Below are 111,858 nucleotides of genomic sequence, written 5' to 3'. Positions count from 1 at the left end.
GCGGGCTCCCTGATGGTGGTGTTGATGCGGTTGAACATGTTCGTGAGGGAGATCGTGAGGATCAGCGCGGACAGTTCCTTCTCGTCGAAGTGGTCGGCGATCTCGTCCCACAGGGCGTCCGGCACGGAGTCCTGCGAACGGTCGGCGAGCCGCGTCATCACCTCGGTCAACTGCAGTGCGGCGCGCTCCGCGTCCGTGAACCAGGGCGCCTCGCGCCAGACGGCCACAGCCGCGATCCGGTCCTCGCTCGTGCCGGCCTTCCGCAGGTTGTGCACATGCCCGTGGACACACGCGCTGCACCCGTTGATCTGGCTGGCGCGCAGCGCGACGACCTCCCCGAGCTCCTGCGACAGCCCGCCCTCGCCGATCGCCTGAACGAGACTGCCGATTCCCTTCATCGCGGTCGGAAGGACGTACGCCGGGTTCGTCATCCGTGCCTTCATGGTGCTGCCTCCTGGGTCAGTGGTCTGGTTGCTTGCTCACTCCACTGACGAAGCGGGGGCCGTCGTTGTGACAGACCGTCGGGACGTTTTCCGGGACGCTTTCCGCGAGCGTGCCCCTACCCGTGTGCCGCCACCAGGTGCTTGGCCAGCCGCGGTGACGCGAACTCCGTGCCGCACACGAAGCGCATCACCGGGCCGTACGAGGACGCCGACGGCAGCCCGGTGAAGTACAGCCCGGGTACGGACGACATGTACCCGGCGCCGAGCTTCGGGGTGCCGCGGCTCACCGCGAGCCGGGTGCGCAGCTCGTGCCCGAGGAAATCCATGGCGACGATGTCGACGCGGTAGCCCGTCGCCGCTATGACGTGGTCGGCGGACAATTCCTGTGTGCCGCCGGCGCGGTCGGTGACCGTCAGCGTCGGGCGGCGGCCGTCCGGCGCGTCCGCCCGTATGATCCGGGCGACCTCACTGACCTGCACCTTTCCCTCGAAGCGGTCGCGCAGCCACCACGCGCCCAGCGGACCGAGGACCTGGCGGACCAGGTAGTGGCGGGCCTCGGCCGGGAGGTAGCGGTAGGGATGCGGGTAGTAGCTCAGCGCCCACAGCGACCAGGCCCGCCCGAACGGTGACTCCGGGCGCAGTTTCGGCTGCTGCCACGGGGGTGAGCCGAAGGCGACCCTGCCGCGGCCCCGGGACACCACCCGTACCCGCGCGCCCGCCTCCGCGGCCAGCACCGCCGTCTCCAGCGCGGACTGGCCCGCGCCGACGACGATCAGCTCCTGGCCGGCGAACCGGTTCAGGTCGTGGTGCTGGGAACTGTGGGAGACAGGGCCCGTGGGGGTGGGTCCGTCCGCCGCCGCTCCGGCGAGCTCCGGGGGCAGGTGCGCGAGGCCGGACAGGCCCGTCGCCACCACGACCGCCCGGGCCGTGAACAACTCCCCCGAATCCAGCTTCAGTTCGAAGCCGGCGCCCCCGCTCCTGCGGTCCACGGACACGACCCGCACCTGCTCCAGCTCGGGCACCAGCCGCTGCTGGAACCACTCTCCGTAGGCGATGAAGGTCTCGACCGGGATGATGTCCTCGTCCGTGACCAGCCTGGGTATGCCCGCCGCGTCGCAGTAGTCGACGAGGGCGTGGCCGCGCTGCGGGGCGTCGATGTTGGAGGCCACCGGAGTCGACTTCAGGAGCATCCCGGCGGGCATGTGGTCGCGCCAGCTCACCATGGGTTCGCCGAAGACGCGGACGGGTAGGCCGCGCGCCCGCAGATGCGCGGCGGTGGACAGGCCGAACGGTCCGGCGCCGATGACTGCTACCGGTTGGATCACGAAGTCCCTCCCCAGGACGTCAATTCGTCACTTCGTGCTGGAGCTACTGCTGGTACCGCTGCTGGTGCCGCCGCCGCGGCGGTTGGTCCGCCACAGCTGATACAGGTGCTTCGCGCCCGGCCGCACGAAGCGCGCGAGCATCGTGAAGAACGGCCGCAGGTCGTCACCCGCGAGCCAGGCCAGCTCCGTCCCGCTCGCCCGCGTCGGCGCGTGCGGCGTCGTATAGCCGCTGCGGCGGTAGGCGAGAAGGGCGGGCAGGTCGATGTTCTCCACGATGTACCGGTGGCCGGCGCGCTGTTCCCCCTCCGGGACGGAGCGGCCGGTCAGGTCGAGGTGCATGGCGCGGACGACGTCCACCCCCGACTCGTTCTCGAAGAGCCGGAACTGGGCGCCCATGCGGGGGTTGAAGTCGAGGAGCTTGTACTGTCCGTCGCGCCGGTCGAAGCGCAGGTCGAGGTCGATGATTCCGGTGAAGCCGATCTGTTTGATGAAACGTGCGGCGAGGTCCGCGAGTTCCGGATTGTCGACGACGTATGCATTCGCGGTCATTCCGGCATGCGGCGGCCAGGAGCGGACCTTCACGCCCGTGAACATCGCGAGCGGGGTCGAATCCGCGTCGAAGTAGGCGTGCACGATCCAGTCCTCGGCCGACTCCCTGGGCAGGTACTCCTGGAGGATCACACCGGGGTGCTCGCCCCAGTCGCGGGCGAGGGTCAGGAGGCCCTCGCGGGTGGCGATCCTCGTCGTCCCGTTCACGGCGGGCCGGGAACGTCGTACGAACGCCTCGCGGTTCTTCGCCACCACCGGGAAGCGGGCCTTCTCGGCGAAGGCGACGATGTCGTCGTAGGACTCGGGGAACGCGGCGGACGGGCTGGGGATGCCGTGTTCCACGCAGAGTTCGTGCAGGTCCTGCTTGCTGGCGAGGCGGCGCGGGAGTTCGGCGTCGACGCGCGGGAAGAGGAAGAGGTCCCCGAGCTCGTCCTGGTGCTCGGCGATCAGGACCGCGGCCTCCTCGTCGGTGGGGATGAGGACGGTGGGGCGCCCTATCCGGTGGCCGATGCGCAGCAGACCGTCGACAAGGCGCTCCGGTTCCTCCGTCCCGGTCGTCGGCCAGACGAACGCGCGGCGCAGATAACGCGAGACGGCCGCCGGCGTGTAACGGTCCTCCGTGATCGCATACATGGGGACGCCGAGGCGGCCCAGACTGCGGATGGCGCCCACGCCGCCGTGGTGCAGCGGGTAGTCGCCGAACTTGACGATCAGGCCCGGTACATCCCGGTTCGTCGCGAATGGCAGCCCACTGGTGCTCCTGGCCACGGGTCCCCCCACGTGTCCCCCCTATGGACCGGACCCACCCCGCCCGCGTCCCCAAAGGACGCTAAGCCGGAATTGCCGCCTCCGACAAGGCTTATTCGGACATTGCGAACTCTTTAGACACTGCCCACCCTGCCCAGGACAGGCAACTCGGCCGTAACGTGTGGCGCGACCACATGACATCCCGGTCACCTGACAGACGGCCTGACAGACGGAACGACGCACGAGAGTGAGGCAGCACCCCATGCCCCCCTTCGATGTCCCCGAAGGCGACCCCTTCGGTCCGCACAACCTTCCCTACGGCATCTTCTCCACCGGCTCGCAGGAGCGAACCGTCGGCGTCCGCCTCGGCGACCACGTCCTCGACGCGGGCGCGGCGGCACACGCGCTCGGCTCGCCGTACGCCTCCCTGCTCGCGCGGCCGACCCTCAACCCGCTCCTTGCGGCGGGCAGCACGGCCTGGTCGGACGTCCGGCGCGCGCTGACGGCGTGGGTGACGGTCCCGTCCCACCGCGAGGTCATCGAGCCCCTGTTCCACCCGCTCTCATCCGTATCCCTGCACCTCCCCTTCGAGGTCGCGGACTACGTCGATTTCTACGCCTCCGAGAACCACGCCCGGAACGTCGGCCGCATCTTCCGCCCGGACGCCGCCGACTCCCTGACCCCCAACTGGAAGCACCTGCCGATCGGTTACCACGGCCGCTCCGGCACGGTGGTGGTGTCGGGCACGGATGTCGTACGCCCGTCGGGCCAGCGGAAGGCCCCCACGGACGCGGCTCCCGTCTTCGGCCCTTCCGTCCGCCTGGACATCGAGGCCGAGGTCGGCTTCGTGGTCGGGGCACCCTCGGAGCGGGGCCGGCCGGTGGGTCTTGGCGGCTTCCGGGACCACGTCTTCGGGCTGTGCCTGCTCAACGACTGGTCCGCGCGCGACATCCAGGCCTGGGAGTACGTCCCTCTCGGGCCGTTCCTCGGCAAGTCCTTCGCCACGTCGGTGTCGGCGTGGATCACACCACTGGACGCACTGGAGGCAGCGCGAGTGGCACCGCCGGAGCGGACACACGCGCTGCTGCCGTATCTCGACGACGCGGAGGAGGAACCCGGCGGCTACGACCTGCGGATCTCCGTCGCCATCAACGGACATGTGGTGTCCGAGCCTCCTTTCTCCACCATGTACTGGACGGCCGCTCAGCAGTTGGCCCACATGACCGTGAACGGCGCCTCCCTGCGCACCGGCGACCTGTACGGCTCCGGCACGGTGAGCGGTCCGGCCGAGACTCAGCGCGGCTCCCTGCTGGAGCTGACCTGGAACGGGCGGGATGCCCTCGAACTCCCGGACGGCAAGCGGACGTTCCTGGAGGACGGGGATGTCGTGACGCTGTCGGCATGGGCGCCGGGGGCGGGCGGGACACGGGTGGGACTGGGTGAGGTGACGGGGCGGATCGCCGGGGCTTTGTAGCGAGGCGTTGCAGCGAGGCGTTGCAGCAACGAGTTGTATCAAGGGGTTGACACAAGTGCCGCCGGGACACATCTTGTACTCACCACTTGATACAAGCAGGCGCACACAGCTGTGCAGGTCGTGGCTGTACTCACCCGCACGGCTCGTCTCCACGGGGGTCTCTCATGCTCGAACTCGGGTCACCGGCAGCCAAGTCACCGCCAGCCTCCCGCGCACCCGTCGACCGCTACGCCCGCTGGACCGGCCTGGTCGTCGGGGCGCTCGCCTCCAGCTGGCTGGCGCCCCTGGTCCACGGTGAGGGCATCCTGTACGCCATCCCCGTGTTCGGACTGTGCGCGGTGGCCGGAGTACTGGTCGGCGACGCACTGACGGCTCCACGGCAGGGCACCGTCCGCACGGCCGGCCTCGCCCCGCGACGGGTCCGTGACTACGTACCGCCGCGGATGACCCGCCTGTTGCTCGGGCTCGCGGCCACGCTGATCGTCCTGCTGGCGGCGGCCGCGGTGGTGGCGTCGCCGGACGACCTGGGGCGGGCGGGCCGCGCGTTCGCGGTCACCTGCCGGGGCGTGACCGAGTCACACGGCCCCTGGCCCGGCCTGTACTACGGCACCCCGATGCTGGCCTCCCTCGCCGTCTCAACCGCCGCCTGTGGCTGGGCACTTCGGCGGATCGCGACCCGCCCCGGCGACGAGGACTCCCGCCGCGACCGGACGCTGGCGATCGTCGCGGCGTGGGGCCTGGTGGTCTCCTCCTCTCTCGCGGGAGCAGCCTCTTCAGCATCAGGCGCGCTGATGGGCACGACCTGCGACGGGACGGCGGGGACCGTGGCCAACTGGCTGCTGTGGCCGCTGGCCCTGCTCGCGCTGATCACGGTGCCGTGGTCGCTGGTCACGATCATCTCGCCCCGGGCGGGGAAGGCCCGCCGATGAGCGACGCCGCCGTACGCGTCGACACCGCCAGCCCGGTCCCGCCGTACGAACAGATCCGAGCCCAACTCGCCGCTCTGATCACCTCGGGCCGCCTCCCCGAGGGCGAACGCCTGCCGACGGTACGGCAACTGGCCGCCGACCTCGGCCTCGCGGCGGGGACGGTGGCACGGGCATACCGCGAGCTGGAGGCGGCATCCCTAATCCGGACCCGGCGGGGAGCGGGGACCCGGGTGGCTCCCCTCCCGGAGGATCTCCAACGCCCGGATCCCGCCGAACTGGCCGCACTGGCACGGAGGTTCGTGACGGAGGCGCGGGCGCTGGGGGTCGATGACGGTGCGGTGGTGGCGGCTGTGTGGGAGGCGATCGGCGAGTACGTGGGGTGAGCCGGGGCGAGGAGGCAGGGGGGCGTCCGCGCGGCTTCTACTTCTCTTTGCCCCCTGACTCCGGCGCCCGGCACCGTCATACTGACGGCGGGCGGCACGCACCGCGCTCCCCACGCACCACACATCGCATGTACCGCGCACCGCACTCGCCGCCCCGGAGAGCAGCCCGAACACCCCAAGCACTCCGAGTAGGCCAAGTACGCCCAGCACTCCCCCTGACACCCGCACCCCTCCTCGACCATGATCCGGAGCCCGTGGCATGACCGTCTGCCTGCTCCTGCTGAGCGTCGTCGCCCTGGCGGCCGCTGTGCCGGCACCCCGCACCCTGACCCGAGCCGTGTGGCCGGAGCGGGAACCCGTGGTCGCGCTGTGGGTGTGGCAGTGCCTGGTCGCCACCGTCCTGCTGTGCTGTCTCGCGGCCCTCGTCCTGGGCACCACCTCCGTCTTCCACACCGTCCGCTCCCATGTCTTCGCCCCCGCGCCGCCCGCAGTGACCGCCGCGTACGACCTCTCCGCGGCCCCGGCCTGGGCCGCCGCCCTCACCCTGCTGCTGGCCTGCGGCGCCGCCTGGACGACCGCGATGCTCGCCCGCGAACTCGCCGAGGCCCGCAGGCGCCGCATGCAACGAAGGGCCCACCTGCGCGAACGTGCCCCCGACCTGCCCGCGGGCCTTCCTGCAGCGCGCGGACCGCTGCTGGTGCTGGAGGACGAATACCCCGACGCCTGGTGGATGCCCGGTCACCCGCCCCAGCTCATCGTCACCACCGGCGCCCTGCACCGCCTCACCGGTCACCAGATCGACGCGGTCCTGGCCCACGAACGCGGTCACGCCCGCGCCCACCACGACTGGCTGCTGCACCTGTCGACCGCGCTGGCCACGGGCTTCCCGCGCGTCCCGCTGTTCGCCCACTTCTGCGACCAGACCCACCGCCTCGTCGAGTTGGCCGCCGACGACACTGCCTCCCGCCGCTGCGGCCACCTCACCACCGCGCTGGCCCTGATCGAACTCAACCAGCACCGCGGGGTCCTGTCCTGCGAGTCCAGCCGCCACCTGCTCGGCGAACGCGTCGACCGCCTCCTGGAACCCCCGCCGAGGCTGAACCGCAGGCGCAGAGCCATCACGACGACGGCAGCGGCACTGGTCCCGCTGCTGCCCCTGCTGATCGCTTTCGGACCGGGGCTTACGGCACTGACGTAGCCGAGGGCGCGGGGAGGTGCGGGGGCCGGGGAGGCCACCGCCCCCGCCTGGCCGCGACCCTCTATATCCAGTCCTCTATATCCAGTCCTCCGGCTCCGGCTCCATGTCCATCTCCGGCCAGTCAGGGTCCTCGGACACCGCGTCGCCGCCCGCCTGGGCCGCGGCGCCTCCGGGCACCCCGCCCAGCGACGCCAGCACCCCGAGGACCCCCTCGCCGTAGGTCACCAGCTTCTTCTCGCCGACGCCGCTGATGCCGCCGAGCTCCGCCACCGACTTCGGCCAGACCGTGGCGATCTCTCTCAGCGTGGCGTCGTGGAAGATGACGTACGCCGGGACGCCCTGCTCACGGGCCTGCTCCGCACGCCAGGCACGCAGGGCCTCGAAGGCGGGGAGCAGCGCCTCGGGCAGCTCGGCCGCGGCGGCCTTGGGCTTGCGGTCGCCCCTGCCGGAAGAGGACCCGGCCGACTTCGCCGAGGCCGGCTTCTTCGGTTCCTTGCGCAGCGGCACCTCGCGCTCACGCCGCAGCACCGATCCGCTGGCCTCCGTCAGCACCAGCGTGCCGTACTCCCCCTCGACCGACAGCAGCCCCTGCGCCAGCAACTGCCGTACGACACCGCGCCATTCACCCTCGGCGAGGTCCTCACCGATACCGAACACGGACAGCTGGTCATGGTCGAACTGGATCACCTTGCCGGTGCGCTTGCCCATCAGGATGTCGACGATCTGCACCGCGCCGAACTTCTGCCCGCGCTCCCGCTGGAGGCGCACCACCGTCGACAGCACCTTCTGCGCCGCGACGGTGCCGTCCCAGGTCTCCGGCGGGGTGAGGCAGGTGTCGCAGTTGCCGCAGCCCGCGGGATCCGGGTCCTGGCCGAAGTAGGCGAGCAGTTGGCCCCGTCGGCACTGGGCCGTCTCGCACAGCGCCAGCATCGAGTCCAGGTGCGCGGCGGCCCGGCGCCGGAACGCCTCGTCGCCCTCGCCCGACTGGATCATCTTGCGCTGCTGTATGACGTCGTTGAGGCCGTACGCCATCCAGGCCGTGGAGGGCAGTCCGTCGCGGCCGGCGCGGCCCGTCTCCTGGTAGTAGCCCTCGACCGACTTGGGCAGGTCGAGGTGGGCGACGAATCGGACGTCCGGCTTGTCGATGCCCATCCCGAAGGCGATGGTCGCCACCACGATCAGACCCTCTTCCCGCAGGAAGCGGGACTGGTGCGCCGCGCGGGTGCCCGAGTCCAGGCCCGCGTGGTACGGGACCGCCTCGATGCCGTTTCGGGAGAGGAACTCGGCCGTCGCCTCAACCGACTTGCGCGAGAGGCAGTAGACGATGCCCGCGTCGCCCGCGTGCTCCTCCCGCAGGAAGCTCAGCAGCTGCTTCTTGGGGTCCGCCTTGGGCACGATCCGGTACTGGATGTTGGGCCGGTCGAAGCTCGCCACGAAGTGCCGGGCCGTCGGCATGCCCAGCCGCTGGGTGATCTCCTTGTGGGTCGCGTCCGTGGCCGTGGCCGTGAGCGCGACCCGTGGGACGTCCGGCCAGCGCTCGCCGAGCAGCGACAGGGCCAGATAGTCGGGGCGGAAGTCGTGGCCCCACTGGGACACGCAGTGCGCCTCGTCGATCGCGAAGACCGCGATCTTGCCGCGCGAGAGCAGCTCCAGGGTGGAGTCGAGGCGCAGCCGCTCCGGTGCCAGATAGAGCAGGTCCAGCTCGCCGGCCAGGAACTCGGCCTCCACCACCCGCCGCTGGTCGAAGTCCTGCGTGGAGTTCATGAACCCGGCGTTCACGCCCAGCGCCCGCAGCGCGTCCACCTGGTCCTGCATCAGGGCGATGAGCGGGGAGACGACGATCCCCGTACCGGGTCTGACCAGGGACGGAATCTGGTAGCACAGCGACTTGCCGCCGCCGGTCGGCATGAGGACGACCGCGTCCCCGCCGGCCACCACATGCTCGATGACCGCTTCCTGCTCGCCTCGGAACGCGTCGTATCCGAAGACCCTGTGCAGCGTGGCCAACGCCTCGCTGCTCTCGGCTACCGCTGTCATCGCACCGATCCCACCCGTCCCACCCATCGTTCCGTCCCCCGTACGTCGCGCCTCGACCACTGCCTCCACGATAGGGGTCCGCACCGACAGCGCCCGAGTTATCCACAGGTCGGCCCCGGTGACGTTCCGTGCTCAGTCCAATGGCCCCTGTCACCTGGCAGGGCTTACGCGGGCGGGGACATGCTGCTCGGGCGGGCTGGGGAGGCCCGCCCTCTCGACTGACAGCGCGCCGTACGAGCGCGTCTCTCCCGCTCAAGGAGTCACACCATGCCCTCTCGGTCCCTCAAGGCCGCCCTCACCGTCGCGCTAGCCGCGCCCTTCGCGCTGACCGCCGTACCGGCGCATGCCGCGCAGAGCCCCGACCCTGACCCGTTCGTATGGACGGAGCTGACGGAGACGTACACGGCGACGGGGTCGTACGGGTACGAACCGCTCGCCATCAATGACGGGTACGAGCACACGGACGAGTGCGTCCCGAAGATGGGCTACCACTACGTCAACCCGGAGTACATCAACTCCCTGGACCCGGCCACCCCGGCCGCCGTGCTGTACGAGGACGGGCCGTACGGCCGCAAGTTGATCGCCGTGGAGTGGGTCGTCGAGGACACGGGCCAGGCCACGCCCGAGCTGTTCGGCAGGAAGTTCGACGAGGACCAGCTGCCCGGTCACTTCACCCTGCACGCGTGGATCTACAAGTCCAACCCCGACGGGCTGTTCAAGGGCTTCAATCCCGCGGTGACGTGCCCGACAACCTGACCGGGCACAGACGCGGGCCCCGGCTCCCACCAGGGAAACCGGGGCCCACCGCACAAGCACCGCAGGTCAGCGCACGAACACCCCTGCCTGGTTGGCCAGATCCAGGAAGTACTGCGGCGCCACACCGAGCACCAGCGTGACCGCGACGCCCACCCCGATCGCCGTCATCGTCAGCGGCGACGGCACGGCGACCGTCGGGCCGTCGGGCCGTGGCTCGCTGAAGAACATGAGCACGATCACGCGGATGTAGAAGAACGCGGCGATCGCGGACGAGATCACACCGACCACGACCAGCGGGGCCGCCCCGCCTTCCGCCGCCGCCTTGAACACGGCGAACTTCCCGGCGAAGCCGGAGGTCAGCGGAATGCCGGCGAAGGCCAGCAGGAACACCGCGAACACGGCCGCGACCAGCGGCGAACGGCGCCCGAGCCCCGCCCACTTGGACAGGTGCGTCGCCTCGCCGCCCGCGTCCCGGACGAGCGTGACGACCGCGAACGCGCCGATCGTCACGAACGAGTACGCGGCCAGATAGAAGAGGACGGACGAGACACCGTCCGGCGTGGTCGCGATGACGCCCGCGAGGATGAAGCCCGCGTGCGCGATCGACGAGTACGCCAGCAGCCGCTTGATGTCGGTCTGCGTGATCGCGACGATCGCACCGCCCAGCATGGTGACGATCGCGACGGCCCACATGACCGGCCGCCAGTCCCAGCGCAGGCCCGGCAGCACGACGTAGAGGAGCCTGAGCAGGGCGCCGAACGCCGCCACCTTCGTCGCCGCCGCCATGAATCCGGTGACCGGAGTCGGTGCGCCCTGGTAGACGTCGGGCGTCCACATGTGGAACGGGACGGCGCCCACCTTGAACAGCAGGCCCATGACGATCATCGCGCCGCCGATGAGCAGCAGCGCGTCGTTGCCCATGGTGTCCACGAGCGCCGGGTCGACGGTGGTGACGGTCCCGTCGACGACCTGCGCGATCGTCGCGTACGACACCGAGCCGGCGTACCCGTAGAGCAGCGCGATGCCGAACAGGGTGAACGCGGAGGCGAACGAGCCGAGCAGGAAGTACTTGACCGCGGCCTCCTGCGACATGAGCCGCTTGCGGCGGGCCAGGGCGCACATCAGGTACAGCGGGAGCGAGAAGACTTCCAGAGCGATGAAGAGGGTCAGCAGGTCGTTGGCCGAGGGGAAGACCAACATGCCGGCGATCGCGAACAGCAGCAGCGGGAACACCTCGGTGGTGGTGAACCCGGCCTTGACCGCGGCCTTTTCGCTGTCGCTGCCCGGCACGGACGCGGCCTGCGCGGCGAACGAGTCGACCCGGTTGCCGTGCGCCTCCGGGTCCAGCCGCCGCTCGGCGAAGGTGAACAGGCCGACCAGGCCTGCCAGCAGGATCGTGCCCTGCAGGAAGAGGGCCGGCCCGTCGACGGCGATCGCGCCCATGGCCGCGATGCCCGCCTTGGTCGTGCCGTACCCGTCCGCCGCGAGCGCGACGACCGCCGCGAAGGCGGCGACGAGCGCGACGACGGACAGGAACACCTGGGCGTAGTAACGCTGCTTGCGCGGGACGAACGCCTCGACCAGCACCCCGAGGACCGCCGCACCGACGACGATCAGCGTGGGTGACAATTGCGCGTATTCGATCTTCGGCGTGTCGATCTTCGAGATCGGATCGGCCGCGGTTGTCCACAGGCTGTGGACGACTGTTGCGCTCACTTGGCGGCCTCCACCTCGGGCTGGGGGTCCTTCTTGTGTACGTCGGACATGGTCTGTTCGACCGCCGGGTTGACGATGTCCGTGACGGGCTTCGGGTAGACGCCCAGGAAGATCAGCAGCGCGATCAGCGGTGCCACGACCAGGAGCTCCCGCACCCGCAGGTCCGGCATCTCGGCGACCTCCGCCTTCACCGGGCCCGTCATCGTCCTCTGGTAGAGGACGAGGGTGTAAAGCGCGGCGAGGACGATGCCGAAGGTGGCGATGATGCCGATCGCCGGGTAGCGCGCGAACGTGCCGACCAGGACCAGGAATTCACTCACGAAGGGCGCGAGCCCAGGCAGCGAGAGCGTCGCGAGGCTGCCCACCAGGAATGTGCCGGCGAGCACCGGGGCGACCTTCTGCACGCCCCCGTAGTCCGCGATGAGCCGCGAACCGCGCCGGGAGATCAGGAAGCCGGCGACCAGCATCAACGCGGCCGTGGAAATGCCGTGGTTGACCATGTAGAGCGTCGCGCCCGACTGGCCCTGGCTGGTCATCGCGAAGATGCCCATGATGATGAACCCGAAGTGCGAGATCGACGCGTACGCCACCAGCCGCTTGATGTCCCGCTGGCCGACCGCGAGCAGCGCCCCGTAGACGATGCTGATCAGCGCCAGTACGAGGATGACGGGCGTCGCCCACTTCGAGGCCTCCGGGAACAGCTGGAGGCAGAAGCGAAGCATCGCGAAGGTGCCCACCTTGTCGACGACCGCCGTGATCAGCACGGCCACCGGGGCGGTGGCCTCCCCCATGGCGTTGGGCAGCCAGGTGTGCAGCGGCCACAGCGGGGCCTTCACCGCGAAGGCGAAGAAGAAGCCGAGGAACAGCCAGCGCTCGGTGTTGGTCGCCATGTCGAGCGTGCCGTTGGCCCGCGCCTCGGCGATCTCCTGGAGCGAGAAGTTCCCGGCCACCACATAGAGGCCGATCACCGCGGCCAGCATGATGAGGCCGCCGACCAGGTTGTAGAGAAGGAACTTCACGGCCGCGTACGACCGTTGCGTCGACGCCGTCTCCTCGCCGTGCTCGTGGGCACGGTCCCCGAAGCCGCCGATGAGGAAGTACATCGGGATCAGCATGGCTTCGAAGAAGATGTAGAAGAGGAAGACGTCGGTGGCCTCGAAGGAGATGATCACCATCGCCTCGACGCCCAGGATCAGGGCGAAGAAGCCCTGAGTGGGCCGCCAGCGCTTGCTCCCGGTCTCCAGCGGGTCGGCGTCGTGCCAGCCCGCCAGGATGATGAACGGGATCAGCAGGGCGGTCAGCGCGACGAGCGCCACCGCGATGCCGTCCACGCCCAGCTCGTACTTGACCCCGAAGTCCGCGATCCAGGCGTGGGACTCGGTGAGCTGGTAGCGGTCGCCGTCCGGGTCGAAACGCACCAGGACGGTGATGGCGAGGGCGAGGGTGGCGAGCGAGACGAGTAGCGCCAGCCACTTGGCTGCGGTGCGCCGCGTGGCCGGCACGGCGGCCGTGGCGATCGCCCCGATCGCCGGGAGCACCGCCGTCGCTGTCAGGAGGGGAAAGGACATCGGTATCAGACCGCCCTCATCAGCAGGGTCGCGGCGACGAGGATGGCCGCACCGCCGAACATCGAGACCGCGTAACTGCGCGCATAGCCGTTCTGCAGCTTGCGCAGCCGTCCGGAGAGGCCACCCATCGAGGCCGCTGTGCCGTTGACGACGCCGTCGACCAGGGTGTGATCGACGTACACCAGGGAGCGCGTGAGGTGCTCTCCGCCGCGGACGAGGACGACGTGGTTGAAGTCGTCCTGGAGCAGGTCGCGGCGGGCGGCCCGGGTGAGCAGCGACCCGCGCGGGGCGACGACCGGGACCGGGCGGCGGCCGTACTGGCCGTAGGCGGCGGCCACTCCGAGGACGAGCACGACCATCGTGGCCAGCGTGACCGTCGTCGCGCTGATCGGCGCGTCGCCGTGGTCGTGCCCGGTGACGGGCTCCAGCCAGTTCAGGAAGCGGTCGCCGGCGCTGAACAAGGCGCCGGCGAAGACCGATCCGAAGGCCAGCACGATCATCGGGATCGTCATGGACTTCGGCGACTCGTGCGGGTGCGGCTCGTGGCCGTCCCCGTCGGGCTGCCAGCGCTTCTCGCCGAAGAACGTCATCAGCATCACGCGCGTCATGTAGTACGCGGTGATGGCCGCGCCGAGCAGGGCCGCGCCGCCGAGGATCCAGCCCTCGGTGCCGCCCTTGGCGAAGGCCGCTTCGATGATCTTGTCCTTGGAGAAGAAGCCGGACAGACCGGGGAAGCCGATGATGGCGAGGTAGCCGAGGCCGAAGGTGATGAAGGTGACCGGCATGTACTTGCGGAGGCCGCCGTACTTCCTCATGTCGACCTCGTCGTTCATGCCGTGCATGACCGAACCGGCGCCGAGGAACAGCCCGGCCTTGAAGAAGCCGTGCGTCACCAGGTGCATGATCGCGAAGACGTAGCCGATGGGGCCGAGGCCCGCGGCGAGGACCATGTAGCCGATCTGCGACATGGTCGAGCCGGCCAGTGCCTTCTTGATGTCGTCCTTCGCGCAACCGACGATCGCACCGAAGAGGAGCGTGACGGCACCGACGACGGTGACCGCCAGCTGCGCGTCGGGCGCGCCGTTGAAGACGGCTCCCGAGCGGACAATCAGGTACACGCCCGCGGTCACCATGGTCGCGGCGTGGATGAGGGCCGAGACCGGGGTCGGGCCCTCCATCGCGTCCCCGAGCCAGGACTGCAGCGGCACCTGGGCGGACTTGCCGCAGGCGGCGAGCAGCAGCATCAGGGCGATGGCGGTGAGCTTGCCCTCGCTCGTGTCGCCGACGAGCCCCGCCTCTTCGTGGGTGCCGAGCACCGGGCCGAAGGCGAAGGTCCCGAACGTCGTGAACATCAGCATGATCGCGATCGACAGGCCCATGTCGCCGACCCGGTTGACCAGGAAGGCCTTCTTGGCCGCGGTCGCCGCGCTGGGCTTGTGCTGCCAGAAGCCGATCAGGAGGTAGGACGCCAGGCCGACGCCCTCCCAGCCGACGTACAGCAGGAGGTAGTTGTCGGCGAGGACCAGCAGCAGCATCGCCGCGAGAAACAGGTTCAGGTAGCCGAAGAAGCGGCGGCGCCGCTCGTCGTGCTCCATGTACCCGACCGAGTACAGGTGGATCAGCGAGCCGACGCCGCTGATCAACAGCACGAACGTCATCGACAGCTGGTCGAGTTGGAAGGCGACGTCCGCCTGGAAGCCCTCGACCGGGATCCAGCTGAACAGGTGCTGGGTCAGCGTCCGGTTCTCGGCGTCCTTGCCGAGCAGGTCGGCGAAGAGGACGAGGCCGATCACGAAGGAGGCGGCCGCCAGGGCCGTGCCGATCCAGTGACCGACGGCGTCCAGGCGCCGACCGCCGCACAGCAGTACGGCCGCTCCGAGCAGTGGCGCCGCCACCAGCAGCGCAATCAGGTTCTCCACGATTCAGCGACCCCTCAGAGCTTCATCAGGCTGGCGTCGTCGACCGAGGCCGAGTGGCGGGAACGGAACAGGGACACGATGATCGCCAACCCCACCACGACCTCCGCGGCGGCGACGACCATCGTGAAGAAGGCGATGATCTGGCCGTCGAGATTGCCGTGCATACGGGAGAAGGCGACGAACGCGAGGTTGCAGGCGTTGAGCATGAGCTCGATGCACATGAAGACGACGATCGCGTTGCGCCTGATCAGCACGCCGGTGGCACCGATCGTGAACAACAGGGCGGCGAGATAGAGGTAGTTGACCGGGTTCACTTCGACGCCTCCCCGCTGTTCGTGCGCTCCAGGCGCTCCTCGGAGCGCTGCTCCAGGGCCCGCAGGTCGTTGATCGCGTCGGTGGACACGTCACGGATCTGCCCGCGCTCGCGCAGCGTCTTGCTGACGGTGAGCTCGGACGTCGTGCCGTCGGGCAACAGGCCCGCGATGTCCACCGCGTTGTGCCGGGCGTACACACCCGGCGCCGGCAGCGGCGGTACGTGCTTGCCCTCGCGGACCCGCTGCTCGGACAGTTCGCGCTGGGTCTTGGGGCGCTCGGTGCGCTCGCGGTGCGTGAGCACCATGGCGCCGACGGCGGCCGTGATCAGCAGGGCGCCGGTGATTTCGAAGGCGAAGACGTACTTGGTGAAGATGAGGGTCGCCAGGCCCTCCACGTTGCCGTTCGCGTTCGCCTGCGCCAGGCCGTTGAACTCCGTGAGGGACGCGTTGCCGATGCCCGCGACCAGGAGGATGCCGAAGCCGAGCCCACAGACAAGGGCCAGCCAGCGCTGGCCCTTGATGGTCTCCTTCAGCGAGTCCGCGGCCGTCACGCCGACCAGCATCACCACGAAGAGGAACAGCATCATGATCGCGCCGGTGTAGACGATGATCTGCACGACGCCCAGGAAGTAGGCGCCGTTCGCGAGGTAGAACACCGCCAGGATGATCATGGTCCCGGCGAGGCTGAGCGCGCTGTGCACGGTCTTCTTCATGAAGACGGTGCACAGGGCGCCGATCACCGCGACCGTGCCCAGGACCCAGAACTGGAAGGCCTCACCCGTGGAGGTGGAGTAGGCGGCGAGCTGCGCGCTCATGCTCCCACCCCCTCTTCTTCGGGCTTCTCGCCCTTGGAGACGGCGACTTGCGGCTCCGTGCCGGGCGCGGCCTCCGTCACCAGGCCCCGGTAGTAGTCCTGCTCGTCCATCCCCGGGTAGATGGCGTGCGGCGAGTCGACCATGCCCTCTTCAAGGCCGGCCAGCAGCTGTTCCTTGGTGTAGATGAGGTTGGCGCGGCTGCTGTCGGCGAGCTCGAACTCGTTCGTCATCGTCAACGCGCGCGTGGGGCACGCCTCGATGCACAGGCCGCACAGGATGCAGCGGGCGTAGTTGATCTGGTAGACCCGCCCGTACCGCTCGCCCGGGGAGTAGCGCTCCTCCTCCGTGTTGTCGGCGCCCTCCACATAGATGGCGTCGGCGGGGCAGGCCCAGGCGCACAGCTCGCAGCCGACGCACTTCTCCAGGCCGTCCGGATGGCGGTTGAGCTGGTGCCGTCCGTGGAATCGCGGAGCGGTGGTCTTCTGCTGCTCGGGGTACTGCTCGGTCAGCCGCTTCTTGAACATGGCCTTGAAGGTCACGCCGAAGCCGGCCACGGGGTTCTGGAAGCCAGGCTTCGTCTGCCCGGTCTCCTTTGGCTCCTCAGCCATCGGACGCCTCCTTTCCATCACGAGATCCGCCAATCGATCCGTCACTCGCAGTATCCGACCCACCACTGACAATCAGCTCCCGCTCCCGGCGCGCACCGCGCCGCGGCACCGCCGGCAACTCCTGTCCCGGCAGCGGCGGTACGGGGAACCCGCCCGCCATCGGGTCGAAGGCCGCCGCCTCGGCGGGCGGCTCCTGAGCCTTGCCGCGGTCGCGGAACATGTCGGCGATGAAGGAGATCAGCAGCAGGGCGAGGACGCCGCCGCCGATGTAGAGGGCGATGTCGGCGAAGTCGTAGTTCTCGTTCCTGAGGGTCCGCACGGTCGCGACGAGCATCAGCCAGACCACGGAGACCGGGATGAGGACCTTCCAGCCGAGCTTCATCAGCTGGTCGTAGCGGACGCGTGGGAGCGTGCCGCGCAGCCAGATGAAGAAGAACAGCAGCAACTGGACCTTGATCGTGAACCAGAGCATCGGCCACCAGCCGTGGTTCGCGCCCTCCCAGAAGGTGCTGACCGGCCAGGGGGCCCGCCAGCCGCCCAGGAAGAGCGTGATCGACACGGCCGAGACCGTCACCATGTTCACGTACTCGGCGAGCATGAACAGCGCGAACTTGATCGACGAGTACTCGGTGTTGAAGCCGCCGACCAGGTCGCCCTCGGACTCCGGCATGTCGAAGGGGGCGCGGTTGGTCTCGCCGACCATCGTCACGATGTAGATCACGAAGGAGACCGGCAGCAGGACGATGTACCAGCGGTCCTGCTGCTGCTCGACGATCGTCGACGTCGACATCGAACCCGAGTAGAGGAAAACCGAGGCGAACGCGGCGCCCATCGCGATCTCGTACGAGATCATCTGCGCGCAGGAGCGCAGGCCGCCGAGGAGCGGATAGGTGGATCCAGAACTCCAACCCGCGAGGACGATGCCGTAGATGCCCACCGAGGCGACCGCGAGGATGTACAGCATCGCGATCGGCAGATCGGTGAGCTGCATCGTGGTGCGGTGGCCGAAGATCGAGACCTCGTTGCCGGCCGGCCCGAAGGGGATCACCGCGATCGCCATGAAGGCCGGGATGGCCGCGACGATCGGCGCGAGGACGTAGACCACCTTGTCCGCGCGTTTGACGATGAGGTCTTCCTTGAGCATCAGTTTCACGCCGTCGGCGAGCGACTGGAGCATGCCCCAGGGGCCGTGCCGGTTTGGGCCGATGCGCAGCTGCATCCAGGCGACGACCTTGCGCTCCCACACGATGGAGAACAGCACGGTCACCATCAGGAAGGCGAAGCAGAAGACCGCCTTGACGACGACCAGCCACCAGGGGTCGGTGCCGAACATCGAGAGGTCTTCAGCTGCGAGGTACGGGCTCATGCCTCCACCTCCTTGGGAGCGTCGGCGGCGAGCGTCGCCGGGCCGATGCGGACGAGGGAGCCGGGTCGCGCCCCGGTGTCGGAGGCGACGCCGCCGCCGACGGAGTTCAGCGGGAGCCAGACCACCCGGTCGGGCATCTCGGTGATCGCGAGGGGCAGTTCGACGGTTCCCGCGGATCCGGTCACCGCGAGGACGTCACCGTCCTTGACGCCCGCCTCCGCGGCCGTCGCCGCCGACACGCGCGCGTGTGCCGCGTGCCGGGTCCCGGCGAGCGCCTCGTCGCCCTCCTGGAGGCGCCCCCGGTCGAGCAGCAGCCGGTGCCCGGCGAGCACGGCTTCACCGGCGGCCGGCCGCGGCAACTGGGCGGCGGTTTCGAGGGGGTCGGTGGCCCGGGGCCCGTCCCAGGCGCCGAGCCGGTCCAACTCCGCGCGCGCGGTGCGCAGATCCGGCAGACCCAGGTGTACGTCCATGGCGTCGGCCAGCATCTGCAGCGCACGCGCGTCGGTCGGCGCGAGGCGGCGGGTCATCTGCTCGGGCTTGAGCGCGGCCTCGAAGAGGCGGACCCGGCCCTCCCAGTTGAGGAAGGTACCGGCCTTCTCGGCGACCGCGGCGACAGGCAGGACGACATCGGCGAGTTCGGTGACCTCGCTGGGCCGCAGCTCTAGCGACACCAGGAAGCCCACCTCGTGAAGTGCTTCACGCGCGCGTGCCGGATCGGGCAGGTCGTCGATGTCCACGCCCGCGACGAGCAACGCCTGAAGCTCACCGCCGGCGGCGTCCTCGACGATCTGGCCGGTGTCACGCCCGTAGCGGTGCGGGAGTTCGGCGAGGCCCCACACGGCGGCGACCTCGTCCCGCGCGCGCGGGTCGGTAGCCGGACGCCCGCCCGGCAGCAGCGAGGGCAGCGCGCCCGCCTCCACGGCACCGCGCTCCCCCGCCCGGCGCGGGATCCACACCAGCTGGGCGCCGGTCGCCGCAGAGGCTCGTACGGCGGCGGTCAGCCCGCCTGCCACGGCCGCCAGCCGCTCGCCCACGAGGATCACCGCGCCCTCGGCGCGCAGCGCCTCGGCGGCCTTCGCGCCGTCGCCCTCCAGGCCGAACCCGCTCGCGAGCGCGTCCAGCCACTCGGTCTCGGTGCCGGGAGCGGCCGGCAGCAGCGTGCCGCCGGCCTTCTCCAGGCCGCGCGTCGCGTGCGTGGCCAGCGAGTAGACCTTCTGTCCGTGCCCCCGCCAGGCCTTGCGCAGCCGCAGGAAGACGCCGGGCGCCTCCTCCTCGGACTCGAACCCGGCCAACAGAACGGCCGGTGCCTTCTCCAGGGAGGTGTACGTGACGCCCGTACCGTCGAGGTCACGGCCGCGGCCGGCGATCCGGGCGGCCAGGAAGTCGGCCTCCTCGCTGCTGTGCACGCGCGCGCGGAAGTCGATGTCGTTCGTGTCGAGCGCCACGCGCGCGAACTTGCTGTAGGCGTAGGCGTCCTCGACGGTGAGCCGCCCGCCGGTCAGGACGCCGGTACGCCCGCGCGACGCGAGGAGCCCCTGAGCGGCGATCTGCAGGGCCTCCGGCCAGGAGGCAGGCTCCAGTTCCCCCTCGGCGTTACGCACCAGAGGCGTCTGGAGCCGGTCCCGCTGCTGCGCGTACCGGAACCCGAACCGCCCCTTGTCGCAGATCCACTCCTCGTTGACCTCGGGGTCGGTGGACGCGAGGCGGCGCATGACCTTGCCGCGCCGGTGGTCGGTGCGTGTGGCGCAGCCGCCGGAGCAGTGCTCGCACACGGAGTGCGAGGAGACGAGGTCGAAGGGGCGGGAGCGGAAGCGGTATGCCGCAGACGTGAGCGCGCCGACCGGGCAGATCTGGATGGTGTTCCCGGAGAAGTACGACTCGAAGGGGTCGCCCTCACCGGTGCCCACCTGCTGGAGCGCGCCCCGCTCCAGCAGCTCGATCATCGGGTCGCCCGCGATCTGGTTGGAGAAGCGGGTGCAGCGGGCGCACAGCACGCACCGCTCGCGATCGAGCAGCACCTGGGTGGAGATCGGGACGGGCTTCTCGTACGTCCGCTTCTTGCCCTCGAAGCGGGACTCCGACTGGCCGTGCGACATGGCCTGGTTCTGCAGGGGGCACTCGCCGCCCTTGTCGCAGACCGGGCAGTCCAGCGGGTGGTTGATGAGGAGCAGCTCCATCACACCGTGCTGGGCCTTTTCGGCGACGGGCGAGGTGAGGTGAGTCTTGACGACCATCCCGTCCGTACAGGTGATCGTGCAGGACGCCATGGGCTTGCGCTGGCCCTCGACCTCGACGATGCACTGGCGGCAGGCGCCGGCCGGGTCGAGGAGGGGGTGGTCGCAGAAGCGGGGGATCTCGATGCCGAGCTGCTCGGCGGCCCGGATGACCAGGGTGCCCTTGGGCACGCTGATCTCGACACCGTCGATCGTCAGCGAGACGAGATCTTCCGGCGGAACCGCCGCCTCTCCCCCACCGGAGGGAGCGCTGGTGGTCACAGTCATGCGTTCACCTCCGTGCGGTCGGCCCACACCGTCGACTTGGCCGGGTCGAAGGGGCAGCCCCGGCCGGTGATGTGCTGCTCGTACTCCTCGCGGAAGTACTTGAGCGAGGAGAAGATCGGCGAGGCGGCGCCGTCGCCGAGGGCGCAGAAGGACTTGCCGTTGATGTTGTCGGCGATGTCGTTCAGCTTGTCGAGGTCGGACATGACGCCCTTGCCGGCCTCGATGTCGCGCAGCAACTGCACGAGCCAGTACGTCCCTTCACGGCACGGCGTGCACTTGCCGCAGGACTCGTGGGCGTAGAACTCGGTCCAGCGGGTGACGGCACGGACGACGCACGTGGTCTCGTCGAAGCACTGGAGAGCTTTTGTGCCGAGCATGGAACCCGCAGCGCCCACTCCTTCGTAATCAAGAGGGACGTCGAGGTGCTCCTCGGTGAACATCGGCGTCGAGGAACCACCCGGTGTCCAGAACTTGAGCCGGTGGCCGGCCCGCATGCCGCCGCTCATCTCCAGGAGCTGGCGGAGCGTGATGCCGAGCGGGGCCTCGTACTGACCGGGGTTGGTGACGTGGCCGCTGAGCGAGTAGAGCGTGAAGCCCGGGGACTTCTCGCTGCCCATCGACCTGAACCACTCTTTTCCTTTGTGCAGGATCGCGGGAACTGACGCGATCGACTCGACGTTATTTACAACAGTTGGGCACGCATAGAGCCCTGCGACGGCAGGAAAGGGGGGACGGAGCCGCGGTTGACCCCGGCGGCCTTCGAGCGAGTCGAGTAGTGCGGTCTCCTCACCGCAGATGTACGCGCCCGCGCCCGCGTGCACGGTGAGCTCAAGGTTGAGCCCGCTGCCCAGGATGTTCTCGCCGAGGTAGCCGGCCGCGTAGGCCTCGCGCACGGCCTCGTGCAACCGCCGCAGCACTGGGACGACTTCACCACGCAGATAGATGAAGGCATGCGACGACCTGATGGCATAACACGCGATGACAATGCCCTCGACGAGGCTATGCGGGTTCGCGAAGAGGAGCGGAATGTCCTTACACGTTCCGGGCTCCGATTCGTCGGCGTTGACAACTAGATAGTGAGGCTTGCCATCCCCTTGGGGAATGAATTGCCATTTCATTCCCGTGGGGAATCCCGCGCCGCCCCGGCCGCGCAGACCGGACTCCTTGACGTACGCGATGAGGTCGTCCGGCGACATGGCGAGCGCCTTGCGGAGCCCCTCGTATCCGTCGTGCCTTCGGTAGACGTCCAGCGTCCAGGACCTGTCCTCGTCCCAGAAGGCCGACAGCACGGGTGCGAGCAGCTTCTCCGGACTCGTGTCCTTGATCTCGGGTGCCAAGGTCATCACTCCCCCTCCTCAGTGGCCCGGTCGGCCGACCGCTCACCCTGGGGGCCCTCACCACGCGGATGTACTACGCGCGCAGCATGCGTCTCGCCCTTGGCCAGACGCAGCCCGATGAGTGATGCCGGCCCCGCGCTGCCGCTCGCCTCCACGGCCCCGTCGCGTTCGTCGGGGAAGCCCGCCAGGATCCGGGCGGTCTCCTTGAAGGTGCACAGCGGCGCCCCGCGCGTGGGCTCGACCGGCCGTCCCGCGCGGAGGTCGTCGACGAGACGCTTGGCGCTCGCCGGGGTCTGGTTGTCGAAGAACTCCCAGTTGACCATCACGACCGGCGCGAAGTCGCAGGCCGCGTTGCACTCGATGTGCTCCAGGGTGACCTTGCCGTCGTCGGTGGTCTCACCGTTGCCGACACCCAGGTGCTCCTGGAGCTGCTCGAAGATCGCGTCGCCGCCCATCACCGCACACAGGGTGTTGGTGCAGACGCCGACCTGGTAGTCACCGCTCGGCCCGCGCCGGTACATGGTGTAGAAGGTCGCGACCGCGGTGACCTCGGCGGTGGTCAGGTCCAGCATGTCCGCGCAGAACTGCATCCCGGTGCGCGTGACATGGCCCTCCTCCGCCTGCACGAGATGCAGCAACGGCAGCAGGGCGGACCGGGAGTCCGGGTAGCGGGCGATGACCTCGCGCGCGTCCGTTTCGAGCCGGGCTCGAACGTCGTCCGGGTAGGCGGGCGCGGGCAGTTGGGGCATGCCCAGGCTGACGCCCTCGGGGGTGGTGGTCACCGGTCGACGCCTCCCATCACGGGGTCGATGGACGCGACGGCGACGATGACGTCGGCGACCTGGCCGCCCTCGCACATCGCCGCCATGGCCTGCAGGTTGGTGAAGGACGGGTCCCGGAAGTGGACCCGGTAGGGGCGGGTGCCTCCGTCGGACACGGCGTGCACCCCGAGTTCGCCCTTGGGTGACTCGACCGCCGCGTACGCCTGTCCCGGCGGGACGCGGAAGCCCTCGGTCACCAGCTTGAAGTGGTGGATCAGGGCCTCCATGGAGGTGCCCATGATCTTCTTGATGTGGTCCAGGGAGTTGCCCAGGCCGTCCGGTCCCAGGGCCAGCTGGGCCGGCCAGGCGATCTTCTTGTCGGCGACCATGACCGGCCCGGGCTGCAGCCGGTCCAGACACTGCTCGACGATCCTGAGCGACTGCCGCATCTCCTCCAGGCGGATCAGGAAGCGGCCGTAGGAGTCACAGGAGTCGGCGGTGGGGACGTCGAAGTCGAAGTTCTCGTAGCCGCAGTAGGGCTGCGCCTTGCGCAGGTCGTGCGGGAGGCCGGTGGAGCGCAGGATCGGGCCGGTGGCGCCGAGGGCCATGCAGCCGGCCAGGTCGAGGTAACCGACGTCCTGCATACGGGCCTTGAAGATGGGGTTCCCGGTGGCGAGCTTGTCGTACTCGGGAAGGTTCTTCCGCATCTTCTTCACGAACTCGCGGATCTGGTCCACCGCGCCGGGCGGCAGGTCCTGGGCGAGTCCGCCGGGGCGGATGTACGCGTGGTTCATCCGCAGGCCCGTGATGAGCTCGTAGATATCGAGAATCATTTCACGATCACGGAATCCGTAGATCATGATCGTGGTGGCGCCGAGCTCCATGCCGCCGGTGGCGATGCACACCAGGTGGGAGGAGAGCCGGTTGAGCTCCATCAGGAGCACACGGATGAGGGTGGCCCGGTCGGGGATCTGGTCCTCGATGCCGAGGAGCTTCTCGACGGCGAGACAGTAGGCGGTCTCGTTGAAGAAGGACGTCAGGTAGTCCATGCGTGTGACGAAGGTGGTGCCCTGCGTCCACGTGCGGAACTCGAGGTTCTTCTCGATGCCGGTGTGGAGATAGCCGATGCCGCAGCGGGCCTCGGTGACCGTCTCGCCCTCGATCTCCAGGATCAGGCGGAGCACGCCGTGGGTGGACGGGTGCTGGGGGCCCATGTTGACGACGATGCGCTCGTCGTCGGCACGGGCCGCGGACTGGACGACCTCGTCCCAGTCGCCGCCGGTGACCGTATATACAGTGCCCTCGGTCGTTTCACGGGCGGATGCTGACTGCGTGCTCATGAGTACGACCTCCGCTGGTCCGGAGCCGGGATCTGGGCGCCCTTGTACTCGACGGGGATGCCGCCGAGCGGATAGTCCTTGCGCTGCGGGTGGCCCGGCCAGTCGTCCGGCATCATGATCCGCGTCAGGGCCGGGTGGCCGTCGAAGACGATGCCGAAGAAGTCGTACGTCTCGCGCTCGTGCCAGTCGTTCGTCGGATAGACGGAGACCAGGGACGGGATGTGCGGGTCGGCGTCCGGGGCGCTGACTTCGAGGCGGATCAGCCGGTTGTGGGTGATCGAGCGCAGGTGGTAGACGGCGTGCAGCTCGCGGCCCTTGTCCTGCAGGTAGTGGACGCCGCTGACCCCGGTGCAGAGTTCGAAGCGCAGGGCCGGGTCGTCGCGCAGGGTGCGGGCGACGCGGAGCAGGTGCTCGCGTTCGATGTGGAAGGTGAGCTCGTCGCGGTCGACGATCGTCTTCTCGATCGCGTTCTCGGGCAGCAGGCCCTGTTCCTCCAGGGCGCCTTCCAGCTCGTCGGCGACCTCGTCGTACCAGCCGCCGTAGGGCCTGCTCGCCGGTCCCGGGAGGCGGACCGAGCGGACCAGGCCGCCGTAGCCGGAGGTGTCGCCGCCGTTGTTGGCACCGAACATGCCGCGCTGGACGCGGATCTCCTCACCGCCCTCGCCGCGCTGTCCGGGGAGGTTGGAGGTACCCAGGTCCTTCTCCGGGTTGACTCCGTTGGTGCCGTTCGCGTCACTCACTGCAGCAGCCCCTTCATCTCGATCGTGGGGAGTGCCTTGAGAGCCGCTTCCTCCGCCTCGCGGGCCGCCTCCTCGGCGTTCACGCCGAGCTTGGAGGTCTGGATCTTCTGATGGAGCTTGAGAATCGCGTCCAACAGCATCTCGGGCCGCGGCGGGCAGCCGGGCAGATAGATGTCGACCGGGACGATGTGGTCGACGCCCTGCACGATCGCGTAGTTGTTGAACATGCCGCCCGACGAGGCGCAGACCCCCATGGAGATCACCCACTTGGGATTCGGCATCTGGTCGTAGACCTGCCGCAGCACGGGCGCCATCTTCTGGCTCACCCGGCCGGCGACGATCATCAGGTCCGCCTGGCGGGGAGATCCGCGGAAGACCTCCATGCCGAAGCGCGCCAGGTCGTAGCGGCCCGCGCCGGTGGTCATCATCTCGATGGCGCAGCAGGCGAGGCCGAACGTGGCGGGGAAGACGGACGCCTTGCGCACCCAGCCCGCGGCCTGCTCGACGGTGGTCAGCAGGAAGCCGCTCGGCAGCTTTTCTTCGAGTCCCATGAGTTAAAGGCCTCTCAGTCCCATTCCAGGCCGCCGCGCCGCCATACGTACGCGTAGGCGACGAAGACGGTGAGCACGAAGAGCAACATCTCCACGAGCCCGAAAACACCCAGGGCGTCGAAGGTGACGGCCCAGGGGTAGAGGAAGACGATCTCGATGTCGAAGACGATGAAGAGCATCGCCGTCAGGTAGTACTTGATGGGGAAGCGCCCGCCGCCGGCCGGCGTAGGGGTCGGCTCGATCCCGCACTCGTAGGCCTCGAGCTTGGCCCGGTTGTATCGCTTCGGACCGATCAGCGTGGCCATGACCACGGAGAAGATCGCAAAGCCTGCCCCGAGGGCTCCCAGTACGAGGATGGGCGCATACGCGTTCACCGCTCCTCGCTCCTCTCAGTCGGCACTGACTGCTGGCGATGGCATCGGACTTCACACCCGTCTCATCCGCCCCACGAACTCCATTCGTCCCGACGAAGATCGCGAACATGTGAAGCAGGTCACAAGCCCAACTGCCTCGCATCTTATGCCCGCCGCTCTGTGATCTGCGACACGGGGTATTACACAAGCTTTGTGATCTCCACCACCTGACGATGGATCATGAAGTCGGACGAGCGGTGATCTTCACACGAGAAGCGTCCGAGTGATCACCAGAGGTGACATTTCCGCTCGTTGCTGCGGGTTTCGGGAGGAGTCTCAATATCAAGAGAGTTCCTCTGCATGCAAATTGGTGCTGGACTCGGCGCCTTGATAGTGAGCCGCATTCACACATGAGGGGGACCCGCGCGGCGGGATGTGGACGCGTGCGCGCGTTCACGAGCGAGTCAGGTCGGATCTACGCGCGTGACGCCACCCTCGCGGTGACCGTTCCGTGACCTGCACCACACCGTGAGAGCCGGATGAGAACGGGGCTTGGCCACCCAGCTCAACAGGTGGTAGGCGTCAGACAATTCGGACGTAACGACGAAAGGTCATGATCACAGGCTTGATCCGCCAGGTCCGCTATGTCCGTTACGGCGTCAATAAAGAGTGACGGGTGAGGAATTCGGGGTGCCGGTTGAACAATTGTGGCGCAGCACACGTTTCTTGAAGGTATGGAGGAGCCCCTGATACCGGTTGTTCTCATGCCCCACACCGCTCACATACGCAGCCACCGGAAGCCCCGCCGCAGCGCGTCGAAAATCGCGATGCGGGCAGGAGTTGCCGGTGGCGTTCTCAGCACCATGGCAGTGGCTGCCGCGTCGGGTTCGGCGAGCGCTGCCGAGACGACGCAGACGCTCGAACTGCCCGCCCTCACGGCCGACCTGGCCGCCCAGGTAGCACAGTCCGCGGACGCCACCCAGCTGGCCGCGGCGCAGTACGAGCTCCAGGCCGAGCGCGACGCGGCCGCCGCCGACGCCGCCCAGCAGGCCAAGAAGAACCTCGCCGAGGCCAAGGCGAAGGCCGAGGCCACGAGGAAGGCCGAAGCGGCCCGCAAGGCAGCCGCCGCTGCCGCCTCCCGGTCCGCCGAGCGGACCACTCTCACGTCCACCAGCACGACCGCGTCCGCGCCGGCCAGCGGCAGCGTCGCGACGGTCATCGCCTTCCTCAAGGCGCAGGTGGGCGACGCCTACATCAGCGGAGGCACCGGCCCCAACGCGTGGGACTGCTCCGGTCTCGTCCAGGCCGCGTTCAAGCAGGTCGGCGTCGACCTGCCGCGCGTCTCGCAGGACCAGTCGACGGCCGGTACGCCGGTCTCCCTCTCCAACGTCCAGGTCGGCGACATCCTGTACTGGGGCTCCGCGGGCTCGGCGTACCACGTGGGCGTGTACATCGGGGACGGCCAGTACCTCGACGCGGCGAACCCCTCCAAGGGCGTCGTCATCCAGGACCTCTCCGGGTACCCGGCGACGGGCGCGGTGCGCGTGCTCTGACGAGCGACGCGCGCTGTAGCGCCGTAAGGAGTGAAGGGCCGCAGCCGCTCGGGGGCAGCGGCCCTTCCCCCTACCCGGTCATGACGCACCCAGTCATGCTGTACCCAGTCATCCCAGGTCGAAGGTGTTGGGCAGGCCCAGGCGGTAGCGGAGTTCGTCGACGCGTTTCAGCGGTTCCATCTCCGAGGGCCGGTACAGCTCCTGGATCCCACAGCGCTCGGCGCCCGAATTGTCCGCGTCCAGCAGGGCGTTGACGGCGCGGCGGGCGGACTCGTTGGCGCCCTCCATGGTCGCCAGGTCCACGTCGGTGCGGACGTAGTCGCCGGCGAGGAAGAAGTTCGGCACCTTCGTGGCGGCCGAGGGGCGGTTGTAGAGCGTGCCCGTCGGGTGGATCAGGAGTTGCTCGCGGTTCTGCGGGTCGGGGCCGCCGAGGCCCGTCACCGCCGGGTCCATGAACCAGCCGAGGCGGTCGTCGTCCGTGAGCGTCGTCTTGGCGGAGTCGTTGAGGCCGTCCTTCAGCTGGGCCCACAACTCGGCCACGATCTCGTCCTTGGTGCACTCACGGGCCGTCTTGCCGTACAGGATCCCGGGCTTGTCCCACTCCGAGATGATCGTCGACAGACAGTCGTGGGCGGCGCCGTCGCCGTAGTCCGCCGAAAAGTCCCGTACGTCCCAGAACTGCGCCTGTCCGATGCCGGTCACGGACCACGGTGAGTCGAGGCAGTTGATGTGGCCGTGCACGACGGGTGTGGGCGTGCGCAGATAGAACATCACGCCGACCATCCAGTCCGTCTGGAGCGCGTCGCACCTGGCGAGCTGCGGGTCGGCCGCGCGCAGGGCGGATCCCCAGGTGCGGCGGGCGTGTTCGACGGGCAGGGCGGAGACGTAGTGGTCGGCGGTGACGGTGCGCTCCTGGCCGCCCTCGCGGGCCGAGACCCGTACGCCGGTCACCCGGCCGCCCTCGTAGAGGACCTCCTGGACCCGGGTGCCGAGGACGAACTCGACGCCGAGGGAGCGCAGGTGCGTCTCCCAGGGGTCGATCCACGCCTCGCTCGTGGGGGCGTTGAGGACGCGGTCGACGTCGGCGTCGCCGTCCATGCCGCGGCCGAGCAGGCCCCACAGCAGCAGGGCCTCGATGATGACGCGGCCGACGGTCCGGGTCGAGGCGACCTCCGCGCGCGTGGCGACGAGGTTGCGGGTCTGTCCGATGCCGAGGAGCGTCTGGTACTCCTCACTCATCTCCTCGGCACGGATGAAGTCCCACCAGGAGACCTTCTCCCACTGGTCCTCGCGGCGGGCGTCGCAGCTGGTGAGGTGGACCAGGAGCCGGTCGGCGAAGTAGGCGGCCTCGTGGGCGGGGAGGCGGGTGCCCAGGTCCAGGACGGACAGCAGCTGGTCGCGGATCCAGGACGGGGTGAGGTCTCCGGGGGCGGGCGGGGTGGTCAGGCGGCGGAGCGGGAAGTGGAGGTCGGGGCGGCCGCCGGAGCGGGCGAAGAGGGCCTCCGTGCCGCCGCGGAGGTTGCCGCGGACACCGTCGGCGTTTCCGGCGAAGGGGATGCGGCGCATGGTGTCGGGCAGGTTCCGGTAGAAGCCGGGGAAGAAGCGGAAGCCGTGTTCGGCGGGCAGGGGGTTGCGGCCGTCCGCGCCCGTGCCGGGAAAGTCCATCGAGCGGGCCTTGCCGCCCAGGACGTCGTAGTACTCGTAGACGGTCACCGCGTAGCCGCGCTCGGCGAGTTCGTGGGCGGCGCTGAGGCCGGAGACTCCGCCGCCGAGGACGGCGACGCGGGGGCCCGAGGGGGCCGCGGACGCGCTCCCGGCCGGCCATAAGGCGGTGGCGCCCACCGCTCCCCCGGCGGCGGCCAGGAAGCGTCTACGGGTGTGGCCGGACTGCTCGGTCCGCTCCTGTGGGTCCTGGGGGTGCTGCGGGTGTTCTGTTGTCATGACTACGGGAGGGTAGGGAGGGGCGGCGGAGGCCGGAACCCCGCTTCCCGGCCACCACAGCATCCTCACAACACACGCCCATGAGCACGGGCACGGTCACGGCCACGGGCCGCTTACGCCTTCGGGGCCACCTTGCTCAGGCCGTTGATGATGCGGTCCATCGCGTCGCCGCCCGTCGGGTCGGTCAGGTTCGCGAGCATCTTCAGCGTGAACTTCATCAGCAGCGGGTGGGTCAGGCCGCGTTGGGTCGCGATCTTCATGACCTGGGGATTGCCGATGAGCTTCACGAAGGCGCGGCCCAGTGTGTAGTAGCCGCCGTAGGTGTCCTTGAGGACGCGCGGGTAGCGCTGGAGGGCGATCTCTCGCTGGGCCGGCGTCGCGCGCGCGTGGGCCTGGACGATGACGTCGGCGGCGATCTGGCCGGACTCCATGGCGTAGGCGATGCCCTCGCCGTTGAAGGGGTTCACCAGGCCGCCCGCGTCGCCGACCAGCAGCAGGCCCTTCGTGTAGTGGGGCTGGCGGTTGAAGGCCATCGGGAGGGCCGCGCCGCGAATGGGGCCGGTCATGTTCTCCGGCGTGTAGCCCCAGTCCTCCGGCATCGACGCGCACCAGGCCTTCAGGACCTCGCGCCAGTCCAGTTCCTTGAAGGAGTCCGAGGTGTTCAGGACACCCAGGCCGACGTTGGACGTGCCGTCGCCCATGCCGAAGATCCAGCCGTAGCCGGGCAGGAGGCGGTCCTCGGGGCCGCGGCGGTCCCACAGTTCCAGCCAGGACTCCAAGTAGTCGTCCTCGTGGCGCGGGGAGGTGAAGTACGTGCGGACCGCGACGCCCATCGGGCGGTCCTCGCGGCGGTGCAGGCCCATCGCCAGGGACAGGCGCGTGGAGTTGCCGTCGGCGGCCACGACGAGCGGCGCGTGGAAGGTGACCTCCCGCTTGTCCTCGCCGAGTTTCGCGTGCACGCCCGTGATGCGGCCGGTGCGGTCGTCGATGATCGGGGCGCCGACGTTGCAGCGCTCGTGGAGGCGGGCGCCCGCCTTCTGGGCCTGGCGGGCGAGTTGCTCGTCGAAGTCGTCGCGCTTGCGGACGAGACCGTAGTCGGGGAAGGAGGCGAGTTCCGGCCAGTCCAGCTGGAGGCGGGAGCCGCCGCCGATGATCCGCAGGCCCTTGTTGCGGAGCCAGCCGGCCTCCTCGGAGATGTCGATGCCCATCGAGACGAGCTGCTTGGTGGCTCGCGGGGTCAGGCCGTCACCGCACACCTTCTCGCGCGGGAAGCTGGTCTTCTCCAGCAGCAGTACGTCGAGCCCGGCCTTCGCGAGGTAGTACGCGGTGGTGGAGCCTGCTGGCCCCGCGCCGACGACGATGACATCGGCGGTGTTTTCGGAGAGGGGCTCGGTCACGACGGGATCTCCCCAAGGTTCGGAAACTACGTGCCGACGGGCACTGGACATGGGCAGTCTATTCAGCGGTACTGATCACCCGGCTGAAGGGCTGCCCCAGTGAACCGAGCTCTCCCCATAGTCCGGCTGCGTGTTCCCACCGACGAGGACGCCGTCGCGTGGCACAGGGTCTTCGACGACCCGGACGTCATGGAGTTCCACGGCGGCCGGTCGGCCGAGCTGTCCGTCTACGAGGAGCTCACCGCCCGCCAGCGGCGGCACGACGCCGAGCACGGCTTCTGTCTGTGGACCATGCTCGACGAGTCCGGCCGGGTCATCGGCTTCACCGGTGCCCAGCCGTGGCCGGGCGAGTGGGGACCCAAGGGCGAGATCGAGATCGGCTGGCGGCTGGGGCGGGACTTCTGGGGCAGGGGATACGCCACGGCGGCCGCGCAGATGACGCTGGAGCGAGTGCGCTCGGCGGGCGTGCGGAGTGTGGTGGCGATGGTCCAGGCCGACAACACCCGCTCGATCGAGGTCACCAGGCGGCTGGGCATGCGTCTCACCGAGGTCTTCACGACGTCGGAGCCGAAGAGGCAAGGGAACTGCTACCGACTTGATCTGTAACGCACAGTAACTACCTGCTACAGAAAGACACTTGGCGCTTCCGGCAGGCGCGTGGCGGGGGTTACCCTGCCAGTACCGCTGGGGGTGACATCTGTGCGCATACCACCCAAAACACCCGAAGTGCGCGTACCACGGCTTGTCGGCCTGATGGCCATGGACGCGCGCCAGACGGCCGAGGCGCAAGGCGTGCTGCTCGCCGCGCCCGACCGGCCCGACTTCCATCTCGCCGTCGTGGACTACGTCGTACGGCAGTACCCGCCACCCGGGGCCGAGGTACCGCGCGGCGCCGTGATCACCGTGTGGTTCGACCTCGGCGAGGGGGAGGGCGGCGGAGGCGCGGGCGTGCGTGAGCCGCGCATTCCGAACCCACCCAGGGGCGGGCTGCAGCGTGAGCTCGACGAGCCGGGAGACGCCTTCGAAATGATCAGGTGATCAAGGAAGACCGAGGAAGACCGGTCGGCGAGATGCCTCAGGCCTGCTTGAAGCCCCGGTGCAGGGCCACGATTCCGCCGGACAGGTTCCGCCAGGCCACCTTCGACCAGCCGGCCTTGCACAGCCGCTCGGCCAGCGCGGGCTGGTCGGGCCATGCGCGGATGGACTCGGCGAGGTAGACGTACGCGTCGGGGTTCGAGGAGACCGCGCGGGCGACCGGGGGCAGGGCGCGCATCAGGTACTCGGTGTAGACCGTACGGAAGGGCGCCCAGGTCGGGTGCGAGAACTCGCAGATCACGACGCGGCCACCGGGCCTGGTCACCCGGTACATCTCGCGCAGGGCGGTGTCCGTGTCCTGGACGTTGCGCAGGCCGAAGGAGATCGTCACCGCGTCGAAGGTGTCGTCCTTGAAGGGCAGCTTCGTCGCGTCGCCGGCCGTGAACGGCAGCCAGGCGTTGCGCTTCTTGCCCACCTGGAGCATGCCGATGGAGAAGTCGCACGGGACGACGTACGCGCCCGTGCGGGCGAAGGGCAGCGACGAGGTCGCCGTACCGGCCGCGAGGTCCAGGATCTTCTGCGCGGGCCGGGCGTCGACCGCCCGAGCGACCTCCTTGCGCCAGCGCCGGTCCTGGCCGAGCGACAGCACGTCGTTCGTCAGGTCGTACCGTTCCGCCACGTCGTCGAACATCGAGGCGACTTCGTGCGGCTGCTTGTTCAGGGAAGCGCGGGTCACGGGCCCATTCTTGCAGCACACGTCTAGGGAAGAAGCCTCGGCTTCTTCTTGGCGGCCACGTCCTCCACCCAGCCGCACAGCAGGACGAAGACCGCGATCAGGATCCAGCCGATGCCGAACATGAACCACTGGCTCTCCAGTGGCAGCCACTTCTCGAAGGCCGGTACGTTCCAGAACTGGTCGATCAGCGGGACGGCGAGGATCAGGGCGATCTCGTGCCAGAGGTAGATCGTGACCGCGCGGGCGTTGAAGACCGTGACGAGCCGGTCGACGCGGCGGAATCGGGTCAGGCCGGCAAAGTCGATGTTGAAGTAGGACTTGGCCCACATCAGCAGCATCACGTAGCCGGCCGACCAGTACGTCTGGGCGAGCGGGTTCTCGTCCAGGTCGTAGGTGCCCGCCTCGGCCTGGTGCGTGAAGGCGTACCAGCCGCCGAAGGCGATCGCGGCGAGCGACAGGACGACCACCAGGAACGGCTTCATCTTCTGCAGCACACCGTCGCGGTGGGCGAAGCCGAGCACCCAGCAGAAGAGGTACGTCGACAGGTCCCACATCTCGTTGCCGAGCCGGTTGTCCGGTCCCGACCACACGTACTTCAGGATCACGATCGGCGCGAGGGTCAGCACCAGCACCGGGATCGGCGCCTTGCGGAAGATCCACAGCAGGGCCGGGGAGAGCAGGACGAACCAGAGGTACGTGCGCAGGTACCAGAGGATCTCCCAGGCCTGGACGCCCCACTGGTTGCCCGGCGGGTCGCCCAGCGGCACGACCCAGAAGACGATCTGCCAGCCCGGCATCCAGTCGTGGATCAGCATCGCGGTCACCACGAAGAAGCCCCAGAACCAGAACGGCGGCAGGAGCCGGCGCATCCGGCTCTTGACCACCTTGAACGCGGGGCGTTCCAGGGACTTCGCCATCAGCGTGCCGGCCAGCGCGAACATGATGCCCATGGACGGGAAGACCATGCCGCACCAGGCCCACCCGAAGGTGTGATAGGTGACGACGCGGACGAGGGCGACGGCACGCAGGGTGTCGAAGTAGCGGTCGCGACCCGCAGGTTGCGCCGGTGGCGGAGGCTTCTCCTCCTCCGCCCCGACAGCAGCCTCGGCCTCCGGCGCCACCACGGGCTCCGATTCCGGCCTCGGCTCTTCCATCACGGGCAGGGTGGCGGTCGATTCAGCCGCCTGGCCCTGCCCTTGCCCCTGCCCGTAGTCGACGTACTGCTGCGGATACGGCTGCTGTTGCTGCTGTTGTGGGTAGCCGTATCCATAGCCGTCGTGCCCTTGCTGCGGGTACCCCTGTTGCGGATAGCTCTGTTGCGGATAGCCCTGTTGCGGATAGCCCTGCTGGGGATACCCCTGTTGTTGCGGGTACCCCTGCTGCGGATATCCCTGTTGCTGCTCCGCGCCCCAGCTCATCAGCTGGCCCCCGCAGGAGTGCCGACCTCGCCGGTGCGCTTGAGCTTCTGCCAGCGCAGGCGGCCGCCGGTGAGGGCGGTGATGCAGGAGTGGATGAGGACGAGGTACATCATCTGGCGGTAGGCCAGTTGCTGCAGAGGCATCATCAGCAGGTACCGGTATTTCTCGCGGTCCAGACGGAAGGCGTACGCCGCGCAGAAGAGCTGGATCCCCAGCACCGCGAACCACGCGAGCAGGGCGGCCTGGAAGTCGACGAAGATCATCGAGTAGATGGTGAACACGTCGATGAGCGGGGCGAAGACCGGCGTGATGATCTGGAAGATCACGACCAGCGGCATGCCGATCCGGCCGAAGCGGCCCGAAGGACCCTTGTCCGTAAGGGACTTGCGGTGCTTCCACAGCGCCTGCATGGTGCCGTAGGACCAGCGGTAGCGCTGGGACCACAGCTGCTTGAGCGAACCGGGCGCCTCCGTCCAGGCGATGGCGTGCTCCTGGTAGACGACCCGCCAGCCACCGCGGTGCATCGCGATGGTGATGTCGGTGTCCTCGGCAAGGGTGTCCTCGCTCATGCCGCCGACCTCCAGGACCGCGTTGCGGCGGAACGCGCCGATGGCGCCCGGGATGGTGGGCATGCAGCGCAGCAGGTCGTACATACGGCGGTCGAGGTTGAAGCCCATCACGTACTCGATGTGCTGCCAGGCGCCGATGATCGTGTTGCGGTTGCCGACCTTGGCGTTGCCCGCGACCGCGCCGACCTCCGGATCGGCGAACGGCTGCACCAGCTGGTGCACGGCCTCCGGCTCGAAGACGGTGTCGCCGTCCATCATCACGACGATGTCGTAACGGGCGCTGCGCACACCGTTGTTGAGGGCGGCGGGCTTGCCCGCGTTCTCCTGGCGGATGACGCGGACGTTCGTCATGCCGAGCTCGTCGGCGGCGTTGCGGGCGATCTCGGACGTGCCGTCGGTCGAACCGTCGTCGACGACGATGATCTCGATCGGATGGGTGCTCTTCGCCAGCGACTTGAGGGTGTTGGCGATGCACTCCTTCTCGTTGTACGCCGGGACGATCACGCTCACCGGCTGGGTGACCGTCGGCCCCCAACTGAACCTGCGTTTGTTGCGTTTTCTGTAGTGGGCGCGCGCGAGGATCAGCATCATCCCGAACCGCCCCATGACGGCCACACCGACGACCAGCAACCCGACCGAGAGCGCCGGTACGGCCCACTCGGCGACCGTGACGGCGGCCAGGAGTGCCTTGCCCTCGTAGAGGGTGGCGCCGGTGGCGGTGCGGTGGGCGGCCTGGAGGGTCGAAGTGCCGCCCGCGCCCTGGCCGTTGGCGCCTTGACCGTTGGTGCCCTGGCCGCCCGCGCCCTGACCGTTCGGCTGGCCGCCGGGCTGCTGGCCGTCCGCGCCCGGCGCCGTGCTGGCACCGGCACTGGCGCCGGCACCCGCCTGCTGGTTGCCCGCCTGCTGGTTGCCCGCCTGCTGGTTGCCCGCCGACTGATTGCCCGCCTGCTGCTCCTCGATGACACCGCTGATGGTGGTGAAGGTGTAGCCCTTCGCCTTCATCTTCTCGATGTACTTCGGCAGCGCCTTGATCGTCTGATCGCGCACACCGCCCGCGTCGTGGAAGAGGACCGACGCGCCCTTGTTCTTGGACGGGGTGGCCCACTTGACGATCTTCGAGACGCCCGGCTGCTTCCAGTCGTCGCTGTCGGTGTCGACGAAGACGCTGGTGTAGCCCTCCTTGCCGAGCTTCTTGTAGACGGGCCAGCTGTAGTTGTCGATGGCGTCCGTCTCCGAGGAGTACGGGGCACGGAACAGCGTGGTCGTGATGCCGGCCGCACCCGCCAGCGCGAGCTGGGTCTGCTGCATCTCACGGTTGACGCGGGCGTCGCTCTGGTAGGAGAGGTCGACGTGCGTGAAGGTGTGGATGCCGATCTCGTTGCCCTGCTCGACCAGGTCCTTCACGATGCTCGGGTAGCGCGAGACCATCGAGCCGACCACGAAGAACGTCGCCGGGACGTCGTACTTCTCCAGGATGTCGAGGACCTTGGGCGTGTACGTGGGGTTCGGGCCGTCGTCGAAGGTGAGGGCGATGGTCTTCTTCGGCACGGACAGGGTGGTGGCCTGTCCGCCCCGGAAGGTGACGATCGGACCGCCGTCGATGATCTTGTCGGGAACCTTGCTGGCGCTGGCTCCGTCGCGCACCCGCTCATCGCCGCCGACCTCTGCGCGCAGATAGCCGTCGAGCAGCATCACGCTGGTCAGCCCGAGCAGGAGCAGCATGGCGAGGATGACGCGCGGCTTCTGCAGCGCCGCGGCCTTGCCTGCGGCCCGCTGCACCTTCGAGGGCGCTCGCCTGCGGCCGCGTGAGGACGTCGTCGTGGTCATAAGTGTGGCTGCGCTCCGGTCAGTTGGCGGCCGCGGTGGCGGTCGCGGTCGGGACAGAGCTGGGCGGGGTGCCGGTCGGGGCGCCACTCGGGGCGCCCGTGGGGACGAAACCGCCCTGCGGCTGAAGGTTGCCGCCGGGTCCCGTGGTGCCGCCGGGGGCGGCCTGGTTGCCGCCGAAGGGCAGCAGTGAGGACGGCGTCAGCGAGGTGCCCCAGCCCATGAAGGCCATGCCGAGTACGACCGCGTACCCGAGGCAGCCGACACCCAGAAGGATGCCGAACCGGCGCAACAGCTTCGCCCGGCGTCCGGAGTTGTCAACGAACACGGGACCGTCTTCGGACCCGTTGCCGCTCTTACGGCGGCGACCGCCCTCGGCGGCTCGGTTTTCGATGGCAGGCTCGGAATGCATTCCCCAGACATTAGGCAGTCTTTATGTGTCTGAATCCCGGAAATCCATGTGAGACGCCCATGAGAAACACCTTAACCTGTCTCTTTCCTGAGAGATTCCATGAACGCATGCGCAATCCAGGCGCGAGAGAAAGGAGTTGAATGCACCATTAGCCCGCCCGAATCGCCCGGTTCATGCGCCCAAAACCATGCATACCCTGTGCCGGCACTGTCCTCATGAAGCTCAGGATCGTGTGAGACATTTCCACGTGAGAAACACACTTTGTTTCCATCCTGAGACAGAAATCACGAGAGCGGGTGCATACGCAATGAGGCGTTTCCTGAGGCCGGCCGCCGGGCTCACCTGCCTGTTTGCCCTGGCCACCGCGGGGTGCTCCTCGGGCTCGGACGACTCCTCGGACCAGTCGTCCTCGACTCCCTCGCAGACGGAGGCCGCCCCGTCCGAGTCGTCCACCGAGTCCACGTCGTCGAGCACGTCGTACGCCCCCTACGTGAGCGCGACCGAGGCCGCGGACATGGACTCGTCGGGCTCTCCCACGACGTACAACCTGGCGTTCGTGATCTCCGACAGCAGCGACTGCACACCGGAGTGGAACGGCACGCACACCATCGACGATACGACCGTGAAGTCCCGTATCTCCGCGCTCAAGGAGTCGGGCGCGACCGTGCGCGTCTCCTTCGGCGGGGCGTCCGGCAAGGAGCTGGCGGAGACGTGTGACAGCGCGTCCGAGCTCGCGGCGGCGTACGGCGAGGCGCTCGACGCCGCCGACTCCTCCCAGGCCGACTTCGACATCGAGGGCGACACCCTGACCGACTCCGACTCGGTCGACCTGCGCTCGGAGGCGATCGCGTTGCTCCAGGAGGAACGGAGTGACCTGGCCGTCTCCTTCACGCTGCCGGTGATGCCGTCGGGGCTCGACGACGACAGCCTCGCGCTGCTGGAGTCCGCCAACGACAACGCCGTACAGGTCTCCACGATCAACCTCATGACCATGAACTACGGCGAGTCCTACGACGACGACATGGGCGACTACGCGATCACCGCGGCGAAGGCCGCGCACACGCAGCTGATGGACGTCTTCGGGACGTCCGACGCCGTGGCGTGGCAGGGCATGGCCCTCACCTCGATGATCGGCACCAACGACGTCGACGGCGAGACGTTCACGCTCTCCGACGCCGCTCAGGTGCGGACGTTCGCGGAGGAGAAGGAGATCGCCTGGGTGTCGATGTGGTCGACCTTCCGCGACCAGCAGTGCGAGGAGGGCAACTCCGACGAGGACGACGCGCTGACCAACTGCAGTGGGGTGGAGCAGAGTTCGGGGGCGTTCGCGGAGGCGTTCTCCGAGAACTAGGCCTGATCCGCCGGCCGGCTAACGCCTGCGGTACACCAGCCGGCCCGCCAACACCGTCGCGATGCACTCCCCGGTCTCGTCGAGGACGGCGAGGTCGGCGCGGCCGGCGTGGATGAAGCCGTACCGGCGGCGGACGGGCATGGTCGGCGGCACCACGATGATGTCGTTCCGGGCGGCCGCGGCCCGCAGTTCGGGGGTGTCGACGTGCTCCTCGAAGACGGCCGTCGCCCCCAGTTTCAGCACCGCGTGCATGCGCTCCCGCGGTGTCGGCGCGTCCGGGAGCGGGCCCTGATGGAGGAAGGCGGGGCCCAGGACGCCGGGCCAGCGCCGCACCCTGGCGTCCGGAAACTGTTCCTGGACCTCGGCCAGCGTCCCCATGCCGACGACCCGGTTGGACTCCACGGCGACGGCGCCGCCCCGCACCGGCTCCGAGCCGTCGTCCCACCCGTACCGCAGCTCGTCGGCGGCGTGAATCGTCCGCACAGGGACGTCAGTTGGACGCGAGGAGCTTCAGCTCCGGGTGAGCCGTGCCGCCCGCGATCGCCGTGGACGAGATGTGGGACATGACCCGCTCGTCGACGGGGTCGTTCGCCGGGTCGTCGTGGACGACGATGTGCTCGTACGTCGTGGTCCGCTGGGCCGGGACCCGCCCCGCCTTGCGGATGAGGTCGATGATCTCCATGCGGTTGGAGCGGTGCTTGGCGCCCGCGCTGGAGACGACGTTCTCCTCCAGCATGATCGAGCCGAGGTCGTCCGCGCCGTAGTGCATGGACAGTTGGCCGACCTCCTTGCCGGTGGTCAGCCAGGAGCCCTGGATGTGCTGGATGTTGTCCATGAACAGCCGGGCGATCGCGATCATCCGCAGGTACTCGAAGAGCGTGGCCTGCGTGCGGCCCTTCAGGTGGTTGTTCTCGGGCTGGTAGGTGTACGGGATGAAGGCCCGGAAGCCACCGGTGCGGTCCTGTACGTCACGGATCATCCGCAGGTGCTCGATGCGCTCGGCGTTGGTCTCGCCGGTGCCCATGAGCATGGTCGACGTGGACTCGACGCCGAGGTTGTGCGCGGTCTCCATGATCTCCAGCCAGCGCTCGCCGGACTCCTTGAGCGGCGCGATGGCCTTGCGCGGCCGCGCGGGGAGCAGCTCGGCGCCGGCGCCGGCGAAGGAGTCGAGGCCGGCGGCGTGGATCCGCGTGATGGCCTCTTCCACCGACACCTTGCTGATCCGGGCCATGTGCTCGACCTCGGACGCGCCCAGCGAGTGGATGACGAGCTGTGGGAAGGCGGACTTGATGGCGGAGAAGTGCTTCTCGTAGTACTCGACGCCGTAGTCCGGGTGGTGGCCGCCCTGGAACATGATCTGCGTACCGCCGAGCTCGACGGTCTCCGCGCACCGGCGCAGGATGTCGTCCAGGTCGCGGGTCCAGCCCTTGTCCGTGTCCTTGGGCGCCGCGTAGAAGGCGCAGAACCTGCACGCCGTGACGCACACGTTCGTGTAGTTGATGTTGCGCTCGATGATGTACGTCGCGATGTGCTCGATCCCGGCGTACTTCCGGCGTCGCACGGCGTCGGCGGCGGCGCCCAGCGCGTGCAGCGGGGCGTCACGGTAGAGGTCGAGCGCCTCCTCCGGGGTGATACGTCCACCGTCGGCGGCACGGTCGAGGACGGACTGAAGGTCGGCCTTCTCGGTCACCGGGAGCGTCCCTTTCGTCAAGGAATCAAAAGGAGTGCGCGTAGCGCTCGAAATAAGGGTGGTGGTGGGAGACGGGTGGGCGGACGCAGCCAGCCTACGCCAGCCCTGTGACAAGCCCGACGTCAGGCGGCATACGCCCCGATCAGCAGCCCCAGAAAGGCCCCCGCGATCAGGAACGGCCCGAACGGGATCGTCGCCTTGCGCTCCGCCCGCCGCGCGACGACGAGGGCACCGCCGTACAGGGCCCCGGACAGGAACCCGGCGAAGGTGCCGAGCAGCAGGGTCGCCCAGCCGTACCAACCCAGAACGGCGCCCGCCCCGAGCGCCAGCTTCACATCGCCGAAGCCCATGCCGCCGGGGTTGATGAGGAACAGCACGAAGTAGCCGCCGCCGAGCGCGAGCGCGCCGAGCAGCGCGGTCGTCCAGTTCCCGGCGTGCTCGGGCACCAGCGCGACCAGCCCGAGCAGCACGAGCGCGGCGGCCGCGAGCGGCAGGGTCAGCGCATCGGGCAACCGCTGCACCCGCAGGTCGACGACGGCGAGCAGCACACCGACGGGCGCGAGCAACAGCCAGACGGCCAGCTCGGGCCGGGTGTCGGTGGCGGCGGCGAGAGCGGCGCAGAGGAGGGCGGTGACGGTGGCGAGGACGGGGGCGCTGGGCCCGTACGACTTCTCCTCTACGACTTCTACGTCCCCTACGGCTGTGCAGTCCCCGCACCGACCGGGCCCGATCCACCCCCGGATCGGATGCCCGCCGGGGCACTGGTCCCGCCAGTCCTCACCGGAGGGTACGGAGAACCGGTAGGCCGCGCGGGGAAGGAGCGTCGCTGTCGCCGCACCCCACAGCGCGGCGGCGATCACGAGGAGGCCGGTCAGAGCGGACCACCGCCGAACCCGATCTCGTTCCCGTCCGGATCGTGGTACGTGATCTTCCGGACGCCGTTGGAGTAGGTCTCGCGCTGCGTGGGCTTCAGGCCGCGGTCGGCGATCGCGGCGACACGGTCATCGAGATCGTCGACGAAGAGGGTGTGCAGGGCGTTCCCCGCCCGCCCCGGCCGGTGCTCGATGTACACATACCGATGCTCCGCGATCTCCCACACGGCCTCCGTGTCGTTCGGAAAGAACGCCGGCGACGAGCCGAACAGCCGCTCGTACCAGGCCAGCGCGGCCGCGTAGTCGTTGACCGGAATGCCCGCGAAGAGGTCGACACCCATGCCGCCAGACTAGGCCAGGTCGCACCAGACGTACTTCCCAACTCGACGCCTTTCGAACGCTCTTCCGTAAAGTGGATCGATGCGTCTGCATCCAGGTGAGACCGAAGCCGTCGGCTGGCGGGTGGTGCCCCTGCTCCAAGCCGTCCGGCAGCTACGCGATGCGTCACCCGGCGTCACCGGACGTCCGCGGGTGATCGCGATCGACGGTCGGGGCGGCGCCGGCAAGACGAGCCTGGCCGAGCGGCTGCGCAAGGCGGTGCCCGGCTCCGCCATCGTGCACACCGACGACATCGCCTGGAACCACGCCTGCTTCGACTGGGGCGCCATGCTCGTCGAGCACATCCTGCAGCCCCTGCGGCGGGGTGAGGCCGTCGATTTCCGCCCCGATGCCTGGATCAGCCACGGCCGGCCCGGATCGATCACCGTCCCCGCCGGTGCCGGCTTCATCTGGGTCGAGGGCACGGGCGTCATCCGCGAGGAGCTCGCCCCGTGGTTGGACGCCTCGGTGTGGATGCAGAGTGACCTCGACGAGCAGGAGCGCCTGCTGGCCGCCCGCGACGGTGGCTCCCCCGAGCAACTGGCGCACGTGGCGAACTGGCTGCTGGAGGAACTGCCGTTCATGTCACGAGAACAGCCGTGGACCCGAGCCACCATGATCGTCGCCGGCCCTCCGCGGATCGCCCACGACCCGGACACCGAGTTGGTCGTCGCCCCGGCGAGCGCTCAAGGGCGTGCAGGCTAGCGTGGGAAGGACCGGCCCCTCGGATCCCTCGGCGGCTCGTCCCAGGACTCGTGACGGCCAAGGGCGTTCTCCGTGTACGACTCCGTGGTGGCCGCGGCGAGTGCGGCGAAGTGCTGCTGGGCCTCGTCCAGAGTGCCGACGGATTCGATGGGGTCGTCGAAGGTCGGCATCTCCGTCGCTCCCTGGATGATCGTGTGGGGCAGCATGGCCAGCGACGTGGTGCCCGTCTGCTCGCGCGACGGACGCAACTGGACGCGGATGCCGTGCCGGTCGGCGAGCTGGCCGACCACGAACAGGCCCATGTTCCGGGAGATGTTGGCGTCCACGGTGGGCGGGTTGGCCAGCTTGTGGTTGATGGCGGCGAAGTCGTCGGTGGTCAGACCGATGCCCTTGTCGTGGATCTCGATCATGATCCGGCCGTCGGGCAGACAGGCCGCGGTGACACGGACCTTGGTCTGCGGCGAGGAGAACGCGGTGGCGTTCTCCAGGAGTTCGGCCAGCATGTGCGCGAGGTCGCTGACGGCACGGCCGTGGATCTCGGCCTCGGGGATGCCGTCCAGCTCGATGCGCTCGTACTGCTCGACCTCGGAGGACGCGGCTCGCAGCACGTCGACCAGCGGAAGCGGCCGCACCCACGGCTGGTGGGCCTCCACACCGGCGAGGACCAGGAGGTTCTCGCCGTTGCGGCGCATACGGGTCGCGAGGTGGTCGAGGCGGAAGAGGTTCTGCAGTTGGTCCGGGTCGGCCTCGTTGTTCTCCAGGTCGGTGATCAGGGTCAACTGGCCCTCGATCAGGGCCTGGTTGCGGCGCGACAGGTTGGTGAAGATCGTGTTGATGTTGCCCCGCAGCAGAGCCTGCTCGGCGGCCAGCCGGACCGCCTCGCGGTGAACCTGGTCGAAGGCGCGGGCGACCTCGCCGATCTCGTCCCTGGTGTTGACCGGAATCGGTTCGATACGCGTGTCGACCCGGCCGGGATCGGAACGGGAGAGCTGGGCGAGCAGCGCCGGCAGCCGCTGCCCCGAGATCTGGAACGCCGAGGTGCGCAGCACCCGCATCCGGGTGCTCATCGAACGGGCCACGGCGGCGGCGACGATGAGCGCGGCGAGGACGGCGACCAGGACGACAGCGGCGATGACGATGGCGTCACGGCGCGCGTCGTCGGCGATGTCCCTGGCATTGGCGAGCGCGGTGTCGGTGAGGTAGACCTCGACGTCGCGATACGCGTTGAAGCCGAGGGTGGACGCGGCGAAGAACGACTCGGTCGTGATGCCCTCGGCGGCGAGTTCCGTGGCCGACTTCCCCGAGGCGATCTCACTGATCATCGTCGTCATGGTCGGCGGAGCCACGAAGGTCTCCCCGGCCGCCTCGGCCTGTGCGGCGGCCTCGGCGATCTGCCGTTCTCCCTCGGTCTGCGCCGCGGCCAGCGCCTTCTGCAGTTGGGCCGTGTCCTCGGCGGTGGCGGCACCGGCGAACTCCTGGAGCGCGACCTGGAGGAGATAGGCGTACGAGGCGAAGGAGGCGAGCTGGGTCTGGAGTTCACCGGCCGCGAGGGTGCTGCGGTCCTCGGTCAGGACGTGCGTTCCGATGGCCCGGGTCAGGGACTCACAGGCCTGGGTGAGGGAGATGGCGTACAGCGCCCGGCCGAAGCTGGCCTGGTTGCTGCTGCCGTAGCCGAGTTCGTTCGCGATCTCCATCAACGGGTGCTGGACCAGGTGGTACTTCTCCTCGGTCTGCACACCGGGAAGCTTGTCGGTGAACGCGTCGGCGCGCAGGCCGGCCAGCTGCTTCTCGCCGCTCTGGACCACCGCGACCCTCCTGAGCAGGCGCGCGCTCTGCGGCATGCGCTCCACCGCCTTGTCGAAGGCCGCCATGTCCTGGTCTGTGATCTCGCGGGCCTTGGCGATGACGCTGGAGGAGGTGTCTCCCTGAAGCAGAGGAACGACCGACAGATCCCGTTCGTTGATCGCGTCGCTGGCGAACTTGTTGGCGGCCTGCACCAGTTCGGCCACCCGGACCGCGTCGTCCGCGTCCCGCCAGGTGTCCGCGGCAGCCTTCACCCGGAAGCCGCCGAACACCAGCGTGACCATGACGGGAATGAGCAGAATGGCGCGCAGCCGCCGGGCCACCCGCCAGTTGCTGGTCAAGGACGTCAGCCGCGCTTTCCTCACTCGACAACCGCTTTCTCGACGCCGACAGATTCATTCGTGTAACCGCTTCTTAGCAGTACGCAGTCATCGGCGCCCATTACTCAACGGAAGTCCTCCGAAACCAACAGGTTCGCCACTCGCCATGGGCGGCGCTACTTGATCTTCGACAGCCGAGCCGTGGGACGCCCCGAAGCCTCGCTGTCCGACTCGTAGTTGAGGTCGTCGCCGACCCGCGTGATGAGAACGGTCGCGGCAGCCTGACTGCACCCGCTGTGGTTCGACTCGGCACCCACGGACGTCGCGACGAGCTGCTTCTCGGTCACCTTCTTCAGAGTCAGTACGTCGAGACAGACGGCGCCGATCTGATCCGTCTGCCGCATCCTGCCCAACTCCTCCCCCACGACCGCCTGTTGGACAGTGAGCCGGAACGTCCCCATGGGCAGGGCACCGTCGAGCCCGAGGGCCTGTCCTTCCCAGGTGCCGAGGTAGGCGGCGGGCACGTTGCCCGACTGGCTACCGGACTGCTGGCTGCTGGGCGGTTGGGAGTAGGCATAGGAAGGGCCGGAGTCACTCGAAGTGTCGTCACCCCCGCCGCCCGGCAACAGGTCGAACACGAACACCGACCCGACCGTCACCGCCGCCAACGCCCCCGCGACCGCAAGGGCCACCGTGCAGCTCAACTTCCGCCCCCGCCCACCGTCCCCCGGCACCGTGGTGGCCGCCACGGAGACGGAAACCTTGCCGGGCGCCGACGTAGGCACGGGCACGGCATCACGCGGCTCGGGCACGGAAACAGAAGGGGAAACGGAAGGCGGCGTAGGAGCCATGCGCGGAGACGGCGACGGCACGGGAGCCATGACGGGCGGCGGCCCGAACTCCCCCACCTCCCCCACCGAAGGACTGCTGAACCCCACGGGCCCGGACGGCGGCGGCATCTCCCCCGTCGCCTCAAGATTCAGTAGCTGTACGGCACTTCGGCTGACCTGCTCGACCAGCGCCCCCGGCAGCCACCCGCCCGCGACCAGCCGGGCCGCGCCCTCCGGAGCCAACCGCCGGGCCACCTCACCGGGCGCCGGCCGCCCACCCGGATCCTTGGCGAGGCACTCCTCGACCAGCTCCCGCAACTCGCCGCCCAGGGAGTCGAGTTCGGGCTGTTCGTGCACGACCTTGTAGAGCAGGGCCGCCGAGGAGTCCCCGCGGAACGGCGGTGCGCCGGTCGCCGCGTACGCCAGCACGGCCCCCAGCGAGAAGACGTCGGCCGCTCCCGTGACCGACTTGCCGAGGATCTGCTCAGGGGACATGTAACCGGGCGAGCCGATCGAGACGCCGGTGGAGGTCAGGGACGCGGTACCGTCCGTGGCGCGCGCGATGCCGAAGTCGATCAACAAGGGCCCGTCGAGGGTGAGAAGCACGTTGGACGGCTTCACGTCCCGGTGGACGAGCCCCAGTTCGTGCACCGCCTCCAGCGCCTCACCCAGACCCGCACCCAACACCCGTACGGAATGGGCGGGCAGCGGACCCATGCCGCTGGTGACCGCTGCCGTGAGCGAGGGGCCGGCGGCGTACGCGGTGGCGACCCACGGGACCGCCGCCTCCGGGTCCGCGTCCAGCACCGGCGCGGTCCAGGCGCCGCCCACCCGCCGCGCGGCCTCGACCTCGCGGCGGAAGCGGGCGCGGAACTCCTCGTCGAGGGCGAAGTGCGGGTGCACGATCTTGACCGCGACCGTGCGGCCGCCGGCGTTGCGGCCCAGGTAGACGCGGCCCATGCCGCCGGAGCCGAGCCGGCCGAGCAGCCGGTAGGGCCCGATGGTGGTGGGCTCGTCGACTCCGAGCGACTGCATGCTGGCCTCCCCCATAAGGTTCAGATGCAGGTTAGGGCTGGAGCAGTTCCACCTTCACGTCCCTGGCGAAACCCGTCGTCGACCCCACCCTCCGCGCGAACTCCGCGACCGCCGCCAACTGCGCGGCCCCGAAACGGAAGTCGAGCGTGGTGAAGTACCGCTCCAGGACCTCCTCGTCGAAGGCCTCCCAGCGGGCCGCCTGTTCGGCGACCTTGCTCACCTCCTCCAAGGAGAGGTTGCGGGAGGCGAGGAAGGCCTCGTGGACCTTGCGGGTGATGACCGGCTCGCGCTCCAGGTAGTCGCGCCGGGCCGCCCACACCGCGAAAACGAAGGGCAGGCCGGTCCACTCCTTCCAGAGCGCGCCGAGGTCGTGCACGGTGAGGCCGAAGCGCGGGCCGTCCAGCAGGTTGGCGCGCAGCGCGGCGTCTCCGATGAGCACCGCCGCCTCCGCCTCCTGCATCATCAGGCTGAGGTCCGGCGGGCATGTGTAGTAGTCGGGCTGGACGCCGTAACGGTCGGCGAGCAGCAGCTGGGCGAGCCGGACGGAGGTGCGCGAGGTCGAGCCGAGGGCGACCCGGCGCCCGTCCAGCTGGTCCAGGGGGACCTGCGAGACGATCACGCAGGACATCACCGGGCCGTCGCACCCCACCGCGATGTCGGGGAAGGCGACCAGGTCGTCCGCGTTCTTGAGGAACTCGACGAGGGTGATGGGCCCTATGTCGAGGTCTCCCTGCACCAGCTTCTCGCTGAGCTTCTCCGGGGTGTCCTTCGTGAGCTCGAAGTCGAGGAGCGTGCCCGTTCTCGCGAGCCCCCAGTACAGGGGCAGGCAGTTCAGGAACTGGATGTGGCCGACGCGCGGCCGGGTGCGAGAATTGTCCACATCGCGACACTAGACCCCATGAGGTACGGTGCAGGCTCCGGGTGGCCCCTCTGGTCCCCGCCGGCCCGTCAACCTCTGACGCGGGTCCTCAAACGTCCGAGTGACGTGATCTTGGCCCCTATTGCTTTCCCCTGCCCGCATGCTAGGCTCGCCGCAAGTTGCAGTTTGGTTTCCCTTGCAGTACAGAGCCTGCGGAGCATGTAACCGCAGGCTCTAGTCGTTTTCAGACGTATGCAGTTGTTGGGACTTTGTTTTCACACTTGCAGGTTCTGGAGCAGGGCAACCCTTTGGGCCCAAGGAGGGCTTATGGCTACCGGAACCGTGAAGTGGTTCAACGCCGAAAAGGGCTTTGGCTTCATCGCCCAGGAGGGCGGCGGCCCCGACGTCTTCGTCCACTACTCCGCGATCAACGCGAACGGCTTCCGTTCGCTCGAGGAGAACCAGTCGGTTTCCTTCGACGTGACCCAGGGCCCGAAGGGCCCGCAGGCGGAGAACGTCACGCCGCTCTAAGTCTTCGGCTCACTTGAGTCCGATGCTTTGATCCGGAACTGAGAGCAGTACCCAAGGAGCCCCTAGCCGCAAGGCAAAGGGGCTCCTGCCTTTTACTCCCGACCCGTTCACGCATGCTGCATGACGAGCACGAACATGGTCCCGGGCACGAGCGCCTCGTACGCGTGCGGCACATCCCCGCGATACGACATGTAATCCCCGGGCCCGAGCTCGACGCCCTCCCCCGCCGGCCCAGCCTTGACGCGCCCCGAGCTCACGACCAGATGCTCCACGGTCCCCGGAATATGCGGTTCCGAATCCCGCACGGTCCCGGGCTCCAGCCACACGTAATAGATGTCGCGCCGCGCCCCCGGCGGGCTGGCGGAGAGCAGCGTGGCGGTATAGCTGGACTGGTCGGAGTGAACGGTGGGCCCCTCCCCCGCCCGAATCACCTGCACCGCAGGCGCCGGCGGTTCCACCAGCGCACTGAACGGCACCCCGAGCGCCACGGCCAACGCCCAGATCGTCTCCATACTCGGATTCCCACTGGCCGCCTCCAACTGGGAGAGCGTGGACTTCGCGATCCCGGCCCGCTTGGCGAGCTCGGAGAGGGAGAGCCCGGCACGGGTGCGTTCACGACGCAGACACGCGGCGATCCAGTCGAGGGGCAGGCGGGACGGGGTCGGCGTATCGGCCATGATGACGTTCGCTCCATCGGTACGATCGTTCGCCTTGACGAACAGAACAACTATTGTCCACTATAGAAAACATGCGTTCGGCACAGCGAACAGAAAAAGCTGGAGGAGTGGACCGGGAACTACTCCGGGACGTGGCACTGGTCTGCGCGGCCGGCGGCATCGTAGGTGTCTCGTTCGGCGCGATCGCGGTGGCCGGCGGCCTGCCGGCCTGGGTCCCGGTACTCATGTCACTGATCGTGTACGCGGGCTCGGCCCAATTCAGCGCGGTGGGCGTCCTGCTGGCAGGCGGCGGCCCACTCGCCGCCGCAGCCACCGGCCTCCTCCTCAACACCCGCACAGCCGCCTTCAGCCTCGCCGTCGCCGATGTCCTCGACCGAGGCCGCCTGACCCGCTTCCTAGGCGCCCACCTCGTGACCGATGAGACGGTGGCCTTCACGCTCACACAAACGGATCCGCTACGACGCCGGGTGGCGTTCTGGGTCTCGGGGCTCGGCCTGTTCGCCGTGTGGAACGCGGGTGTCCTGGTCGGAGCGCTCGCCGGGGGCACATTGGGCGACACCGCCCGGTACGGCCTGGACGCCGCCTTCCCCGCCGTACTCATGGCTCTGGTGCTGCCCGTCCTGCGCGAGAACGCGGCCGTACGACGATCCGCGCTACCCGGCGCCGCACTGGCACTGGCGGCGACGCCTGCCGTACCGGCCGGAGTGCCGGTACTGCTGGCACTGGCGGGGCTAGGTCTCTACGGCCGACGGAAGAAGCCGGCGACGTGAGCGCGACGGTCGCCATGATCCTGGCGCTGGCGGTGGGGACGTACGCCTTCCGACTGGCTGGCCCGATGCTGCACGGCTGGGTGGAACTCCCGCCCAGCCTCCAGGAGTTGCTGTCCGCCGGTGCGGTGGTGCTGCTGGTCGCGCTGCTGGCGACGGGGGCGTTGACCGAGGGCGGCGGGTTCGCGGGGTGGGCGCGACCGGGTGGGGTGCTGGTGGGAGGCGTACTGGCGTGGCGGCGGGCGCCGTTCGCGGTAGTGGTGCTGGGGGCGGCGGGGGCGACGGCGGGGCTGCGGGCGGCGGGGGTGGCGTGAGACGGCTGCTCGGGTCGGTTGTCAGTGGGGGCGGTTAGGGTCCCTGGCCATGACCGACACCCCTTCATTTGTGACGACCACCCGGACCTTCTACGACGCCATCGCCGAGGACTACGCCGAACGGTTCCAGGGCATTTTGGCGGCGACGCCCCTGGACCGAGCGGTGATGAACGCGTACGCCGAACTCGTCGGGGAGGGCGGGGCAGTGGCCGACCTCGGGTGCGGGCCCGGGCGGGTGACCGCGTACCTCGCCTCCCTCGGCCTGTCCGTGTTCGGGCTCGACCTGTCGGAGTCGATGCTCGCGGTCGCCCGGCGCGAGCATCCGGAACTGCGGTTCGAGCAGGGTTCGATGCTGGAGCTGGACCTGCCGGACGGCGGGCTCGCGGGTGTCGTGTCCTGGTACTCGACCATCCACACCCCTGTGGACAAACTCCCTTCCCTCTTCGCGGAGTTCGGACGGGTGCTCGCACCGGGCGGGCACCTGCTCCTCGGCTTCCAGGTCGGCGACGAGCCCAAGCACCACGACCGTCCCTGGGGCCACCCGGTGTCGCTGGACTTCGAGCGCCGACGCCCGGAGCAGATCACCGGTCTGCTGGAGACGGCCGGGTTCGCGCTCGTCTCGCGAACGGAACGCGAACCCGCCCCCAACGAGACAAGCCCGCAGGCGTCCTTGATCGCCCGCAAGCTCTAACCAGCCGCGGCGGCAGCGCCCCGCAAGGGGCGCGGGGAACTGCGCGACCAGCCACGACGGCGCCGCACCCGATCGACGGCGGAACGCTCAGAGCACTCCAGCAAGGTCCCGCGCCGCGACATAACCGAACGTCATCGCCGGCCCGATCGTCGAGCCCGCGCCCGCGTAACTGTGCCCCATGACGGCGGCACTGGCGTTCCCCGCGGCGTACAGCCCCGGGATCACCGAACCATCGGCCCGCAGCACCCGCGCCCGGGCATCGGTCCGCAACCCACCCTTGGTGCCGAGGTCGCCGGGAACGATGCGGAAGGCGTAGTACGGAGGAAGCCAGAGGGGGGCGAGGCAGGAGTTCGGAAGGACGGCGGGGTCCGTGTAGTAGTGGTCGTAGGCACTGTCACCGCGGTGGAAGTCGGTGTCGGTGCCGCTGCGGGCAAGGGAGTTGAAACGGTCGACGGTGGAGCGGAGGGCGGCCGCCGGGACGCCGATCGCGGTGGCGAGGGCGTCGAGGGTCCAGGCCTTGTAGGCGGCACCGGAGCTGTACCAGTCGTCGGGGAGGACGAAGGTCGCGGCCACGTCCTTGAAGAGGTACCGGTTGCGATAGTTCTGGTCGACGATCAGCCAGGCCGGGATGTCGGGGTCGGTGGCGTTGCGCTCGTACATGGTGTGGACGACGTCGCTGTAGGGGGCGGCCTCGTTGACGAAGCGGCTGCCGGCGGCGTTGACCAACAGGCCGCCGGGGAGGGTGCGTTCGGCGAGGCAGAAGTAGGGCTCGCCGGGGAGCGGGATGGCGGGACCCCACCAGGCGTCCTCCATCAGGGCGAGGGCACCGCCGGCCTGCGCCCCCGCCCTGATGCCGTCGCCCGTGTTCTCCTTGGCGCCGACGGTCCATTCGGTGGTGATCGGCTGCTGCTGGTACTGGTTGCGCATGGCGGCGTTGTGCTCGAAGCCGCCGGACCCGACGATGACGCCACGCCGGGCGCGGACGAGCCCGGGGCTGCCGTCGCGGGTGACGACAGCCCCGACCACGGCCCCGCTCTCCGAATACAACTCCGTCAGAGGGGTGTTGAGCCAGACCGGAACCTGGGCGCTCAGCAGCCCCGCGCGCAGTCCGGCGGCCAACGACTGCCCCATGGTGAGGGGCGTCTGTCCAAGGAGGGCAGCTCTGGTGCCGCGCGCCAGACACTCGATGGCGACGGCAACTCCCTTCGCGCTCACGGCAGTCAGGGCGAGCCACTTGTAGTCGGCGCTGAAGACGACCATGCCGTCGGGAACTTCCAGATACGGCGGATTGAGGTGGGCGAGTTCGGCACCGAGGATGTTCCCGTCGAGCTGATCGGGCTCGATGGAACGGCCGTTGGGAAGCCCTCCCGCCAACTCCGGGTAGTAGTCGCTGTACCCCTCCATCCAACGGAAGCGAAGAGGACTGTTCGCCATGACGAAGGAGATCATGGCGGGCCCGTGAGCGAGGAAGGCCTGTTGGCGAGCGACGGGCACATCGGAGCCAACGACGGCGGCGAGATAGGCGGCGGCCTTGGCGGGCGTGTCCGGAACACCGGCGGCCAGGATGACGGGGTTGTTGGGAATCCAGATCCCAGCCCCGGAACGGGCGGCGGAACCCCCGAACGTAGGCGCCTTCTCTACGACAACACAGCTGAGCCCCTGCTTGGCGGCGGTCAGCGCGGCGGTCATCCCGGCGGCACCGGAGCCGATGACGACGACGTCGTAGGTGCCGAGGAGGGGGAGGTCGGCGGCGTGGGCACCGTGCTGCACTCCAGCCGCGACGGCCAGCCCGGCACCGGCGACAGCGCTGGCCGCACCCGCCAACACCCGTCTCCGGGAGGGGAGTTCCGTACGTCTGACGGGGTCCGTACGTCTAGCAGACTCGTCCGTGCCTGAGTTCTCCGTGCCTGAGGTCATGACCGCTCCAGCCCGACGGCGAACAAGGGGTAAGGGGTGGGGAATGTCGCGCGGGGGTCTTGTGAAGTCAAGAGCCGTGCCGGGGTCCTCGCCCGGTCAGCACGGTGAGGCAGTCCTGCCAGGCCGGAGGGCTCAGTAGCGGGCGGAAGCCGGTGAACAGGGCGAGGAGGTCGGGGCCCCAGCGTTCGCGGAAGGCGGGGTCGGTGCGGGCGAGGTCGAGCTCGTTGGCGGCGGTCAGCTCGGCGAAGTCCTGGCGTTGACGCAGGTCCGGTACATGGGTCCGGCCGGTGAAGCGGTTGTGGAAGGCGGAGCCGGGCACGGCGAGGGACGGGTGGGTGGCCTTGCGGTCGCAACTCGCGTACAGGTAAACGATCGCCTCGGCCTCGGCACCGATCACGGTCGCGAGCTCGGTACGACGATCGAGCCCGAGGAGAGCGGCGGGGAAGCCATCGGTCCCGTAGCAGGCGTGGCAGAGCCCGGCGAGCTGAAGGGCGGGACGGGCGTCCCAGGCAGCGAGTTGTGCGCGTACCCGGCGGAGGTGGACGAGGAGGGTGCCGCCGGGGTGTTGGAGGGTGGCCGCGCCCAACTGGCATAGAAACGCGTCGGCTTGAGCGGTGGTGTTGATCACTCCGGCGCCCTTCTCTTCAGTTCTCCTGCGTTTGGGTCGGCACCCGCTCCCTCCCCCGCCGATGGTCCGGATCCGTGCGGGAGGTGCGTGGAGCGGGTTGCCGCCCGGGCCCTGAGGAGATCGTCGCGGAGGGCTTGAGGTGAGTCAATCCTTGGATTTTGTGATGACCCTCAAGTGTTAGCTTAGAGGCCATGACTCTGGATGACCTGCGGGTTTTCGTGGCCGTGTGCCGGGCCGGGAGCCTCAGTGCGGTGGCGCGGGATCTCGCGTGTACGCAGTCGGCGGTGAGCCAGCACGTGAAGCGGCTGGAACGGGAAACGGGCGTCAGCCTGTTGGAGCGACAGCCCCGGGGTGTCGTCCCGACGCGGGCGGGCCGGGTACTGGAGGCGGCCGCGGCAGAAGGCATCGGCGGGCTGGACGTCGCGCTCCGGCGCCTACGGGATCTGGTGGACGGGGAGAGCGGATCCGTGCGGGTGGCGACGGGGGCAACGACCGTACGGCACTTCATGGCGGACGCGGTCGTCACGTTCCGCCGTCAACACCCCAAGGTCAGCCTGGAGTTCAGAACGGAGAACTCCAGCCGCGGCTGCTTCGACGCGCTGACCGACAGCGACCTGGACCTGGCGTGGATCACACTTGGTCCGCCGGTGCGGGGTATCGAGCAGCGGCCGGTGGCGGAGTTGCCATGGGTGCTGGCGGTACGTGCGGATGACGCGCTCGCCGGGCGGTCGTACGTCGATGTAGCCGACCTGAGTGACCTACGGCTGATCCGCCTGCCGCCGAACTCGACATCCGCGGCCCATCTCGACGCCGCCTGCGCCGAGTTGGGCGTGACCTTCGGCTTCGACACGAGCGTCGCCGACTGGGATACGGCTCTGCTGCTGGCGGAGTTGGGACTGGGACGGGCGGTGGTGCCGGCGTTGCCGGGGCTGTCCGGTTCCGGCTCCGGCGACACCGGACAACTCCGCCTGATTCCGCTGCCCGCCCTCCGCCCCCTGTCCGTCGGCTGGGCCGTGCGTCGCTGGGACGCGCTCAGTCCGTCGGCGCGGGCCTTCGCGGACACGGTGGCAGAGGCTCTTTAGCGGTCTCTGTAGCGGTCTCTTTCAGGGCGAGTTCGGCCCAGACCGTCTTGCCCACTTCGCGTTCGGCGACGCCCCAGGTCGAGGCCAGCAGCGAGAGGAGCAGCAGGCCTCGGCCTCCCTCTCCGTCCGGTTCCGTCACGAACCGCAGTCGCCGGTCACTTCGCGCGTCGCTCACCTCGATGCGCAGCGTGTCCTCCGGGAGGAGCAGCAGGCGGAGCTCGAAGTCACGCCCTGGCACCCGGCCGTGGGTGACGGCGTTGGCCGCGAGCTCGGCCACGAGGTGCTGTGCGGTGTCGTTCGCGTCGGTGTCGTGCGGGTATCCCCATGCGTCGAGTTGCTGCGCGGTGAGCCTGCGGGCCAGCCGCGCGCCGCGTGGGGTGGAGCTGAGGCGCTGGGTCAGCTCCGTGGTGGGGGTTGTGGGGGTGGAGATTTCTGCGTTCACGTCACCGAGAGTGGCCGGTTGTATCTACGCTGGCCAGGGGCGACTTGGCGACGCTGGGTAGCTGTGCGGGTGCGGTGGGTTCGGTGTACGGGTTGTCGGGCGGGAGTGTGAGGGTGTGGGTGCGGAGACGCCGGCGGAGGCGGACGGGACGACGGGGTTGTTCACCGCCCTGGGCAAGATGCTGAAGCTGTTGCGTGAGCGGAAGGGGCTCACGCAGAAGGAGTTCGGGCAGATCGTCGGGTACGGGCCCGACGCGATCTCGGCGATGGAGCGGGGCGTGCGGGTGACACAACCCGAGCTCTTGCTCAAGGCCGACGAAGTCCTGGACGCCGGGGGGTTGTTGAAGGAGGCGATCCCTGAGGTCAAGGAGGCGATGAAGAAGGCTCGGACGAGACATCCGGAGTGGTACCGGAGTTATGCGGGGCTGGAGGCGGAGGCGGTTGAGCTGCACGTCTATGCCAACCAGGCAATGCCGGGACTGTTGCAGACGGAAGACTACGCACGCGCCGTCTTTCGCCAACGGCGGCCGTTCCTGAGCGAGGAGACCATCGAGAAACGGGTCGCCGACCGCCTCTCGCGACAGCAGGTCTTCGATCGCTGGCCGCCGCCCGTCGTGAGTTACGTACTCGAAGAGGTCTTGCTGGACCGGCCAATCGGCGGGTCTCTCATTTCCAGGGACCAGCTGCGGAATCTGCTGCGCGTCGGCAGCATGCGGAACGTCGAGATCCAGGTCATGCCGACCCGTCGCGAGGAACACCCAAACCTGGACAGCGCCTTCAACCTGCTGGTGCCGAAAGGGCATGAGCAAGTGGCGTACACGGAGGCACAGGGGCATCCCCGGTTGATCACCGATCGAGAGGAGGTCCGAAAGATCGCCGACCGCTATGGTTTCCTGCGGGCTCTGGCGCTCAACCCCATGGAGACCCGGGCCTTGATCGAAGCGAAGCTGGAGGAGCAATGAGCAGCGAGGAACTCACCTGGTTCAAGGCCAGCTACAGCAGCGGCGAGGGCGGTGAGTGCCTCGAAGCCGCCTACACCTGGCGCAAGTCGAGCTACAGCGACGGCGAAGGCGGCGAATGCCTCGAAGTCGCCACCTGCCCCCACACCATCCACCTCCGCGACTCCAAGAACCCCGACGGTCCCCGCATCGCCCTCTCCCCCGGCGCCTGGTCGGCCTTCGTCCCGCACGCCGTGAAGTGACCGTCGGGGCCGCCCGCTTCTTTGTCAGTGTCGTGCTTCCACGGCCCGCATCAAGGGCGCTCCCTACGGTCGCGTCGCCTGCGGCGATGGCCCTCCGGGCCACCCTTGACCCGGCCCGCTCCAGCACGGGTGAGAAGCGAGCGAGCGGCCCGAAACGCGGGGGTCCCAGGTCGGCCCACGAGCGCCGTCGGCTGTGCTGCCGTAGCGACTTCGATCCCGGCCACCCAACGCAGAAGGGCGGGCGGCACGACGAGAGAGCTCACGCGGTCCACGATAGTGCCGAAACTTCCTATCACGCGGCGTGAGAGCGCTGCGATCGTCGGAGCATGATCCTTGTTACCGGTGCCACCGGCACCATCGGCAGTCACGTCGTCCGTCTGCTCACCGAACGGGGCGTGCCGTTCCGAGCGATGTCCCGCCGCGAGCGGCCCGGAGGGGTGCGGGCCGACTTCGACGACCCGACGTCGCTGGCGGGCGCGGTGGCCGGCGTCGACACGGTCTTCCTGCTGACCGCGCCGCCCGTGCCGACCGCGGACCACGACATCGCCCTGGTGACCGCCGCGCGGGCGGTGGGCGTCCGCAAGATCGTCAAACTGTCCGCGATCGGCAGCGGCGAGCGGTTCGACGGGGCGACCGTCGGCGCGTGGCACCTCGCCGCGGAGGAGGCGATCGAGGCCAGTGGGCTCGTGTGGACGATGCTCCGCCCGCCGAGCTTCGCCTCGAACTTCTTGTGGTACCGGGCGCTGATCCAGGCCGGAGAGCCGATCCCGAACCTGGTCGGCGACTCACGGCAGGCCATCGTCGACCCGAGGGACGTGGCCGCGATCGCCGTCGCCGCCCTGACCAGCGATGCGCACGACGGGCAGCGGTACGACCTGACCGGGCCAGAGTTGCTGACGTTCACCGACCAGGCGGCGATCCTGGAGCGCGTGCTGGAACGGCCGGTCAAGATCACCGACGCGAGCTCGCTCGACCAGTTGCCGGCCGGGATGATCACTGGCATCGGCTGGGCGCGCGCCGGCGGTGCGGACTACGTCACCGACCACGTGCCGCGGGTGCTCGGCCGGCCGGCGGGCACGTTCGAGCAGTGGGCACGCGACCACCGGGAGGCATTCGCGGCAATGCCGTGACCCACCGCCGGCGGTAGTGGCCGAAGCGCCGGAACCCTGGTCCCGGTTCCGGCGCTTCGGGTCACCGGCTCAGTCAGTTCAAGCCGGTCGACGCGTTGAGCAGGCTGGTCTGGGCGTCATCTCCCTCAAGGGAGTAGATCATCACGCCGGCCAGGCCCTTGTTCTTGATGTACTGCCGCTTGGCCGTCATCGACTTCGGGGTCTCGACGCCGAAGAACGTGCTGCCGTCGTACATCCAGGTGGTCTTCGTCCTGCTGTCCCAGAAGACCGTCTCGTCGGTCAGCTTGCCCGCCGACTTGAGCTCCTTGTAGAAGGCGACGCCGGGAGCCTGCGACAAGGGGTACGCCGCCGGAGCACCGGTCGCCGGCTGGTAGAGCCCGTTCTTGCCGCCGCTTTCCACCCCGGTCCACCCGCGTGCGTAGAACGGCACGCCGAGGGTGATCTTGCCGGCCGGGAAGCCCTTGCCGAGGTACGTCGTGATGGCGTCGTCCGCGGTCATACCGGTCCCGTCGGCCGGGTCCGCCGCGGAACGGTACAGCGGGGCGTTGAAGTTGGTCGGTCCGGTGCCCTCCCAGGCGCCGTGCATGTCGTAGGTCATGATGTTGCCGAGATCCAGGTACTGCGCGATCTGCCCCACCTCGACCTTGCTGATCTTGCTCGGGCCGGCCGGCAGCGCGGCGGTGAGCAGCTTGTCGGAGCCGAGCTGGGCGCGGAACTCGGCGAGCAGCGCGGTGAAGTTGGCCGTGTCCTGCGCGCCGTAGTGGTTGCCGGTGTGGCCGTCGGCGCTGGCCGGGAACTCCCAGTCGATGTCGATGCCGTCGAACACGCCCGCGGCGGCGCCGTCGCCACCGGCGGGATCGTCACCGAGCTTCGGCAGGTTGCCCTTGATGAACATGTCGACGCAGGACTTGACGAACTTCTTGCGGGAGGCGTCGGTCGCGGCCGCGTCCGAGAAGTACTTCGAGTACGTCCAGCCGCCGATCGAGACCAGGACCTTCAGGTTCGGGTGCTTCGCCTTGAGCTTCTTGATCTGGTTGAAGTTGCCCTTCAGCGAGTTGCCCCACGAGTCGGCGACGCCGTCGACGCTCTCCTCGGCGGTGAAGCTCTTCTGGTAGTCGGCCCAGGCGTCGCTCGCGCCGTCGTTGCCGTCCGTGCTGCTCTCGTCGCTCGTGCCGGACTTGTTGGCCGCCATGCAGGTGAGGTTGACCGGGTCGATGTTCTGGAAGGCGTAGTTGAGCTTGGTCAGCTTGGCGGCGGTGCCGTTCTGGTCCAGCGTCTTCAGGTAGTACTGGTTGGCGTAGATCGACCAGGAGTTGAAGTACGCCACCCGCTCTCCCGGGACGCCGGCCTCGGAGCCGGACTCGTCCCAGTCGAGGGCCTCGGTGCTGGTGTCACCGGCGTTGGGCAGCCGCCAGGCGTCGACGCCGTTGCTGGTGCTGTTGAACAGCAGGAAGTCGGAGACCTTGTCGACGTCGAGGTCGGAGAAGGCGCCGACGGAACCGCCGAACGCGTCGCCGGAGCGGACGGTGCCGAGCGACTCCCAGCCGGAGACATCGGCGGTCTCGGCCGTGCGGACCAGCTGGGTCGACAGCGAGGACGTGGAGGTCCAGGTGCCGTCGCCGGTGTTCTTCCAGGCGAGCACGTCGCCGGTCATGTACTGGACGACGACCGTGTCGGCGAGGCCGTCGCCGGTGATGTCGGTGAAGTAGAGCTGTCCGACGGGGCCTTCGGCCGGGTGCGTGAAGCCGGTGATCTCGTCCCAGTCGCCGGGGGTGGGGATCCCGGTCGCCGTGTTCTCCCAGGCGGTCACGAAGTTGTTCCGGTCCACGAGGAGGAGGTCGTCGTCCTTGTCGCCGTCCATGTCGGCGAAGACGGGCTCTCCGACGCCCAGGTCGTTCGCGACGATGACCGGGTCGGCCCACTTGATGTCGGTGCTGGTGGACTCGTTGCGCCAGACACGCATGGCGGCGAAGCCGGTCCCGGACTCGCTCGCGCTCAGGAAGTTGACCAGCTCGTCGCGGCCGTCACGGTCGAGGTCGCCGAAGTAGGCCGTCTTCGGCAGCTCGGTGGCGGCGGCCGGGGCGGTGTCGCCAAACGGGAGCCAGACCCGCTCGCCTTCCGTGCCGCACCCGGCGTTCACCCAGGTGTAGAGCTTGCCGTCGGAGCCGCTCATGGTGCGATCGCCGTCGCCGTCGCCGTCGAGGTCCGTGAACCGGGTCTGCGCGCTGTCAGCGCTGTCCACGATCTGGCCCAGCGAGGTCCACTCGCTCGCCGAGCCGTCACCGGCGGGCTCACGGCAGGTGCCGGTGACCCCGACGCCGGAGCGCAGCCATCCCGGAAGGAACCCCTCGATCTTGTTGAGGATGTCCTCGACGGTGTCGGCGGCTCCCGCACCGCCGAAGAGGCGCTCCATGGTTCGAGCCACCAGAACGATCTTGTTCTTGGCCGCTGTGAACCAGGCTAGCGCCTGGTCCGTCCCGGCCCAGCTGATCAGGAACATCGTCAAGCCCGCGCCGATCGCCTTCCCCATGGTCTTGGACCATTCCTCGGAGTCGTTCAGCTTGTGGTCGGCCCACTGGGTGAAGAATCCGTTCGCGAACTCCCCCATGAACGCACCGAAACCGATACAGGCGGAGACCGGTCCGCCTGCCCGCTTGCAGAGGCCGCCCGAGAGAGCGCCGATCGCGACGGCGCCCACGACAATCCACACGCCCTGCCAGAACGACGCGTCCACCTCGACCTCGGGCGCCGTGGCGGTGACGGTCAGGACCGTGCCCTCGACCGTCCAGTCGTGCTCGAAGTCGAGGTACCTCAGATCGGGCAGGACGTCGTGCAGGCGGCCCTCGGTCTGCGCCTCAAGCACGTCACCGAGGGTCTTTCCCGATTCGTCGATCGCGGTGAATTCCTGGCGGACGTCGTCGGCCATGTCCGCGTCCTGGAAGTCGTAGGTGAAGACTTGGTCGGTGATCGACGAATCGGCTCGCGCCGCGGGCGGGTCGATGCCGCCGAGCAGCAGGGCAGCGGCTGTGATGGTCGCGATGAGGGTCAGCAATCGACCGAGTCGGACATGCGGGATGTCCACCATGGTTGATCTCTCCGATTCCGTTCGGCTTGTCAGGTCCACGCAACTTCGGGACATCAGCAGTCAAGCAGTCGGCGATTGCTCAGTAATTGCTCGTTTGTTGTCCGGCGCCACGGCGGTAGCGGCCCGGCGGGCGCCGATCGCGTGGACGGGGACGTTGTGGAGGGTGGGGTCGGTGAGGTCGCGGCGGCAGCGGGCCAGGCGTTGGTCGACGTAGGCGCAGTCGGCCGCAGCCGTCGCGTGCGGGGGCTAGAGCTCGGGCAACCGGTCCTCCGGGCTCGGTGACCGGCCCTCCTCCAGCCAATAGACGTAGATCCGCAGGTCGGTCGCCAGGCCCCCGCCGATATTGGCCTCGAAGTCACGAACGGCCGCGGCCACGCCCTGGCCCGGGTTTTCCGCGTCGCCCTTGTCCCACTCGAGCGTCACCGTCACACGCGTACCCGAAGAAGGTCTCGATGCCCGCCGCTTCGACCAACCGGTCAGTCTCCCGCGGCGTACGGGGCTGGCGGTACACCTACTCCGTGAAGTACTCACCGCCGTACAGCACTTGGGCCGGTGCCAGGGTCCTGCCCGTCCAGTGGTTGTCGGTCATGGCGCCGTAGAAGGGACCGGGCACGTTGAGCCACAACCGGTCTTCCCAGCGGCCTCCGAAGACCCCGCGGTCGCCCTCCGTCAGTACGGCCGGCGGGTTGAAGTAGAGCGTCACCCGCCGGACCTACGTCAGCCGTGCGGCCAGCGGGTCCTCGTCGAGTACCAGCGGATGCGCGAGGGCTGCCTCGTAGGCCTCGCGGGGGAAGACGTAGGGGCCCATGGCCAGTTCACCCCATCCCTCGTATGCGCTGAAGGCGGACCATGCGACCGTCGTCGGCGTGGTGGTGATACGGGTGAACAGCGGCCCGCATTCCCAGATGCCGCAACCGCAGCCGAGGACAGGGGTGGGGGCAGGGCCGTTCGTGAAGTGGTGCCCGGGAGCCGGGATGTCCCCAACCGGAATGCCCTCATGCTGCGAGAGCAGCGAGCGGTCCTCCTCCTCCGGCGTCTCCTTCCCCGGCGTCTCCTCCCCGAATTCCTCGCGCCACAGCCCCCGCGTCGCCTCGGCCACGTACTCGCGCAGGTCGGTGTCGTCGATCCGGATGCCCCACAGGATGGCCGAGGGGTTCTCGGCGCGCGGGTGGTGGAGGAAGGTGACGCGGTTCATGGGCGTCATCCTCGCCAGGCGCAGCCGTCCCCCGCCATCCGATTACCGCTCGTACAGCCCCTCCGCTACCGCTCGTACAACCCCTCCACCTCCGCCCCGAAGTCCCCCATGATCGCCTCCCGTCGCAGCTTCATCGACGGCGTCAAGTGGCCTGCCTCCTCCGTGAAGTCGACGGGGAGGATCGTGAAGCGTTTGATCGACTCGGGGCGGGAGACCAGCTTGTTGGCCTCGTCCACCGCTCGTTGGAGGATGGCGCGCAACTCCTCGTCGTGCATCAGGAGTTCCGCCGGGACCGGGTGTTTGCCGTTCATCTGGCGCCAGTGGGTGATGCCCTGGATGTCGAGGGTGATCAGGGCGCTGACGTAGGGGCGGCCGTCGCCGACGACCATGACCTGGGAGATCAGGGGGTGGGAGCGGAGCCAGTTCTCCATGGGGGCCGGGGCGACGCTCTTGCCGCCTGACGTGATCAGGAGTTCCTTCTTGCGGCCGGTGATCGTCAGGTAGCCCTCGTCGTCCAGGGCGCCTATGTCACCCGTCGGGAGCCAGCCGTCCGGGGCCGCCGGGACCACTCCTCCTGCCGCCGGGTCCCAGTAGCCGCGTAGGACATGGTCGCCGGAGAGGAGGATCTCGCCGTCGTTCGCGATGCGGACCTTAGTGCCGGGCATGGGCCAACCCACCGTGCCCAGGCGGGGTTTGAGCGGTGGCGTGACCGTGGCCGCGGCGGTCGTCTCCGTCAGGCCGTACCCCTCGTAGATCTCGATGCCCGCACCGGCGTAGAACGCGGCGAGCCGGCGGCCGAGCGGGGAGCCGCCGCAGATCGCGTGGCGGACGCGGCCGCCCATGGCGGTGCGGATGCGGCGGTAGACGAGGGGGTCGTAGAAGGAACGAGCGACCTTCAGGGCGCGGTTGGGGCCGGGGCCCGTGCCGGCGTGTTTCGCCTCCATGGCCTCGCCGTACCTGATGGCCACGTTCACCGCGCGGTCGAAGGCGGAGACCCGGCCGCCCGACTCGGCGCGGGCGCGGGCGGTGTTGAAGGTCTTCTCCAACATGTACGGGATGGCCAGGAGGCAGGTGGGCTTGAACGTCGCCAGATCCGGGAGGAGTTCGTCCGCCTTGATGCTCGGGGCGTGGCCCAGCCGCACCTTCGCCCTGATGCAGGCGATCGCGACCATCCTGCCGAAGACGTGCGACATCGGCAGGAAGAGGAGGACCGACAGGTCGTCGGCCGCCGTGTCCGACTTGAAGACCGGGTAGAGGAGTTCGATCGCGTTGTCGACCTCGGCGAAGAAGTTGCCGTGCGTGAGCGCGCAGCCCTTGGGGCGGCCGGTCGTGCCCGAGGTGTAGATGAGGGTGGCCAGGGTGTCGGGGACCAACATCCCCCGGCGGATGGCCACTTCGGCGTCCGGGACCTGCTCGCCGAGTGCCCCGAGCCGCTCCACGTGGCCCTTCTCGATGACCCACATGTGCTGGAGGTCGGGCAGGCGGTCGCGCTCGGGGCCGAGGGCGGAGGCCTGGGCGACGGTCTCGGTGACCAGGGCGACCGCGCCCGAGTCCTGGAGGATCCAGCGGACTTGGTAGACGGATGAGGTGGGGTATACGGGGACGGTGACCAGGCCCGCCGCCCAGGCCGCGAAGTCCAGCAGCGTCCATTCGTACATCGTCCGCGCCATGATCGCGATCCGGTCGCCGGGGACGAGCCCCTCCCCGATCAGGCCCTTCGCCACGGCCTGCACCTGCGCCGCGAACTCCGCCGCCGTCACGTCCACCCAGCGGCCGTCCGGCGTCTTGCGGCTGAGGACGACATGGTCCGGGGCCTCGTCCGCGTTCTCGAACGGCACGTCGCCCAGCGAGCCGTGGACCGCCGGCGCGACCAGCGGCGGTACGGAGACCTCGCGGACGACCCCGTCCAGCCGCCGTATCTCCGGTTCCACGAGCACGGGCCCACCGTCGAAGTCCAGATCGAAGCCGGAGTCGGGCGTGTAGCCGGACGAGGACGCTTGCGGGATCGACATGGGGCGGCTCCTGGGGCGCGCAGCAAACCACTGCTCAGCATGAGGTACGCGCGGCGCGTACTGAGGCGTTCACCAGCGGAGTGCGGCCAGGGGTGTTACCGCTGGTTAGGTGGCAGATCGTACGGGGCCCAGGTGTGGAGTTCGTGCGGGTTCCGGGGTGGTCTGGGGCCGGGGCTGTGCAACCTCGGCGATCACACAGGGGGTTCCCGACACTCCCTCAATCTCCCCAATTTACACGGTGGTTGGAAGTGGCCCAAGGTGAGGAATCCTCACGTCTACCGGCCGTGTCCGGGCCCTTTGAACTCGCCTTACCTGGGGTAACTTTACTTGAGAGTCAGCAAGCCATCGAGCCAGCCATCAAGTAAGTCACCGAGCCGGGAGCCGACCATGCCGAGCGTCCTGCCGGGCGCGCCCGCCCTCACGCCCCTCCTCGCGCGCGGCGCCCTGCTGTCGCCCTTCAAACGGCGCCCGCGCCCGGACGCGGACTTCCCGCGCACCACACTCCTGCTGCCCGGCGTACGAGTGGACCTCGCCCGCCTCGCCGCCTACGAGCGGGTGTGCGGGTTCGCCACCGGGGAGGACGCCCTGCCGGTGACGTATCCACATGTGCTCGGATTCCCGCTGGCCATGCGGCTGATGAGCGGCCGCCGCTTTCCGCTCCCGCTGCTCGGGCTCGTCCACACGTCGATCGAGATCACCCGACACACTCCCCTCACGGCCACCGGGGAGTACGAACTCGCCGTGCACGTCGGCGGATTGGCGCCGCACCGACGCGGGACCGAAGCGACGGTGGCGACGGAGGCGCGGGTCGACGGGAAGGTCGTATGGGAGTCGCGGAGCACGTATCTCGCGCGGCACCGGACCCAGGACACCACGCCGGTAGAGGATGCGGAGGCTCACGAGGAGCTGCCGGTCGTCGCCGAGTGGCGGCTCGGTGGGGACATCGGGCGGCGGTACGGTGCCGCGTCCGGCGATCGTAACCCGATCCACCTCCACCCCCTCACCGCCCGCCTCTTCGGCTTCCCCCGGGCCATCGCGCACGGCATGTGGACGGTGGCCCGGTGTCTGGCCGCGCACGGTACGCCCGAAGCGGCCCTGGTGCGGGCGGAGTTCAGGGCGCCGGTGCTGCTGCCGGGGACGGTGACGTACGCGGCGGAGGGCGGGCGGTTCGAGTTGCGGAGCGGGGAGCGGGTGCACGTGAGCGGGACGGTTCAGCGGGTGTGAGCCACCGCCTCGTCACCGCCTCGTCACCGCCTCGTCCGTCTCGGCCGGCGGTGATCAGCCGGTGTGAGCCGCCGTCGGGTCCGTCTCGGGCGGCGGTGACCAGGGGCTGCCCTCCATGAGGTTGCCCAGGCCCGCCCACGCGAAGTTCATCAGGGTCGCCGCCGCCTGGCGGGCCGTGGTGCCGGGGGTGGCGTTGGCCCAGGCCGCGAGGGACTCGGCGGCGCCGACCAGGGCCTCGGCGAGGCCGGCGACCTCCCGCTCGGCGAGGTCCGGATCGCGGTGGGCCTCGCGGGCCGCGACGACGATCAGCTGCGTCACGAACTCGACGATCTCCTCACGCATCGCGGCGACCTCGGCCGCGAAGGGCTCCCCGTGGGTGCGGGCCTGGAGGTGCAACACCGCCCAGCCGTCCGGGTTCTGCGCGGTGTGCGTGAAGAACGCCCGCAGCCCGTCCCAGAGTTGGCGGTCGGCAGACATATCGGGTTGGACCCCGGCTCGGATGGCCTCGGTGAGTGTCTTCGCCTCACGCCGGATGCAGGCGGTGAACAGGTCCTCCTTGGAGTTCAGGTACAGATAGACCAACGGCTTGGACACGCCCGCCAGTTCGGCGATCTCGTCCATCGACGCGGCCATGTACCCCCGCTGCCCGAAGGTCCGCACGGCAGCGTCCAGCATCTGCTGCTCCCGAACGGCCCGCGGCATCCGTTTCGTCTTCACGGCACCCATGGGGCAAGCCTAGTTGGGCTCGTCGGAAGACAGGGCTGCCAGAGGGTCCGCTAGGAGGTCTGGCCCTGCGCCCCGTGCGCCCGGGCTGCTTCGTCGATGGCATCGGCGGCGTCGACGGCCTCGTCCTCCTGGCTGCGGTTCGCGTCCAGGTTGGCCTTCATGCGGTCCACCCGCCGCACGACCTGGACGGAGGCCCGGTCGCGCTCCTTGCGCAGGGCGACGAAGCTGATCGGGGCCGAGATCACCAGGGCGAGCAGGACGACCCACATGCCGTTGGAGTCGCCGAGGCCGCGCGGGACGACGCCGGAGTAGACGAGGCCCCAGACGACCACGAGGCAACCCGCGAAAATACCGAGGCGCATCAGTGTGTAGCGGAACATCTCAATCCACTCTTCCGTAACGAAAAAGGCCCATCCAAACAGTCCCGTCCAGTGAAGCACGCGCCGCGGCAGATCTTGGAGGGGGGTGCGCGGCTCGGCTCAAGGGCATCAGCTCAGGGACATCAGGTCAGGGACATCAGGTCAGGGGCAGCAGCATGAAAATGTCGTCCCGGTCGTCCCCGGGGGCGACGCGGATCGCGCCGGGCACCCGGCCGACCTCCTTGTAGCCGCAGGAGCCGTAGAACCGCTCCAGGCCGTTCCCGCCCCGGCAGGTGAGCCGGATCGCCTCGATGCCGTCGAGGCCGCGGGCGGCGTCCTCGGCGGCGGCGAGAAGGTCACGGCCATAGCCCTTGCCCTGGTGCCGCGGGTGAATCATCACCGTGTAGAGCCACACCCAGTGGGTCATCAGCCGGTGGGTGTTGTGGGAGATGAACGCGGTCGCGGCGACCGTGCCCGCCTCGTCCCGGCCCACGAGCAGCCGGGTGCGGCCCTCGGCCATGGCCGCAAGGTGCTTCGCCAGCTCGGGGCGTATATCCTCCGCGGTCACCGGCGACACAAAGCCGACCGAGCCGCCCGCGTTCGACACGTCCGCCCACAGCGCGAGCACGTCGTCCCGAAGGGCGGGCGAGACCGCCGGGTCCAGCTCGAACGACAACGACACCGGCTCACACCCGCATCGGCTGCGGCGACTCCCGCCGCGCCGGGTCCGGGCCGTCGTACTCGCGGATGATCTCGTACCGCGTGTTGCGCTCCACGGGCCGGAAGCCGGCGTCGCGGATGAGGTCGAGGAGGTCCTCGCGGGTCAGCTTGTTCGGGGTGCCGTAGTTGTCGGCGTCATGCGTGATCTTGTACTCGACGACCGAGCCGTCCATGTCGTCGGCGCCGTGCTGGAGGGCCAGTTGGGCGGTCTGGACGCCGTGCATGACCCAGAAGACCTTGACGTGCGGGACGTTGTCGAACAACAGCCTCGACACCGCGAAGGTCTTCAACGCCTCCGCGCCGGTGGCCATCTGCGTGCGCGCCTGAAGGCGGTTACGGACCTTGCCGTCCTTCATGTCCACGAAGTCGTGCTGGTAGCGCAGCGGGATGAAGACCTGGAAGCCACCGGTCTCGTCCTGGAGTTCGCGCAGGCGCAGGACGTGGTCCACCCGGTGCCGGGGCTCCTCGATGTGGCCGTAGAGCATGGTGCACGGGGTCTTGAGACCCTTCTCGTGCGCGAGGCGGTGGATGCGCGACCAGTCCTCCCAGTGGGTGCGGTGGTCGACGATGTGCTGCCGGATCTCCCAGTCGAAGATCTCGGCGCCGCCGCCGGTGAGGGACTCAAGGCCGGCGTCGATGAGCTCGTCGAGGATCTCGGAGGCGGTCAGCCCCGAGATGGTCTCGAAGTGGTGGATCTCGGTGGCGGTGAACGCCTTGAGCCCGACGTTCGGCAGGGCGGCCTTCAGCTCGCGCAGGGAACGCGGGTAGTAGCGCCACGGCAGGCTCGGGTGCAGCCCGTTGACGATGTGCAGCTCGGTGAGGTTCTCGCCCTCCATCGTCTTGGCGAGCCGGACCGCCTCCTCGATGCGCATCGTGTACGCGTCCTTCTCGCCCGGCTTGCGCTGGAAGGAGCAGTAGGCGCAGGAGGCGGTGCACACGTTGGTCATGTTGAGGTGCCGGTTGACGTTGAAGTGGACGACGTCACCGTTCTTCCGCGTCCGCACCTCGTGGGCGAGCCCGCCCAGCCAGGCCAGGTCGTCCGACTCGTACAGCGCGATGCCGTCCTCGCGAGTCAGCCGCTCACCGGAGCGGACCTTCGCCTCCAGCTCGCGCTTGAGCCCGACGTCCATGCCTCTACCTCTTCCGACTTCCTACGACGACCTGGTCAACCGTACGCCTACACCACTACTGCTCTGTTACTGCTCCTCGGGCAGCTCTCCGACCCGGTTCTCCCACTTCGTGGAGAGAACGATGGTGGTACGAGTCCGGGAGACCCCCTTGGTCCCGGACAGCCGCCGGATGGTCTTCTCCAGCCCGTCGACGTCCGACGACCGCACCTTGAGCATGAACGAGTCGTCGCCCGCGATGAACCAGCAGTCCTCGATCTCCGAGAGGTCCTTCAGCCGACGTGCCACGTCCTCGTGGTCGGCGGCGTCGGAGAGCGAGATGCCGATCAGGGCCGTGACGCCGAGGCCGAGAGAGGTGGCGTCGACGGTGGCACGGTAGCCGGTGATGACACCGGCCGCCTCCAGCCGGTTGATGCGGTCGGTGACACTGGGTCCCGACAGGCCGACGAGGCGCCCTAGCTCCGCGTAGGAGGCCCGGCCGTTCTCTCTCAGGGCCTGGATGAGCTGCCTGTCCACCGCGTCCATGCGATCGAAGCCTTCCGATGAAGAGGTCTGAAGAGGTCTAACGTGGTCTGAAGAGTTGACGAGTTCCTGCAAAGTGATGAGTGGTACCGCGGCTCGCTGATGCGTGCGCTCACATACGGATCACGTACGTGAGCCACCCCCGAGCTCGCCCTCCCACCGCCGGTAGAGCCCGTGCCCGACGCCCGCCGCGTCGAGGACCCGCCCGGCGACGAAGTCCACCAGGTCCTGGATGTGCGTCGCCCCCGCGTAGAAGGCGGGCGAGGCAGGCACGACGCTCGCGCCGGCGTCGTCCAGTGTGACCAGGTGGCGGAGCGTCTGCCCGTTCAGGGGGGTCTCCCGCACGGTGACGACCAGCGTCCGCTTCTCCTTGAGGGTCACGCTCGCCGCCCGCTGGAGCAGATCCTTGCTCAGCCCGAGCGCGACTCCTGCGACACAGGCCGTCGAGGCGGGCACGACGATCATGCCTTTCGAGCGGTACGACCCCGACGAGGGCCCGGCCGCCAGGTCCCCGGCGCTCCAGTGCCGTACACGGTCGAGATCCACGTCGAAGGTACCGGGCTTGCCGTCGGCCCCCCGGGACAGCCATTCCCGCAGGTCGTCCTGCCAGTGGGCGTCCCGGAAGGAGATGCCGGTCTCGTCAAGGAGGGTCAGCCGGGAGGCCCGGGACACGATGAGGTCGACGCTCTCACCCGCGTCTAGGAGCGCACGCAGCACGGCAGCGGCATACGGGGTGCCGGAGGCGCCGGACACCCCTACGATCCAAGGCGTACGCGCCGTCTCTCCTGGCTTGACTCGGTTCACGAGTCCGAGCCTATCCGGCGTCGCGGGGTGGGAACCGGGCAAGGGGGCCCGGCCGTTTCCATGGTGGACGGGCCGAGTGGTGGGGGATGCCATGTCAGGTATGCGGATCGAGCGGACGGAGTGGTCGCGGGGCGACCGCGCGAAGGCCGCGGCGAAGTTGATGGTGGGCTGGGTGGCTCTGCTGTGGCTGCTCGAAGTGATCGACGTGGCGAGCGGCCACGCGCTGGACGGCCTGGGCATCACGCCCCGCACCCCCTCCGAGCTGGTCGACGTCGTCCCCGCCGCCTTCATCCACTTCGGCTTCGCCCATGTCGCCGCCAACACGGTGCCGTTGCTGGTCTTCGGCTTCATCGCGGCCCTCGGCGGCCTGCGCCGGTTCGCCATGGTCTGCGCGATGGTCATCGTCGCCGACGGTCTGGGCGTCTGGCTGATATCCCCGGCGAACAGCAACACTGCGGGCGCCTCCGGCCTCATATTCGGCCTCTTCGGCTTCCTGCTGGTGAGCGGCTTCGCCGAGCGCCGCCCGCTCGGCGTCCTCGCCGGCATGCTGATCGGCGCGGTCTGGGGCGGCGCGATATTGGCGGGGCTGGCCCCGACCCAGACGGGCATCAGCTGGCAGGGCCACCTGGTCGGGCTGGTGTCGGGGGTGGCAGCGGCGTTCCTGTTCAGGCGCCGGGCCGCCACGACGCCGGCGCTCGGCTAGGCCGGGCTTGGCTAGGCCGGACTTGTTGAAGCCGGGTGCGGAACCGCGCCGCTTTTAGGGGCGCGGGGCTGTATCTGATATGCGGCTCCGCCGCGTGGGCGCGACCAGCCCCCACCGGCCCGCAGACAACAAACCGCATGGCCTAGATGGTCAGTCCCCGCACCAGCAAATCAAGCAGCGCACACACGAACAGGCTGATCCCGATGAAGCCGTTGGTCGAGAAGAACGCCCGGTTGAGGCGGGACAGGTCGTGCGGCCGCACAATGCTGTGCTCGTAGACGAACGCACCCGCGACGATCAGCAGGCCGAACCAGAAGAACGTACCGGCGTCGGTGGCGATGGCGTACCAGACGAAGAGGATCGTCGTCACGGCGTGGCAGACGCGCGCGCCCCAGATCGCCGCCGGGATGCCGAAGCGGGCCGGGACCGACATGACGCCGATCTCGCGGTCGGTGTCGACGTCCTGGCAGGCGTAGATGAGGTCGAAGCCGCCGATCCAGATACCGACGGCGAGGCCCAGGATGACCGCGTCCCAGGACCACTCGCCGGTGATCGCCAGCCAGCCGCCGACCGGGCCCATCGCCTGGGCGAGGCCGAGGATGGCCTGGGGGAAGTTCGTGAACCGCTTGCCGTAGGGGTACACGACCATCGGGATGACCGCGACGGGGGCGAGGGCGAGACAGAGGGGGTTGAGCAGGGCCGCCGAGCCCAGGAAGATCACGACGGCGATGAGGGCACCCGTCCAGGCGTGCTTCACCGACATCGCACCGGTGACCAGCTCGCGGTGGGCGGTGCGGGGATTACGGGCGTCGATCTCCCGGTCGATGATCCGGTTGACCGCCATCGCGAAGGTCCGCAGCCCCACCATGCAGATGGTGACCAGGAGCAGCCGGCCCCAGTGGATGTTGCCGTCCCACATGAACATCGCGGTCAGCGCCGCGATGTAGGCGAAGGGCAGGGCGAAGACGGAGTGCTCGATCATCACCAGGCGCAGAAACGCCTTGGTACGTCCCGGTTGCGGGAGAGCGGCAGACGCGCTGCTCACAGGCCGTACTCCGTCCAGCGGCGATCGACCGGACCACCCCCGCGTCGGCGGGGACAACCCGCGCCGGGGCGACCGCTGACCACGATGTCCCGCGAACTCACAGCCCGTACTCCTTCCACCGCTTCGTCACCCGTTCGGATGTCTCCGGGTCTGACAGAACCATCTCGGGCCAGCCGCCGTCCCGCGTGTAGCCCTCCTCGGGCCACTTCCTCGTCGCGTCGATGCCCGCCTTGCCGCCCCAGAACTGCTGGTAGGAGGCATGGTCGAGATGGTCGACGGGACCTTCCACGACCGAGAGGTCGCGGGCGTAGTCCGTGTTGCCCAGGGCCCGCCACGCGACCTCGTGCAGATCGTGGACGTCGCAGTCGGCGTCGACGACCACGATCAGCTTGGTCAGGGACATCATGTGTGCCCCCCAGACAGCGTGCATCACCTTTTGGGCGTGCTTGGGGTACTTCTTCTCGATGGAGACGATCGCGCAGTTGTGGAAACCGCCCGCTTCGGGCAGGTGGTAGTCCACGATGTCCGGCACGATGATCTTCAGCAGCGGGAGGAAGAAGCGTTCCGTTGCACGGCCCAGCGGTCCGTCCTCCGTCGGGGGGCGCCCTACGACGATCGACTGCAGGAGTGGCCGCTTCCGCATCGTCACGCAGTCGATCGTGAGTGCCGGGAAGGGCTCCTGCGGGGTGTAGAACCCGGTGTGGTCGCCGAAGGGGCCTTCGGGGAGCATCTCGCCGGGCTCCAGCCACCCCTCCAACACCACCTCGGCCTGCGCCGGCACCTGCAGCGGCACCGTCTTGCAGTCCACCATCTCGATCCGCTTGCCGGCGATGAACCCGGCGAAGAGGTACTCGTCGATGTCACCGGGGAGGGGGGCGGTGGAGGCGTAGGTGACGGCCGGCGGGCAGCCGAAGGCGATGGCGACCGGCAGCCGCTCGCCCTTGCGCGCCGCGACCTGGTAGTGGTTGCGGCTGTCCTTGTGGATCTGCCAGTGCATGCCGATGGTGCGCTTGTCGTGGCGCTGGAGCCGGTAGAGGCCGAGATTGCGGACGCCGTTCTCCGGGTCCTTGGTGTGGGTGAGCCCCAGGTTGAAGAAGGAGCCGCCGTCCTGCGGCCAGGTGAAGAGGGCGGGCAGGGCGTCGAGGTCGACCTCGTCGCCGTAGAGGACGACGTCCTGTACGGGCGCGCTCTCGGACTTCACCTTCTTCGGCGGTACGTGGGTCATCGCGCCGAGTTTGCCGAAGGCTTCCCGCACGCCCACGAAGCCGTGCGGCAGTTCGGGGCGGAGCAGGCCGCCGATCTTGTCGCTGATGTCCGCGTAGGACTTCAGGCCGAGGGACTTCAACAGTCGGCGGTCGGTCCCGAAGACGTTCATGGCGAGGGGCATGCTCGACCCGCGCACGTTCTCGAAGAGCAGTGCCGGGCCGCCCGCCTTCTGGACCCGGTCGACGATCTCCCCGACCTCCAGATACGGGTCGACCTCGGCCTTGATGCGCTTGAGGTCGCCCTCGCGCTCCAGCGCCCGGAGCAGGGAGCGAAGATCGTCGTAAGCCATGTGTCCCAGTATCGGCCACCCGCTACCCTGGCCCCGTCACCGGGGCCGTTCCACGCCCTGTCGCCGCCTTCTGGGGGTCGCCGCCATCATGCTCAGGTATCTGCCCCTCCTGCTGGTCCTGGCCCTGTGGATCTACGCGTTCATCGACTGCCTGAACACACCCGAGCAGGACGTGAAGGGCCTGCCGAAGGTGGTCTGGGTGATCATCATCCTGCTCTTCGGCGAGGTGCTGGTCGGCCCGGTCGCGTGGCTGGTGGCGGGCAAGGTGCGGCGCGGACCGGGCAGCGGCACGACTCCCTTCTCTCCGGGCCGCCGCAACACCGGGTTCGTCGCGCCCGACGACAACCCGGAGTTCCTCAAGTCCCTCAGGGACGAGGAGGACAAGAAGGAACGCGGCGAGGAACCCAAAGCCGACTGACAGGTCGTAAGACCGACTGACAGGTTGTACGCCGACGAGCCTCCCGAAGCGGACAATGCGCCCCTGGGCCGCGCCCTGCCCGGGCCGGACACTTACCTCGCATGACGACTGCACCCGCCGACTCCGCCGGCACCATCGCCCCCGAATACGGTGACAAGGTCATCGCCGTAGAGACGGCGGGCTCGGAACCCATCCCCGATGCCGAACGGCACGGCAGCCCACTCCAGTTGCTGTGGACGTGGGCCTCGCCGAACATCGAGTTCGCTACCGTCTACATCGGTGTGATCTCGGTCCTCTTCTTCGGCCTGAGCTTCTGGGAGGCGACGGCGGCGCTGCTGCTGGGCACGGCGCTGGGATCGCTGACCCAGGGGATCCTGTCGCTGGACGGCCCGAAGTTCGGCGTCCCGCAGATGGTGATAGGCCGCTTCTCCTTCGGCTACAAGGGCAACCTCCTCCCGTCGGGCTTCAACGCCCTTGTGTCGGGGGTCGGTTGGTTCGCGGTGAACAGTGTGAGCGCGGCCTTCGCGCTCGACACCCTCACCGGTCTGAACCCGCTCCCCTCCCTGCTTCTCGTGGTGGCGGCGGAGGTCGTGATCGGCTTCATCGGCCACAACTTCGTGCACGCCTTCGAGAAGTACGCGTTCCCGGTGCTGGCGGTCATCTTCCTGCTGGCCGGCGTGTGGACGTTCAAGGAGGCGAACCTCGGCGGGGGCGGCACGGGCGGCGGCATCGGCGGCTTCCTGCTGGCGTTCAGCACGGCGTGGGGCTACGCGGCGGGCTGGAACCCGGGCTCGTCGGACTACTCCCGCTATCTGCCGCGCACGGCGAACAAGCTGCGGACGATCGTGTACCCGGCGGTGGGTCTGTTCGTGTCGATCGCGATCGTCTCGGTCATCGGCGCGGCCTCGGCGACGATCGTCGCCCCGCAGGACGCGACCCCGACGGCGGCCTTCACGGGCCACCTCCCTGGCTGGCTGACCAACCTGGTCCTGTTGGCGATCATCCTGGGCGCGATCTCCGCGAACGCCATCAACGTCTACTCGTCGGCGATGTCGATCACGGCCCTGGGCCTCAAGCTCCCCGCCTGGCTGGGCCGCAGCGCGATCGTCGTGCTGGCCGGTGTCGCGGGTACGGCGGCGGCGTGGGCGTCCCTGGACGACGCGGGGCACGCGTACGAGGCGTTCCTGCTGGTGATCGCGTACTGGGTGGGCCCGTGGCTGGGGGTCGTGCTGGTGGAGCGCTGGCTTCAGGCGCGGACGCCGGTGGCGGAGCTGGAAGCGCGGCTCGGGGACACCTCGTACGCCAACTGGTCGGGCCTGGCGGCCATGTTGATCGGCATCGCGGTGTCCGTCCCGCTCTTCTCGAACCAGGAGAAGTACGTGGGCTGGGTTCCGGAGAACTGGCCGGCGTTCGGTGACATCACGTGTCTGGTCGGGTTCGTGGTGAGCGCGGGGCTGTACTGGGCGCTGAAGGCGCGATCGCGGGTCACTGCTGAAGTGTCTTGAGTGTCTTGATCCGAGCGGCGGTCAGGGCCTGCCCGAAGACCCGTACGTCCTTGATGGCGCCGACGAAGAATCCGCTGGGCTGCCCGGCGTATTTCGCGCGGCCGATCACCAGGGGGCCGGTGGCGGCGGTCGGGTTGGTGTCGTCGACCTCGACTTCGAGGACGCCGTTGACGTACAGCCGCAGTTTGCGGGTGGCGCCGTCGCAGACGCCCGCAAGGTGCGTCCAGGTGCCCGGGGCGGGGACGGTGTAGCCGACCGCGCGGAGTCCGGGGCGGGCGAAGGCCCAGCGGTTCTCGGCTTTCGCGTACTGGAGGAAGAAGCCGCTGCCACCGCTGTCGCCGGGGACTTCCTGGCTGACGGCGGTGGCGAAGAACTCCGGTTCGGTGGAAAGGCAGACCCAGGCCGCGACGGTGAAGCTGCGGCCGGGCCCGGTCCTCAGCACCTCGCCGGCGGTGACGATCTGGCTGGTCTTCCCGTCGAACTCGGCGGCGCCGTCCTGGCCGGCCCGCCACAGAACGTTCGTGGCGGTGCCGTCGTCGCCGCCGACGGTGTCCCTCGCGACGGTGCCGGAGGCCTCGTCGAGCGGCCAGACGGCCACGGCTTCCGCGCGACGGACGGTGGCGGAGGCGGAGGCGCTGCCGGTGGCCTGCTTGCCGTCGGCGCCCTTGCCGTCGACTTGGTCTCCGCGCTCGGACCGGCTGAGCCAGAACCCGGCTCCGGTGCCGAGAGCTGCGACGGTGACGGCTCCGGAGACCAGGAAGGCGCGGCGGCCACGGCGGCCGGGAGCCGGCGCTGAGGCGCTCGGGCCGGTCGGCGTGGCGGGCGGTGTCGGGGCCGGGGTGGGGGCCGTATCCACCTGCGTGGACGGGTGGTTCGGGTGATCCGGGTGCGCCTCGTGCGGGTGAGGGGCTGCCGGGTTCCGGACCGTGGTCGAGTCAGAACCCGCGGCCGTACGAGAATGTGAGGCCACCGGCGGATAGGAGGCCACCCGGGGATCCACGGGCGTGCCGGCGTGGGCATGGGCGTGGGCGTGGGTGGGGTCGGCGGCGGTCGGCCAGTGTCCGGCGGTCGCGTCCGGGCGGCCGACCGTGGCGAGGATGTCCCGGGGTGTGGGGCGCAGGGCCGGGTCCTTGGCGAGGCAGGCCGAGATCAGGGAACGTAGGGCCGGGTCGTCGATCGCCTCGGTGTCGGGTTCGTTGTGGACCACGCGGTACAGGAGGGCGGGGGCCGGCCCGGCGCCGAAGGGGTTGCGGCCGGTTGCCGCGAAGCACAGGACCGTGCCCAGGCTGAAGACGTCGCTGGCCGGGGTGATCTCGGCGCCTGCGACCTGCTCGGGGGACATGAATCCCGGCGAACCGGTCAAGTGCCCGGTCCTGGTGAGGGAGTCGGCCTCGATGGTGCGGGCGATCCCGAAGTCGATGACCCTGGGTCCGTCCTCGGCGAGCAGCACGTTGGAGGGTTTGAGGTCGCGGTGGACGAGGCTCGTGGCGTGGATCGACCTGAGCGCCTCGGCGAGCCCGGCGGCGAGGGCCAGCACGGTGGCCGAGGCGAAGGGCCCCTGTTCGTCGACCGCCTGCTCAAGGGAGGGCCCGGCGATGTAGCTGGTGACCAGCCACGGCAGGTCCGCGTCCGGGTCCGCGTCGACCACCGGGGCGGTGAAGGCCCCGCTGACCATCCGGGCCGCCGCCACCTCGCGGCGGAAGCGGGGGCGGAACTCGGGACGCCGGAGCAGTTCGGCGTGCACCACCTTGACCGCGACGAGCCGTCCGCCCGGGGACCGGCCGAGGAAGACCCGGCCCATGCCGCCCGTGCCGAGCCGGCTCAGCACCTGGTAGTCCCCGACGGCGCGCGGGTCTCCCGGCTCCAGCGCTGCCACAAATCCCTCCAGGGTGCGTCCCCGACGTACTCTGCCGCCTCCCTGGCCACGGCGATGAGTGGGGTTGCCGTGACTCCGGCGGCCTGTGCGGGCGCGTACAGCATAGAGGGACTTGATGACGGGCAGCTCGAAACCCCGTCCCCCATAAGACGGTTCGACCGCTTACCTCCCGGTTCGTCAACTCCTACGTTCCGGCGTCGTCCTGCGCCTGTTCCACGTGCCGGACCTTGATGTGACGGCCGCCGAACTCCGCCTCGATGACGGGCTCGGCCTTGTCCGGGTCGTCGACGCCGACATGGACGTACCCCCGCTCGTCCACACCGACTTCGCGCAGCTGGAAGGTGCCGTCCCAGCGGTGCATGTCCTCGCTGATCCGGTCGGCGAGGCCGTCGAGGTCCTTGCGGTTGGCGTCGGTGTCGTGCAGGCGCAGGGTGACGCCCTTCTCGGCGGCGGCGCAGACGTCGGCGTCGAAGGCGGTGGAGGGTATGCGGTAGACGTCGGCGGCGTTGTCGTGCTGGTCGACGGAGAGACCGGTGAAGACGGCGGAGTGCTGCTTGTCGCCCGCCTTTTGGATGTAGAAGAGCGTCCGAAAGAGCGGGGTGTCGTCGGGATTATCGGGGTTGTCGGCAGCGGATGCGGTGCCGCTACCCGTAGGCGCGGGCCGAGTGCCGACGCAGGTCTTCGCCGCCGCCACGGGCTCGGCTTTGAGGCCACCCTCGCTGTGGCCGGTCTCCAGGGCATCGACGTAAAAGGCGGCGCCCACCGTCACCACCGTGACGGCGGCCGCGGAAGCCCAGATGCGGTACCTCTTATTCCCCTTGTTCTCCATGTCCCCCTCCGTCCCTTTCGGTCGGTCGGCACTGTGACGCCGGAAGGGACGGAGACGTTCAGCTGACGTCGTCCTCGTGCAGAACGAGTGCGAGGAGACCGGGAAAACGGGCGTCGAACTCGTCCCGCCGCAGCCGGTTGACCCGCTTGGGCCCCTCGTCCCGCTGCTCGACGACCCCGGCAGCGCGCAGCACCGAGAAGTGATGACTGAGGGCCGCCTTGCCGACGGGCACATCGAAGGTGCCGCAACTGCGCGACCAGTCCTCCGACGCGGCCAACTCCCTTACGAGGGTGAGGCGTACGGGGTCGGCGAGCGCGGCGAGCGCGGTCTGGACGGGGACGTCGTCGGGGTGGGTGTGCTGGGGGGCGGCCCGATGACCGGTGCCGGTGCTCTGTGCCACGCGGGCCTCCCTCACGGGGTTGCGGAGTGTTCGATGAAAACCATACAGTCACGAGTGTTCGCTTTCCATTGAACAGTCGAGCGGAGAGTCCGGCATGCGCGCGGTCGAGATCCAGGAGTACGGCGGTCCCGAGGTCCTCAAGACGGTGGAGGTGACCGTCCCCGAGCCGGGCCCCGGGCAGGTGAGCATCGACGTGGCGTACACGGGCGTGAACTTCGCCGACCTGAAGGCACGGTCGGAGGGCTACCGGGTGCCTTCGCTGCCCTTCCGCCCCGGGCTTGAGGTCTCCGGGCGGGTACGGGCGGTCGGCGCGGGCGTCGAGGGGGTGACCGTCGGCCAGGAGGTGGCGGCCCTGACGGAGAGGGGCGCGTACGCGGACGTGGCGGTGGCAGAGGCGGCGACGGTCTTTGCTGTCCCCGGGGGCATGGACCTCCGCACGGCGGCGACCCTCCCGACGGTCCTGCCAACGGCGTACGCCCTCATCCACACGGTGGGCCGGCTCCAACCCGGCGAGACGGTCCTCGTGCAGGGCGCGGCGGGCGGAATCGGCACGGTGGCGGGGCAGTTGGCGAAGGCGGCGGGCGCGGGCACGGTCTACGGCGTGGTGTCGAGCGCGGCGAAGGCGTCGTATGCGCGGGAGTACGGCTACGACGAGGTGTTCGTCGGCGACTTCGCGGCTCCGGTACGGGAGGCGACGGCCGGCCGGGGAGTCGACCTGGCCCTGGACCCGGTGGGCGGCGAGACCCTGCGAGCCGGTCTGGCTTCACTGTCGGTCTTCGGCCGACTGGTCTCCTTCGGCAACGCGAGCTCGGCGGAGCCGTGGAGCGTGGGCCAGCCGGACCTGTACCCGACGGGACTCTCGGTGAGCGGCTTCTCGATCCTGTCGCTGGCGAAGACGGCCCCGGCGGAGCTGCGGAGGTTGACTGAGCGGGCCTTCGCGACTGTGGCGGACGGGACGGTTTCGCTGCCGGTGACGGCGGAGTTCGGGTTGGAGGAGGCGGGGGAGGCGCATCGGGTGATGGGGGCGCGGGCGAGTACCGGGAAGTTGCTGCTCAGGGTGACGGCGTGACGTGAGCACGGGCTCGTACGGGTCACCTCCGCGTCGCGCGAGGGTGACCCGTGGAGGCGTGAAGGGCTACGGGCGAGGGAGTGAGGTGTTGGTGATCGGGAGGGGCTTGTGTACGCCCGCCACGTAGAGGTCCGTCGGGGCCATGCGGAGTGCGAATGTGTCGTCGTAGCCCGAGACGCGTACGGACATCACGAAGAAGCCGTCCTCCTCGGCGGTCGTCTTCACGTCGTACTCGCTCTCCCAGTAGGTCTGCAGGAAGATCTCGGTGCCCTGGGGCTCGACGCCCTTGGGGAGGGTGACCTTGCCCTGGACGGTGAGGATGTCGCCGGCCTTCACCCTCTTCTTGTTGACCTTGTAACTGACGGAGCTGGACTGGGCGTTGGCGGCCACGGTGGTGTCCGCGTAGTAGCCGTCCTGCGGGGTGTTGAGGTCGCCGTCCTCGTCGTAGAGGGCCGTGATCTGTACCTCGTGCTGGACGTTGAGGAGGCTGCTGCCGCTCACGTGGTCGATGTTGACGTCGGGGATGGTGAACTTCCCGGTGGCGTCCGTGACCGGCTTGCCCAGGTCGCGCGGCTCGTAGTACGTGGGGTCGATCGGGTCGCCCCACGGGTTCCAGGTGGTGAAGCGGACGACTTCCTGGATGGTGACGGGGATGTTGGGCGCCGGGGTGCCGTCGGCCTTGGTGACGGTGCCGGTGACGTCGACGTGGCGGTTGTCGAAGTCGGTGCTGGTCGGGTTGGTGCTCACGGTCAGCACGTAGGTGTCACCGGGGGCGGCATCCGAGGACTCCGCCGAGGCGGCGGGCGCGGACAGTGCGCCCGCGGCGAGCAGGAGCGCGGCGGCTGCGGCAAGGCGCGTCGGCAGGGACGTTCTGGGCACGGGTCAACTCCGAGTTTGGTCGGGACTGGAGAAGTTGCGCCGAGCGGCACCGGTTCCGCCGCGGCGCGGGTGTGCGACGCATCAGGTTCGACCGGCGGGGCGGGGCGCGAGTTGCCCCCTGTGTGGCGACTGTTACGCGACTGTGGCAAAAGGTGGCTTTTTCCGGATTACGAGTTCACCTGGACGTCCGCCGCAGGCCGCCCGCCTGTCGTCCAACCCCCATGGCCCCACGCGTAGTTCCGTTCGCCGGTGGCGGTGGCCGGACGGGGCTTTAATCAACACTGCGCGCAGCAGTCGGAGCGTGCGGGCCGAACTAGGGGACCCTGAAAGGGAGTTGGGCATGGAAGCAAAGAACATCGACGAGGTCGTGGACGGGCTTGCCGGGATCGTGCGGGAGGCCGGCCGCGACAGTGACCGGGTCGGGTACTTCGCGGCGCTGTACCGCCAGGTGACCGTCGAGGTCCGTACGGCCATCCACGCCGAGCTGTTCGACGACGGCGCCCGAATGGACCGTTTCGACACGCACTTCGGCAACCGCTACTTCGAGGCGTACGACGCCTGGCGCCGCGACCGGAGCGGGCCGCGCTGCTGGCGCGAGACGTTCGGGCTGCTCGACGACTCCGACACCGTCATCGTCCAGCACCTGATACTCGGCGTGAACGCGCACATCAACCTCGACCTGGCCGTCGCCGCCGCGCGGACCAGCCCGGGCAAGGCCATCCACGAGCTACGGCACGACTTCCTGCTGATCAACGACATCCTCGCGCGGGTGGTACTGGTCCTGGAGGACTCGGTCGGCGCCCTCTCACCACTCCTGTCACTGCTGGACAAGGTCGGCGCCCGCACCGACGAGCAGATCCTCGACTTCAGCGTCCGTCAGTCCCGCGAGGAGGCCTGGTACAACGCCGTACTGCTGGCCGGCCAGAACGAAGAGGAGCGCGAGGCCACCATCAAGCGCCTCGACATCCGGGCCGCCGTGCTCGCCCGGTTGATAACGCGCCCGGGCCTCCTGGTCCGGCCGGCCCTGGAGTTGATCCGGAGGACGGAGAGCGATGACGTGCCAGCGGTCATCGCCCATCTGGACAACGCCATGGAGCAAGCCGCCGGGTGAAGGCCACGCGGTCCTGCCGGAGCGGATCTGGCTGTCGGTCAGCGCAGAGCCGAAGTGAACGCCGTCCAGGCGGAGTTGGTGACGATCAGGACCGGGCCGCCGGGGGCTGCCTTGCTGTCACGGACGGGGACTACGGCGGGGAAACCGGGGGCGATTTCCACGCAGTTGCCGCCGTTCTCGCCGCTGTAGCTGCTCTTGATCCAGGTCGCCGCGCCGAGTTCGTGCCTGTCCATGGTGCTCGTACTCCTCCATCACGTCGCTGATCAGAGCGGCGGATTCGCGGGCTGACGGGATGTCCGCCCTGAGCACATCATAGGTCTGGCTATGGCGCGCGAAGCCTCCCGGATCGTCGTTGAAATGGCCACGGTCCAGCGACTCCGAGTACACCCACCGGTGCCCGTCGGCCAGCTCGATCAACGACATGGAAACGTTAGGGCGCAGAAGTTCGGGATAGCTCGCAGGGGCCACCTGGATGCGGATGTTGGGGCGTCGCCCAACGCTGAGCAGATGGGCACACTGGTCACGCATGACCTCCGACCCTCCTACCGCGTTGCGCAGACAACTCTCGTCCAGGACGGCGACGTACAGCGGACCGTCCTCGGCGAAGAAGCGCGGTTGGCGGCTGAGCCTGGCACGAACGCGCTCCTCCACCTCGTCACCGCTCGCGATCCGGGAGAACAGTGCGTGCGCGTAGCTAGGTGTCTGCAACATGCCTGGGATGACCCGCTCCTGATACTCCCGCAGCGCCACCGCCTTCGCATCCATCTCGGCCCGGCGCTCGAACCAGTCCGGATGCTGCACCTCCGGATACCAGTCGATGCGGCCCCACATCTTGGCCAACACCCCACCCGTACCCAGGACTTCGTCGCACTTCTTGGCGAACGCCTCCGTCGGCACCCGTGTCCCCGCCTCGACCCGGGCCACGTGGGACCGGTCGCACGGGACCTCTTTCGACAGCGCCTCCTGCGTGAGGAACGCAGCCTCGCGGAAGTGCCGTAACAGGTCGCCGAACAGGACGCCGTTACCGGCCCCGCCCGCCCCTTCGGCATTACGTCGGGTCACAGAACCAGCCTCCCCCTCCGTGACAGTGGCCCAGTGGCACGCGTCAAGCGTTGATACGGACCGTTCCCATGCGCGACGCTCGATACACCCAGAGTTACGAAAGGTACGTGAATGGAACCGGGAACGATCGTCTACGACCCTCAGACGCGCAAGGTGGGCGAATACCTGGACAGGACAGGCCCGTTCGCGATGCTGCGCCCGCTCGGGGGCGGCCGGGAGTGGGAGGCCGACCCGGCGCGGATCCGCCCGGCGACACCGGAGGAACGGCTGAGCGCGAGCGTACGGGCGGCCAACTCACGTTCAGGGAGCGGGAATTCGGCACCGGAGAACACGGTGGACATCGGCACGCCCCCCTCCCCCGTCCCCGACTGCCCCGCCTGCGCCGACCTCGCCGCGCTCCGGGACGACGCCCGCGCCCGTGGCGACGGCACCGCCGAGACCGACGCGAACGTCCTGCTGCGCAGGCACGGGCGGCGGGACCACGTCGGCGGAGGAGCCGACGAAAGACTGGGCTACCGCCCCCGCCGGATCTTCCGGTACGTGCCGTACGCGATCGTGCAGGACCCGGCCGCGGAACCCGAGTACGAGGCCCGTTGCGTGTCGGGCGACGACGCCGACTGCGGTGCCGTTTCCGGGCGTTGCGCCGACCCGGCGGACGTCGAGGAGTGGCAGCGCAGGCACACCCAGGAGACCGGCCACACCCGTTATCGCCGTAGCTTCGCCGATTACGCGGTGCTGGAGTCACAGTGAGGGCTTGCGCCGGGTCAGCCGAACTTCGGCAGGTCGGTGCTGCATTCCAGCGGGGTGTCCTTGGGCACGATCCGCTCCACGGAACCCGGACGCCCCTGGGTGATCTCCAGCTGGGCGGCCGACAGATACCCGATGAAGAGCTGCTTCCCGGCGGGCATGGCGGCGGGATCGAAGTCGAAGACGACCCGGTCGTCGCCCTCTCGGTGAGCCGTGCGCACGTTCTCGACGCCGGGTCCGGAGCCGTGCCTGTCCAGCGTGGCCGGGTCGTCGGGCCCCTTGCAGAACTCGCCCTCCTTGATGAGCACCGGGAACCCTGCGTCGTCCAGCGCCTTCTCCAGCCCGGTGTGGTCCTCGAAGTAGGCCTGTTTGTCCCAACTCACCCGGACCGAGCCGTTCTTGAGGCTGTCCACGGTGTAGGCGGCCGTACGCACGTGGATCGTGCCCGCCCCGGTGGCGATCTCGTCCGACGACGGGGGCGGGGTGGACGGGTTGCCGTACGTCGGCACGCCGAGCGCCAGCCCGACCACGGCCGCCACACCCGCCACGGCGACGACCCGCCGCCTGCGTCGCCGCGCCCGTCCCTCGGCGACGATCAGCTCGACGGGAGTGTCGAGAGTGACATCGCTCAGAGAGTCCCTCAACGATTCCGTCAACGCTTCCAGTACGAGTACGTCGTTGTCCTGATCCCTCATGCTCATGTGCCGGCCTCCGGGGTGTCGGTGGTGGGGACGAGGTGGCCGCGCAGGGTCGCGACGGCCCGTGAGAGGTGGGCGGTTACCGTGCCCGGGGCGATACCCAGGGCCTTCGCCGTCGCCTCAGTGTCGAGGTCGAGGAAGACCCGGAATGCGATCACCTCCCGCTGGCGGCACGGTAGTTGACGCAGCAGCACCATCAGCGCCGGATCGAGGCCGGACTCATCGGGAGGGATGTCGGCGACGTCGTACCCGTCGCCGAGCGCGACCTCGCGCCGTCGCCGGCGCCACCAAGAGATACGGGTGTTGAACGCCGTACGGACGACCCACGCCCTCGGCGCGGGATGCCGGCCGACCTTCGCCCACGCCATCCACGCCCGCGTGAACGCCTCGGCAACCAAATCCTCGGCAAGCTGCCGCTCCCCCACACCGGCAAGCACGGCCCTGAGGCACACGTCCCGGCTACTGCTGTAAAACTCCGCGAACTCCAGCTCCTTCACACTCCCTATACGCCGTGGGCCGGGGTTGCGCTTACTTGGGCCGGGGGGAGGATTGGCGGGCCGGGAGTTGACGGCCCGGGGGGTTGGCTGGGCTGATCGCCGGTTGGTGGCGTGGGCGTGGGGCCGCCCGCTTCTTGGTCAGTGTCGTGCTTCCGCGATCCGCGTCAAGGGCGCTGCGCATCGGCTGTCTCGGTACGGCCGGGAAGCGCGTCGGCTTCTTCAAGGCGACCGGCATCCCGGACGCCGATCACATCAACGTCACGGTGACCGTCTGGCAACTGCCCTGATCAGCTCACCGCGACGGAGTCCGTCGCGTCGTCGGCGGTCTCCGCACGGCCCGCCGCCAACCGCAGCGTCACCGCAGCCGCGACCCCCGCCGCCAGACCGAAGGTCACCGCGGCCGGTACCCCGCCGCCCAGGCCGGCGAACAGGTGCAGCCAGCCGTAGCTCAGGCTCGTCCCGTCCGTCACCATCCGCAGAAGTTGGCTCGCCAGCAGCCCGAGGACGGTCGCGCAGACCGCACCAACCGCCATCACCGGAACCGTGGCCCGGGAGACCAGGCCCGGCAGCAGCCGCAGCGCCCACCACACCACGGCGAGCAGCAGCACGTCGGCGGCCCGGTACAGCAACCAGTCGCTGAGCGGCGCGCCCGCCGGTCCCGCCCAGGCGCCGAGCAGCAGCCACTGCCGCAGAAGGTCACCCGGTTCGGCGAACAGCCTGCCGCCCGTGAAAGCCGTCTGGATGGCGGCCGCGACCGACTCGTACGAGAGGACCACCAGGGACAGCGCGATCACCACCGTCCCGACGGTGGCGGCCAGCCGGGCGGCGCGCGCCGGGACGGTCCCCCGCGACGCCACGCCGGCGTCCTTGGCAGTGACCCGCGCCACAAGCACCGTCCCCACCGCCGCGACCAACCCGGTCACCACCACGATCTGCCGCCCGGAAGAGATCACGCTCGCCAGTTGGGGAAGGAAGCGGTAACTGCCGTGCCCCTGCGAGGCGATCAGCCAAGGCGCGGAGACCGTCACCGCCAGGGTCCCGGCCACCAAGCCCCAGGCCCACACCGCGAGCAGCGCGGCCGGCATCCGACCCTCCACCGGCGGCAGACTGCGGACCAGGAGCAGAGCCCCGGGCACGAAGAAGACGAAGACCGCGGCGAACCGGATCTGCAACGCGGTGTGGTACAGCCCGAGATACTGGACCGAGGTCGAAGGATCGTACGACCAAGGGGTCAGCCAGCGCTCAAGCTCCGCGTCGGCCTCGATGCCGAGCACGCCGGTGCTGCCCGGCAGGTGCAACGCCTCCGCACTCGCCCCCGCCCACCACAGAAGCACCGTGAGCAGCAGAGCTCCGACCAGTGCTGGTATCGCCGCGCGCCGGTATGTCATTGAAGTGCCCCCGTTTCAGTCGCCCACCCGTGGATGATCGGCACTGCCAGCGCACCACCCTCAACTCACCCCGCGCAGGCCGCCGTTCACCCCACAATTGATACATGGACAACATCACGATCCGGCCCGCCGGCCCCGAGGACATGGCCGCCGTAGCCGAACTCCGATGGCAGTGGATCACCGAGAACCGCGACATCAAGGACACGTCCGACACCGAACACGACGACTTCGTACGCCACTTCGCCACCTGGGCCCGCGACAACGCCTCCTCGCACACCTGCACCGTCCTCACCCGCGGCGGCGTCGTCATCGGCATGGCATGGCTGGCCATCCTCCAGCGCGTGCCCACCCCCCGCGCCCTGCACCGGGCTTCGGGCGATCTCCAGTGCGTGTACGTCGTACCGGAGGAGCGGGACGGCGGCCTGGGCGGGCGGCTCATCGACGCCGTACTCGCCAACGCCCGCGCAGCCGGCGTCCAACGGGTCACCGTGCATTCAAGCCCTCGCGCGATCCCCGCCTACGCCCGCTGGGGCTTCGAGAACTCCCCCCGCCTCATGCACAACCACGTGGCCCCCGCACCCGGCTGAGGCGACGGTGCCATCGCCCCGCTCCCGGCGTCAGCCGCCGGCGGACGGACCGCCGGTCTCCCCGCTGCTGTCGCCGCCCCCGATGTCCCCCGTGGGTTCCGGGGTGACCGTGCCGATACCGTCACTCGCGACGGTCAGCGTCACCAGGGAGTCCGCCGGAGCCTCGGTCCCCTCCTCCGGGCTCTGTGCGATGACCGTGCCGGGCGCCGCCGTGTCGGTCACCTCCTCGGTCGTGGTGACCTGGAAGCCCTGGGCCTCCAGGGCGAGTTGCGCGTCTACGAGGAGTTGGCCCCGTACGTCGGGGACCGTGACCGTCTCCGCCGTAGAGGTCGACGAAGCCGTAGACGTAGGCGTGGGCGAGTCGGTGGGCGCGACGGACTCGTCGTCCGGGTTCGGCGCCTCCGACAGGACCTCGTCCTCCGTGCCGTCGGAGCCCGCCTCCCGGGCCAGTCCGGTGTCCTGGTCCTCGACATCGACGAGTTGGAAGACCTCGACCGGGTCTTCCTCCGGCGCCGCCTTGACCTTGGCCACCTTCTTCGAGTCGTACGACGGCCATTTCTTGTTGCGGTCGTCGAACTTCACGTCGGCGGCGTCGATGTCGTCCTCGAACGAGGACAGCGGGTTGCCGCAGCTGCACTGGACGGCCGGCCACCCCAACTGGTCGACCAGGACGGCGATTCCCGCCTCCAGCAGCGCGTCGAAGGCGTCGGCCTTGCCCTTCTTGAAGTCGTGGTTCTTGACCAGGGTGTCGGCGCGCAGCAGGACCGGTGTCAGGTTCTTCACGAAGCCCCTGATCTCGCCGACGTCGTCCAGGCCCTCGACGTCGGCCCACTCCTTGGCCTTGCCCCGGTTCTCCGGCTTCTCCAGGAACTCGACGAGCTTCGCCTTGTCGCAGTGGCCGGCGTCCCGGGTCCCCCCGTACAGACCCGGGGCGCCGCCACCTATCTCCCCCGCGATGTAGTCCATCGCCACCCCGATGGCGATGTCGGTGCCGAGCCGCACAAAGAAGGGCGCCGGGCTCGTCACTCCGCGCGCGACGGCGCGTACGGCGACCTTGTCGCACCTTGCAGCCAGCATGCCGAGGACGGCCAGAACCAGCGCGAGCGCGATGGCCGTACGTCCCCTCCCCCGTTTGCGTTTCATGGTCTTCCTTCTGGCTCCTTCCATGTCGCAGGTCGGCGAACGGTCACGCCAGTGTGGGTGCCTGGCGGGGGCGGGCACATCGTGGTCCGCACGGGATCCGCGGGGCAGGGATCCGTGCCCGCACGGATGACGCGGCCGGTCGTCGGCGGTGACCATGGGCCCATGCCGCGCACCGTGCTGATCGTCGACGACGACCCCGGATTCAGAGCCGTGGCACGGGTGTTGCTGGAAGCGGACGGCGACTTCGCGGCGGCGGAGGCGGGTTCGGGGGCCGAGGCGCTCGTCGCCGTGGTGCGGGAGCGGCCGGATGCGGTGCTGCTGGACATCGGGCTGTCGGAGGGGGACGGCTTCGAGGATGGCTTCGCCGTGTGCCGGGCTCTGCACGGGGTGGCTCCGACGACGGCGGTGGTGCTGTGTTCGGCGCGGGAGGCCGAGTTGTACGGGGAGCGGATCGCCCGGTCCCCGGCTGTGGGGTTCCTCGCGAAGGAACGGCTGTCGGCGGCGGCGCTGACGCGGCTGGTCGCGCCCGGCAGACGCTGAACGTCGGTTCAGTCGTCGGAGGCCAGGTACATCAGCACCGCGCGCACCCGGCGGTCGTACATCTCCTTGGCCTCGGGCCTCAGGCCCAGCTTGTCGAAGACGGTGTTGACGTGGTCCTCCACCGTCCTCTTGCTGATCGACAGTCGTGCCGCGAGCGCCGAGTTGGACAGCCCGCGTGCCATGAGTTCGAGCACCTTGAGCTGCTGCTCGGTGAGGTCGGCCAGGCGGTCGCGGCGGCGTGGGGTGCGGTAGAGGGCGCGCTGGATCTCGCCGTCGATGGCGTATCGGCCGGCGCCGACCTCGTCCACGACCTCGGTGACGAAGTCCGCTCCGGTGACCCGCGACTTGAGCTGGTAGCCGATGCCTCCGGCGGCGGCCGCGGGCCCGGCCTCAAGGAGTTGCCGCAGATGGGTCAGCTCCATGTCCTTGGACAGCAGCAGGATGCCCACCGACGGATGGGCGCGGCGGATCTCCACGGCCGCCCGTAACCCTTCCAGGGTGTGCGTGGGCGGCATTCTGATGTCGACGACGGCGAGGTCGGGCAGGGTGTCGGCGACCGCGGTCCGCAGTCCGCGCGCGTCCCCGGCCCGCGCGGCGATCTCGTGGCCCTCTTCCTCCAGGATGATCGCGAGTCCCCGCAGGTAGACCGGGTCGTCGTCGGCCAGCACGATGCGCAGCCCCCGGGAAACCGTGTCAGCCGTCATACCAGCTCGCCCTTCTCTCTCATGGCCCTGGTGGGCAGGGTTACGGCGACGACCGTGCCCTCGCCGGGGCGGGAGCGGACGGTCAGTCTGCCGTCGTACGCGGAGACCCGGTGGCGCAGTCCGAGCAGGCCGGTGCCACCGTCCGCCGGGTCCGCGCCGCCGACGCCGTCGTCGGTGACGCTCAGGCTCAGCACTCCGTCGGCGTGCTGGAGGTCGACGCGGACGGCGGCGGCGTCGGCGTGCTTGAGCACATTGCTGATCGCCTCCTTCACGACGTAGTACGCGGTGAGTTCGACCGGCTCCGGCAGCTCGGGCAGTCCGTCGGCGTGCAGGTCGACGGGCAGGGGCAGGTCGGCGGTCAGCGAGCGCAGGGCCGGCAGCAGCCCGGCCTCGCTCAGCACCACGGGGTGGATACCGCGGGCGGCCACGCGGAGTTCGGCGTGCCCCTGCTCCAGCGTGGCGAGCGCGTCGTCCAACATCCCGGCCACCGCCTCCGAACCGCTCGCCTCTCGGTCCAACCGGCGGCGGGCGATGCGCAGTTGGAGGCCCAGGTTGATGAACTTCTGCTGGGCCCCGTCGTGCAGGGCCCGCTCGACCTCGCGCCGCTGCTCGTCGCCGGCCTCGATGACACGGCGGCGGGAGGTGCGGAGTTCGGCGACCAGGGTCTGGTTGTCCAGCTCCAGTGCGGCGGCGGAGACGACCGCCTCCAGGACGTACCGGTCCTCCCGCAGCGCCGGGTCGTGGACGAGGATGCCGACCCGCCGCCCGCCGCGCTCCAGGACGCTGGTCCACTGCCCGGGCCCGGCGGTCAGGGGCCTGCCGTCGGTGTCGACGTAACCGTCCCCGTCGGGTGCGGGGAAGCCCAGCTGGAGCGACTCGTCGTCGAGGGTCCTGGCGAGTTCGTCGCGCAGATGACGGTGGGAGGCGAGCGGCAGCCGGCGCAGCAGTTCGGCCACGGCGGTCCGGCCCAGCCGGATCCGCCACACGCCGGCGAGGAAGGCGAGCGGCAGGCACAGCACCGACAGATGCGCGGCCGTCAGCAGCGCGGGGTGCGACCACTCCCGGTCGGCGCCGAGCGCCGCGTCGAGCCCGGAGGCGAGACCGCCCACCAGGCCGACAGCGAGCAGCGGGGCGAGTTCGCGGCGGTAGGGCCGGGATGCCTTCGCCCAGCGCCACAGCAGTACGGCGACCACGGCCGCGCTGACGACGAGCTGCACCGCGTCGGTCAACCGGCCGAGCCACGGCACGTAGTGCACCAGCAGCAGGTTCTCGGTCACCGAATCGTGGAAGAACACCCCGGCCGGTTGGAGGACGAAGGCCACCCCGCAGCCGACGACGAGCAGCACCCGGTCGGCGACGGCGGCGACCGCGCCGTCGTCCTCACGGGTGCGCAGCCGGCCGTAGGGAAACACCAACAGCAGCGGGATCAGGAAGCCGGTGGACGCGGAGCGCAGGAACAGGCCGACGGTGTGTGTCAGCGGGTCGGTGGAGATCTGGAGGTCCTCCGCGAACCAGCCGATGCCGACGAGCAGCATCAGCAGTCCGACCACGTTCCCGGGCCGCCGCAGCCGCGCCAGCAAGCCGGCCCCGAGGTACAGCCCGCCGACAGCCCCCGAGAACAGCGTCGAGGTGGAGTCCTCATACCGGTCGGGTGAGGTGACGACCAGGACGTAGATCCCGAACGCGGTGCCGGCCGCGGCGAGGAGGACTGCGGTGCGCTGCGGGGACAGGCCTGCCATAACCGCCTCCCCCGTGACGGCCGTTCACGTGCGCTTCCGTGTGTTCACGGTACGGGATCGGTGGACAGCCGTACGGAGTTTTCATCTCACCCGGTGCTCATATCCCGTCGCGGTCGGCAAGGATGTCGGCCACGTCCCGCTCCGTCCGCGCCCGCAGCAGCGCGGCCTGTCGCTCGCCTTCGGCCCGCAGGATCGCGACGCGCTTGTCGGTGTAAGCGCGCATCTCCTTCTCCGTCGCCTTGCGGGCTGCGGCGGGCAGCTCGATGGTCTTGAGCTCGATGCGGTTGACGCGGGTGCCCCACTTACCGGTGGCCTCGAAAAGGACGCCGTGCAGGGCCGCGTTGATCTCCATACGGGAGGACAGGACGCGCTCCAGGTCCATGCCGCCCAAGATCTGGTGCAGGGTGGTGGTGACGAGCTGCTCGATGGCCTCGACATGGCTGGTGACTTCGTACGTGGCAGACCGCGGGTCGGTCACTTGGAAGTAGACGACGCTGTCGACGCTGAGGACCACGTTGTCCTGGGTGAGGAACTCTTGGGGCGGGAACGGCACGATCTGTTCGCGGAGGTCGATGCGGTTACGGACTGTGTCGAGGAGCGGCACCACGATGTTGAGGCCCGCGTTGAGCGTCCGCGTGTAGCGGCCGAAGCGCTCGACGACGGCGCTGGTGGCCTGTGGAACAGTCCGGAGGCAGATCAGCAGGAGAAGGACGAAAGCCCCTCCGGCGATCAGGAACACGTGGCCCGTTTCCATCGCGACTCCCCCCGTTCCTCGGGGCGTCTGGGCGCGCCCGTCGGATGCCGCTGTCCGGAGTGTCCCAGACCGCCCGGTCTCAGGCCACCGTCCGCAACCCGCCCCCCGCCGAAGCCGCCCCCATCCCCCGCACCACCCGATGCGCGCAAGCCGCCGCCAGCAACTCCCCCAGCAGATCCGGATCGCCGATCTCCAGGCCCAGCAGGGACTCGATCCGCTCCAGCCGCTGATACAGCGACTGCCGGCCTATGTGCAGCAGCGCCGCCGTCCGCGTAGGCGAGCAGCCGTGCCGCAGATGTACTTCCAGCGTCCGCACCAGGTCGCTCGGATGCGCCGCCTCCCACGCCAGGAGCGGCCCCAGCGCGTGCTGGACCAGGCGGGCGAGGCGGTCGCGGTTGGCGTCGACGCCGCCGCGGGTCAGCTCCCGTTCCAGGGCCAGCGCGCGGGACGACGTCACCAACGGGCCCTCGGGGGCGGCTGGTTCGGCGGCCGGGACCGTGAGTGCCAGCTCCAGCGTCGTACGGGCCGCCCGCAGCGTGTCGCTCCAGCGCAGCCAGCCGCTGCCGGCGGCCACGGCATGGCCGACCGCGACGGTCACGCCCGGGTCGGCCGCCGCGCGGAACGCGTCCTGCACCGCCCGTACGGGATCCCGCGCGCTGCCCGGGCGGGACTCCGCGCCGGGCAGCGCGAGCAGGGCGAGTACGTCGCCGGGAAAGGCGGCCCGCAGCACTCCCGCCCCGCCCAGCAGCCGTACCGCCCGATCGACCGTGCCGACCTCGCGCGTGCCGTGCAGCGATACGCCGATCAGCCGCGCCCCCGGCCCGGGGTGGAAGCCGGCCAGCGCCGCCCGCGCCTCCACCTCCGGCTGGTTCAGGGCCTGACGGTCCGCGAGATCGGCCAGCAGCGCCGCCGTGTGGTCGTCGCCCCATGGCCGTACGACGGAATGCCGGCCCGACAACCCCCGCGCCACGATCGCGCGGTTCGCCGCCTCCGTGATGCGGACGAAGGGCACGACGCGGTGGAGAGCGAGGAGGGGCAGGCCCAGGCGGCGGGCCTCGTCGGTCACCTCGGGCGGCATCGACGGCAGGGAGCGGCCCACCTCGACCGCGAGTCCGGCCGCGTCCCGGGCCGCCAGCTCCCGGACGTACCGCCGACGGATCCCCTCGTCCGCGTCAATCAGGCCGAAGCCGTTGGTCAGCAGGAGTTCGCCGCCGTCGAGGAAGTTCGCGCCCTCGTACACCTCGCTGGAGTGCACCCAGCGCACCGGGCGGTCCAGGGCGCTCTCGCCTGCGAGCAGCTCGGGCTCGGCGGATCGGACCGGGTCGAGGGCCAGTACTTCACGGAGGGTGAGCGCGGGCACGGGTACCTCCAGGGCGCTGACAGTTCGTCCGGCGGCGGGATGCCCGGAGAGTACTTTCCGCACGTTGCCCTCGTGTTTCGGCCACAGGAGAGTGAAGACATGGAGCTCATGGATCAGGCACTGGCACGCACCTGGCTCGCCACCGCCGTCGAGGAGGCCCGCGCCGGGCTCGCCGAGGGCGGCATCCCCATCGGCGCCGCGCTCTACGGAGCCGACGGCACCCTGCTGGGTCGCGGCCACAATCTGCGCGTCCAGGACGACGACCCGTCCATGCACGCGGAGACGTCCGCCTTCCGGGCGGCGGGACGGCAGCGGTCGTACCGGGGAACGACCATGGTGACGACCCTCTCGCCCTGCTGGTACTGCAGCGGGCTGGTCCGCCAGTTCGGCATCTCCCGGGTCGTGGTCGGCGAGGCCGCCACCTTCCACGGCGGGCACGACTGGCTGGCCGAGCACGGCGTGGAGATCGTGCTGCTCGACGATCCCGAGTGCGTCGAGATGATGCGCGACTTCATCAAGAACAATCCGGCCCTGTGGAATGAGGACATCGGTGAGTAGCACCCCTACGGCGCCCCGTGCCGCCCATGCCCCGCGTATCCCGCGTATCCCGACCATCGATCTCAAGCCCTGGATCGGCGGCGACCCCGACACCCGCGCCGCCATCGCCCGTACCGTCGACGAGGCCCTCCAGACCGCCGGATTCCTGCTGGTCACTGGGCATGGCGTCGATCCGGCGCTGCGGTCCCGGATCCGGGAGGCCGCGCGTGCCTTCTTCGTCCTTCCCGTCGATGCCAAGGAGCCGTACAGCGCCAAGGTCGGGGGGCGCGGGTGGCTGGGACCCGGTGCCGAGGCCAACGGTTACTCGGAGGGGACCGAAACCCCGCCGGATCTGAAGGAGTCGCTCACCTTCGCCACACACGAGCCCTTCGAGGACCCCGAGATCAACGCCGAGTGGTACGCGCCGAACATCTGGCCCGCGGAGATCCCGGAACTCCAGCAGCTGTGCGAGGAGTACCTCGCGCGGATGGCCGAACTGGAGAAGGAGCTGCTGTCCCTCCTCGGCGAGGCCCTCGGGCTCGACGCCGACTTCTTCTCCAAGCACATGGACCATCCGACGTACGGCTTCAACATCAACTGGTATCCGGGGACCGAGGTGATCGGCGAGCCGCAGCCGGGGCAATTCCGGATCGGCCCGCACACCGATTTCGGGACCGTCACGATCCTCGACCGGCAGGCCGGGAAGGGCGGGCTCCAGGTGTTCACGGACGAGGGAGGATGGGAGGACGCGCCGTTCGACCCCGAGGCCTTCACCATCAACATCGGTGATCTGCTTGCCCGTTGGACCGGAGATCGGTGGCGTTCGGGACGGCATCGCGTCCTGCCGCCGCCCGCCGACGCACCCGCCGAGGAGTTGATGTCCCTCGTCTACTTCGGCGAGTGCACCCCGGGCACCCTCGTCGAGTCCCTGCCGGCGCCGGTCGGGCGGGTGGCGTACGAGCCCGTCGACTCGCACGCCTACCTGCGGGAGAAGCTGGACTCGATCACGGTCGACTGACGGTCCGACAGTTTCGTAACCCAACAGACACGACGCGATCTAGTCCGAAGCAACTCCCCCTCATTAACCTGGTATTTGGGACGCTTGGGGGGACGGGGGAGCAGCGTTGGGTAGACGGTTGCACGGGCGCGGGGCGCTGTTCGACACAGATCCGGCCGGGCTCGTACCGCGGCTCGTCGGTCTACGCCCCTATCAGCACCGTGCCAGCCCGCCCGAGCATCCCAAGGAGCTACCCCTCGTGCTGCTCACGGGCGCCCGGGGGCTGGGCAAGAGCACGGTGCTCGGGGAGCTGCGCGAGGCCTACAAAGGGCACACCCCGGTCGCGCTGATCGACTGCGAGGCCGGGCAGTTCGCGGCGCCCCCCGCCGGTCAGCACGCCGATTCCTGGTCGCCGCTCTCGCAGGCGCTGCTGGTGGTCGCCGAGCAGCTGGCGGAGCCGGTGACCGGGGCGGGGCGGATCCAGTTCCCGCGGCTGATGTCGGGGCTGGTCGCGGTCGCGGCCGGTGGCTGGGGCGACGCCGACTCCGAACGCATCCGGCGCGAGGTGGAGCGGATCCTGCTGCTGAACGAGAGCGGATCGTGGATCGCCGGGGCCGCCGGGCGGTGGGCAGGCAGGGTCGCCGCCAAAGTCGTGGCCGCCACGACCGGCACCGGCCAGCTGCTGTCGGCGGCGATCGAGGCGACCCTGGAGTCGATGTCGGACAGCTTCGTGCACCGCAAGCACCAGAAGGCGTCCACCTGGTACCGCGACTATCCGAACGCGGGCGGCAACGCCCGGCGCGGACTCATGCTGCTGTCCAGCCACTTCAGGGCCGGCGGGGTCTCCCGCGAGCACGCCGAGCGGTATCTCGTTCGGGCCATGGTCGCCGACCTCACCGAGGCCTACACGGGGGTGCTGCCGCGCATGCAGCGCCTGGGCCGGCCTCTTGTTCTCGTCGACAACGCGCAGACATCCCCGGGGCCCGGTCTCGTCGACGCCGTGCTGCGCGACCGTACCGACGGAATCGCCGAACAGGTCGTGTTCATCGGCGCGTTGCGCGGCGACGGCCGTCCGGCCATGCAGCTGCGGCATGCCGTACGACGTGACCTTCCCGAAGTCGCGCGGCACAGCGGGTGGGTACCGGACGTGGCCTCCGTGTCCTCCCGCGCCCTGCTCGTCGCCCTGCCGCCGCTCTCCCCCGACGACACCCTGCACATCGTCGGCGCGGTCTGCGACAACGTGCCCGTGCCGCCCCAATTCCCGCACGCCACCCGCCGGTTGACCGGCGGCAACCCGCTCGGCATCGCCCTGCTCGCCGAGTCCGCCGCCCAGCACCTGCCCGGCGCCACCTCGCTCGGCGAGCTGCTCACGGCGGACATTCGCCTGCACGAGGAGCGCGACGGCGCCCCCACCTACCGCGAACTCCTCGACCTGCTCGTCCCCGCCGACCACCTGGACGAACTGACCGTGCTGGCCGCCGCCCACGCCTCGGCCTGTGCGCTCGCCGAGGCCCTCCTCCCCGACGACTTCGGGCCCGCGGACATACGGGCGTTGCAGGCGCGGCTGGCCCAGGAGGGACTGCCGGACGTGCCGGGCCAGTTCGTCGGCGACCCCTTCGTACGGACGCTGCTGCTGATCCGCCTGCACCACCGCGACCCGGGCCACGGCCAGTGGCGCCAGGCCCACGAGACACTCATCCGCTACTACGCGCCCGCCGACGGAACCGACGGGGACAGCGACCGGGAGGAGGCCGCCCGCTACCGCCTCCACCACCAACTCGCCCTGGGCACCGCCGATTCGGCCGTCGCCCACCTCCGCGACACCTTCCCCACCCTCGACACCCGCACCTGGCTCGACACCCTCCACTTCATCGCCTCCGCGCCCTACTTCCACGCCCACGACGCCGAGGGCCACGACTTCGGCGGACACCCCGACCGGCGGGCCGCCGTCGCGCTGGGCCGCACGGACGCCGACCATGTGCCGCCGGACGGCGTGGACGTCGTACTGCATCTGCGCATACGACGGCTGCTGCACGCGGTGTGGCAACTGACCGACCCGCTGGTGCTGCCCGACCGGCTGGTGTGCGACCGGCTGCGGTTCGAGCTGGAGCAGCTGTCCAATCTGCGGCCCGCCGGCAACGCGCTGCTGTGGCGGGCCTCCCGGGACTGGCCGGCCGACGCCCTCGCCGGGCGGCCGCTGTCCGGCACCGACAACGGCCAGGATGAGGAGAGTTGATGGCGGGCAGAGGCGTCTGGGTGTGGCTGCGCGAGGACATCTGGTCGATCCCGCTGCGCCGGGTCGCGGCCATCCTGATCACGGCGGCGATCGCGACCGGGCTTGGCTTCGCCGTCGACGCGGTGTTCTTCGCGCCCGAGGACCGCTCCTGCGCCACGGGGGTCGAACGCCCCGAGAGCAGTGACGAATGCGTGGGCGTCTCGACGACTGCGTTCGACTTCGGGCAGAAGCGGCTGCGCGACACGATCGCGGCGATCGACCGCGAGAACGCCGAACTCAAGCCCGGCACCTATGTCACCGTCGCCCTCTTCGAGCCCTTCACCGCGCGCGACTCCGACAACCTCACCGACGTACTGCACGAACTCCAGGGCACGTATCTGGCGCAGTGGCAGGCCAACCACGACTCCAACGGCGAGACCCCGACGATCCGGCTCGTGCTCGCCAACCCCGGGGCAGGCGGCGAGCATTGGGAGCAGGTCGTCGACCAGCTGGAGCGGATGACGACCGGCGAGGACCGGCTGCGGGCGGTGACGGGGATAGGGCTGAGCACCGGGAACAACAAGAAGGCCGTCAAGGAGCTGACGCGGCGCGGCATTCCGGTGATCGGCACCTCCATCACCGCCGACGACCTCGCCAACGGGCAGAACGGCAAGGACCCCTTCCCCGGCCTCGCCCGCGTCTCCCCCACCAACACCGACGAGGCCCGCGCGCTGGCCTCCTTCGCCAAGGTGTCGGCGGGCCGGGCCATGCTGGTCTACGACAAGCTCGGCGGCGACAAGAAACACGGCGACCCGTACACGTACACGCTCCAGAAGGCGTTCGAGAAGCTGACCGAGGGATCGCCGTACGAGGCGCAGCCCTTCACCCCGCTGCCCGACCGCACCAAGCCGGCGGGATCGACCGCCAACACCTTCCGGCAGATCGCCCTCCTGCTCTGTGACACGCCCGACAGCACGGACACCGTCTTCTTCGCCGGACGGCACACGCAGTTGGCGCAGTTCATCGGCGCACTGGGCCGACGCGGCTGCCAGGACCGGGAGTTCACCGTGCTCACCGGGGACGAGGGCTCGTATCTCGCCGCCGACAAGTCCCTCACCAGCGCCCTCGAACACGGCATCTCCGTCCGCTACACCTCCCTCGCGCACCCGGACGCCTGGGTGAAGGACACCGCGAAGACAGGCGGCTCGCCCGCGGACTCGGCGGTCCTCAACGGCCTCCTCACCGAGGCGAAGCGCAAGCCCGTCGGCTCCATCGGCCCGATCGGCCCGGTCTCCCTGGACGACGGCCAGCTCTTCATCGCCTACGACGCCATGCAACTCGCCGTCCACGGCATCCGCGAGGCCACACCCGAGGGCAAGTCCGTGCCGCCGCTGACGGACGTGGGCCTGCAATGGCCGCAGATCAAGGGCTCGTTGAAGGTGAGCGGAACGAGCGGCTGGATCTGCCTCGACGTCCACGGAAACCCGTACGACAAGGCCGTACCGATCGTGGAACTCACCCCCAAGGGCGGCTCCCGCTTCGTACGGATCGCCTGGCCGGAGGGAAAGCCGCCGGCGAAGGAGTGTCTGCCGCCCGCGCAGAACTAGCTAGCTTTCAAGGATCCCGATCAGCCGCTCGAAGCGGGCCCGCCAGCGCGGCTCCGTCTCCGTCTCGCCCTGGAACTCGTGGGTGAAGCGGAGGGCGCTGCCCGTGTCGCCGTCTCGCTCCAGGTGGAAGCGGATGCGGCCGCCGCCCTCCACGGTGTACTCGGCGACCCGCTCCACGTCCCAGGCCGTGACCCGCCCGGCCCCGAGGTCACGCAGGGTGACCGCGCCGCCGAGCCGGGGTTCGAGGACGTCGGCGGTGGTGAACCAGCCCGCGAGCCCCTCCGGGGTGGCGAGGGCCGGCCAGACCTGCTCCATGGGACGGGGCAGACGTACCAGGAAGTGCAGTATGTGCGTGTTCCCGTGGGTCTGGCTGGTGCCCTGTTCGATGGATCCGGTCATGACACCAGCCTGACCCGGGGAGCGGCGTTCCGCACGTGGTTACGGAGGGTTTCCGGCGTTGCGGGGTCAGACGCCGGCGTACGAGTGCTTGCCGGAGACGAAGATGTTGACGCCGTAGTAGTTGAACAGCCAGCAGCCGAAGGCGATGAGGGCGATGTACGCGGCCTTGCGGCCCTTCCAGCCGGCCGTGGCGCGGGCGTGGAGGTAGCAGGCGTAGGCGACCCAGGTGATGAACGCCCAGGTCTCCTTGGGGTCCCAGCCCCAGTAGCGGCCCCACGCGTCGCCCGCCCAGATCGCGCCCGCGATGATCGTGAACGTCCACAGGGGGAAGACGGCCGCGTTGACACGGTAGGAGAACTTGTCCAGGGACGAGGAGGCGGGCAGCCGCTCCAGGACCGAGGTGGCGAACTTGCCGGGCTTTCCGCCGCTCGCCAGCTTGGCCTCGTAGGAGTCCTTGAAGAGGTAGAGGATCGTGCCGACCGCGCCGACGTAGAAGACCGCGCCGCACAGGATCGCCGTGGAGACGTGGATCCACAGCCAGTACGAGTGAAGGGCGGGAACCAACTGGTCGCTGGCGGTGTACAAGACAGTGACGGCGAGACCGAGATCGAGGAGGACCGTCGTGACCAGGAAGAGGCCGAGCCAGCGGACGTTCTTCTTCAGCGCGAGCAGCGTGAGGTACACGCCGACGGCGACGGTGGAGAAGGTGATGTTGAACTCGTACATGTTGCCCCACGGCGCCCGCTGCACGGAGGCCGCGCGGGCGATGACACCGCCGAGCTCGATTAGGAACGCGAGCGCGGTGAGGGACACGGCGATACGGCCGTAGAGGTCGCCCTGCTCGTCCCCGCCGTGCGCGCCCGGCCCGTCGGGTACGTCACGGGTGCCGGCCGCGGTCCGGACGACGACCTCGGGACGCTCCAGGACGGTGGTGCCCCCGGCCTTCTTGACGGTGACGGCCGGAGCCGCCGCCTTCCCGGTGCTGGTCAGCGCGGCGGCCGTACGACCGATCTTGCTGCGGCTGCCGAAGATCCATTCGGCGATGTACGCGAAGAAGGCCAGGGTGTAGACGGCCATCGCGGAGTAGATCAGCGTGTTGCTGATGTTCGCGAGGTGTTCGTTGGTGGTGGCGGCGAGGGTCACTTCTTCACAGCCCCTTCGGCAGTTACGGGGGGTTCGGCGTCGGGGTCGGCGTCCGGATCGGGGTCGGTCTTGGTGGGCGCCCGGTCGTGCACGAGTGCGGCCAGGTCGCTCAGTTCCTCGGGGAGTTTCGCGGACTCGCTGCGGCCCAGGCCCGCCATCTCGACGACGGTGACGCCGTCGGGGCCGGCCACCGCCCGCACCCAGACGCGGCGGCGCTGGATGAAGAGGGAGCCTGCGAGGCCGAAGATCGCGGCGGTGGCGCCGGCGAGCGCCCAGCCACTGGCGGGCTGCTGGACGACCTGGAAGTTCGCCCACTGCTTGGTGCCCTCGTAGGTGATCGAACCCGCGCCGTTCGGGAGCTGCATGGTCTCGCCGGGCTTCAGGTTCTCCCTGAGCAGGTCGCCCTTGGAGTCCTTGAACGCCTTCATGTGCGACTTGTCGAGCTGGTACACGCTCTGCGGGATGCCCGAGTCGACGCCCAGGTCACCGTGGTAGGCGGCGAGGTTCAGCACCGGGTTGTTCAGGGCCGGAAAGGTGGAGGAGACCTCGTTGCCCTTGGTGTAGGTCGGCAGGAAGAAGGCCTGGAAGCCGAGTTGTTCGCTGACGTCCTTGGCGTTCTTGTAGCCGTCGAGGACCTTGATCACGCCGGTGGAGGTGACGTTGGAGTCGAGCGGGAGCAGCGGTACGGCGTCGCTGTAGACGACGTTGCCCTTGCCGTCGCGGACGGTCATGACGGGGGCGTAGCCGTGGGCGGTGAGGTAGACCTTCGAGTCGCCGATCTCCAGCGGCTCGTTGACCTTGACGAGGGTCTTGTTGTCCTTGCCGTAGGCGCCCTCGGAGTAGGTGATGGCGGCCTGGTAGAGACGTGGGGTGCCCTTGTTGGGGCCGGAGGTCTCGTAGGTTCCGGTGAACTTGTTCAGGGTGAAGCTGAACGGCACCAGGTCGTCGGTGCTGAAGAGGTTGCCGGACTTGAAGTCGTCGTAGGAGATGAGGGTGTTGGAGAAGCCGTCGCCCTCGACGACCAGTTTGTTGCCCTCGGACTTGAAGAGCTGGCCCCAGGCGAAGGCGGTCAGCATCACGATCAGGGCGATGTGGAAGGCGAGGTTGCCGACCTCGCGGAGGTAGCCCTTCTCGGCGGCGACGGCGTCACCGGCGAGGTGGGCGCGGTAGCGGCGCTTCTTGAGCAGCGTGAGCGCCGCCTCGCGGACCTGCTCGGGCTCGGCGTCGGTGCGCCAGGTCGCGTACGCGGGCAGCCGGGTCAGCCGCTTGGGGGCGCCGGGCGGGCGGCCGCGCAGCTGGCCGACGAACTGCCAGGTGCGGGGGATGATGCAGCCGATGAGGGAGACGAACAGCAGGATGTAGATCGCCGAGAACCACACCGAGCTGTAGACGTGGAAGAGGCCGAGCTTGTCGTAGATCGGCGCGAGGATGTCGTGCCGGTCCCGGAAGTCGGCGACCTTCGTCGCGTCGGTGCCGGTCTGCGGGATCAGCGAGCCGGGGATCGAACCGAGCGCCACCATCAGCAGGAGCAGCAGGGCGACCCGCATGGAGGTGAGTTGGCGCCAGAACCAGCGGGCCCAGCCGATGACGCCCATGGAGGGCAGGTTGGGCAGCTCCTCCTTGGGGGCCGTGGACAGTTGGGAGCCGGCGGCGCCCAGATCCTGGTCCTCGGCCCGGTCCCGGGCGGTGTCGGACGTGGTGTTGCTCATCGATCAGATCCCCACAGTGAAGCCGTTGGACCAGGTCTGCATCTGCTGCACCATGCTGTCCCAGGCGCCGGTCAGCAGCAGCAGGCCGGTCACGATCATCATGGTGCCGCCGATCCGCATCACCCAGACATAGTGGCGCTTGACCCACCCGAAGGCACCGAGCGCCTTGCGGAACGCGACCGCGGTGAGGACGAACGGCACACCGAGACCGAGGCAGTAGGCGACGGTCAGTATGGCCCCGCGGCCCGCACTGCCCTGCTGGGAGGAGAGCGCGATCACCGAGGCGAGGGTCGGGCCGATGCACGGCGTCCACCCGATGCCGAACAGCGCGCCGAGGAAGGGGGCGCCGATCAGTCCGGCCGTGGGCCGCTTGTGGAAGCGGAACTCCCGCTGGGTCATCCAGGGCATCAGCCCCATGAAGAAGACACCCATGAGGATCATGAGTACGCCCAACACCTTGGACAGCACGCCCTTGTGGAGCTGGAGCGTGTCACCGAAGTACCCGAACAGGGCGCCGGACGACACGAACACGGCCGTGAAGCCGAGCACGAACAGGGAGGCGCCCGCGATCATCCTTCCGCGCCGGGCCTCGGCCAGGTCGGTGCCGGCGACGCCGGTGACGTAGGACAGATAGCCGGGGACGAGTGGCAGGACGCAGGGCGAGAAGAAGGAGACGAGGCCGCCGAGCAGTGCGATGGGCAGGGCGACCAGCAGGGCGCCGTTGAGCACCGTGCCGTTGTAGCCCGTCTCGGCGAGCGTGGACAGCGCGCTCACGTCACTTCTCCGCGAGGACCGGGGCGATCATTCCGCGCAGCTTCTCCTCGCTGAGCGCGGCCAGCGAGCGGGCCGCGATCTTCCCGTCCCGGTCGAGGACGAGTGTGGAGGGAATGGCCTGCGGGTTGAGCGTGCCCTTCGCGAAGCGGAGCATCAGTTTGCCGGTCGGGTCGTACAGGCTGGGGTAGGTGACGCCCTGCTGCTTCTCGAAGGCGAGGGCGTTGTTGGTGCTGGTGTCACGGGTGTTGATGCCGACGAACTGCACACCCTGGGCCTTGAGGTCGTTGTAGACCTTCTCGAAGTTGGGTGCCTCGGCCCGGCAGGGGGCACACCAGGAGCCCCATACGTTCAGTACGACGATCTTGCCCTGGTAGGAGTCGACGTCGAGTTGCTTGCCGTCGACGGTCTTGCCGGACAGGTCGGGGGCCGCGGTCCGCTGCCCCTTCTTCACCGTGGCGATGCCGTCCTCGCCCATGACGAAGTTGGTGCTGCCGCCTCCCCCGGAGGTGCCTCCCGAACCGCACGCGGACAGGAGCAGCGCGGCGACCGCGACACCTGCGGTGGTCAGGGCGGCGCGGCGACGGACTCGACTGGCGGCACTCATGTGAAAAGTTTCGCATGTCCGTTCCGGGGATCTTGCGCACCCCCCTTGCGGGCGGAAACCCGCATTTCAGGCGGCGTTTGTGGAGGGTGAGGAGGAGCTGGTGGCGGTGGAGGTGACGGCGTCCTTCAGGAACTCCTTCCAGCCACCGACCGGCGCCTGTCCGACGCCGAGGGTCCGCAGCTTGGCGAGGACCTCGGGCTTCTGTACGTCCAGCCAGTCGACGAACTGCCGGAAGGAGACCAGCCGTACGTCCTCGCCCGCCTCCCGCTCGGCGGCGATGTACTTGAACGCGTTCTCGACGGCGTCCATGTAGATGCCGCCGTTCCAGTGCTCGAAGTGGTTGCCGATGAAGAAGGGCGCGCGGTTTGTCTCGTATGCCCGCTTGAAGCCCGCTATGTAGGAGCCGGAGGCCTGCTCGCGCCAGCCCGGGTAGTTGTAGGCGGGCGCGTTGGTGGAGTTGATCGACTGGTTGGCCAGCATGTTGTAGTCCATGGACAGGACCTCGAAGCTGTGGCCGGGGAAAGGTATCTGCTGAAGCGGCAGATCCCAGATGCCCTGCTGCCTGGCCGGCCAGATCTGCTGGCCGCCGGGCGAGGAGGCGTCGTAGCGCCAGCCGAGTTCGCGGGCGGTGGGCAGCAGGTTGTTCTGGCCGAGCAGACAGGGCGTACGGCCGCCGACGAGCTCCTTGTCGTAGTCGAAGGGCAGGGCGGGCAGGGCGGTCCAGCCCGTGTTGGTGCGCCACTCCTTCACGAAGGACTTCGCCTGGTCGATCTCGCTGCGCCACTGCTGGGGCGTCCAGTTGCCGACCGTGCCGTAGCCGGAGCAGAAGTGGCCGTTGAAGTGGGTGCCGATCTCGTGCCCTTCGAGCCAGGCGCGGCGGACGTTGGTGAGCGTCGCCTTGACGTGCTCGTCGGTGAGGTAGCCGATGTCGGAGGCGCCGCGCGGGTTGTTCGGGGGGTCGTAGAGGCGCTTCTTGCTCTCGGGCAGCAGATACAGCCCGGAGAGGAAGAAGGTCATGTGCGCCTCGTGCTCCTTGGCGAGATCGAGGAAGCGCGGGAAGAGGCCGTTGCCGACCTCCCCCGCCCCGTCCCAGGAGAAGATCACGAACTGCGGTGGGGTCTGGCCCGGTTCGAGCGGCACGGGCTTCGCCGGCTGGTGGGGCTGCTTGCCCGTGAAGGAGGTCGAACCGTCACCGAGGGGTCGGGCGGTGGCCGTGGGACCGCCGCCGGCCCCCTTTCCGGAACCGCCGGCGTGCGACGCGTCGTCGAACGGCCTGAGGGTGCCGCACCCCGCGAGTCCGACGGTGGCCGCGGCGCCCGCGCCGAGACCGAGCATTCCCCTACGGGTGAGATGGCGCACTGCGTCCCCCTTCGTCACGTTCTCCGGTGGTCATCCAGTCAGAGGACGTGACGAGGGGGAGGGTTCCTCTTGATCACACGCTTATGGCAACAAATGTCACGAGCGTGTCATAGAGGAACAGGAGTGACAGGCAAGGCCATTGATCAGGCGCCGAAGGCCTTGTCCTTGCCCTTCACCGGCTTGGCGCCCGCGCGGAGATGAGCGGGGACGAGGTCGATGGCCGGCTCGGTGTAGCCGACGGACACGATCTTGTCGCCCTGGTAGGTGAAGGTGGTCAGCGAGGCGAGCGTGCACTGCCGCTTGCGCGGGTCGTGCCACAGGCGCCGCCGCTCGACGTAGGACCGCACGATCCAGATGGGCAGCTGATGACTGACCAGCACGGCCTCGTGCCCCCGGGCGGCGTCCTTGGCGGCGTCCAGCGCCGCGACCATCCGGACGACCTGGTCGACGTAGGGCTCGCCCCACGACGGCTTGAACGGATTGACGAGATGCTTCCAGTTCTCGGGCCGCCGCAGCGCCCCGTCCCCGACCCCGAAGGTCTTGCCCTGGAAGACGTTCCCGGCCTCGATGAGCCGCCCGTCGGTGACGAGATCGAGCCCGTGCGCCTTGGCGATGGGCGTCGCCGTCTCCTGCGCCCGCTCCAGCGGGGAGGCGACGACATGCGTGACGTCACGCGAGGAGAGGTGCTCGGCGACCCGGTCGGCCATCTGCCGCCCGAGCTCGGACAGGTGGTAGCCGGGCAGCCGCCCGTACAGAATCCCGTCCGGGTTGGCGACCTCGCCGTGCCGCATGACGTGTACGACGGTGATGTCGCCGTTGCTGATCGTGTTGTCGTTGCTCATGCCGTGGCCTCCGCGGCAGCTCGGGCGGCCGCCGGAAGGGCGTCGGCGATGCGCTGGACGGCCCGCTCGTCGTGGGCCGTGGACACGAACCAGGACTCGAAGGACGAGGGCGGCAGATAGACGCCGTTCGCCAGCAGCGAGTGGAAGAACGCGGTGAAGCGGTACGACTCCTGCGCCTTGGCGTCCTCGTAGTCGCGGACGGGCCGGTCGAGGAAGAAGACCGAGAACATGTTGGAGGCGCTCTGCACGGTGTGCGCGACGCCCTCCTTGGTGAGGGACTCGGAGACCAGCGACTGCAGATGCTCCGATACGGCGTTGACCTTGGCGTAGGCCGCGTCGTCGAGCAGTCGCAGCTGGGCGAGCCCGGCGGCGGTTGCGACCGGGTTCCCGGAGAGGGTGCCGGCCTGGTAGACGGGCCCGGCGGGGGCGAGGTGCCCCATGACGTCGGCGCGACCGCCGAAGGCCGCGGCCGGGAAGCCGCCGCCCATCACCTTGCCGAAGGTCATGAGGTCGGGCCGGACGCCGTCGATGCCGTACCAGCCGGCCTTGCTGGTCCGGAAGCCGGTCATGACCTCGTCGGAGATGTAGAGGGCCCCGTTCGCGGCGCAGGCGTCCTTGAGCCCCTGGTTGAAGCCGGGGTCCGGCGGCACGACGCCCATGTTGCCGGGCGAGGCCTCGGTGATGAGGCAGGCGATCTCGCCGGGGTGGGCGGCGAACGCGGCGTGCACGGCGTCGAGGTCGTTGTAGGGCAGGACGATGGTGTCGCCGGCCTGGGCGCCGGTGACGCCGGGGGTGTCGGGCAGGGCGAAGGTGGCAAGACCGGACCCGGCGGCGGCGAGGAGGGAATCGACGTGACCGTGGTAACACCCGGCGAACTTGATCACCTTGGCGCGCTGGGTGAATCCGCGGGCGAGCCGGATCGCCGACATGGTGGCCTCGGTCCCGCTGGACACCAGCCGCACCTGCTCGACGGGCTCCACGCGCGCGACGATCTCCTCGGCGAGCGCGACCTCGCCCTCGCCGGGCGTCCCGAAGGACGTACCGCGCGAAACGGCGTCGTGCACGGCGGCGATGACATCGGGGTGGGAGTGCCCGAGGATCATCGGACCCCAGGAACACACCAGGTCGACGTACTCGCGCCCGTCGGCGTCGGTGAGATAGGGCCCACTCCCGGACACCATGAACCGGGGCGTGCCGCCCACGGCACGGAAGGCGCGCACCGGGGAGTTCACGCCGCCCGGCGTGACGACCGACGCACGGTCGAACAGCCCCTGCGAGACGGGCGCTTCGTATGAATATGGCAGTTCGCTCATGACCTGCGACTTCTCCGACTTCTCGGACCTATGGGACTCCGGCGGCTTGGACACCTTCCTCAGGGTAGGCGGAGGGACGTGGGGCGTCGGCTCCGGCCATCTGCGAAACTGAGACCTGATACACACAAGGAGATACAGCTCATACGGGCGCGGGTGTTCAGAGCCTGCGAAGATCCTGCGGACAGGTGTTTCAACGCACGTTTCGTCGGGCGGCCGTGGGGGAGGTCACTGACACGATGATCGGGTTGCGCGGCGGGGGCCACGCGTCCTAGAAAAGCAGTCGGGTGGAGATATGCATCGCGGTGGCGGGCTGGGCGAGGGGACTGACGATCTGGGTCCTCGACGTGCCCGGCGGGGAAAGCACCGGCGCGACGCGGAGGAAGCCGCAGAGGCAGCACGTCAGGGGCAGGGTGTACCGAGTGAGTCCGAGCGGCTCGACCGTCGGGTCGAGCGCCTGCGGGCCGAGAGCAGGAATGGTGGTCGGGTGGGGGTGACGTACAAATACTTCGGCGCACCTGACGGCGCGACCGCGGCCCGGGTCCCGATCTCGATGCGTCCCGAGGAACTCGGCGGCGACGAGCTCGGCATGAACGGCATGTTCACCAAGATCAAGCCGGAGACGATGGCCGCGATGGTCCTCACCGGCATCGAGGGCGTCCCCCTCAACAAGGTGCCGCCACTGGAACTGGTCGTCCTGCACCCCGACTACGCGGTGGTGAAACTCCCGATGACCGTCGTGGACCCGCTACGGGGCATCGGCGAGGAGGCGGTGGGCGCGGCGGCGTTCATCTGGTCCACGGTGCCGGACCGGGGTGGGCCTCGGGACGCGTTCAACGTGTATCAGTTGCTGCATGAGTGGCAGGACTTCTCGCATCGGTTGCATGAGGCGGGACATCAGCCGTACTGCTTGGTTTGGCCGTGAACTCGTAAGTTCGTAAGCCACTGTCACACCGAAGCGTTCCCGACCGGGGCGGTCGTGCTCGACGTACAGCTTTGGCAAGTGTGCCGGTGCCTGCGGGGCATCAGACGTTTTGCCTGGTGTGGTGTCGCTGCCATGCAACTCAGTCGTCGTGTCGTCGAATGCAGTCGAAGGTCTTCTTGGTCCTGAGCGTGCCAGGATGCCGAGGACGCGACCGCGCGCACGTCGAAGGGGCAGGAGCAAGCCATGATCAGCGGTGCACATGCCATCCTCTACAGCCAGGACGCCGAGGCGGACCGCGCCTTCCTCCGCGACGTCCTCGGCTTTCCCGGCGTCGACGCGGGCGGCGGCTGGCTCATCTTCAAGTTGCCCCCGGCCGAGGTGGCCGTGCACCCGACCGACGGCCCGCCCCAGCACGAGTTCTTCCTGATGTGCGACGACCTTGACGCCCAGCTCGGCGAGTTCCGCGCGCAGGGCGTCGAGATCACCCGCCCGGTCAGCGAACAGCGCTGGGGCAAGCTGACTGCGATCCGGCTCCCCAGCGGCGCCGAACTGCCGCTGTACGAACCGCTGCACCCCATCGCCCACAGCCTGTGACCCGGGAGGGTGGAGCGGGCTACACCCCCGATCGGGGACCGCACTCTCTCGTGGCGGAAGGCCCGGGACGGGATCGTTGATCTCACAAGGTCAACGTCCCCCCGAAAGGCAGACTCCCGTGAAGGCGCTCCTCTCCTCCCGCCCCGTTCTGTGGTTCCTGTTCCTGTTCAACCTCACCGTCGCCATCGCCGCCCCGCTCATCGACGACAGCGCTCAGGGCATCGCGACGAGCATCGGTATGGCGGTCGTGTCCCTCGGGGCGGGGGCCGCGCTGTACAAGGGCCGCGGGCAGCAGGCCTGATCGCCTCTCCGGCACTTCGATCGTCCCGGTCCCTTTGACACCCATCAGGAGCGTCTCGCCATGCCGCACACCACCATCGCAACGACCAGCACGGCCCGTACCGGCCGACCAGCATCCGCCACCCCCGGCCCGGAACGCAGGACCCCGGCCACCGCCATCACCGTCATGCCCCTGTGGCAGGGCCTGGCCCAGCTCTTCGCCCCGGCGGACGGTGCCGGTCGCCCTTAGGGCCGGGCGCCCTCGGTGACGTACCCCGTCCGGCGTTCCGCGCGGAGTACGGCGCGGGCCGCCGTGAGGATTTCCTCGTCCGCCTCCACGCCGGAGCCTGTCAGGACCTGGAGCAGTCGGGTCCACCACACGTCGGGGTCCGTCTCGTACGCGTCCAGCACCCGTACGCCGTAGCCCCTGTCCGCGACTGTGGCCAACCGTCGGCGGACCGCCTCCCTGAGCCCGATGTAGCGGTCGTGGACGGCTCCGGTCGCGGAATGTGTGAGTCCGGCCGCCGCTCCTGTGGCCAGCGCGATGGCCACCGACTCCACCTCGGTCACTGGACCCCCTTCAGTTGTGCGAGTTGTGCGATGTCGTGTCCGCAACCCTGCCCGGGGGTGCTGCAATGTCGATGAAATTCCGATGATGTGTGCGACAGCGGAGGCGGAGGCTTCGGGTGGACGGCGGAACTCCTGAGCTGCTTCGGATCGAGGTGCTCGGGCCGTTACGGGCATGGCGGGGCGGATCACCGCTGAATCTGGGGCCTCTCAAGCGACAGGCCGTGCTCGCCGCGTTGCTGCTCCGCCAGGGCTCTGTGGTGAGCCATGAACAACTGCTCGACGGGGTGTGGGGGTCGGAACCACCCGCGTCCAAGGTGCTGCCGACGCACGTCAACTCCCTGCGCAGGGCGCTAGACGCGGAAGGCGCCCGCCCCACGGAGTCGGTGATCCGCAGCGGCAAGGGCTGGTACCGCTTCGTCGTCGAGGGAGTCCGGCTCGATACGACGGACCTGGCCGGGCGGGGCGACGAGGCGCTGCGCACGGTGGCCTCCGGCGAACTGGCCACCGCGGCCGATCAGTTGTCCGCGGCGCTCGAACTTTTCCGTGGCGAGCCCCTGGCCAACCTGCCCGGACCCTTTGCGCAGGACGAGCGGCAACGGTTCTGGGAGCGTCGGCGAACCCTCCGCCTTGAGCGGCTCAAGTGCCTGGTTCTGCTACGACGGTTCGGCGACGCCCTCGACGACCTCGCCGACCTGTCGGTGTCCGACCGGTACGACGAGCCGCTATGGGCGTTGCGCATGCGGGCTCTGTACGGCTGCGAACGTCAGGCGGACGCCCTCAACGCCTATCAGGAGATGCGCGTACGGCTGCGGGACGAACTCGGCGTCGATCCCGGTGAGGAGTTGCGCCGTACCCATGAAGCGGTACTGCGGCAGGACGACGCCTATCTCTTGAGTCCGGCGGCTCCTCCCGTGCAGACGCCCGCCGCCAGCTCCAAGTCCGTCCCGGCTGCGGGCTCGCCGCCCACGCCCGCCGAACTCCCCCACGACGCCGCGGGATTCGCCGGCCGCACCGACGAACTCGCCAGACTGCACGCGCTGCTTCCGCCCGAGCAGGGTCAGGGCCAGGGCCAGGGTCCGACAAACACTGTGGTCATCTCCGCCATCGGCGGTGCCGCAGGCATCGGCAAGACCGCTCTGGCCGTCCACTGGGCACACCAGGTACGCGATCGCTTCCCGGACGGCCAGCTCTACGTCAACCTGCACGGCTTCGACCACGACCGGCAACCGCTCAAGCCCGGCGAGGCCCTTGAGTTGCTGCTGCGGAGTCTGGGGCTCGTCGTGTCGGAGATCCCCGCCAACGACGAGGCGCAAGCGCGCGTGTACCGGTCGCTGCTGGCCGGCCGTCGCCTCCTCGTCCTGCTGGACAACGCCGCTTCGGCGGAGCAGGTCCGGCCACTGCTCCCGGGCAGCCCGTCCTGCTGCGTCATCGTCACCAGCCGCAACCGTCTCGGCGACCTCGTGGCCCGCGACGGGGCACACGCCCTGCCGCTGGACCTCCTCCTGCCGGCCGAGGCCGGCGCGCTGCTGGGCGAGGCACTTGGCACGGACCGGCTGTCCGCCGAACCGCTCGCGGTCGACGAACTGATACGGCTGTGCGGCAGCCTTCCGCTGGCGCTGCGCGTGGCCGCCGCGAGGCTGGCGGGCGATCCAGGCCTGGGCCTGGGCGACCTGGTTACCGAGATGTCCGAGGGCAATCGGCTGGAGGCACTGGAGCCGGACAGTGACGACAACTCCCCCTTGCGCACGGCCTTTTCCGCGTCGTACCGGGTGCTGGCGCCTGCGGCGCGTCGGCTGTTCCGGCTGCTCGGGCTGTTTCCCGGACCGGAGTTCACCGCCGAGGTCGCGGCGGCCCTCCTGTGCTCGCCGCTCGCGCAGGCCCGGCGTCTGCTCAGCGCCCTGGCCACCGCCCACCTGATCGAACCCACGACGGTGGGCCGGTACCGCTTCCACGATCTCCTTCGCGAGTACGCGCAGGAGAGGGCGCAGCTGGAGGAACGGGCGGAGGACCGTGACGCCGCGCTGAAACGCGTCCTGCTCTGGTACACGCACGCCACTCGCGCCGCCGCGGGGACCTGGCTCTTCCCGGAGCTGCCCAGAAGCTTCGACTCCGGTGAACTGCCGGGCCTGCCGTCCCCAGCCGGAGCCGAACAGTGGCTGGAGGCGGAGCGCGCCAATCTGCTCGCCGTCATCAACCACGCCGCCCGCCACGGTCCTCGTCCCGTCGCCTGGCATCTGTCCGGGGCGCTGTTCGGAAACTTCTGGCTCCATATGCCGCGGGCGACCTGGCAGGCCACCGCGCAGACGGCACTGGACGCGGCCACGACTGAAGGCGACCTGTACGGCCAGGCAGCCATGCACCTCAGCCTCGGAGTGATCCGGTGGGACCGAGGGCATGTCCGGCAGGCGATGGACCATCACATACGGATACGGGACATCAGTCGGGAACTCGGCTGGCCGGCAGGCAGAGCAGCGGCTTTCGGCGTCGGAGGCTTCGTGCAATGGAGCATGGCGCGTCTCGACAGTGCGCACGAGCATTTCACCGCAGGCCTGGACCTCTTCCGGGAAACCGGAAATCGCTACTTCGAAGGCTTTGGGCGAGTCGGCCTCGGCATGACCTGCCGCGACCTGGGCCGGCTGCGCGAGGCCGCCGAGCACCTCGAACGCGCCATGAACCCCACTGAAGAGATCAGCTGGTGGGACGACAGCCTGGCTCTGCAGATTCTGGGCGGGGTGTACTGGGAACTCGGCCGCCTCACCGACGGACTTGACGTCCTCGCTCCCGAGGTGACCTCCGACAAGCGGGCCGGTTTGCGCGACGGCCGCGCGATGATGCTCGACGCCATCGCGAAGATCAATATCGAGCTCGGCCGCCAGGACGAGGCGCTCGTGCAGGCCGAGAGTGCCGTCGCCATGGTCAAGGACGCGGGACGGCGCTGGGTCCAGGCCGGCATCCTCAGCACGGTCGCCGCCGCCCACCGAAAGCTGGCGCATCTCGACCGAGCGGCCGAGGCCGACGGTCAGGCTCTCGCCCTGGCCCGCGAGGCGGGGTTCAGACGCGCCGAGGTGGACAGCCTCCTGGGACTCGCCCTCACACACCATCAGGCGGGCAGGCACAACCAAGCCCACAGCCACGCCGAGCAGGCGCTGACCCTGGCCCGTGACCATGCTTTCCGTGTGGTGGAGGCGCAGGCCCTGACGGTCATGTGCGACTTGGCGGAGTCCGAGTCGGCCCACACCACAGCCGTCGCCCTCGGCCACGAGGCACTGGCAATACACCGCGAGACCGGCCACCGGCTCGGCGAAGCCCGCACCTTCATGGCCCTCGCCCGCGCCCACCGGATGACCGACAACGCCGCCGCCGGACTGATGAGGCAGCAAGCCTTGGACATCTTCACCTCCGTCGGCGTACCGACTCAGGAGTACGAAGACCTCGACCGGTGACCCGATGTCCCCGATGTCCCCGATGTCCCCGATCGACCATCAGGCGCCCCCTCCGCACTGAGCCCGCCGGAAGTCCCCCGGCGTCGTCCCGGTGAGGCGGGTGAAGAACTTGCCGAAGTTGGTGGGCTCGCTGAAGCCGAGTCGGCGGGCGACGATCGCGACCGGGTCGTCGGTGTGGGCGAGGAGGCGTCGGGCCTCCAGGCCCACGCGGGCGTCGATGACGTGCTTCGTTCGTCGGGATGCTGGTGCTCTTCGCCGGCGCCCGGCTGGTCTCCCTCCCGGTCGCGGTCCTGCCGGCGAGCTTCACCGTGGCGCCCCACCTCATCAGCCTGTACGCCCTCACCGACCGCCTCGCCCCCGCCGAACGGGCCGCGTTCGCCATGACCGTCCTGTGCGCGGGCGGCCCCCTGGGAACCGCCGTCGGCCAGGCGGCCTCCGGCACCCTCGCGGAGAGCCACGGCAGCGAGGGCGCCCTGCTGGTGGCCGTGGCCGCCGCGGCCGGGGCGCTGCTGCTCGCGCTCGCGTCGACCGGGCGTAGGAGATTGGAGCCTTTGGGCCACGCCCGGCAGAGCTGACCTGCGCTTTTCCCCTCGCCGCCTGGTCCAAAGGGGCCAATCACCAAGTCACGGACCGCCCGCCGCACCCGCCTACCGCACCCCGCCCGCCCCACCGCACCGAACTTGATCAGCCGCCAACCTCACCGCCACCCACCGTTCACGTCCCTCACAAAGCATGCGGCCATGAGACGTCTCACCCCCGCCCTGGCCCTTGGCCTCGCCGTTCTGCTCCCCGCCCAGGTCGCGGCCGCGCACCCCGGGTCCTCGGACTCCACCAGCTACGGGACCAAGGCCCCGTACGCCGCCGAGCAGAACCCGCGCACCTATCACCGGGCCCCCGCCGGTTTCACCGCCGTCTTCACCGAGAACGTCTCCCGGCACGGCTCGCGTGCCGCGAGCGACAGCGAGGACGGGGATCTGATCCTCGCCCTGTGGGAGAAGGCGAACAGCGAGGGGCAACTCACGTGGCAGGGGCGGGAGTTCGGGCCGAAGGTGCAGGCACTCCTCGACGCCATGAACACCGTGGGGTACGGCAACCTCAGCGGACGCGGCAAGGAGGAGATGCGGGACACCGCGACGCGGATGGCTCAGCGGCTGCCGGGGCTGTTCAAGGAGATCGCCGAGGACGGCGAGCCCATCGACGTCGTCAGCTCGGGGCAGGGGCGTGCCATCGACAGCGCGAACCAGTTCGCCTCCGCGCTCGCCGCCTCCGACCCCGACCTCACGTCTCTGATCGGGGCCACCCGCACCGACAAGGACCTGCTCTACTTCCACAAGGCCGCCGGTGGGGCCGCCTACCGCGACTACATCGACAACGACCAGCGCCTCGCCGCCACCCTCAAGACCATCACCGAGCAGCCCGCGACCGACCGCGCCGCCCGCAACGTACTGAAGAAGATCTTCAAGCCGGCCTTCGTGGACCGGATCGTCAGCGGTGAGTTCGCGAGCATCGGCAGCGCCGTCGAGGCCGCCGAGGCGGTCTACAACCTGTACGCCATCGCGCCCGCCATGCGCGAGGAGAGCCCCGGCGGCAAGGGCTGGGGCATGGAGCGGTACATCGCTGCGCGCGATGCCGCCTGGTTCGGGTATCTCGGGGACGCCGAGGACTTCTACGAGAAGGGGCCCGGCTTCGCCGATAGCGACATCACCTACAAGATGGCCGACGTGCTCCTCGACGACCTCTTCAAGCAGGTCGAGGCCAAACGGGACGGGACCAGCGACCTCGGTGCCGAACTGCGCTTCACCCACGCCGAGGAGATCATTCCGCTCGCCGCGCTGATGGGCCTGCCGGGAAGCACGCAGCCGGTCACCGCCGAGCAGCCGTACACGTACGCCACCAACTCCTGGCGCGGCTCGGCCGTGGCGCCGCTCGGGGCGAACATCCAGTGGGACGTGTTCCGCAAGGGCGACACCTACCTCGTCCGCATGCTCTACAACGAGAAGGAGACCGCCTTCAAGACCGGCTGCCGACCCGTCTCCAAGGGCAGTTACTTCTACGACCTCGATGAGCTGGAGCGCTGCTTCGGCCGCTGATCAGGTCGCCCAAACTGTTCAAGCCGCCGCGGCTGCCGCGAACAGCACCTTCCCCATCCCCACCCGCTCATACGCCGCGACCGCGCGCCCGTTGTCGGCGTCCACCATCAACGCGGCCCGCCCGTGATCCCGTACGAGCGCGTCCACGACGAAACGGGACACGGCCACCCCGAGACCCCGCCCCCGCGCCCTCGGGTGGGTCACGACCCCGGCCAGGAATCCGCACCGGGCCGCGGACCAC

The 111,858-nt window shown here is 69.4% G+C and carries 110 protein-coding genes and 2 pseudogenes (2 of these 112 only partly in view); 39 read left to right on the top strand and 73 right to left on the bottom strand.

Annotated elements, in window-relative coordinates:
* The 3 genes from AC5DRG_RS31455 to AC5DRG_RS31445 all read right to left on the bottom strand — a co-directional run.
* Positions 1-443, bottom strand: partial view of a carboxymuconolactone decarboxylase family protein gene (locus AC5DRG_RS31455; protein ID WP_491802856.1) — the 5' portion only. It extends 19 nt beyond the left edge of the window; 443 of the gene's 462 nt are visible here — the first part of the coding sequence; it begins with the start codon at positions 441-443; the stop codon falls past the left edge of the window.
* 116 nt (positions 444-559) lie between these two features.
* Positions 560-1,768, bottom strand: a complete 1,209-nt coding sequence (locus AC5DRG_RS31450) for an NAD(P)-binding domain-containing protein (RefSeq protein WP_491802855.1) — start codon at positions 1,766-1,768, stop codon at positions 560-562.
* Between the two features lie 27 nt (positions 1,769-1,795).
* Positions 1,796-3,085: a carboxylate--amine ligase gene (locus tag AC5DRG_RS31445; RefSeq protein WP_491802854.1), complete on the bottom strand. Its 1,290-nt coding sequence runs from the start codon at positions 3,083-3,085 to the stop codon at positions 1,796-1,798.
* 241 nt (positions 3,086-3,326) lie between these two features.
* Here AC5DRG_RS31445 and fahA point away from each other — a divergent pair, with 241 nt between their 5' ends.
* The 4 genes from fahA (at position 3,327) to AC5DRG_RS31425 (ending at position 7,048) form a co-directional block, all read left to right on the top strand.
* Positions 3,327-4,538, top strand: a complete 1,212-nt coding sequence (fahA, locus tag AC5DRG_RS31440) for a fumarylacetoacetase (RefSeq protein ID WP_491802853.1) — start codon at positions 3,327-3,329, stop codon at positions 4,536-4,538.
* A 164-nt stretch (positions 4,539-4,702) separates the two neighbouring features.
* A complete protein-coding gene (locus tag AC5DRG_RS31435; RefSeq protein ID WP_491802852.1) occupies positions 4,703-5,467 on the top strand; it encodes a hypothetical protein in 765 nt (254 codons plus the stop codon).
* Positions 5,464-5,850: a GntR family transcriptional regulator gene (locus AC5DRG_RS31430; RefSeq protein ID WP_491802850.1), complete on the top strand. Its 387-nt coding sequence runs from the start codon at positions 5,464-5,466 to the stop codon at positions 5,848-5,850. Before AC5DRG_RS31435 ends, AC5DRG_RS31430 begins: the two co-directional genes overlap by 4 nt.
* Positions 5,851-6,109: 259 nt before the next feature.
* On the top strand, positions 6,110-7,048 hold the full coding sequence (locus AC5DRG_RS31425) for a M56 family metallopeptidase (protein WP_491802849.1): 939 nt from the start codon (positions 6,110-6,112) through the stop codon (positions 7,046-7,048).
* Positions 7,049-7,123: 75 nt separating this feature from the next.
* Here the strand turns inward: AC5DRG_RS31425 and recQ are convergent, their stop codons facing one another.
* Positions 7,124-9,112 (bottom strand): DNA helicase RecQ, encoded by a 1,989-nt coding sequence (recQ, locus tag AC5DRG_RS31420; RefSeq protein WP_491802848.1) that lies wholly within the window; start codon positions 9,110-9,112, stop codon positions 7,124-7,126.
* 240 nt (positions 9,113-9,352) lie between these two features.
* On the opposite strand from recQ, the gene AC5DRG_RS31415 reads away from it, so the two are divergent.
* Positions 9,353-9,841: a hypothetical protein gene (locus AC5DRG_RS31415; protein WP_491802846.1), complete on the top strand. Its 489-nt coding sequence runs from the start codon at positions 9,353-9,355 to the stop codon at positions 9,839-9,841.
* A 66-nt stretch (positions 9,842-9,907) separates the two neighbouring features.
* On the opposite strand, the gene nuoN is transcribed toward AC5DRG_RS31415, so the two are convergent.
* Genes nuoN through AC5DRG_RS31345 form a run of 14 tightly spaced genes read right to left on the bottom strand, consistent with a single transcriptional unit; the run spans position 9,908 to position 25,751 of the window.
* Positions 9,908-11,557, bottom strand: coding sequence for an NADH-quinone oxidoreductase subunit NuoN (gene nuoN / locus AC5DRG_RS31410; RefSeq protein WP_491802845.1), 1,650 nt, complete (start codon positions 11,555-11,557; stop codon positions 9,908-9,910).
* Positions 11,554-13,125: an NADH-quinone oxidoreductase subunit M gene (locus AC5DRG_RS31405; protein ID WP_491802844.1), complete on the bottom strand. Its 1,572-nt coding sequence runs from the start codon at positions 13,123-13,125 to the stop codon at positions 11,554-11,556. The genes nuoN and AC5DRG_RS31405 overlap by 4 nt, the downstream gene beginning before the upstream one ends.
* 5 nt (positions 13,126-13,130) lie before the next feature.
* Positions 13,131-15,044, bottom strand: coding sequence for an NADH-quinone oxidoreductase subunit L (gene nuoL, locus AC5DRG_RS31400; RefSeq protein ID WP_491802843.1), 1,914 nt, complete (start codon positions 15,042-15,044; stop codon positions 13,131-13,133).
* Positions 15,045-15,058: 14 nt separating this feature from the next.
* A complete protein-coding gene (nuoK, locus tag AC5DRG_RS31395; RefSeq protein ID WP_003974374.1) occupies positions 15,059-15,358 on the bottom strand; it encodes an NADH-quinone oxidoreductase subunit NuoK in 300 nt (99 codons plus the stop codon).
* Positions 15,355-16,173: an NADH-quinone oxidoreductase subunit J gene (locus AC5DRG_RS31390; RefSeq protein WP_491802842.1), complete on the bottom strand. Its 819-nt coding sequence runs from the start codon at positions 16,171-16,173 to the stop codon at positions 15,355-15,357. The genes nuoK and AC5DRG_RS31390 overlap by 4 nt, the downstream gene beginning before the upstream one ends.
* The gene (nuoI, locus tag AC5DRG_RS31385) at positions 16,170-16,781 is read right to left on the bottom strand and encodes an NADH-quinone oxidoreductase subunit NuoI (RefSeq protein WP_491802841.1); all 612 of its coding nucleotides are present in this window, start codon (positions 16,779-16,781) and stop codon (positions 16,170-16,172) included. Before nuoI ends, AC5DRG_RS31390 begins: the two co-directional genes overlap by 4 nt.
* Positions 16,774-18,147 (bottom strand): NADH-quinone oxidoreductase subunit NuoH, encoded by a 1,374-nt coding sequence (nuoH, locus tag AC5DRG_RS31380; RefSeq protein WP_491802840.1) that lies wholly within the window; start codon positions 18,145-18,147, stop codon positions 16,774-16,776. Before nuoH ends, nuoI begins: the two co-directional genes overlap by 8 nt.
* Entirely contained in the window at positions 18,144-20,648 is a 2,505-nt protein-coding gene (locus AC5DRG_RS31375; protein WP_491802839.1) for an NADH-quinone oxidoreductase subunit G, read from the bottom strand. The genes nuoH and AC5DRG_RS31375 overlap by 4 nt, the downstream gene beginning before the upstream one ends.
* A complete protein-coding gene (nuoF, locus tag AC5DRG_RS31370) occupies positions 20,645-21,994 on the bottom strand; it encodes an NADH-quinone oxidoreductase subunit NuoF (protein ID WP_491802838.1) in 1,350 nt (449 codons plus the stop codon). The genes AC5DRG_RS31375 and nuoF overlap by 4 nt, the downstream gene beginning before the upstream one ends.
* Entirely contained in the window at positions 21,991-22,734 is a 744-nt protein-coding gene (gene nuoE, locus AC5DRG_RS31365) for an NADH-quinone oxidoreductase subunit NuoE (protein ID WP_491813214.1), read from the bottom strand. Before nuoE ends, nuoF begins: the two co-directional genes overlap by 4 nt.
* A 29-nt stretch (positions 22,735-22,763) precedes the next feature.
* Positions 22,764-24,086 carry an NADH-quinone oxidoreductase subunit D gene (locus AC5DRG_RS31360; protein ID WP_491802837.1) on the bottom strand — a complete coding sequence of 441 codons (1,323 nt, stop codon included), beginning with the start codon at positions 24,084-24,086 and terminating at the stop codon, positions 22,764-22,766.
* Positions 24,083-24,826: an NADH-quinone oxidoreductase subunit C gene (locus tag AC5DRG_RS31355; protein WP_491802835.1), complete on the bottom strand. Its 744-nt coding sequence runs from the start codon at positions 24,824-24,826 to the stop codon at positions 24,083-24,085. The genes AC5DRG_RS31360 and AC5DRG_RS31355 overlap by 4 nt, the downstream gene beginning before the upstream one ends.
* Positions 24,823-25,377 carry a NuoB/complex I 20 kDa subunit family protein gene (locus tag AC5DRG_RS31350; protein ID WP_147995079.1) on the bottom strand — a complete coding sequence of 185 codons (555 nt, stop codon included), beginning with the start codon at positions 25,375-25,377 and terminating at the stop codon, positions 24,823-24,825. Before AC5DRG_RS31350 ends, AC5DRG_RS31355 begins: the two co-directional genes overlap by 4 nt.
* Before the next feature lie 14 nt (positions 25,378-25,391).
* Entirely contained in the window at positions 25,392-25,751 is a 360-nt protein-coding gene (locus AC5DRG_RS31345; protein WP_007383963.1) for an NADH-quinone oxidoreductase subunit A, read from the bottom strand.
* Between the two features lie 713 nt (positions 25,752-26,464).
* On the opposite strand from AC5DRG_RS31345, the gene AC5DRG_RS31340 reads away from it, so the two are divergent.
* Positions 26,465-27,283, top strand: coding sequence for a C40 family peptidase (locus AC5DRG_RS31340; RefSeq protein ID WP_491802834.1), 819 nt, complete (start codon positions 26,465-26,467; stop codon positions 27,281-27,283).
* 108 nt (positions 27,284-27,391) lie between these two features.
* Here AC5DRG_RS31340 and AC5DRG_RS31335 read toward each other — a convergent pair whose 3' ends face one another.
* A complete protein-coding gene (locus AC5DRG_RS31335) occupies positions 27,392-29,224 on the bottom strand; it encodes a hydroxysqualene dehydroxylase (RefSeq protein WP_491802833.1) in 1,833 nt (610 codons plus the stop codon).
* A 113-nt stretch (positions 29,225-29,337) separates the two neighbouring features.
* Complete coding sequence (locus AC5DRG_RS31330; protein ID WP_491802832.1) at positions 29,338-30,672, bottom strand: geranylgeranyl reductase family protein; 1,335 nt, start codon at positions 30,670-30,672, stop codon at positions 29,338-29,340.
* 48 nt (positions 30,673-30,720) lie between these two features.
* On the opposite strand from AC5DRG_RS31330, the gene AC5DRG_RS31325 reads away from it, so the two are divergent.
* Entirely contained in the window at positions 30,721-31,227 is a 507-nt protein-coding gene (locus AC5DRG_RS31325) for a GNAT family N-acetyltransferase (RefSeq protein WP_491802830.1), read from the top strand.
* A 120-nt stretch (positions 31,228-31,347) separates the two neighbouring features.
* The gene (locus tag AC5DRG_RS31320) at positions 31,348-31,659 is read left to right on the top strand and encodes a PASTA domain-containing protein (protein ID WP_491802829.1); all 312 of its coding nucleotides are present in this window, start codon (positions 31,348-31,350) and stop codon (positions 31,657-31,659) included.
* A gap of 37 nt (positions 31,660-31,696) precedes the next feature.
* Here the strand turns inward: AC5DRG_RS31320 and AC5DRG_RS31315 are convergent, their stop codons facing one another.
* The 4 genes from AC5DRG_RS31315 to AC5DRG_RS31300 are packed head-to-tail and all read right to left on the bottom strand — an operon-like array spanning position 31,697 to position 36,615.
* Entirely contained in the window at positions 31,697-32,392 is a 696-nt protein-coding gene (locus AC5DRG_RS31315; protein WP_491802828.1) for a demethylmenaquinone methyltransferase, read from the bottom strand.
* 23 nt (positions 32,393-32,415) lie between these two features.
* A complete protein-coding gene (locus tag AC5DRG_RS31310) occupies positions 32,416-33,810 on the bottom strand; it encodes an acyltransferase family protein (protein WP_491802827.1) in 1,395 nt (464 codons plus the stop codon).
* Positions 33,810-36,206 carry a bifunctional polysaccharide deacetylase/glycosyltransferase family 2 protein gene (locus AC5DRG_RS31305; RefSeq protein ID WP_491802826.1) on the bottom strand — a complete coding sequence of 799 codons (2,397 nt, stop codon included), beginning with the start codon at positions 36,204-36,206 and terminating at the stop codon, positions 33,810-33,812. The genes AC5DRG_RS31310 and AC5DRG_RS31305 overlap by 1 nt, the downstream gene beginning before the upstream one ends.
* Before the next feature lie 19 nt (positions 36,207-36,225).
* Positions 36,226-36,615 (bottom strand): hypothetical protein, encoded by a 390-nt coding sequence (locus tag AC5DRG_RS31300; protein WP_491802825.1) that lies wholly within the window; start codon positions 36,613-36,615, stop codon positions 36,226-36,228.
* Positions 36,616-36,922: 307 nt separating this feature from the next.
* On the opposite strand from AC5DRG_RS31300, the gene AC5DRG_RS31295 reads away from it, so the two are divergent.
* Positions 36,923-37,966 carry a chitinase gene (locus tag AC5DRG_RS31295; RefSeq protein ID WP_491802824.1) on the top strand — a complete coding sequence of 348 codons (1,044 nt, stop codon included), beginning with the start codon at positions 36,923-36,925 and terminating at the stop codon, positions 37,964-37,966.
* 18 nt (positions 37,967-37,984) lie between these two features.
* On the opposite strand, the gene AC5DRG_RS31290 is transcribed toward AC5DRG_RS31295, so the two are convergent.
* From AC5DRG_RS31290 to AC5DRG_RS31275, 4 genes are all read right to left on the bottom strand, one after another.
* On the bottom strand, positions 37,985-38,449 hold the full coding sequence (locus AC5DRG_RS31290; RefSeq protein ID WP_491802823.1) for a hypothetical protein: 465 nt from the start codon (positions 38,447-38,449) through the stop codon (positions 37,985-37,987).
* A 7-nt stretch (positions 38,450-38,456) separates the two neighbouring features.
* The gene (gene mqnC, locus AC5DRG_RS31285; RefSeq protein WP_491802821.1) at positions 38,457-39,656 is read right to left on the bottom strand and encodes a cyclic dehypoxanthinyl futalosine synthase; all 1,200 of its coding nucleotides are present in this window, start codon (positions 39,654-39,656) and stop codon (positions 38,457-38,459) included.
* A gap of 122 nt (positions 39,657-39,778) precedes the next feature.
* The gene (locus AC5DRG_RS31280; RefSeq protein ID WP_491813213.1) at positions 39,779-40,531 is read right to left on the bottom strand and encodes a prepilin peptidase; all 753 of its coding nucleotides are present in this window, start codon (positions 40,529-40,531) and stop codon (positions 39,779-39,781) included.
* Positions 40,528-40,869, bottom strand: coding sequence for a VOC family protein (locus tag AC5DRG_RS31275; RefSeq protein ID WP_491802820.1), 342 nt, complete (start codon positions 40,867-40,869; stop codon positions 40,528-40,530). The genes AC5DRG_RS31280 and AC5DRG_RS31275 overlap by 4 nt, the downstream gene beginning before the upstream one ends.
* A 79-nt stretch (positions 40,870-40,948) precedes the next feature.
* Between AC5DRG_RS31275 and AC5DRG_RS31270 the strand changes: the two genes are divergently transcribed.
* Positions 40,949-41,611: a uridine kinase family protein gene (locus tag AC5DRG_RS31270; RefSeq protein ID WP_491802819.1), complete on the top strand. Its 663-nt coding sequence runs from the start codon at positions 40,949-40,951 to the stop codon at positions 41,609-41,611.
* Here the strand turns inward: AC5DRG_RS31270 and AC5DRG_RS31265 are convergent.
* The 3 genes from AC5DRG_RS31265 to AC5DRG_RS31255 all read right to left on the bottom strand — a co-directional run bounded on the left by AC5DRG_RS31265 (position 41,608) and on the right by AC5DRG_RS31255 (position 46,479).
* Positions 41,608-43,698: a sensor histidine kinase gene (locus AC5DRG_RS31265; RefSeq protein ID WP_491813212.1), complete on the bottom strand. Its 2,091-nt coding sequence runs from the start codon at positions 43,696-43,698 to the stop codon at positions 41,608-41,610. The two genes, AC5DRG_RS31270 and AC5DRG_RS31265, sit on opposite strands and share 4 nt — an antisense overlap.
* A gap of 212 nt (positions 43,699-43,910) precedes the next feature.
* Complete coding sequence (locus tag AC5DRG_RS31260; RefSeq protein WP_491802818.1) at positions 43,911-45,599, bottom strand: serine/threonine-protein kinase; 1,689 nt, start codon at positions 45,597-45,599, stop codon at positions 43,911-43,913.
* Between the two features lie 31 nt (positions 45,600-45,630).
* Positions 45,631-46,479: a menaquinone biosynthetic enzyme MqnA/MqnD family protein gene (locus tag AC5DRG_RS31255; RefSeq protein WP_491802817.1), complete on the bottom strand. Its 849-nt coding sequence runs from the start codon at positions 46,477-46,479 to the stop codon at positions 45,631-45,633.
* A 306-nt stretch (positions 46,480-46,785) separates the two neighbouring features.
* On the opposite strand from AC5DRG_RS31255, the gene AC5DRG_RS31250 reads away from it, so the two are divergent.
* Positions 46,786-46,989 (top strand): cold-shock protein, encoded by a 204-nt coding sequence (locus AC5DRG_RS31250; protein ID WP_037627265.1) that lies wholly within the window; start codon positions 46,786-46,788, stop codon positions 46,987-46,989.
* A 107-nt stretch (positions 46,990-47,096) separates the two neighbouring features.
* Here AC5DRG_RS31250 and AC5DRG_RS31245 read toward each other — a convergent pair whose 3' ends face one another.
* Positions 47,097-47,666: a helix-turn-helix domain-containing protein gene (locus AC5DRG_RS31245; protein ID WP_491802815.1), complete on the bottom strand. Its 570-nt coding sequence runs from the start codon at positions 47,664-47,666 to the stop codon at positions 47,097-47,099.
* Positions 47,667-47,737: 71 nt separating this feature from the next.
* Here AC5DRG_RS31245 and AC5DRG_RS31240 point away from each other — a divergent pair, with 71 nt between their 5' ends.
* From AC5DRG_RS31240 to AC5DRG_RS31230, 3 genes are read left to right on the top strand one after another with little or no spacing between them, the layout of a single operon-like run.
* Positions 47,738-48,436, top strand: a complete 699-nt coding sequence (locus tag AC5DRG_RS31240; RefSeq protein ID WP_491802814.1) for an AzlC family ABC transporter permease — start codon at positions 47,738-47,740, stop codon at positions 48,434-48,436.
* Positions 48,433-48,747, top strand: coding sequence for an AzlD domain-containing protein (locus tag AC5DRG_RS31235; RefSeq protein WP_491802813.1), 315 nt, complete (start codon positions 48,433-48,435; stop codon positions 48,745-48,747). The genes AC5DRG_RS31240 and AC5DRG_RS31235 overlap by 4 nt, the downstream gene beginning before the upstream one ends.
* Positions 48,748-48,796: 49 nt before the next feature.
* Complete coding sequence (locus tag AC5DRG_RS31230) at positions 48,797-49,438, top strand: class I SAM-dependent methyltransferase (protein ID WP_491802812.1); 642 nt, start codon at positions 48,797-48,799, stop codon at positions 49,436-49,438.
* Between the two features lie 87 nt (positions 49,439-49,525).
* On the opposite strand, the gene kstD is transcribed toward AC5DRG_RS31230, so the two are convergent.
* A complete protein-coding gene (kstD, locus tag AC5DRG_RS31225; protein WP_491802811.1) occupies positions 49,526-51,355 on the bottom strand; it encodes a 3-oxosteroid 1-dehydrogenase in 1,830 nt (609 codons plus the stop codon).
* Positions 51,356-51,422: 67 nt separating this feature from the next.
* Positions 51,423-51,941: a DUF6817 domain-containing protein gene (locus AC5DRG_RS31220; protein WP_491802810.1), complete on the bottom strand. Its 519-nt coding sequence runs from the start codon at positions 51,939-51,941 to the stop codon at positions 51,423-51,425.
* A 233-nt stretch (positions 51,942-52,174) separates the two neighbouring features.
* On the opposite strand from AC5DRG_RS31220, the gene AC5DRG_RS31215 reads away from it, so the two are divergent.
* Positions 52,175-53,065, top strand: coding sequence for a LysR family transcriptional regulator (locus AC5DRG_RS31215; protein ID WP_491802809.1), 891 nt, complete (start codon positions 52,175-52,177; stop codon positions 53,063-53,065).
* On the opposite strand, the gene AC5DRG_RS31210 is transcribed toward AC5DRG_RS31215, so the two are convergent.
* A complete protein-coding gene (locus AC5DRG_RS31210) occupies positions 53,016-53,507 on the bottom strand; it encodes an ATP-binding protein (protein ID WP_491802808.1) in 492 nt (163 codons plus the stop codon). The two genes, AC5DRG_RS31215 and AC5DRG_RS31210, sit on opposite strands and share 50 nt — an antisense overlap.
* Positions 53,508-53,685: 178 nt before the next feature.
* Here AC5DRG_RS31210 and AC5DRG_RS31205 point away from each other — a divergent pair, with 178 nt between their 5' ends.
* The 3 genes from AC5DRG_RS31205 (at position 53,686) to AC5DRG_RS31195 (ending at position 55,837) form a co-directional block, all read left to right on the top strand.
* Entirely contained in the window at positions 53,686-54,468 is a 783-nt protein-coding gene (locus AC5DRG_RS31205) for a helix-turn-helix domain-containing protein (protein ID WP_491813211.1), read from the top strand.
* Positions 54,465-54,707 carry a DUF397 domain-containing protein gene (locus AC5DRG_RS31200; RefSeq protein WP_491802806.1) on the top strand — a complete coding sequence of 81 codons (243 nt, stop codon included), beginning with the start codon at positions 54,465-54,467 and terminating at the stop codon, positions 54,705-54,707. The genes AC5DRG_RS31205 and AC5DRG_RS31200 overlap by 4 nt, the downstream gene beginning before the upstream one ends.
* Positions 54,708-55,033: 326 nt before the next feature.
* Positions 55,034-55,837, top strand: coding sequence for an NAD(P)H-binding protein (locus AC5DRG_RS31195; RefSeq protein ID WP_491802805.1), 804 nt, complete (start codon positions 55,034-55,036; stop codon positions 55,835-55,837).
* 73 nt (positions 55,838-55,910) lie between these two features.
* On the opposite strand, the gene AC5DRG_RS31190 is transcribed toward AC5DRG_RS31195, so the two are convergent.
* The 5 genes from AC5DRG_RS31190 to AC5DRG_RS31170 all read right to left on the bottom strand — a co-directional run bounded on the left by AC5DRG_RS31190 (position 55,911) and on the right by AC5DRG_RS31170 (position 62,129).
* Complete coding sequence (locus AC5DRG_RS31190; RefSeq protein WP_491802803.1) at positions 55,911-58,922, bottom strand: glycoside hydrolase family 18 protein; 3,012 nt, start codon at positions 58,920-58,922, stop codon at positions 55,911-55,913.
* 246 nt (positions 58,923-59,168) lie between these two features.
* Positions 59,169-59,351: a hypothetical protein gene (locus AC5DRG_RS31185; RefSeq protein ID WP_491802802.1), complete on the bottom strand. Its 183-nt coding sequence runs from the start codon at positions 59,349-59,351 to the stop codon at positions 59,169-59,171.
* 82 nt (positions 59,352-59,433) lie between these two features.
* The gene (locus AC5DRG_RS31180; RefSeq protein ID WP_491802801.1) at positions 59,434-59,625 is read right to left on the bottom strand and encodes a hypothetical protein; all 192 of its coding nucleotides are present in this window, start codon (positions 59,623-59,625) and stop codon (positions 59,434-59,436) included.
* Positions 59,626-59,634: 9 nt separating this feature from the next.
* The gene (locus AC5DRG_RS31175) at positions 59,635-60,117 is read right to left on the bottom strand and encodes a hypothetical protein (RefSeq protein ID WP_491802800.1); all 483 of its coding nucleotides are present in this window, start codon (positions 60,115-60,117) and stop codon (positions 59,635-59,637) included.
* Between the two features lie 65 nt (positions 60,118-60,182).
* Positions 60,183-62,129, bottom strand: a complete 1,947-nt coding sequence (locus AC5DRG_RS31170) for an AMP-dependent synthetase/ligase (RefSeq protein ID WP_491802799.1) — start codon at positions 62,127-62,129, stop codon at positions 60,183-60,185.
* Positions 62,130-62,516: 387 nt separating this feature from the next.
* Between AC5DRG_RS31170 and AC5DRG_RS31165 the strand changes: the two genes are divergently transcribed.
* A complete protein-coding gene (locus AC5DRG_RS31165; protein ID WP_491802798.1) occupies positions 62,517-63,353 on the top strand; it encodes a MaoC/PaaZ C-terminal domain-containing protein in 837 nt (278 codons plus the stop codon).
* A 54-nt stretch (positions 63,354-63,407) separates the two neighbouring features.
* Here the strand turns inward: AC5DRG_RS31165 and AC5DRG_RS31160 are convergent, their stop codons facing one another.
* The 6 genes from AC5DRG_RS31160 to AC5DRG_RS31135 form a co-directional block, all read right to left on the bottom strand.
* Positions 63,408-64,079 carry a TetR/AcrR family transcriptional regulator gene (locus AC5DRG_RS31160; protein ID WP_491802797.1) on the bottom strand — a complete coding sequence of 224 codons (672 nt, stop codon included), beginning with the start codon at positions 64,077-64,079 and terminating at the stop codon, positions 63,408-63,410.
* A 50-nt stretch (positions 64,080-64,129) separates the two neighbouring features.
* A complete protein-coding gene (locus AC5DRG_RS31155; RefSeq protein ID WP_491802796.1) occupies positions 64,130-64,459 on the bottom strand; it encodes a DUF4229 domain-containing protein in 330 nt (109 codons plus the stop codon).
* Between the two features lie 136 nt (positions 64,460-64,595).
* Positions 64,596-65,120 (bottom strand): GNAT family N-acetyltransferase, encoded by a 525-nt coding sequence (locus AC5DRG_RS31150; RefSeq protein WP_491802795.1) that lies wholly within the window; start codon positions 65,118-65,120, stop codon positions 64,596-64,598.
* A gap of 4 nt (positions 65,121-65,124) precedes the next feature.
* A complete protein-coding gene (mqnE, locus tag AC5DRG_RS31145; RefSeq protein WP_491802794.1) occupies positions 65,125-66,288 on the bottom strand; it encodes an aminofutalosine synthase MqnE in 1,164 nt (387 codons plus the stop codon).
* A 66-nt stretch (positions 66,289-66,354) separates the two neighbouring features.
* Entirely contained in the window at positions 66,355-66,810 is a 456-nt protein-coding gene (locus AC5DRG_RS31140) for an Lrp/AsnC family transcriptional regulator (protein ID WP_491802793.1), read from the bottom strand.
* A 120-nt stretch (positions 66,811-66,930) separates the two neighbouring features.
* The gene (locus tag AC5DRG_RS31135) at positions 66,931-67,611 is read right to left on the bottom strand and encodes a UbiX family flavin prenyltransferase (RefSeq protein WP_491802792.1); all 681 of its coding nucleotides are present in this window, start codon (positions 67,609-67,611) and stop codon (positions 66,931-66,933) included.
* A gap of 100 nt (positions 67,612-67,711) precedes the next feature.
* Between AC5DRG_RS31135 and AC5DRG_RS31130 the strand changes: the two genes are divergently transcribed.
* Positions 67,712-68,314: a rhomboid family intramembrane serine protease gene (locus AC5DRG_RS31130; protein ID WP_491802791.1), complete on the top strand. Its 603-nt coding sequence runs from the start codon at positions 67,712-67,714 to the stop codon at positions 68,312-68,314.
* Positions 68,315-68,456: 142 nt separating this feature from the next.
* Here the strand turns inward: AC5DRG_RS31130 and mqnP are convergent, their stop codons facing one another.
* Entirely contained in the window at positions 68,457-69,359 is a 903-nt protein-coding gene (mqnP, locus tag AC5DRG_RS31125; RefSeq protein ID WP_491802790.1) for a menaquinone biosynthesis prenyltransferase MqnP, read from the bottom strand.
* A 97-nt stretch (positions 69,360-69,456) separates the two neighbouring features.
* Positions 69,457-70,914 (bottom strand): menaquinone biosynthesis decarboxylase, encoded by a 1,458-nt coding sequence (locus tag AC5DRG_RS31120; RefSeq protein WP_491802788.1) that lies wholly within the window; start codon positions 70,912-70,914, stop codon positions 69,457-69,459.
* 88 nt (positions 70,915-71,002) lie between these two features.
* Here AC5DRG_RS31120 and AC5DRG_RS31115 point away from each other — a divergent pair, with 88 nt between their 5' ends.
* Both AC5DRG_RS31115 and AC5DRG_RS31110 read left to right on the top strand, forming a co-directional pair.
* Positions 71,003-71,332: a PLD nuclease N-terminal domain-containing protein gene (locus AC5DRG_RS31115; protein ID WP_491802787.1), complete on the top strand. Its 330-nt coding sequence runs from the start codon at positions 71,003-71,005 to the stop codon at positions 71,330-71,332.
* A gap of 101 nt (positions 71,333-71,433) precedes the next feature.
* On the top strand, positions 71,434-72,837 hold the full coding sequence (locus tag AC5DRG_RS31110) for a purine-cytosine permease family protein (protein WP_491802785.1): 1,404 nt from the start codon (positions 71,434-71,436) through the stop codon (positions 72,835-72,837).
* Here the strand turns inward: AC5DRG_RS31110 and AC5DRG_RS31105 are convergent.
* The 3 genes from AC5DRG_RS31105 to AC5DRG_RS31095 all read right to left on the bottom strand — a co-directional run bounded on the left by AC5DRG_RS31105 (position 72,818) and on the right by AC5DRG_RS31095 (position 75,942).
* Positions 72,818-74,713: a protein kinase domain-containing protein gene (locus AC5DRG_RS31105; protein WP_491802784.1), complete on the bottom strand. Its 1,896-nt coding sequence runs from the start codon at positions 74,711-74,713 to the stop codon at positions 72,818-72,820. The two genes, AC5DRG_RS31110 and AC5DRG_RS31105, sit on opposite strands and share 20 nt — an antisense overlap.
* A 184-nt stretch (positions 74,714-74,897) precedes the next feature.
* Entirely contained in the window at positions 74,898-75,542 is a 645-nt protein-coding gene (locus AC5DRG_RS31100; protein ID WP_491802783.1) for a hypothetical protein, read from the bottom strand.
* Positions 75,543-75,600: 58 nt separating this feature from the next.
* A complete protein-coding gene (locus tag AC5DRG_RS31095; RefSeq protein ID WP_491802782.1) occupies positions 75,601-75,942 on the bottom strand; it encodes an ArsR/SmtB family transcription factor in 342 nt (113 codons plus the stop codon).
* Positions 75,943-76,036: 94 nt separating this feature from the next.
* Between AC5DRG_RS31095 and AC5DRG_RS31090 the strand changes: the two genes are divergently transcribed.
* Positions 76,037-77,011: a quinone oxidoreductase family protein gene (locus AC5DRG_RS31090; RefSeq protein ID WP_491802781.1), complete on the top strand. Its 975-nt coding sequence runs from the start codon at positions 76,037-76,039 to the stop codon at positions 77,009-77,011.
* Between the two features lie 66 nt (positions 77,012-77,077).
* Here AC5DRG_RS31090 and AC5DRG_RS31085 read toward each other — a convergent pair whose 3' ends face one another.
* Positions 77,078-77,890: a transthyretin-like family protein gene (locus tag AC5DRG_RS31085; RefSeq protein ID WP_491802780.1), complete on the bottom strand. Its 813-nt coding sequence runs from the start codon at positions 77,888-77,890 to the stop codon at positions 77,078-77,080.
* 340 nt (positions 77,891-78,230) lie between these two features.
* Between AC5DRG_RS31085 and AC5DRG_RS31080 the strand changes: the two genes are divergently transcribed.
* Entirely contained in the window at positions 78,231-79,001 is a 771-nt protein-coding gene (locus AC5DRG_RS31080; protein WP_491802779.1) for a DUF5995 family protein, read from the top strand.
* 38 nt (positions 79,002-79,039) lie between these two features.
* On the opposite strand, the gene AC5DRG_RS31075 is transcribed toward AC5DRG_RS31080, so the two are convergent.
* Positions 79,040-79,162, bottom strand: a complete 123-nt coding sequence (locus tag AC5DRG_RS31075) for a DUF397 domain-containing protein (RefSeq protein ID WP_491802778.1) — start codon at positions 79,160-79,162, stop codon at positions 79,040-79,042.
* Positions 79,119-80,063, bottom strand: coding sequence for a helix-turn-helix domain-containing protein (locus AC5DRG_RS31070; RefSeq protein WP_491802777.1), 945 nt, complete (start codon positions 80,061-80,063; stop codon positions 79,119-79,121). Before AC5DRG_RS31070 ends, AC5DRG_RS31075 begins: the two co-directional genes overlap by 44 nt.
* Positions 80,064-80,174: 111 nt before the next feature.
* Here AC5DRG_RS31070 and AC5DRG_RS31065 point away from each other — a divergent pair, with 111 nt between their 5' ends.
* Positions 80,175-80,813, top strand: a complete 639-nt coding sequence (locus AC5DRG_RS31065; RefSeq protein WP_491802776.1) for a DUF7848 domain-containing protein — start codon at positions 80,175-80,177, stop codon at positions 80,811-80,813.
* A 14-nt stretch (positions 80,814-80,827) separates the two neighbouring features.
* Here AC5DRG_RS31065 and AC5DRG_RS31060 read toward each other — a convergent pair whose 3' ends face one another.
* Positions 80,828-81,511, bottom strand: a complete 684-nt coding sequence (locus AC5DRG_RS31060) for a hypothetical protein (RefSeq protein WP_491802775.1) — start codon at positions 81,509-81,511, stop codon at positions 80,828-80,830.
* Positions 81,508-82,005 (bottom strand): sigma-70 family RNA polymerase sigma factor, encoded by a 498-nt coding sequence (locus AC5DRG_RS31055; protein WP_491802774.1) that lies wholly within the window; start codon positions 82,003-82,005, stop codon positions 81,508-81,510. The genes AC5DRG_RS31060 and AC5DRG_RS31055 overlap by 4 nt, the downstream gene beginning before the upstream one ends.
* Positions 82,006-82,151: 146 nt before the next feature.
* On the opposite strand from AC5DRG_RS31055, the gene AC5DRG_RS31050 reads away from it, so the two are divergent.
* Complete coding sequence (locus AC5DRG_RS31050; protein ID WP_491802773.1) at positions 82,152-82,292, top strand: hypothetical protein; 141 nt, start codon at positions 82,152-82,154, stop codon at positions 82,290-82,292.
* Here the strand turns inward: AC5DRG_RS31050 and AC5DRG_RS31045 are convergent, their stop codons facing one another.
* Entirely contained in the window at positions 82,293-83,393 is a 1,101-nt protein-coding gene (locus AC5DRG_RS31045) for a hypothetical protein (RefSeq protein ID WP_491802772.1), read from the bottom strand. It lies immediately after the preceding gene.
* Between the two features lie 104 nt (positions 83,394-83,497).
* Between AC5DRG_RS31045 and AC5DRG_RS31040 the strand changes: the two genes are divergently transcribed.
* Positions 83,498-83,980: a GNAT family N-acetyltransferase gene (locus tag AC5DRG_RS31040; RefSeq protein ID WP_491802771.1), complete on the top strand. Its 483-nt coding sequence runs from the start codon at positions 83,498-83,500 to the stop codon at positions 83,978-83,980.
* A 30-nt stretch (positions 83,981-84,010) separates the two neighbouring features.
* Here the strand turns inward: AC5DRG_RS31040 and AC5DRG_RS31035 are convergent, their stop codons facing one another.
* Entirely contained in the window at positions 84,011-85,123 is a 1,113-nt protein-coding gene (locus AC5DRG_RS31035; RefSeq protein ID WP_491802769.1) for a DUF6777 domain-containing protein, read from the bottom strand.
* Positions 85,124-85,285: 162 nt separating this feature from the next.
* On the opposite strand from AC5DRG_RS31035, the gene AC5DRG_RS31030 reads away from it, so the two are divergent.
* Positions 85,286-85,663 (top strand): response regulator, encoded by a 378-nt coding sequence (locus tag AC5DRG_RS31030; RefSeq protein ID WP_491802768.1) that lies wholly within the window; start codon positions 85,286-85,288, stop codon positions 85,661-85,663.
* An 8-nt stretch (positions 85,664-85,671) separates the two neighbouring features.
* Here AC5DRG_RS31030 and AC5DRG_RS31025 read toward each other — a convergent pair whose 3' ends face one another.
* From AC5DRG_RS31025 to AC5DRG_RS31010, 4 genes and pseudogenes are all read right to left on the bottom strand, one after another.
* On the bottom strand, positions 85,672-86,367 hold the full coding sequence (locus AC5DRG_RS31025; RefSeq protein WP_491802767.1) for a response regulator transcription factor: 696 nt from the start codon (positions 86,365-86,367) through the stop codon (positions 85,672-85,674).
* Positions 86,364-88,106, bottom strand: a complete 1,743-nt coding sequence (locus tag AC5DRG_RS31020; protein WP_491802766.1) for a sensor histidine kinase — start codon at positions 88,104-88,106, stop codon at positions 86,364-86,366. Before AC5DRG_RS31020 ends, AC5DRG_RS31025 begins: the two co-directional genes overlap by 4 nt.
* Before the next feature lie 136 nt (positions 88,107-88,242).
* A pseudogene (locus AC5DRG_RS31015) lies at positions 88,243-88,860 on the bottom strand (SPFH domain-containing protein); the annotation flags it as partial.
* A 79-nt stretch (positions 88,861-88,939) separates the two neighbouring features.
* On the bottom strand, positions 88,940-90,220 hold the full coding sequence (locus AC5DRG_RS31010; RefSeq protein WP_491802764.1) for a PucR family transcriptional regulator: 1,281 nt from the start codon (positions 90,218-90,220) through the stop codon (positions 88,940-88,942).
* Between the two features lie 99 nt (positions 90,221-90,319).
* On the opposite strand from AC5DRG_RS31010, the gene AC5DRG_RS31005 reads away from it, so the two are divergent.
* From AC5DRG_RS31005 to AC5DRG_RS30990, 4 genes are all read left to right on the top strand, one after another.
* Complete coding sequence (locus AC5DRG_RS31005) at positions 90,320-90,778, top strand: nucleoside deaminase (RefSeq protein ID WP_491802763.1); 459 nt, start codon at positions 90,320-90,322, stop codon at positions 90,776-90,778.
* Positions 90,771-91,775, top strand: coding sequence for an isopenicillin N synthase family dioxygenase (locus AC5DRG_RS31000; protein WP_491802762.1), 1,005 nt, complete (start codon positions 90,771-90,773; stop codon positions 91,773-91,775). The genes AC5DRG_RS31005 and AC5DRG_RS31000 overlap by 8 nt, the downstream gene beginning before the upstream one ends.
* A 106-nt stretch (positions 91,776-91,881) precedes the next feature.
* Positions 91,882-93,990 carry a hypothetical protein gene (locus tag AC5DRG_RS30995; RefSeq protein ID WP_491802761.1) on the top strand — a complete coding sequence of 703 codons (2,109 nt, stop codon included), beginning with the start codon at positions 91,882-91,884 and terminating at the stop codon, positions 93,988-93,990.
* Positions 93,990-95,576 carry a type 1 periplasmic-binding domain-containing protein gene (locus AC5DRG_RS30990; protein ID WP_491802760.1) on the top strand — a complete coding sequence of 529 codons (1,587 nt, stop codon included), beginning with the start codon at positions 93,990-93,992 and terminating at the stop codon, positions 95,574-95,576. The genes AC5DRG_RS30995 and AC5DRG_RS30990 overlap by 1 nt, the downstream gene beginning before the upstream one ends.
* Here AC5DRG_RS30990 and AC5DRG_RS30985 read toward each other — a convergent pair whose 3' ends face one another.
* From AC5DRG_RS30985 to hemL, 8 genes are all read right to left on the bottom strand, one after another.
* Positions 95,577-95,975, bottom strand: a complete 399-nt coding sequence (locus AC5DRG_RS30985; protein ID WP_491802759.1) for an SRPBCC domain-containing protein — start codon at positions 95,973-95,975, stop codon at positions 95,577-95,579.
* Positions 95,976-96,041: 66 nt separating this feature from the next.
* On the bottom strand, positions 96,042-97,118 hold the full coding sequence (gene ccsB / locus AC5DRG_RS30980; RefSeq protein ID WP_491802758.1) for a c-type cytochrome biogenesis protein CcsB: 1,077 nt from the start codon (positions 97,116-97,118) through the stop codon (positions 96,042-96,044).
* Positions 97,115-98,827, bottom strand: a complete 1,713-nt coding sequence (gene resB, locus AC5DRG_RS30975; RefSeq protein ID WP_491802757.1) for a cytochrome c biogenesis protein ResB — start codon at positions 98,825-98,827, stop codon at positions 97,115-97,117. The genes ccsB and resB overlap by 4 nt, the downstream gene beginning before the upstream one ends.
* A 3-nt stretch (positions 98,828-98,830) precedes the next feature.
* A complete protein-coding gene (locus tag AC5DRG_RS30970; protein WP_491802756.1) occupies positions 98,831-99,601 on the bottom strand; it encodes a cytochrome c biogenesis CcdA family protein in 771 nt (256 codons plus the stop codon).
* Position 99,602: 1 nt separating this feature from the next.
* A complete protein-coding gene (locus AC5DRG_RS30965; protein ID WP_491802755.1) occupies positions 99,603-100,205 on the bottom strand; it encodes a TlpA family protein disulfide reductase in 603 nt (200 codons plus the stop codon).
* Between the two features lie 66 nt (positions 100,206-100,271).
* Complete coding sequence (locus AC5DRG_RS30960; RefSeq protein WP_491802753.1) at positions 100,272-101,564, bottom strand: polysaccharide deacetylase family protein; 1,293 nt, start codon at positions 101,562-101,564, stop codon at positions 100,272-100,274.
* Between the two features lie 143 nt (positions 101,565-101,707).
* On the bottom strand, positions 101,708-102,406 hold the full coding sequence (locus tag AC5DRG_RS30955) for a histidine phosphatase family protein (RefSeq protein WP_491802752.1): 699 nt from the start codon (positions 102,404-102,406) through the stop codon (positions 101,708-101,710).
* Positions 102,403-103,719 (bottom strand): glutamate-1-semialdehyde 2,1-aminomutase, encoded by a 1,317-nt coding sequence (gene hemL, locus AC5DRG_RS30950; RefSeq protein ID WP_491813210.1) that lies wholly within the window; start codon positions 103,717-103,719, stop codon positions 102,403-102,405. The genes AC5DRG_RS30955 and hemL overlap by 4 nt, the downstream gene beginning before the upstream one ends.
* 292 nt (positions 103,720-104,011) lie before the next feature.
* Here hemL and AC5DRG_RS30945 point away from each other — a divergent pair, with 292 nt between their 5' ends.
* From AC5DRG_RS30945 to AC5DRG_RS30930, 4 genes are all read left to right on the top strand, one after another.
* On the top strand, positions 104,012-104,641 hold the full coding sequence (locus AC5DRG_RS30945) for a hypothetical protein (RefSeq protein WP_491802751.1): 630 nt from the start codon (positions 104,012-104,014) through the stop codon (positions 104,639-104,641).
* A gap of 243 nt (positions 104,642-104,884) precedes the next feature.
* Positions 104,885-105,235, top strand: a complete 351-nt coding sequence (locus AC5DRG_RS30940) for a VOC family protein (RefSeq protein WP_466261151.1) — start codon at positions 104,885-104,887, stop codon at positions 105,233-105,235.
* 118 nt (positions 105,236-105,353) lie between these two features.
* Entirely contained in the window at positions 105,354-105,536 is a 183-nt protein-coding gene (locus AC5DRG_RS30935; RefSeq protein ID WP_491802750.1) for a hypothetical protein, read from the top strand.
* A 60-nt stretch (positions 105,537-105,596) separates the two neighbouring features.
* Entirely contained in the window at positions 105,597-105,764 is a 168-nt protein-coding gene (locus AC5DRG_RS30930; RefSeq protein WP_491802749.1) for a hypothetical protein, read from the top strand.
* On the opposite strand, the gene AC5DRG_RS30925 is transcribed toward AC5DRG_RS30930, so the two are convergent.
* Positions 105,761-106,084, bottom strand: coding sequence for a hypothetical protein (locus AC5DRG_RS30925; RefSeq protein ID WP_491802748.1), 324 nt, complete (start codon positions 106,082-106,084; stop codon positions 105,761-105,763). The two genes, AC5DRG_RS30930 and AC5DRG_RS30925, sit on opposite strands and share 4 nt — an antisense overlap.
* Before the next feature lie 89 nt (positions 106,085-106,173).
* Here AC5DRG_RS30925 and AC5DRG_RS30920 point away from each other — a divergent pair, with 89 nt between their 5' ends.
* Entirely contained in the window at positions 106,174-109,527 is a 3,354-nt protein-coding gene (locus AC5DRG_RS30920; protein WP_491802747.1) for an AfsR/SARP family transcriptional regulator, read from the top strand.
* 39 nt (positions 109,528-109,566) lie between these two features.
* Here the strand turns inward: AC5DRG_RS30920 and AC5DRG_RS30915 are convergent.
* Positions 109,567-109,755: pseudogene (locus AC5DRG_RS30915) on the bottom strand (helix-turn-helix domain-containing protein); the annotation flags it as partial.
* Positions 109,756-109,766: 11 nt separating this feature from the next.
* On the opposite strand from AC5DRG_RS30915, the gene AC5DRG_RS30910 reads away from it, so the two are divergent.
* Positions 109,767-110,102, top strand: a complete 336-nt coding sequence (locus AC5DRG_RS30910) for a hypothetical protein (protein WP_491802746.1) — start codon at positions 109,767-109,769, stop codon at positions 110,100-110,102.
* 165 nt (positions 110,103-110,267) lie between these two features.
* The gene (locus AC5DRG_RS30905; protein ID WP_491802745.1) at positions 110,268-111,617 is read left to right on the top strand and encodes a histidine-type phosphatase; all 1,350 of its coding nucleotides are present in this window, start codon (positions 110,268-110,270) and stop codon (positions 111,615-111,617) included.
* An 18-nt stretch (positions 111,618-111,635) separates the two neighbouring features.
* Here AC5DRG_RS30905 and AC5DRG_RS30900 read toward each other — a convergent pair whose 3' ends face one another.
* A protein-coding gene (locus tag AC5DRG_RS30900; RefSeq protein WP_491802744.1) for a GNAT family N-acetyltransferase crosses the window boundary here: on the bottom strand, positions 111,636-111,858 show its final stretch. It continues 476 nt past the right edge of the window; the window shows 223 of its 699 coding nt (coding positions 477-699); its start codon lies off the right edge, out of view — the gene reads right to left on this strand; its stop codon occupies positions 111,636-111,638.

The organism is Streptomyces sp. JLBG701, assembly GCF_058544905.1.
This window is presented reverse-complemented; position numbering and strand designations above follow the sequence as displayed.

Bases quoted from the DNA above. Each gene is read 5' to 3' on its own strand.
- AC5DRG_RS31100 (WP_491802783.1), bottom strand. From the start codon at position 75,542: ATGGAGAACAAGGGGAATAAGAGGTACCGCATCTGGGCTTCCGCGGCC.
- recQ (WP_491802848.1), bottom strand. From the start codon at position 9,112: ATGGGTGGGACGGGTGGGATCGGTGCGATGACAGCGGTAGCCGAGAGC.
- AC5DRG_RS31080 (WP_491802779.1), top strand. From the start codon at position 78,231: ATGGAAGCAAAGAACATCGACGAGGTCGTGGACGGGCTTGCCGGGATC.
- AC5DRG_RS31065 (WP_491802776.1), top strand. From the start codon at position 80,175: ATGGAACCGGGAACGATCGTCTACGACCCTCAGACGCGCAAGGTGGGC.
- AC5DRG_RS31425 (WP_491802849.1), top strand. From the start codon at position 6,110: ATGACCGTCTGCCTGCTCCTGCTGAGCGTCGTCGCCCTGGCGGCCGCT.
- AC5DRG_RS31390 (WP_491802842.1), bottom strand. From the start codon at position 16,173: ATGAGCGCGCAGCTCGCCGCCTACTCCACCTCCACGGGTGAGGCCTTC.
- AC5DRG_RS30940 (WP_466261151.1), top strand. From the start codon at position 104,885: ATGATCAGCGGTGCACATGCCATCCTCTACAGCCAGGACGCCGAGGCG.
- AC5DRG_RS31165 (WP_491802798.1), top strand. From the start codon at position 62,517: ATGCCGAGCGTCCTGCCGGGCGCGCCCGCCCTCACGCCCCTCCTCGCG.
- mqnE (WP_491802794.1), bottom strand. From the start codon at position 66,288: ATGGACGTCGGGCTCAAGCGCGAGCTGGAGGCGAAGGTCCGCTCCGGT.
- AC5DRG_RS30985 (WP_491802759.1), bottom strand. From the start codon at position 95,975: ATGACCGGATCCATCGAACAGGGCACCAGCCAGACCCACGGGAACACG.
- AC5DRG_RS30945 (WP_491802751.1), top strand. From the start codon at position 104,012: ATGCATCGCGGTGGCGGGCTGGGCGAGGGGACTGACGATCTGGGTCCT.
- AC5DRG_RS31020 (WP_491802766.1), bottom strand. From the start codon at position 88,106: ATGGCAGGCCTGTCCCCGCAGCGCACCGCAGTCCTCCTCGCCGCGGCC.
- AC5DRG_RS31030 (WP_491802768.1), top strand. From the start codon at position 85,286: ATGCCGCGCACCGTGCTGATCGTCGACGACGACCCCGGATTCAGAGCC.
- AC5DRG_RS31240 (WP_491802814.1), top strand. From the start codon at position 47,738: ATGCGTTCGGCACAGCGAACAGAAAAAGCTGGAGGAGTGGACCGGGAA.
- AC5DRG_RS31310 (WP_491802827.1), bottom strand. From the start codon at position 33,810: ATGAGCTGGGGCGCGGAGCAGCAACAGGGATATCCGCAGCAGGGGTAC.
- AC5DRG_RS31275 (WP_491802820.1), bottom strand. From the start codon at position 40,869: ATGGGTGTCGACCTCTTCGCGGGCATTCCGGTCAACGACTACGCGGCC.
- nuoI (WP_491802841.1), bottom strand. From the start codon at position 16,781: ATGGCTGAGGAGCCAAAGGAGACCGGGCAGACGAAGCCTGGCTTCCAG.
- AC5DRG_RS31045 (WP_491802772.1), bottom strand. From the start codon at position 83,393: ATGACATACCGGCGCGCGGCGATACCAGCACTGGTCGGAGCTCTGCTG.
- AC5DRG_RS31340 (WP_491802834.1), top strand. From the start codon at position 26,465: ATGGAGGAGCCCCTGATACCGGTTGTTCTCATGCCCCACACCGCTCAC.
- AC5DRG_RS31035 (WP_491802769.1), bottom strand. From the start codon at position 85,123: ATGAAACGCAAACGGGGGAGGGGACGTACGGCCATCGCGCTCGCGCTG.
- AC5DRG_RS30905 (WP_491802745.1), top strand. From the start codon at position 110,268: ATGAGACGTCTCACCCCCGCCCTGGCCCTTGGCCTCGCCGTTCTGCTC.
- AC5DRG_RS31060 (WP_491802775.1), bottom strand. From the start codon at position 81,511: ATGAGCATGAGGGATCAGGACAACGACGTACTCGTACTGGAAGCGTTG.
- AC5DRG_RS31375 (WP_491802839.1), bottom strand. From the start codon at position 20,648: ATGACTGTGACCACCAGCGCTCCCTCCGGTGGGGGAGAGGCGGCGGTT.
- AC5DRG_RS31360 (WP_491802837.1), bottom strand. From the start codon at position 24,086: ATGAGCACGCAGTCAGCATCCGCCCGTGAAACGACCGAGGGCACTGTA.
- resB (WP_491802757.1), bottom strand. From the start codon at position 98,827: ATGAGCAACACCACGTCCGACACCGCCCGGGACCGGGCCGAGGACCAG.
- hemL (WP_491813210.1), bottom strand. From the start codon at position 103,719: ATGAGCGAACTGCCATATTCATACGAAGCGCCCGTCTCGCAGGGGCTG.
- AC5DRG_RS31435 (WP_491802852.1), top strand. From the start codon at position 4,703: ATGCTCGAACTCGGGTCACCGGCAGCCAAGTCACCGCCAGCCTCCCGC.
- AC5DRG_RS31430 (WP_491802850.1), top strand. From the start codon at position 5,464: ATGAGCGACGCCGCCGTACGCGTCGACACCGCCAGCCCGGTCCCGCCG.
- AC5DRG_RS30965 (WP_491802755.1), bottom strand. From the start codon at position 100,205: ATGAGTGCCGCCAGTCGAGTCCGTCGCCGCGCCGCCCTGACCACCGCA.
- AC5DRG_RS31245 (WP_491802815.1), bottom strand. From the start codon at position 47,666: ATGGCCGATACGCCGACCCCGTCCCGCCTGCCCCTCGACTGGATCGCC.
- AC5DRG_RS31265 (WP_491813212.1), bottom strand. From the start codon at position 43,698: ATGGTCACGCTGGTGTTCGGCGGCTTCCGGGTGAAGGCTGCCGCGGAC.
- AC5DRG_RS31260 (WP_491802818.1), bottom strand. From the start codon at position 45,599: ATGCAGTCGCTCGGAGTCGACGAGCCCACCACCATCGGGCCCTACCGG.
- AC5DRG_RS31350 (WP_147995079.1), bottom strand. From the start codon at position 25,377: ATGGGACTCGAAGAAAAGCTGCCGAGCGGCTTCCTGCTGACCACCGTC.
- AC5DRG_RS31415 (WP_491802846.1), top strand. From the start codon at position 9,353: ATGCCCTCTCGGTCCCTCAAGGCCGCCCTCACCGTCGCGCTAGCCGCG.
- AC5DRG_RS31160 (WP_491802797.1), bottom strand. From the start codon at position 64,079: ATGGGTGCCGTGAAGACGAAACGGATGCCGCGGGCCGTTCGGGAGCAG.
- fahA (WP_491802853.1), top strand. From the start codon at position 3,327: ATGCCCCCCTTCGATGTCCCCGAAGGCGACCCCTTCGGTCCGCACAAC.
- AC5DRG_RS31005 (WP_491802763.1), top strand. From the start codon at position 90,320: ATGGAGCTCATGGATCAGGCACTGGCACGCACCTGGCTCGCCACCGCC.
- AC5DRG_RS31175 (WP_491802800.1), bottom strand. From the start codon at position 60,117: ATGAACCGCGTCACCTTCCTCCACCACCCGCGCGCCGAGAACCCCTCG.
- AC5DRG_RS31205 (WP_491813211.1), top strand. From the start codon at position 53,686: ATGCTGAAGCTGTTGCGTGAGCGGAAGGGGCTCACGCAGAAGGAGTTC.
- AC5DRG_RS31170 (WP_491802799.1), bottom strand. From the start codon at position 62,129: ATGTCGATCCCGCAAGCGTCCTCGTCCGGCTACACGCCCGACTCCGGC.
- AC5DRG_RS31025 (WP_491802767.1), bottom strand. From the start codon at position 86,367: ATGACGGCTGACACGGTTTCCCGGGGGCTGCGCATCGTGCTGGCCGAC.
- AC5DRG_RS31040 (WP_491802771.1), top strand. From the start codon at position 83,498: ATGGACAACATCACGATCCGGCCCGCCGGCCCCGAGGACATGGCCGCC.
- AC5DRG_RS31250 (WP_037627265.1), top strand. From the start codon at position 46,786: ATGGCTACCGGAACCGTGAAGTGGTTCAACGCCGAAAAGGGCTTTGGC.
- AC5DRG_RS31120 (WP_491802788.1), bottom strand. From the start codon at position 70,914: ATGGCTTACGACGATCTTCGCTCCCTGCTCCGGGCGCTGGAGCGCGAG.
- AC5DRG_RS31110 (WP_491802785.1), top strand. From the start codon at position 71,434: ATGACGACTGCACCCGCCGACTCCGCCGGCACCATCGCCCCCGAATAC.
- AC5DRG_RS30990 (WP_491802760.1), top strand. From the start codon at position 93,990: ATGGCGGGCAGAGGCGTCTGGGTGTGGCTGCGCGAGGACATCTGGTCG.
- AC5DRG_RS31330 (WP_491802832.1), bottom strand. From the start codon at position 30,672: ATGTCCAGTGCCCGTCGGCACGTAGTTTCCGAACCTTGGGGAGATCCC.
- AC5DRG_RS31295 (WP_491802824.1), top strand. From the start codon at position 36,923: ATGAGGCGTTTCCTGAGGCCGGCCGCCGGGCTCACCTGCCTGTTTGCC.
- AC5DRG_RS31335 (WP_491802833.1), bottom strand. From the start codon at position 29,224: ATGACAACAGAACACCCGCAGCACCCCCAGGACCCACAGGAGCGGACC.
- AC5DRG_RS31270 (WP_491802819.1), top strand. From the start codon at position 40,949: ATGCGTCTGCATCCAGGTGAGACCGAAGCCGTCGGCTGGCGGGTGGTG.
- AC5DRG_RS31155 (WP_491802796.1), bottom strand. From the start codon at position 64,459: ATGTTCCGCTACACACTGATGCGCCTCGGTATTTTCGCGGGTTGCCTC.
- AC5DRG_RS31190 (WP_491802803.1), bottom strand. From the start codon at position 58,922: ATGGTGGACATCCCGCATGTCCGACTCGGTCGATTGCTGACCCTCATC.
- AC5DRG_RS31130 (WP_491802791.1), top strand. From the start codon at position 67,712: ATGCGGATCGAGCGGACGGAGTGGTCGCGGGGCGACCGCGCGAAGGCC.
- AC5DRG_RS31215 (WP_491802809.1), top strand. From the start codon at position 52,175: ATGACTCTGGATGACCTGCGGGTTTTCGTGGCCGTGTGCCGGGCCGGG.
- kstD (WP_491802811.1), bottom strand. From the start codon at position 51,355: ATGACCTCAGGCACGGAGAACTCAGGCACGGACGAGTCTGCTAGACGT.
- AC5DRG_RS31195 (WP_491802805.1), top strand. From the start codon at position 55,034: ATGATCCTTGTTACCGGTGCCACCGGCACCATCGGCAGTCACGTCGTC.
- AC5DRG_RS30910 (WP_491802746.1), top strand. From the start codon at position 109,767: ATGCTGGTGCTCTTCGCCGGCGCCCGGCTGGTCTCCCTCCCGGTCGCG.
- AC5DRG_RS30955 (WP_491802752.1), bottom strand. From the start codon at position 102,406: ATGAGCAACGACAACACGATCAGCAACGGCGACATCACCGTCGTACAC.
- nuoH (WP_491802840.1), bottom strand. From the start codon at position 18,147: ATGAGCCCGTACCTCGCAGCTGAAGACCTCTCGATGTTCGGCACCGAC.
- AC5DRG_RS31230 (WP_491802812.1), top strand. From the start codon at position 48,797: ATGACCGACACCCCTTCATTTGTGACGACCACCCGGACCTTCTACGAC.
- AC5DRG_RS30930 (WP_491802749.1), top strand. From the start codon at position 105,597: ATGCCGCACACCACCATCGCAACGACCAGCACGGCCCGTACCGGCCGA.
- AC5DRG_RS31090 (WP_491802781.1), top strand. From the start codon at position 76,037: ATGCGCGCGGTCGAGATCCAGGAGTACGGCGGTCCCGAGGTCCTCAAG.
- AC5DRG_RS31405 (WP_491802844.1), bottom strand. From the start codon at position 13,125: ATGTCCTTTCCCCTCCTGACAGCGACGGCGGTGCTCCCGGCGATCGGG.
- AC5DRG_RS31300 (WP_491802825.1), bottom strand. From the start codon at position 36,615: ATGCATTCCGAGCCTGCCATCGAAAACCGAGCCGCCGAGGGCGGTCGC.
- AC5DRG_RS31200 (WP_491802806.1), top strand. From the start codon at position 54,465: ATGAGCAGCGAGGAACTCACCTGGTTCAAGGCCAGCTACAGCAGCGGC.
- AC5DRG_RS31305 (WP_491802826.1), bottom strand. From the start codon at position 36,206: ATGACCACGACGACGTCCTCACGCGGCCGCAGGCGAGCGCCCTCGAAG.
- AC5DRG_RS31115 (WP_491802787.1), top strand. From the start codon at position 71,003: ATGCTCAGGTATCTGCCCCTCCTGCTGGTCCTGGCCCTGTGGATCTAC.
- nuoE (WP_491813214.1), bottom strand. From the start codon at position 22,734: ATGCCCCAACTGCCCGCGCCCGCCTACCCGGACGACGTTCGAGCCCGG.
- AC5DRG_RS31140 (WP_491802793.1), bottom strand. From the start codon at position 66,810: ATGGACGCGGTGGACAGGCAGCTCATCCAGGCCCTGAGAGAGAACGGC.